Source organism: Cupriavidus oxalaticus (assembly GCF_016894385.1).
In the GTDB taxonomy this organism is placed as follows: Bacteria; Pseudomonadota; Gammaproteobacteria; order Burkholderiales; family Burkholderiaceae; genus Cupriavidus; species Cupriavidus oxalaticus.
This window is the reverse complement of sequence record NZ_CP069811.1, coordinates 786509-898813: the sequence shown is the minus strand read 5'-3', so window position 1 is coordinate 898813 and position 112305 is coordinate 786509. Positions and strand designations below refer to the sequence as shown.

General features: G+C 67.6%; 105 protein-coding genes and 3 pseudogenes (2 of these 108 only partly in view). 46 read left to right on the top strand and 62 right to left on the bottom strand.

Annotated features, from left to right (window positions below):
- The 4 genes from sorA to JTE92_RS03995 all read left to right on the top strand — a co-directional run.
- On the top strand, positions 1-808 hold the 3' portion of the coding sequence (sorA, locus tag JTE92_RS04010; RefSeq protein ID WP_063240746.1) for a SorA family sulfite dehydrogenase catalytic subunit. The gene continues 455 nt to the left of window position 1, outside the view; 808 of the gene's 1263 nt are visible here — the last part of the coding sequence; its start codon lies beyond the left edge, outside the window; its stop codon occupies positions 806-808.
- Between the two features lie 10 nt (positions 809-818).
- Positions 819-1463 carry a c-type cytochrome gene (locus JTE92_RS04005; protein WP_063240745.1) on the top strand — a complete coding sequence of 215 codons (645 nt, stop codon included), beginning with the start codon at positions 819-821 and terminating at the stop codon, positions 1461-1463.
- Positions 1464-1553: 90 nt separating this feature from the next.
- On the top strand, positions 1554-1952 hold the full coding sequence (locus JTE92_RS04000) for an ArsR/SmtB family transcription factor (protein ID WP_063240744.1): 399 nt from the start codon (positions 1554-1556) through the stop codon (positions 1950-1952).
- A complete protein-coding gene (locus JTE92_RS03995) occupies positions 1912-2412 on the top strand; it encodes an SRPBCC family protein (protein ID WP_063240743.1) in 501 nt (166 codons plus the stop codon). The genes JTE92_RS04000 and JTE92_RS03995 overlap by 41 nt, the downstream gene beginning before the upstream one ends.
- 29 nt (positions 2413-2441) lie before the next feature.
- Here JTE92_RS03995 and JTE92_RS03990 read toward each other — a convergent pair whose 3' ends face one another.
- A complete protein-coding gene (locus JTE92_RS03990; protein WP_063240742.1) occupies positions 2442-3278 on the bottom strand; it encodes a universal stress protein in 837 nt (278 codons plus the stop codon).
- 233 nt (positions 3279-3511) lie between these two features.
- Here JTE92_RS03990 and JTE92_RS03985 point away from each other — a divergent pair, with 233 nt between their 5' ends.
- Both JTE92_RS03985 and JTE92_RS03980 read left to right on the top strand, forming a co-directional pair.
- Positions 3512-3910, top strand: coding sequence for a hypothetical protein (locus JTE92_RS03985; protein WP_063240741.1), 399 nt, complete (start codon positions 3512-3514; stop codon positions 3908-3910).
- A gap of 71 nt (positions 3911-3981) precedes the next feature.
- Positions 3982-4206 carry a DUF3820 family protein gene (locus JTE92_RS03980; protein WP_063240740.1) on the top strand — a complete coding sequence of 75 codons (225 nt, stop codon included), beginning with the start codon at positions 3982-3984 and terminating at the stop codon, positions 4204-4206.
- Between the two features lie 11 nt (positions 4207-4217).
- Here JTE92_RS03980 and ggt read toward each other — a convergent pair whose 3' ends face one another.
- The 7 genes from ggt to JTE92_RS03945 form a co-directional block, all read right to left on the bottom strand.
- Positions 4218-5936: a gamma-glutamyltransferase gene (gene ggt, locus JTE92_RS03975; protein WP_063240836.1), complete on the bottom strand. Its 1719-nt coding sequence runs from the start codon at positions 5934-5936 to the stop codon at positions 4218-4220.
- A gap of 77 nt (positions 5937-6013) precedes the next feature.
- Complete coding sequence (locus JTE92_RS03970) at positions 6014-6550, bottom strand: DUF1097 domain-containing protein (RefSeq protein WP_063240835.1); 537 nt, start codon at positions 6548-6550, stop codon at positions 6014-6016.
- 26 nt (positions 6551-6576) lie between these two features.
- On the bottom strand, positions 6577-7845 hold the full coding sequence (locus JTE92_RS03965; protein ID WP_084254748.1) for an amidohydrolase family protein: 1269 nt from the start codon (positions 7843-7845) through the stop codon (positions 6577-6579).
- 135 nt (positions 7846-7980) lie between these two features.
- Positions 7981-8649 (bottom strand): response regulator, encoded by a 669-nt coding sequence (locus tag JTE92_RS03960; protein WP_063240739.1) that lies wholly within the window; start codon positions 8647-8649, stop codon positions 7981-7983.
- On the bottom strand, positions 8646-9734 hold the full coding sequence (locus JTE92_RS03955; RefSeq protein WP_063240738.1) for a PAS domain-containing sensor histidine kinase: 1089 nt from the start codon (positions 9732-9734) through the stop codon (positions 8646-8648). The genes JTE92_RS03960 and JTE92_RS03955 overlap by 4 nt, the downstream gene beginning before the upstream one ends.
- Positions 9735-9956: 222 nt before the next feature.
- Positions 9957-11096 (bottom strand): acyl-CoA dehydrogenase family protein, encoded by a 1140-nt coding sequence (locus JTE92_RS03950; RefSeq protein WP_063240737.1) that lies wholly within the window; start codon positions 11094-11096, stop codon positions 9957-9959.
- A complete protein-coding gene (locus JTE92_RS03945) occupies positions 11089-12285 on the bottom strand; it encodes a CaiB/BaiF CoA transferase family protein (RefSeq protein ID WP_063240736.1) in 1197 nt (398 codons plus the stop codon). The genes JTE92_RS03950 and JTE92_RS03945 overlap by 8 nt, the downstream gene beginning before the upstream one ends.
- Before the next feature lie 94 nt (positions 12286-12379).
- Between JTE92_RS03945 and JTE92_RS03940 the strand changes: the two genes are divergently transcribed.
- The 4 genes from JTE92_RS03940 to JTE92_RS03925 all read left to right on the top strand — a co-directional run bounded on the left by JTE92_RS03940 (position 12380) and on the right by JTE92_RS03925 (position 15104).
- The gene (locus JTE92_RS03940; RefSeq protein WP_063240735.1) at positions 12380-13363 is read left to right on the top strand and encodes a LysR substrate-binding domain-containing protein; all 984 of its coding nucleotides are present in this window, start codon (positions 12380-12382) and stop codon (positions 13361-13363) included.
- Positions 13364-13514: 151 nt separating this feature from the next.
- On the top strand, positions 13515-14318 hold the full coding sequence (locus JTE92_RS03935; protein ID WP_063240734.1) for a BPL-N domain-containing protein: 804 nt from the start codon (positions 13515-13517) through the stop codon (positions 14316-14318).
- A 124-nt stretch (positions 14319-14442) separates the two neighbouring features.
- A complete protein-coding gene (locus JTE92_RS03930) occupies positions 14443-14688 on the top strand; it encodes a FitA-like ribbon-helix-helix domain-containing protein (protein ID WP_084254747.1) in 246 nt (81 codons plus the stop codon).
- A complete protein-coding gene (locus JTE92_RS03925) occupies positions 14685-15104 on the top strand; it encodes a type II toxin-antitoxin system VapC family toxin (protein WP_063240733.1) in 420 nt (139 codons plus the stop codon). The genes JTE92_RS03930 and JTE92_RS03925 overlap by 4 nt, the downstream gene beginning before the upstream one ends.
- A 10-nt stretch (positions 15105-15114) precedes the next feature.
- Here JTE92_RS03925 and JTE92_RS03920 read toward each other — a convergent pair whose 3' ends face one another.
- From JTE92_RS03920 to JTE92_RS03900, 5 genes are all read right to left on the bottom strand, one after another.
- Entirely contained in the window at positions 15115-16182 is a 1068-nt protein-coding gene (locus JTE92_RS03920) for a DUF2955 domain-containing protein (protein WP_063240732.1), read from the bottom strand.
- A complete protein-coding gene (locus JTE92_RS03915) occupies positions 16172-17341 on the bottom strand; it encodes an HlyD family secretion protein (RefSeq protein ID WP_063240731.1) in 1170 nt (389 codons plus the stop codon). The genes JTE92_RS03920 and JTE92_RS03915 overlap by 11 nt, the downstream gene beginning before the upstream one ends.
- Positions 17338-18912 carry an efflux transporter outer membrane subunit gene (locus JTE92_RS03910; RefSeq protein WP_063240730.1) on the bottom strand — a complete coding sequence of 525 codons (1575 nt, stop codon included), beginning with the start codon at positions 18910-18912 and terminating at the stop codon, positions 17338-17340. Before JTE92_RS03910 ends, JTE92_RS03915 begins: the two co-directional genes overlap by 4 nt.
- A 30-nt stretch (positions 18913-18942) precedes the next feature.
- The gene (locus tag JTE92_RS03905; RefSeq protein ID WP_063240729.1) at positions 18943-20070 is read right to left on the bottom strand and encodes an AI-2E family transporter; all 1128 of its coding nucleotides are present in this window, start codon (positions 20068-20070) and stop codon (positions 18943-18945) included.
- A 158-nt stretch (positions 20071-20228) separates the two neighbouring features.
- A complete protein-coding gene (locus tag JTE92_RS03900; protein ID WP_063240728.1) occupies positions 20229-20669 on the bottom strand; it encodes a ferritin-like domain-containing protein in 441 nt (146 codons plus the stop codon).
- Between the two features lie 201 nt (positions 20670-20870).
- On the opposite strand from JTE92_RS03900, the gene JTE92_RS03895 reads away from it, so the two are divergent.
- The 4 genes from JTE92_RS03895 (at position 20871) to JTE92_RS03880 (ending at position 24465) form a co-directional block, all read left to right on the top strand.
- Entirely contained in the window at positions 20871-21782 is a 912-nt protein-coding gene (locus JTE92_RS03895; RefSeq protein WP_232353465.1) for an adenylate/guanylate cyclase domain-containing protein, read from the top strand.
- 204 nt (positions 21783-21986) lie between these two features.
- Positions 21987-22442, top strand: coding sequence for an Ohr family peroxiredoxin (locus tag JTE92_RS03890; RefSeq protein WP_063240727.1), 456 nt, complete (start codon positions 21987-21989; stop codon positions 22440-22442).
- Between the two features lie 138 nt (positions 22443-22580).
- Positions 22581-23054, top strand: a complete 474-nt coding sequence (locus JTE92_RS03885; RefSeq protein WP_063240726.1) for a MarR family winged helix-turn-helix transcriptional regulator — start codon at positions 22581-22583, stop codon at positions 23052-23054.
- Between the two features lie 214 nt (positions 23055-23268).
- Positions 23269-24465, top strand: a complete 1197-nt coding sequence (locus JTE92_RS03880) for an MFS transporter (protein ID WP_063240725.1) — start codon at positions 23269-23271, stop codon at positions 24463-24465.
- Positions 24466-24487: 22 nt separating this feature from the next.
- Here JTE92_RS03880 and JTE92_RS03875 read toward each other — a convergent pair whose 3' ends face one another.
- The 4 genes from JTE92_RS03875 to JTE92_RS03860 all read right to left on the bottom strand — a co-directional run bounded on the left by JTE92_RS03875 (position 24488) and on the right by JTE92_RS03860 (position 30227).
- Entirely contained in the window at positions 24488-25525 is a 1038-nt protein-coding gene (locus tag JTE92_RS03875) for a transporter (protein ID WP_063240832.1), read from the bottom strand.
- Positions 25526-25620: 95 nt separating this feature from the next.
- Entirely contained in the window at positions 25621-26094 is a 474-nt protein-coding gene (locus tag JTE92_RS03870; RefSeq protein WP_084254746.1) for a DUF2501 domain-containing protein, read from the bottom strand.
- Positions 26095-26212: 118 nt separating this feature from the next.
- Positions 26213-26554, bottom strand: a complete 342-nt coding sequence (locus tag JTE92_RS03865; RefSeq protein ID WP_063240724.1) for a hypothetical protein — start codon at positions 26552-26554, stop codon at positions 26213-26215.
- A 97-nt stretch (positions 26555-26651) separates the two neighbouring features.
- The gene (locus tag JTE92_RS03860) at positions 26652-30227 is read right to left on the bottom strand and encodes an indolepyruvate ferredoxin oxidoreductase family protein (protein WP_063240723.1); all 3576 of its coding nucleotides are present in this window, start codon (positions 30225-30227) and stop codon (positions 26652-26654) included.
- Positions 30228-30341: 114 nt separating this feature from the next.
- Between JTE92_RS03860 and JTE92_RS03855 the strand changes: the two genes are divergently transcribed.
- Positions 30342-31277 (top strand): LysR family transcriptional regulator, encoded by a 936-nt coding sequence (locus JTE92_RS03855; RefSeq protein WP_063240722.1) that lies wholly within the window; start codon positions 30342-30344, stop codon positions 31275-31277.
- A gap of 60 nt (positions 31278-31337) precedes the next feature.
- On the opposite strand, the gene JTE92_RS03850 is transcribed toward JTE92_RS03855, so the two are convergent.
- The 5 genes from JTE92_RS03850 to JTE92_RS03830 form a co-directional block, all read right to left on the bottom strand.
- Positions 31338-31748, bottom strand: a complete 411-nt coding sequence (locus JTE92_RS03850; protein ID WP_063240721.1) for a cupin domain-containing protein — start codon at positions 31746-31748, stop codon at positions 31338-31340.
- 5 nt (positions 31749-31753) lie between these two features.
- The gene (locus JTE92_RS03845; protein ID WP_063240720.1) at positions 31754-32233 is read right to left on the bottom strand and encodes a carboxymuconolactone decarboxylase family protein; all 480 of its coding nucleotides are present in this window, start codon (positions 32231-32233) and stop codon (positions 31754-31756) included.
- A gap of 129 nt (positions 32234-32362) precedes the next feature.
- Complete coding sequence (gene wrbA, locus JTE92_RS03840) at positions 32363-32995, bottom strand: NAD(P)H:quinone oxidoreductase (protein ID WP_063240830.1); 633 nt, start codon at positions 32993-32995, stop codon at positions 32363-32365.
- Between the two features lie 32 nt (positions 32996-33027).
- Positions 33028-33978 (bottom strand): ring-cleaving dioxygenase, encoded by a 951-nt coding sequence (locus JTE92_RS03835; RefSeq protein ID WP_063240719.1) that lies wholly within the window; start codon positions 33976-33978, stop codon positions 33028-33030.
- 67 nt (positions 33979-34045) lie between these two features.
- The gene (locus JTE92_RS03830; protein ID WP_063240718.1) at positions 34046-34729 is read right to left on the bottom strand and encodes a nitroreductase; all 684 of its coding nucleotides are present in this window, start codon (positions 34727-34729) and stop codon (positions 34046-34048) included.
- Positions 34730-34923: 194 nt separating this feature from the next.
- Between JTE92_RS03830 and JTE92_RS03825 the strand changes: the two genes are divergently transcribed.
- From JTE92_RS03825 to JTE92_RS03800, 6 genes are all read left to right on the top strand, one after another.
- Complete coding sequence (locus JTE92_RS03825; RefSeq protein WP_063240717.1) at positions 34924-35835, top strand: LysR substrate-binding domain-containing protein; 912 nt, start codon at positions 34924-34926, stop codon at positions 35833-35835.
- A gap of 142 nt (positions 35836-35977) precedes the next feature.
- Complete coding sequence (locus JTE92_RS03820) at positions 35978-37096, top strand: iron-containing alcohol dehydrogenase (protein WP_063240716.1); 1119 nt, start codon at positions 35978-35980, stop codon at positions 37094-37096.
- Positions 37090-38517, top strand: a complete 1428-nt coding sequence (locus tag JTE92_RS03815) for an amidase (RefSeq protein ID WP_084254745.1) — start codon at positions 37090-37092, stop codon at positions 38515-38517. The genes JTE92_RS03820 and JTE92_RS03815 overlap by 7 nt, the downstream gene beginning before the upstream one ends.
- Positions 38514-39446, top strand: a complete 933-nt coding sequence (locus tag JTE92_RS03810; protein WP_063240715.1) for a tryptophan 2,3-dioxygenase — start codon at positions 38514-38516, stop codon at positions 39444-39446. The genes JTE92_RS03815 and JTE92_RS03810 overlap by 4 nt, the downstream gene beginning before the upstream one ends.
- Before the next feature lie 130 nt (positions 39447-39576).
- Positions 39577-40029 (top strand): cupin domain-containing protein, encoded by a 453-nt coding sequence (locus JTE92_RS03805; protein ID WP_063240714.1) that lies wholly within the window; start codon positions 39577-39579, stop codon positions 40027-40029.
- 644 nt (positions 40030-40673) lie between these two features.
- Positions 40674-41441 (top strand): MipA/OmpV family protein, encoded by a 768-nt coding sequence (locus JTE92_RS03800; protein ID WP_232353466.1) that lies wholly within the window; start codon positions 40674-40676, stop codon positions 41439-41441.
- Positions 41442-41487: 46 nt separating this feature from the next.
- Here JTE92_RS03800 and JTE92_RS03795 read toward each other — a convergent pair whose 3' ends face one another.
- The gene (locus JTE92_RS03795) at positions 41488-42789 is read right to left on the bottom strand and encodes a UDP-N-acetylglucosamine 1-carboxyvinyltransferase (RefSeq protein ID WP_063240712.1); all 1302 of its coding nucleotides are present in this window, start codon (positions 42787-42789) and stop codon (positions 41488-41490) included.
- Positions 42790-42996: 207 nt separating this feature from the next.
- The gene (locus JTE92_RS03790) at positions 42997-44061 is read right to left on the bottom strand and encodes a VWA domain-containing protein (protein ID WP_063240711.1); all 1065 of its coding nucleotides are present in this window, start codon (positions 44059-44061) and stop codon (positions 42997-42999) included.
- Between the two features lie 74 nt (positions 44062-44135).
- Between JTE92_RS03790 and JTE92_RS03785 the strand changes: the two genes are divergently transcribed.
- The 4 genes from JTE92_RS03785 to JTE92_RS03770 are packed head-to-tail and all read left to right on the top strand — an operon-like array spanning position 44136 to position 48154.
- Positions 44136-45059 (top strand): trypsin-like peptidase domain-containing protein, encoded by a 924-nt coding sequence (locus tag JTE92_RS03785; protein WP_063240710.1) that lies wholly within the window; start codon positions 44136-44138, stop codon positions 45057-45059.
- Between the two features lie 23 nt (positions 45060-45082).
- Positions 45083-46096 carry an AAA family ATPase gene (locus JTE92_RS03780; RefSeq protein WP_063240709.1) on the top strand — a complete coding sequence of 338 codons (1014 nt, stop codon included), beginning with the start codon at positions 45083-45085 and terminating at the stop codon, positions 46094-46096.
- Entirely contained in the window at positions 46074-47072 is a 999-nt protein-coding gene (locus tag JTE92_RS03775) for a DUF58 domain-containing protein (protein ID WP_063240708.1), read from the top strand. Before JTE92_RS03780 ends, JTE92_RS03775 begins: the two co-directional genes overlap by 23 nt.
- Positions 47069-48154, top strand: coding sequence for a VWA domain-containing protein (locus JTE92_RS03770; RefSeq protein WP_063240707.1), 1086 nt, complete (start codon positions 47069-47071; stop codon positions 48152-48154). Before JTE92_RS03775 ends, JTE92_RS03770 begins: the two co-directional genes overlap by 4 nt.
- Positions 48155-48187: 33 nt before the next feature.
- On the opposite strand, the gene JTE92_RS03765 is transcribed toward JTE92_RS03770, so the two are convergent.
- From JTE92_RS03765 to JTE92_RS03755, 3 genes are read right to left on the bottom strand one after another with little or no spacing between them, the layout of a single operon-like run.
- Positions 48188-49189: an NAD(P)H-dependent flavin oxidoreductase gene (locus tag JTE92_RS03765; protein ID WP_063240706.1), complete on the bottom strand. Its 1002-nt coding sequence runs from the start codon at positions 49187-49189 to the stop codon at positions 48188-48190.
- Positions 49190-49231: 42 nt separating this feature from the next.
- Positions 49232-50782, bottom strand: a complete 1551-nt coding sequence (locus JTE92_RS03760) for an AMP-binding protein (protein ID WP_063240705.1) — start codon at positions 50780-50782, stop codon at positions 49232-49234.
- A gap of 27 nt (positions 50783-50809) precedes the next feature.
- Positions 50810-51811, bottom strand: a complete 1002-nt coding sequence (locus JTE92_RS03755; protein WP_169834844.1) for a Bug family tripartite tricarboxylate transporter substrate binding protein — start codon at positions 51809-51811, stop codon at positions 50810-50812.
- Positions 51812-52002: 191 nt separating this feature from the next.
- On the opposite strand from JTE92_RS03755, the gene JTE92_RS03750 reads away from it, so the two are divergent.
- From JTE92_RS03750 to JTE92_RS03735, 4 genes are all read left to right on the top strand, one after another.
- Positions 52003-52650: a TetR/AcrR family transcriptional regulator gene (locus tag JTE92_RS03750; protein ID WP_063240703.1), complete on the top strand. Its 648-nt coding sequence runs from the start codon at positions 52003-52005 to the stop codon at positions 52648-52650.
- A gap of 324 nt (positions 52651-52974) precedes the next feature.
- On the top strand, positions 52975-54276 hold the full coding sequence (locus tag JTE92_RS03745; protein WP_063240702.1) for an MFS transporter: 1302 nt from the start codon (positions 52975-52977) through the stop codon (positions 54274-54276).
- A gap of 2 nt (positions 54277-54278) precedes the next feature.
- A complete protein-coding gene (locus JTE92_RS03740) occupies positions 54279-55511 on the top strand; it encodes a metal-dependent hydrolase family protein (protein ID WP_063240701.1) in 1233 nt (410 codons plus the stop codon).
- 57 nt (positions 55512-55568) lie between these two features.
- Positions 55569-56471: a LysR substrate-binding domain-containing protein gene (locus JTE92_RS03735; protein WP_063240828.1), complete on the top strand. Its 903-nt coding sequence runs from the start codon at positions 55569-55571 to the stop codon at positions 56469-56471.
- Here JTE92_RS03735 and JTE92_RS03730 read toward each other — a convergent pair.
- Both JTE92_RS03730 and JTE92_RS03725 read right to left on the bottom strand, forming a co-directional pair.
- Entirely contained in the window at positions 56468-57688 is a 1221-nt protein-coding gene (locus JTE92_RS03730) for a M20 aminoacylase family protein (RefSeq protein WP_063240827.1), read from the bottom strand. The genes JTE92_RS03735 and JTE92_RS03730 overlap by 4 nt on opposite strands.
- Positions 57689-57696: 8 nt before the next feature.
- On the bottom strand, positions 57697-58701 hold the full coding sequence (locus JTE92_RS03725) for a tripartite tricarboxylate transporter substrate binding protein (RefSeq protein ID WP_063240700.1): 1005 nt from the start codon (positions 58699-58701) through the stop codon (positions 57697-57699).
- Between the two features lie 129 nt (positions 58702-58830).
- Between JTE92_RS03725 and JTE92_RS03720 the strand changes: the two genes are divergently transcribed.
- Entirely contained in the window at positions 58831-59742 is a 912-nt protein-coding gene (locus tag JTE92_RS03720) for a LysR family transcriptional regulator (protein ID WP_063240699.1), read from the top strand.
- 62 nt (positions 59743-59804) lie between these two features.
- On the opposite strand, the gene JTE92_RS03715 is transcribed toward JTE92_RS03720, so the two are convergent.
- The 5 genes from JTE92_RS03715 to JTE92_RS03695 form a co-directional block, all read right to left on the bottom strand.
- On the bottom strand, positions 59805-60143 hold the full coding sequence (locus JTE92_RS03715; RefSeq protein ID WP_063240698.1) for a copper-binding protein: 339 nt from the start codon (positions 60141-60143) through the stop codon (positions 59805-59807).
- A complete protein-coding gene (locus JTE92_RS03710) occupies positions 60140-63310 on the bottom strand; it encodes an efflux RND transporter permease subunit (protein WP_063240697.1) in 3171 nt (1056 codons plus the stop codon). The genes JTE92_RS03715 and JTE92_RS03710 overlap by 4 nt, the downstream gene beginning before the upstream one ends.
- Positions 63307-64857 (bottom strand): efflux RND transporter periplasmic adaptor subunit, encoded by a 1551-nt coding sequence (locus JTE92_RS03705; protein WP_063240696.1) that lies wholly within the window; start codon positions 64855-64857, stop codon positions 63307-63309. Before JTE92_RS03705 ends, JTE92_RS03710 begins: the two co-directional genes overlap by 4 nt.
- Positions 64854-66155, bottom strand: a complete 1302-nt coding sequence (locus JTE92_RS03700; protein ID WP_063240695.1) for a TolC family protein — start codon at positions 66153-66155, stop codon at positions 64854-64856. The genes JTE92_RS03705 and JTE92_RS03700 overlap by 4 nt, the downstream gene beginning before the upstream one ends.
- A 69-nt stretch (positions 66156-66224) precedes the next feature.
- Positions 66225-66626, bottom strand: a complete 402-nt coding sequence (locus JTE92_RS03695; RefSeq protein WP_063240694.1) for a hypothetical protein — start codon at positions 66624-66626, stop codon at positions 66225-66227.
- Between the two features lie 333 nt (positions 66627-66959).
- Here JTE92_RS03695 and phaP point away from each other — a divergent pair, with 333 nt between their 5' ends.
- A complete protein-coding gene (phaP, locus tag JTE92_RS03690; RefSeq protein WP_063240693.1) occupies positions 66960-67355 on the top strand; it encodes a TIGR01841 family phasin in 396 nt (131 codons plus the stop codon).
- Between the two features lie 81 nt (positions 67356-67436).
- Positions 67437-68237, top strand: a complete 801-nt coding sequence (locus JTE92_RS03685; RefSeq protein WP_063240692.1) for a response regulator transcription factor — start codon at positions 67437-67439, stop codon at positions 68235-68237.
- A 122-nt stretch (positions 68238-68359) separates the two neighbouring features.
- Here JTE92_RS03685 and JTE92_RS03680 read toward each other — a convergent pair whose 3' ends face one another.
- Positions 68360-69472 carry an IS481 family transposase gene (locus JTE92_RS03680; RefSeq protein WP_116386808.1) on the bottom strand — a complete coding sequence of 371 codons (1113 nt, stop codon included), beginning with the start codon at positions 69470-69472 and terminating at the stop codon, positions 68360-68362.
- 178 nt (positions 69473-69650) lie between these two features.
- Positions 69651-70637: a Bug family tripartite tricarboxylate transporter substrate binding protein gene (locus JTE92_RS03675; RefSeq protein ID WP_063241995.1), complete on the bottom strand. Its 987-nt coding sequence runs from the start codon at positions 70635-70637 to the stop codon at positions 69651-69653.
- A gap of 92 nt (positions 70638-70729) precedes the next feature.
- Here JTE92_RS03675 and JTE92_RS03670 point away from each other — a divergent pair.
- A pseudogene (locus JTE92_RS03670) lies at positions 70730-71062 on the top strand (aconitase family protein); the annotation flags it as partial.
- Positions 71063-71077: 15 nt separating this feature from the next.
- Here JTE92_RS03670 and JTE92_RS03665 read toward each other — a convergent pair.
- The 3 genes from JTE92_RS03665 to JTE92_RS03655 all read right to left on the bottom strand — a co-directional run bounded on the left by JTE92_RS03665 (position 71078) and on the right by JTE92_RS03655 (position 73770).
- Positions 71078-71611, bottom strand: a complete 534-nt coding sequence (locus JTE92_RS03665; RefSeq protein ID WP_063241997.1) for a hypothetical protein — start codon at positions 71609-71611, stop codon at positions 71078-71080.
- A 28-nt stretch (positions 71612-71639) separates the two neighbouring features.
- Positions 71640-72461 carry a DUF2092 domain-containing protein gene (locus JTE92_RS03660; protein ID WP_063241998.1) on the bottom strand — a complete coding sequence of 274 codons (822 nt, stop codon included), beginning with the start codon at positions 72459-72461 and terminating at the stop codon, positions 71640-71642.
- Positions 72462-72831: 370 nt separating this feature from the next.
- Positions 72832-73770 carry a bestrophin-like domain gene (locus tag JTE92_RS03655; RefSeq protein ID WP_232353467.1) on the bottom strand — a complete coding sequence of 313 codons (939 nt, stop codon included), beginning with the start codon at positions 73768-73770 and terminating at the stop codon, positions 72832-72834.
- A gap of 168 nt (positions 73771-73938) precedes the next feature.
- Between JTE92_RS03655 and glnA the strand changes: the two genes are divergently transcribed.
- On the top strand, positions 73939-75414 hold the full coding sequence (gene glnA, locus JTE92_RS03650; protein ID WP_063242000.1) for a type I glutamate--ammonia ligase: 1476 nt from the start codon (positions 73939-73941) through the stop codon (positions 75412-75414).
- On the opposite strand, the pseudogene JTE92_RS03645 reads toward glnA, so the two are convergent.
- Together JTE92_RS03645 and JTE92_RS03640 are read right to left on the bottom strand one after the other, a co-directional pair.
- A pseudogene (locus tag JTE92_RS03645) lies at positions 75402-75533 on the bottom strand (DDE-type integrase/transposase/recombinase); the annotation flags it as partial. The gene glnA and the pseudogene JTE92_RS03645 sit on opposite strands and share 13 nt — an antisense overlap.
- A gap of 48 nt (positions 75534-75581) precedes the next feature.
- Positions 75582-75811, bottom strand: a pseudogene (locus JTE92_RS03640) (FAD-dependent monooxygenase); the annotation flags it as partial.
- Positions 75812-75882: 71 nt separating this feature from the next.
- On the opposite strand from JTE92_RS03640, the gene JTE92_RS03635 reads away from it, so the two are divergent.
- Entirely contained in the window at positions 75883-77058 is a 1176-nt protein-coding gene (locus JTE92_RS03635) for a GGDEF domain-containing protein (RefSeq protein WP_063242001.1), read from the top strand.
- On the opposite strand, the gene JTE92_RS30335 is transcribed toward JTE92_RS03635, so the two are convergent.
- The 6 genes from JTE92_RS30335 to JTE92_RS03610 all read right to left on the bottom strand — a co-directional run bounded on the left by JTE92_RS30335 (position 77029) and on the right by JTE92_RS03610 (position 83000).
- Positions 77029-77235, bottom strand: a complete 207-nt coding sequence (locus JTE92_RS30335; protein WP_063242002.1) for a hypothetical protein — start codon at positions 77233-77235, stop codon at positions 77029-77031. The two genes, JTE92_RS03635 and JTE92_RS30335, sit on opposite strands and share 30 nt — an antisense overlap.
- Positions 77232-77510, bottom strand: a complete 279-nt coding sequence (locus JTE92_RS30330) for a hypothetical protein (protein WP_063242003.1) — start codon at positions 77508-77510, stop codon at positions 77232-77234. Before JTE92_RS30330 ends, JTE92_RS30335 begins: the two co-directional genes overlap by 4 nt.
- A gap of 74 nt (positions 77511-77584) precedes the next feature.
- The gene (locus JTE92_RS03625) at positions 77585-78283 is read right to left on the bottom strand and encodes a potassium channel family protein (protein WP_174544900.1); all 699 of its coding nucleotides are present in this window, start codon (positions 78281-78283) and stop codon (positions 77585-77587) included.
- A complete protein-coding gene (locus JTE92_RS03620; RefSeq protein ID WP_063242031.1) occupies positions 78273-79601 on the bottom strand; it encodes a TrkH family potassium uptake protein in 1329 nt (442 codons plus the stop codon). Before JTE92_RS03620 ends, JTE92_RS03625 begins: the two co-directional genes overlap by 11 nt.
- 123 nt (positions 79602-79724) lie before the next feature.
- Positions 79725-81209, bottom strand: a complete 1485-nt coding sequence (locus JTE92_RS03615; protein ID WP_063242032.1) for an HDOD domain-containing protein — start codon at positions 81207-81209, stop codon at positions 79725-79727.
- Between the two features lie 9 nt (positions 81210-81218).
- Positions 81219-83000, bottom strand: coding sequence for a putative bifunctional diguanylate cyclase/phosphodiesterase (locus tag JTE92_RS03610; protein WP_063242005.1), 1782 nt, complete (start codon positions 82998-83000; stop codon positions 81219-81221).
- Positions 83001-83363: 363 nt separating this feature from the next.
- Here JTE92_RS03610 and JTE92_RS03605 point away from each other — a divergent pair, with 363 nt between their 5' ends.
- Positions 83364-84767, top strand: a complete 1404-nt coding sequence (locus tag JTE92_RS03605; RefSeq protein ID WP_063242006.1) for a hypothetical protein — start codon at positions 83364-83366, stop codon at positions 84765-84767.
- A 47-nt stretch (positions 84768-84814) separates the two neighbouring features.
- Here the strand turns inward: JTE92_RS03605 and JTE92_RS03600 are convergent, their stop codons facing one another.
- A complete protein-coding gene (locus JTE92_RS03600; protein ID WP_063242007.1) occupies positions 84815-87181 on the bottom strand; it encodes a DNA polymerase II in 2367 nt (788 codons plus the stop codon).
- A 184-nt stretch (positions 87182-87365) separates the two neighbouring features.
- Here JTE92_RS03600 and JTE92_RS03595 point away from each other — a divergent pair, with 184 nt between their 5' ends.
- The 6 genes from JTE92_RS03595 to JTE92_RS03570 all read left to right on the top strand — a co-directional run bounded on the left by JTE92_RS03595 (position 87366) and on the right by JTE92_RS03570 (position 94323).
- Positions 87366-88214 carry a MurR/RpiR family transcriptional regulator gene (locus tag JTE92_RS03595; protein ID WP_232353468.1) on the top strand — a complete coding sequence of 283 codons (849 nt, stop codon included), beginning with the start codon at positions 87366-87368 and terminating at the stop codon, positions 88212-88214.
- A 21-nt stretch (positions 88215-88235) separates the two neighbouring features.
- Positions 88236-89468, top strand: a complete 1233-nt coding sequence (locus JTE92_RS03590; protein ID WP_063242008.1) for a diaminopropionate ammonia-lyase — start codon at positions 88236-88238, stop codon at positions 89466-89468.
- A gap of 65 nt (positions 89469-89533) precedes the next feature.
- Entirely contained in the window at positions 89534-90712 is a 1179-nt protein-coding gene (locus JTE92_RS03585; RefSeq protein WP_371136908.1) for a M20 family metallo-hydrolase, read from the top strand.
- A 31-nt stretch (positions 90713-90743) separates the two neighbouring features.
- Positions 90744-91691 (top strand): N-carbamoyl-D-amino-acid hydrolase, encoded by a 948-nt coding sequence (locus tag JTE92_RS03580; RefSeq protein WP_063242010.1) that lies wholly within the window; start codon positions 90744-90746, stop codon positions 91689-91691.
- Between the two features lie 120 nt (positions 91692-91811).
- A complete protein-coding gene (locus tag JTE92_RS03575; protein WP_063242033.1) occupies positions 91812-93143 on the top strand; it encodes an MFS transporter in 1332 nt (443 codons plus the stop codon).
- Positions 93144-93162: 19 nt separating this feature from the next.
- Positions 93163-94323, top strand: coding sequence for a YgeY family selenium metabolism-linked hydrolase (locus JTE92_RS03570; protein WP_063242011.1), 1161 nt, complete (start codon positions 93163-93165; stop codon positions 94321-94323).
- A 27-nt stretch (positions 94324-94350) separates the two neighbouring features.
- Here JTE92_RS03570 and JTE92_RS03565 read toward each other — a convergent pair whose 3' ends face one another.
- From JTE92_RS03565 to JTE92_RS03545, 5 genes are all read right to left on the bottom strand, one after another.
- A complete protein-coding gene (locus tag JTE92_RS03565; protein ID WP_063242012.1) occupies positions 94351-95388 on the bottom strand; it encodes a hypothetical protein in 1038 nt (345 codons plus the stop codon).
- 57 nt (positions 95389-95445) lie between these two features.
- Positions 95446-96633, bottom strand: a complete 1188-nt coding sequence (locus JTE92_RS03560) for a monovalent cation:proton antiporter-2 (CPA2) family protein (RefSeq protein ID WP_063242013.1) — start codon at positions 96631-96633, stop codon at positions 95446-95448.
- A 193-nt stretch (positions 96634-96826) separates the two neighbouring features.
- Positions 96827-97216: a CoA-transferase gene (locus tag JTE92_RS03555; protein WP_275440060.1), complete on the bottom strand. Its 390-nt coding sequence runs from the start codon at positions 97214-97216 to the stop codon at positions 96827-96829.
- Complete coding sequence (locus JTE92_RS03550) at positions 97128-97754, bottom strand: 3-oxoacid CoA-transferase subunit A (protein WP_232353469.1); 627 nt, start codon at positions 97752-97754, stop codon at positions 97128-97130. Before JTE92_RS03550 ends, JTE92_RS03555 begins: the two co-directional genes overlap by 89 nt.
- 45 nt (positions 97755-97799) lie before the next feature.
- Positions 97800-98762 (bottom strand): Bug family tripartite tricarboxylate transporter substrate binding protein, encoded by a 963-nt coding sequence (locus JTE92_RS03545; protein ID WP_063242034.1) that lies wholly within the window; start codon positions 98760-98762, stop codon positions 97800-97802.
- 293 nt (positions 98763-99055) lie between these two features.
- Between JTE92_RS03545 and JTE92_RS03540 the strand changes: the two genes are divergently transcribed.
- From JTE92_RS03540 to JTE92_RS03530, 3 genes are all read left to right on the top strand, one after another.
- Entirely contained in the window at positions 99056-99640 is a 585-nt protein-coding gene (locus tag JTE92_RS03540; protein ID WP_063242014.1) for a TetR/AcrR family transcriptional regulator, read from the top strand.
- Between the two features lie 56 nt (positions 99641-99696).
- Positions 99697-99918 carry a DUF2798 domain-containing protein gene (locus tag JTE92_RS03535; RefSeq protein ID WP_063242015.1) on the top strand — a complete coding sequence of 74 codons (222 nt, stop codon included), beginning with the start codon at positions 99697-99699 and terminating at the stop codon, positions 99916-99918.
- A 139-nt stretch (positions 99919-100057) separates the two neighbouring features.
- Complete coding sequence (locus JTE92_RS03530; RefSeq protein ID WP_063242016.1) at positions 100058-100480, top strand: cupin domain-containing protein; 423 nt, start codon at positions 100058-100060, stop codon at positions 100478-100480.
- A gap of 58 nt (positions 100481-100538) precedes the next feature.
- On the opposite strand, the gene JTE92_RS03525 is transcribed toward JTE92_RS03530, so the two are convergent.
- The 6 genes from JTE92_RS03525 to cyoA form a co-directional block, all read right to left on the bottom strand.
- Positions 100539-101375 (bottom strand): universal stress protein, encoded by an 837-nt coding sequence (locus tag JTE92_RS03525; protein WP_063242017.1) that lies wholly within the window; start codon positions 101373-101375, stop codon positions 100539-100541.
- 79 nt (positions 101376-101454) lie between these two features.
- Positions 101455-104190: a cation-transporting P-type ATPase gene (locus JTE92_RS03520; protein WP_063242018.1), complete on the bottom strand. Its 2736-nt coding sequence runs from the start codon at positions 104188-104190 to the stop codon at positions 101455-101457.
- A gap of 448 nt (positions 104191-104638) precedes the next feature.
- Entirely contained in the window at positions 104639-105070 is a 432-nt protein-coding gene (gene cyoD / locus JTE92_RS03515) for a cytochrome o ubiquinol oxidase subunit IV (RefSeq protein WP_063242019.1), read from the bottom strand.
- Positions 105067-105723 (bottom strand): cytochrome o ubiquinol oxidase subunit III, encoded by a 657-nt coding sequence (gene cyoC, locus JTE92_RS03510; RefSeq protein WP_063242020.1) that lies wholly within the window; start codon positions 105721-105723, stop codon positions 105067-105069. Before cyoC ends, cyoD begins: the two co-directional genes overlap by 4 nt.
- Entirely contained in the window at positions 105716-107719 is a 2004-nt protein-coding gene (cyoB, locus tag JTE92_RS03505; RefSeq protein WP_063242021.1) for a cytochrome o ubiquinol oxidase subunit I, read from the bottom strand. Before cyoB ends, cyoC begins: the two co-directional genes overlap by 8 nt.
- A 90-nt stretch (positions 107720-107809) precedes the next feature.
- Positions 107810-108859 (bottom strand): ubiquinol oxidase subunit II, encoded by a 1050-nt coding sequence (gene cyoA, locus JTE92_RS03500; RefSeq protein WP_063242022.1) that lies wholly within the window; start codon positions 108857-108859, stop codon positions 107810-107812.
- Between the two features lie 144 nt (positions 108860-109003).
- Between cyoA and JTE92_RS03495 the strand changes: the two genes are divergently transcribed.
- Entirely contained in the window at positions 109004-110323 is a 1320-nt protein-coding gene (locus JTE92_RS03495) for an MFS transporter (RefSeq protein WP_063242023.1), read from the top strand.
- A 103-nt stretch (positions 110324-110426) separates the two neighbouring features.
- On the opposite strand, the gene JTE92_RS03490 is transcribed toward JTE92_RS03495, so the two are convergent.
- The 3 genes from JTE92_RS03490 to JTE92_RS03480 form a co-directional block, all read right to left on the bottom strand.
- Positions 110427-110756, bottom strand: coding sequence for a hypothetical protein (locus tag JTE92_RS03490; RefSeq protein ID WP_147318616.1), 330 nt, complete (start codon positions 110754-110756; stop codon positions 110427-110429).
- A gap of 13 nt (positions 110757-110769) precedes the next feature.
- On the bottom strand, positions 110770-111816 hold the full coding sequence (locus JTE92_RS03485; protein WP_063242035.1) for a GGDEF domain-containing protein: 1047 nt from the start codon (positions 111814-111816) through the stop codon (positions 110770-110772).
- A 220-nt stretch (positions 111817-112036) separates the two neighbouring features.
- On the bottom strand, positions 112037-112305 hold the 3' portion of the coding sequence (locus JTE92_RS03480) for a LysR family transcriptional regulator (protein ID WP_063242024.1). Its footprint extends 640 nt past the window's final position; only the last 269 of its 909 coding nucleotides appear in the window; its start codon lies off the right edge, out of view; the stop codon is at positions 112037-112039.

Sequence of the window (112305 nt, the reverse complement as noted above, 5' to 3'; positions counted from 1 at the left end):
CTTTGCCGAGCCGCGCGTGTTCGGCGCGCAGCTGGCCAACGGCGCGATGGGCAATGCGCGCTGGACCGGCGTGCCGCTGCGCAAGGTGCTGGAGCATGCGGGCATCAAGGCCGGCGCCAGGGTGGTGACCTTCAACGGCATGGATACGCCGGTGCTGCCGAGCACGCCGGATTTCCGCAAGTCGCTCGATATCGCGCACGCAATGAACGGCGAGCCGCTGCTGGCCTGGGGCATGAACGGTGAAGACCTGCCGCTGCTCAACGGCTATCCGCTCAAGCTGGTGGTGCCGGGGTATTTCGGCACCTACTGGATCAAGCACCTGTCCGAGATCGAAGTCCTTGACCACCCGTTCGAGGGCCATGACGCGTTCTTCATGACCAAGGGCTACCGCGTGCCGGACAACGATTGCCAGTGCGTGGCTCCCGGCACGCCGGCGGCCAGGACGCGGCCGATCTCCACGCTGGCCGTGCGCAGCTTCATCACCAGCGTCGAAAGCGGCGGCAGGCTGCCGGCCGGCCGCACCGTGGCGCTGAAGGGCATCGCCTTTGACGGCGGCTCCGGCATCCGCGCGGTCGAGGTTTCCGTCGATGGCGGACGGAACTGGCAGGCCGCAACGCTCGGCGAAGACCTGGGCCGCTTCTCGTTCCGTGCCTGGCGATTGCCGGTGAAGTTCGACCGCCAGGGCCCCGCGGTGCTGATGGTGCGCGCGACCAGCAACAAGGGCGAGACCCAGCCGGCCAAGGCCAGCTGGAATCCCGCCGGCTACCGCCGCAATGCCATCGAAGCCACGCCGGTCACCATCGCCTGAGGAACGCGCCATGAAAGCAACCATCGCCCCCGCGCTGCTGGCGCTCGCCTTGCTCGGTGCCGGCCATGCCGGCGCCGCGCCGCAGGACATCAGGCTGCCGGCGGAAAACGTCAAGCTCAAACCCGCCAAGCTGCCGGGCTACGGCATCGCCATGCAGAAATGCGCGATCTGCCATTCGGCCGACTACGTCTCCTACCAGCCGCCCGGCCTGAGCCTGGCGCAGTGGACGGCCGAGATGAGGAAGATGCAGCAGGCCTACGGCGCGCCGATCGACGATGGCGAGGTCGAGCAGCTCGGCGCCTACCTGGCCGTGGCCTATGGCTCGGCCAAAGCGAAGGATCCCGAGATCGTGGCAATCGCCCAGAAGGCCGGCAAGCCGGCCGCGCCCAGCCCCGCCACGACCAGCGTCGACGTGCAGGGACTGCTGGCAAAGAATGCCTGCCTGAGCTGCCACAGCGTCACGCAGAAGGTGGTCGGGCCGGCCTACCATGAGGTCGCCGTGCGCTACAAGAACGATGCGCAGGCCCAGGCGAAGCTCGAAACCAGCATCCGCGGCGGCAGCAGCGGCAAGTGGGGCGCGGTGCCGATGCCGCCGTTTGCCAGCCTGAAGCCGGAAGAAGTGCGCGCGTTGGCGGCATACGTGCGCCAACAATAACTTTTCACCCGGCAACCCGCGCCCCGGCTATCGCCGGGGCGTTTGCATTTTTTCCTTGCCAGACGCGACATCGCCCCTATAGTTAGCCACATGGCTAACCATTACGCCGCGCTTCCTGCCGTTCCCGAGCTGTCCGACGTCTTCTATGCGCTGGCCGATCCCACCCGGCGCGCCGTCGTCACCATGCTCGGACGCGGTCCGGAAACGGTCTCGGCCCTGGCAGCCCCGTTCGCGATGGCACTGCCCTCGTTCCTCAAGCACCTGCAGGTGCTGGAGCGCAGCGGCCTGATCCGCTCGCGCAAGACGGGGCGCGTGCGCACCTGCGAGCTGGTGCCGCAGCCGCTGTCCGAGGCGCAGCAATGGATCGCCGATCAACACGCGCTTTGGGAGGCCCGCACCGACCGCCTCGCCGCCTTTGTCGAAGCGCTTCACCAGGAGGAACTGTCTGATGCCGAACGGAAACAACGCAAGCCCCAACACAAGCCCTGACGCCACCCAGGACCTGGTCATCTCGCGCCTGCTCAAGGCCCCGCGCGCCAAGGTCTGGCGCGCGTGGAGCGACCCGGAGCTGCTCAGGCAATGGTGGTGCCCCAAGCCCTGGACCACCGAGGTGCGCGCCTTCGACATGCGCCCGGGCGGCGCCTTCCATACCTTCATGCAAGGCCCCGACGGCGGCACCAGCGACAATCCCGGCTGCTTCCTGGAAGTGGTGCCGATGGAGCGCATCGTCTCCACCTCGGCGCTGGTGGCGGGTTATCGCCCGGCCAAGCCGTGGCTGTCGATGACCGCGGTCATCACCATGGCAGACGAGGGCGACGGCACGCGCTACACCGCGCGCGTGATGCATCCGGACGAAGCCACGCGCAAGCAGCATGAAGAACTGGGCTTCCACGAGGGCTGGAATACCTGCATCACGCAACTCGAGGAATTTGCCGCGCAACTGAAGTAGCGCACGCCATTGCGCCCGGCGTGCGGTGTTCAGTGCGAGAACAAGACCGGCACCGTCATCGACTGCAGCAGCACGCGGGTCACGCCGCCAAGGACCAGTTCGCGCAGCCGGCCATGGCCGTAGGCGCCCATCACGATCAGGTCGGCGCCAAAGTCGGCGGCGCGCGACAGGATCAGCTCGCCGATGGTCAGGTCGGCGCCGCCGGGGCCGTGCTCGACCTCGACCGAGGCGCCCTGCCGCTCCAGCACCCGCACCGCGTGGCTGACCGGCGTGGCATCCGCGCGCAACTCCTTGGCGGCGGTATGGGCGCCGAGTATGCGGACTTGCGCGCCAGCCAGCAGCGGCAGCGCGTCGTGCAGGGCGCGCGCGGCCTCGCGGCTGCCATTCCAGGCCAGCAGCACGCGTGTGCCGATGGTGCTGAACTCGCCGGCGCACGGGACCACCAGCGCGGGCCGGCCGGATTCCAGCAGCAGCGCTTCCAGCAGTTGCCTGGCAACCGGGCCTTCGACGTTGTCGCCATCGTACTGGCCGGACACGATCAGCGCGGCCTCGCGCGCTTCGCGCAGCGCCAGCGAGACGGGGTCATGATCGACCGCACGCCACTCGGCCACGATCCCCAGTTCGCGGGTGGCGGCCTCGAAGGCGCAATGCATGTTTTCGCGCTGCAGCCGGCGGCGCTCCTGGTCTTCGGCCAGGCAGCGCTGGGCATTGTCCATGCGGTAGGACCAGCCGGGGTCGGGCACGCGCCCGGCCAGCAGGCCGATCAGCGGGCAACCGGCGGTGCTGGCGAGGCGGCCGGCAAGGTGCAGGCGGCGGGAGGACTGTGGATTGCCGTCCAGGTGAACCAGGATGCTGTCGTAGGCCATGATGCCCTCGCTTCGGTCTTGTTTGCAGTTTGCATCCAGTCTAGGCCGCAAGACCGACCGAGCCTTGACCCGGATCAAGGCGGCCGTGGCGCTGGCACCGCGCGCGCAAATAACCGGCTCATGCGCGCTTGGCAAGGCTGGTAAATCACCGTTGCAAAAACAAACAGAATGTCAGGCGTCTCGGCGCTAAAGTGGCCTTTCCCATGCCTGAAGGCTATTTTGGAGGTACACGCATGAAGCAACATCTGGCGAAATCCCTGTTGATGGCTGGCGCGATGGTCGCGTCCTACCCGCTGTTCGCACAGCAGGCCCAGCCCCTTCAACCGGCCCAGCCGATGCAAGCCACGCAACCGATGCAAGCCACCCAGCCGATGCCGGTCACCCCGTCCGCGCAGCCGATGCAAGCCATGCCGGGCGCCGCGCCGTCCGCCCAGGTCGCGCAGGCCCCGGGCGCAGCCAGCCCGTACGCCCCGGCAGGCCAGTCCGCACAGCCGGGCATGGCGCCCGCCCCGGTCGATCCGATGCAGGCGAGCGCGCCTGCCAGCGCCGTCGACCCCGCCAGCATGAGCCTGGCCCCGGATGCGCTCGGCACCCGCCTGGGCCAGCGCAGCGCGTTCCTCGACGGCGCCTGACGCCAGCCCCCCGCGCGTCAACGGCGGGCGCAAGCTGTGGTAGCGTAGCGCCCTGCCGATTTGACGCCACCATGACTCCGTTCGATTCCGATGCACTGAAGCGGCTCGTCAGCGTCACCATGCCCTATGGCAAGCACAAGGGCACGGTGATCGCCGACCTGCCGGGCAACTACCTGAACTGGTTCGCCCGCGAAGGCTTCCCGCCAGGGGAGATTGGCGGGCTGCTGGCGCTGATGCACGAGCTCGACCACAACGGGCTGTCGCACCTGCTCAAGCCGTTGCGCGGACGCGGCTAGCACCGCGCCGGCTACAGCCCCAGCGCGCGGCCGTCGCTGCGCGGATCGTGCGCGCCGGCAAGCTGCCCTTTCGGACCGATCCGGATCGCGCCCGGATGCCCGGCCAGCTGGCTCTGCGCCGGGATCGGGCTCAGCTGGTGGCCGCGCGCCGCCAGTTCACTGAACACCTGCCTGCCGGCGTCCTGCTCCAGCTTGAGGCTGTCGCGGCTGTCGGAGAAGGTCTTGCCCAGCAGGAAGCGCGGCCGCCCGAGCGCGGCCAGCGGATCCATGCCGTAGTCGATCATCCGCGTCAGCACCGCCGCCAGCGTCTGCGGCTGCCCGTCGGCGCCCTGCGTACCGTACAGCAGCCGCGGGCGGCCGTTCTTCAGGTAGATGCCCGGGTTCAGCGTATGGAAGGGCCGCTTGCCGCCCTGCAGCACGTTGGGGCTGGCGGGATCGAGGCTGAACGACGCGCCGCGGTTATGCCAGAGCACGCCCGTGTCGCCCACCACCACGCCGCTGCCCCAGTCGAAATACACCGTCTGCAGCATGCTGACGCAGCGGCCCTCGCGGTCGGCCGCGCCGATATACACCGTATCGCCGTGCTGGTAGACATGCGGCCACGGCATGGCACGGGCCATGCGGATGCGTTGTGCCTGCGCATCCAGATGCGGGCGCGACAGCAGCCGAGCCACCGGCACGTCGACAAAGTCGGGATCGGCAACGTAGCGATTGCGATCGAGGAACGCGAGCTTCACGGCTTCAACCAGCAGGTGGTAGTAATCGGCACTGCCCTCGGGCACGCCCGACAGGTCGAAGCGGTCGAGGATCCCCATGATCTCCAGCGTCGTCACGCCCTGCGTGGGCGGACGCAGGCCCAGCAGTTCGCCGCCACGGTAGGCCACGCGCAACGGCACTTCCTCGCGTGCCTGGCAGCGCGCCAGGTCGCTCGCGCGCAATGGCGAGCCGGCCTGCGCCAGCCCTGCCGCAAGCCGGCCGGCGAGGTCGCCCTCATAGAACTCCCGCCCGCCCTGCGTCGCCAGCCGGTCCAGCGTGCGCGCCAGCTGCGGCTGGCGGAACATTTCGCCCGGCTTCGGCATGCGCCCCTCGGGGGCAAACACGCGGCCGAAACCGCTCCATGCCGGCAGGTCCGCGGCGCGGAACTCCTGCCAGAAGCACTGCGATGGCGTGACCGGGAAGCCGTTGGCGGCGTACTCGGTGGCGCGCGCCAGCAGCGTCGACCAGGACTGGGTACCGCCCCACAGGCTCTTGCTGAAGGCAAAGGCGCGGTCCCAGATCGCGACCGTCGCGGCCGCGGTCAGCGCAGCGCCCGGCCCGCGCAGCGGGATGCTGCCGCTGTAGCCCGGCGCTTCGGCAGCGGCCTGCCCGATCCCGGAGAACGAGCGCACATTGCCGTCGCGGTCGCTGATCACCAGGAAGGCATCGCCGCCCAGCCCGGTGAAATGCGGGTAGGTCACGCTCAGCACCGCGCCGATCGCAATCGCGGCCTCGATCGCATTGCCGCCGGCCTTCAGCACTTCCAGCCCTGCCTGGCTGGCGAGCCCGTGCGGGCTGGTGACCATGCCCGCATCCGAATGCGCCAGGCCCGTTCGCGCGGCGGGCGCGGCATCCTGCGCTGCCTCTGCGCGAGCCGGCGCGAGGATCGTGCTGCCCGCCAGCGCGGCCGAACCGGCCAGGAAAGCCCTGCGCGAAGTGCCGCCGCAGGGATCGACTTCAATCGTATGTTCCATGCTCATTCCCCGGAAGCGGCTGCGCCGCGCTGTCGCCGCGCGCACAGCCGCGATGATGATGACGATGTGATGGCGGCTCAGGCTTCGCGCTTGTGCGCCTGCCATGACCGCTCGACCAGGCTTTCCGGCGCCGAGTAGCGCGCCTTGATCCAGGCATAGGCCGGTCCCATGGCATTCATGGCGACCACGGCGCCGAGCGCGGCGACGGGATCGCCCGGCGTGGGCCCGAAACCGCCGAACAGCGTGGCGAAGTACGAGGCAAAGCCGAAGAACATGCCGGGAATGAAGCGCAGCGTGTAGAAGACGCGCGCCAGGAACATCATGCCGGCGTTGAGCATGAACAGGATCACCATCTCCGCCGCGATCAGCGCCGGCCCCGAGAACTGCTCGGCGGCCTGCCGGAAGCACAGCACGATCACGAACGCGAACAGCGACCCCACCGGCAAGGTCGGCCAGATCTTCTTCAGGTTCTCCGGCGTGGGCCCGCCCATGGCAAAGGTCGCGGCCCAGCTGATAAAGATGGCCCACGGCGGCAGGTGCGAGGCATGCGCGGCAATGGGAACGGTGGTGATGGCCAGCAGCGAGGCCACGACTTCGGCGGGCAGCTTCTTCATGATGCTCTCCTTGAGGTTGGGGCGGTTCAGTGCGCGCAGCAACGGTGCCGGCGGATGTCGCAGCGGTGCTGCGTCACCACCGTGATCCGCCCGCGCTTGACCACCCACAGGCGCGGCGGAATGTCGATCAGCGCGTCCGCCACCTTGAACGTGTCGAGGATCACGATATCGGCCTGCCGGCCCACTTCCAGGCCATAGCTGTCGTGCAGCCCGATCGCACGCGCGGCGTTGTGCGTGCCCATGCCGAGCACCGCGAGCTGGTGCTCCGGCACGCCGAACTGGGCCACGTGCGCGAGCATGTTGCCGATCTGCAGCATGTCGGCCTTGCCGAACGGCGTGAAGGCATTGCGGATGTTGTTGGACGAATACGCCACGTTGACTCCGCCCTGATGCAGCGCCTTCACCGGCGTGAGCCCGCGGCGCTGGTTCTGCGCGTCCTTGCGCCCGCCCAGGTACAGGTCGGTCGCCGGCAGGGTGACGATGCTGATGCCGGCCTCGCGCAGTTGCGCCACCAGCGGCTCCAGCTGGGCCGTGTCGAGCGCGCCCAGGCTGGTCACATGGCCCAGCGAGACGCGGCCCTGGTAGCCGCATTCGATGGTCTTCCGGGCGATGTAGTCCACCGCGGCAAAGCGCTGGTCGGCGGTGTCGTCGGCAAAGTCGGCATGCATGTCGACCGGCGCGTCATAGCGCTGCGCCAGCTCGAACACCATGTCGATATGGCGCATGGTGTCGGCCCAGTTCAGCTCGTTGTACGGGCAGCCGCCGACCACGTCCGCACCCATGTCCATGGCCGCGATCATCAGCTCGCGCGTGCCCTGCGACTTCAGGATGCCCTCCTGCGGGAAGGCCACGATCTGCAGGTCGAGCAGGTCCTCGTACTCGGCCTTGAGTTCCAGCAGCGTCTCCACCCCGACCAGCCCCTGGATCAGGTCGACGTCGGGATGGGCGCGGATCGCGACGGTGCCATGCCGGACCGCCATGTCCAGCACCTGGCGCGAGCGGTCCAGCACGTCGTGCCGCTGCTGCTTGCTTTTCAGGATGCCGGTGACGCGGATGGCCTCGTCGAGCGTGCCCAGCCGGGCGGGCAGCCGGCGATGCAGCAGCGCCTTGTCCAGGTGCAGGTGCGGTTCCACCAGCCCCGGGATGGCGGCGCGGCCGCCGGCTTCGATCACTTCGTGCGCCGGCGCGTCGATGCCGGGTTCGATGGCGGCAATGCGCCCGTCGCGGATGGCGATATCGGTCAGGGGCGCGTCGTCGCGGACGCACGCATCCCGGATCAGCAGGTCCAGCTGCATGGCGTGTCTCCTCAGGTCTTGTCGTTCTGCCGGAGCCGCTGCCCCGTGACCTGAAGCGTAGGTGCCGGCGCGCGCCGGCTGCATCAGGATCGGCTGAATTCGACCTAAGGATCGGCCTAGCTGCGCCGCACCATGCTATGGGGTGTGGCTCGCCTCCCCGAGTTCTCCCGCTTCCGCCAGCAGCCCGTGCCGGATGGCGTAGTGCACCAGCCCCGCGGTCGAGGAGAGTTCCAGCTTGGCCAGGATGTTGGCCTTGTGGGTGCTGACCGTCTTGCCGCTGAGCGACAACGCCGATGCAATCTCATTGATGCCCTGCCCTTCGGCCAGCATCTGGAACACCTGCAGCTCGCGCGCGGTCAGCCGCGCATGCGGCAAGGCCGCCAGCGGCTGGCGCGCCTGCCCGATCAGCTTGTCGGCGATCGCGGCCGACACCGCGGTGCCGCCGCGCGCCACCTTCCGGATCGCGCCGATCAGCTGGTCCGATTCGACATTCTTGCTGAGATATCCGGCCGCGCCGGCGCGGATCGCCTGCACCGCGTACTGCGACTCGCGGTACATGCTCAGCACCAGCACGGGCAGCGCGGGATAGCTGGCCTGCAGTTGCTGGATCAGCACGATGCCGCTGCGGCCCGGCATCGACATGTCGAGCAGCAGCACGTCCGGCAGGCCGGCGCGCAGCAGCGCGAGCAGTTCATTGCCGTCGGCGGCCTCTGCCACCACCTGCATGTCCGGCACGGTGGACAGGATCTTCTTGAGCCCGTCGCGGATGATGGTGTGGTCGTCGGCCAGCAGGATGCGGATCATCTGGCATCTCCCCCCGCCATCCCGACAACATCGGCAACACCGGCAACACCGGCATCGCGCGGAATCAGCGCCTCGATCCGCGTGCCGTGGCCCTTGCCGCTGGACACCACCAGCTTGCCGCCCAGCATCAGCGCGCGCTCGCGCATGCCGAGCAAACCCAGGCTGCGCCGGCGCCCGGTCACGGAGGTATCGATGCCGCAGCCGTTATCAGCAACCACCAGCCGCACGATGCCGCCCGCCTCGCCCAGCTCGACGCGCACGCGACCGGCCTGGCCGTGGCGGCAGGCATTGGTCAGCGCTTCCTGGGCGATCCGGAAGACCGCGGTGCTGACTTCCGCACCGAGGTCCGCCACCGGCTGGAGCGCCTTTTCGCAGGCGATGCCGCTGCGCTCCGACAATGACTCGACCAGCCAGTCGATCGCCGAGGCCAGCCCCAGTTCGTCCAGAACGGGCGGGCGCAGGTCCGCGGCAATGCGCTGCACGGCTTCCACCGTCGAATCGGCGATCTCCTTGAGCATCTGCACGTGCTTGCGGTAAGCGTCGTCGGCAGCCGGGCCCTGCTGCGCCTCGATGTAACTGAGCCCCAGGCGCAGCGCCGTCAGCGACTGCCCCAGCTCATCGTGCAGCTCGCGCGAGATACGGGTGCGTTCCGCCTCGCGCACCGATTGCAGGTGCGCGGACAGCTCGCGCAGCTGCGCGCGCGAGGCCAGCAGTTCCTGCTCGGAGCGCTTGCGGTCGGTGATATCGCGCGAGATCCCCACCGTGCCGATGACCTCGCCGCCAGGGTTGTGGATCGGCATCTTGATGGTGTCGAACCAGCGCACGCTGCCGTCCTTGCCATGCCGGCTTTCTTCGTAGCGGCGGCGTACGCCGCTGTCGACCACCGCCTTGTCGGTATCGAGGTAGACCTGGCCCCATTCCGCCGACCAGACCTGGTCCGGCGTGCTGCCCACGATCTCGGCCTCGGTCCGTCCGCATGCGGCCATGAACGCGTCATTGACCAGCACGTAGCGCGAGCCGGCGTCCTTCAGCCAGGCCTGGTCCGGGATGTTGTTCAATATGGCGCGCTGCAGTTCGACATCCATGCCTCCCCCTTGCAGGGCCGCCCGCCGCCCTGCCGTTCCGGTCTTTCGGATTGATTCGGGGTGCGCATGCATTCATGCCGATTGCGCATAAGTTGCGCAATCGGCGCGCTGGCAAGCCCCGGCCCTCGCAGACTATAGCCAGCGGCGGGCGGCGGCGCCCTTGTCGTTTTCCTGAATGGGCGAGATCGCCGGATGCAGCCGGGGCGTCTTGCGGCGCACGCCCTATGCCAGCACAGCGCGCGCAATCACCGTGCGCTGGATCTCCGACGAACCTTCGTAGATGCGCAGGATGCGCGCATCGCGCACCAGCCGTTCCAGCGGCATCTCGCGTGTGAAGCCGTAGCCGCCGTGGATCTGCAAGGCGGTATCGGTGACGAACGCGACCGTCTCCGAGGCATAGAGCTTGGCCATCGACGCATGTTCGGTGAAAGGCTCGCCGTCGCGGCGCCGCACCGCGGCCTGCAGCGTCAGCAGCCAGGAGGCTTCCAGCCGCGTGCGCATGTCCGCGAACAGCCACTGCAGGCCCTGCTTGCGCGCCAGCGGCTCGCCGCCGACCTGGCGCTGCCTGGCCCAGTCGACCGCGCACGCCAGCGCCGCCTCGCTGATGCCGAGGCTGGTGGCGGCCACGTCGAGGCGGCTGTTGTCGAGCACCTTCATCGCGGTGCGGAAGCCGCTGCCTTCCGGTCCAAGCCGGTTGGCCGCGGGAACGAAGCAGTCCAGCGCGACCTCGTGCGCCGGCGCGCCGCGGATGCCCATCAGCTTCTCGGCGGGCGCGACGTCCACGCCGGCGCTGTGCCGATCCACCACGAAGGCGCTGATGCCGCGCGTGCCGGCCGCGGGATCGGTCTTGGCGTAGACGACGATAAAGTCGGCTGCATTGGCGTTGGAGATGAAATGCTTGACGCCGCGCAGGCGGTAGCCGTCGCCTTCCGGCGTCGCGCGCGTGGCCATGTCGGCGGGGTTGGAACCGGCGCGCGGCTCGGTCAGCGCGAACGCGCCCAGCTTGCGGCCGGCGGCGGCATCAGGCAGGTAGCGTTCGCGCAGGCTGTCGTCGCCACCGATCAGGATGGAGTCGGTGGCCAGGTAGTGCGCGCCGATCATCGACGAGGTCGAAGCGCAAGCCTTGGCGACTTCGGCCAGGGACAGGATCAGCGCGACCGGCGAGGTCCCGGCGCCGCCCCAGCGCTCCGGCAGGTTCATGCCCATCAGGCCAAGCTCGGCAAGCTGCGGCACGTAGCGCGTGGTGGAGGTTTCGGCGCGATCCACTTCGGCAGCGTGCGGGGCCAGTTCGCTCTGCGCGAAGCGGCCGATCGCGTCGGCGATCTCCAGGTCTTCCGCTTCGACGCCCATGCGCTTATGCATGTTGCTTCTCCTTATTGAAATTACTGAAATCGGGCGCGGCCAGGATGGCCCCGGTGTGCTGGCCCAGTGCCGGCGCGGGCGTCACGCGGTTGGTGCCGTACGCGGAGAACTTGACCGGCTGCGACGGCAGGCGCACGGTGCCGCCGTCCGTGTCGGGCACCTCGGTCAGCAGGCGGCGATGCGCCGCGTGCTCGCTTTCCAGCGCTTCCTTGACATTGCGGATCGGTGCGACCGGGATGCCGGCGGCGCCGAGCGCTGCGTTCACCTCCGCCACCGTGCGCGTGGCCGACCAGTTTTCCAGCATGGCGCGCAGGTCGGACTCGAAGCGGCAGCGCGTCTCGTCATCGGCAAAGCGCGGGTCGTGCGCCATCGCGGGCCGGCCGATGGCGTCGGCAAGCGCCTGGAACAGCTTGTTGTTCAGCACCGCGACCACGTAGAAGCCATCCGCGGCGCGGTAGGCGCCAAACGGCGCCGACGACGGGTGGCGGTTGCCCACGCGCCGCGGCGCCAGCCCGGTGGCCGCGTAGCGCGCGACCAGCGTGGCGCTGAGGCTGAGCGTGGCATCGAACATCGACACATCGACATGCGTGCCGCGCCCTGTCTTCTCGCGCGCCAGCAGCGCGGCCAGCACGCCCCACGAGGCGAACAGGCCGCTGACCGCATCGGACACGGCTTCGCCAAGCATGGTCGGCGCGCCGTCGGGCGCGCCGGTGGCGTCCATCAGCCCGCACATCGCCTGCAGGATGATGTCGTAGGCCGGGCGGTGCGATTCCGGGCCGGTCTGGCCGAAGCCCGACACGCTGGCATAGACCAGCGAGGGGTTCAGTTCGCGCAGCGCGGCGTAGCCGATGCCAAGCTTGTCGGCCACGCCGGGGCGGAAGTTTTCCACCACCACGTCGGCACCGCGGCACAGCGCGCGGGCGACAGCCAGGCCGTCCTCCGTCTTCAGGTCGATCACGATGCTCTGCTTGTTGCGGTTCATCGCGCAGAACAGGCCGCTCTTGCCGCCGGCGAAGGGACCCACCGCGCGATAGTCGTCGCCGCCGGGCGGCTCGACCTTGATCACCTCGGCGCCGAGGTCGCCGAGCAGCGCGGTGCAATAGGGGCCGGCCAGCACGCGCGAGAAATCGATCACGCGCAGGCCGGTCAGCGGCAGGTCGGGCAAATCGGGCAGGTTGGATTGCGTCATCAGTCTTGCTCCTCCAGGGCTTGTGGAGCGATTCTGCGCAGCGCAGGCTATCAAGTAAAATATTGATTTCGATTAGCACTTATAGGCTTTTTTAATGCCATCGCTGCCCCCCTCCTCGGGCTCCTCGGGCTCCTCGCGCGTCTCGCTGCGCCTGCTGCGCTACTTCGCCGCCACGGCGGAAACCGGCAGCACCACGGCTGCGGCACGGCTGCTGAACGTGTCGCAGCCTTCCATTTCGGTCGCCATCCGGGAGCTGGAAGCCTTGTTCGACGACGCCCTGTTCGCCCGCGACGCGGGCACGAAGCTGGCCCTGACCCGCTTCGGCGCGCGCAAGCTCGCGCAAGCGCGCCAGATCCTGGGCGCGGCGACGGCATTCGAGATTGACAAGCGTGGCGAAGGCGACGCCGGCGAGGTGCGCATCGGCGTATTCCGCACGCTGGCGCCGGCCTACCTGCCGGCGGTACTGCGCCTGGCGCGCGAGCGCTATCCCAGGCTGGCGGTGCGCTTTGTCGAAGGCGACCTGGCCCAGCTGGAAGACTGGCTGCACAGCGGCCAGATCGAACTGGCCCTGACCTACGACGTGGGGCTGCCTGCCGAGATCGGCCGCGAAGTACTGGCCGAACTGCGGCCCTACGGGCTGGTGCCGGCCGCATCGAAGCTGGCCCGCGGCAAGGCCGCGATCTCGCTGCAGGCGCTGGCGCGCGAGCCGCTGATCCTGATCGACCTGCCGCACAGCCGCGAATTCCTGATGGCGCCGTTCTGGCAATTCGGCCTGCAGCCGGAGGTGCGCTACCGCGCCACGTCGCTGGAGCTGGCGCGCAGCATGGTGGCGAACGGGCTGGGATGCGCGCTGCTGATCACGCAGGTGCCCGCCTCCGGCCAGTCGGCCAGCGTGGTGGAAAAGCCGATCCTGGAGGAAACCGTGCGCCAGCCGCTGGTGATCGCGCAGGCCGGCACCGGCCAGACGCGCGCGGCGGCGCTGCTGGCGGAATGCGTGCGCGAAGCCGTCAGTGAAACCATGGCGGCGCGGGCAATCCCCAGGAAAGCCGGTACTGCGCCAGCGCGCAAACTAAGGTAGAAAGCAAACCAAGGGCACTAATGCTGTTCAGTTAACCACAGTCGTTCCCGCGAAGGCGGGAATGACGGTAGGGCTTGATACCTTAACTGAACGGCATTAAACCAAGGGCACGCGTTGCCTGCGCCACCCCGAGCAAATCGCCACGACCAGCATGTCCAAACCCCAGATCCTGACGTATGTCGACGCCGGCGCCTCCGACTGGACCGCCTGCCTGATGCGCACCATCGGCCACCAGCTGCAGGCCGGCGCCTACGAAATCCGCGCGGTCATGGCCGACGATATCCGCCACGACCCCACGCTGTTCGACGACGCGGTGATGTTCGTGATGCCCGGCGGCGCCGACCTGCCCTACTGCGCGGCGCTCAACGGCGCACCCAACGCGCGCATCCGCAGCTTTGTCGAACGGGGCGGCGTCTACCTCGGCATCTGCGCCGGCGCCTACTACGCCTGCCGGGAACTTGCCTTTCACGCCGGCACTTCAGGGGCGATCTGCGGCAAGCGCGAGTTGCGCTTTGTCGATGCGGTGGCGGTCGGCTCGTTGCCGGACCTCACCGGCGGACGCCTGTACGACGGCACGCCGCGCACCGCCGCCGCCGTGGAGATCCGCACCACCGATCACCTGACGCCGACGCCGCTCTCGCTTTACACCCACTACCACGGCGGCTGCCTGTTCGATTTCGGGGGCGAGCCCGGCCCCGATACGCAGGTCCTGGCGGTCTACACGGGCATGGCCGGCACCCCGCCCGCGATCGTGGCCGCGCGCGTCGGCTATGGGCGCGCCATCCTGACGGGGGTCCACCTGGAGATTTCCGAGCGCGAGTGCAAGGACGCCCTGCGCGGCCACAGCGACATGGATGCCCATGTCCACGTGTGCCACCGGCTGGCCGAGACCGGCGCTACCCAGCTGGCAGTGTTCCGCCAGTTGCTCGCGCATGGCGGGCTGGCGCTGGGGTAAGACGCTCCAGCGGCCACCGTGCCGCGGTTTGCACCAGCGGTCTCTCGCACCTCGTTCAGTAAGAAGTGACTTAACAGCACGTCCGATCATGCTAGCATTGCTGTCAATGCAAGCAGGAGGGCTTATGGCAACACTGACCATCAGAAACCTCGATGACGAGTTGAAAGCGCGGTTGCGGATTGAAGCCGCGCAACACGGTCGCTCCATGGAAGAAGAGGTCCGCGAGATCTTGCGGCGCGCACTCAGCAAACGGGCAGGCGCTGGCGGCATGGGAAGCCGATTGCACCAACGCTTTGCAGTGCTGGCCGATCCTGGATTAGAACTGCCCTCCCGCACCGAGCGGCCGCGCTCCGCGGATTTGCCTGAATGATTGTCCTCGACACCAACGTCTTGTCGGAACTGATGCGGGTCCAGGCGGAGCCTGCCGTCATCGATTGGCTGGACCGGCAGGAAGAAGCATTGCTTGTCGTCACGGCCGTCACCGTTGCCGAGCTCTTGTATGGCATCGCGCGCTTGCCTGACGGGCGCCGCAAGACCGGGCTGCGGGATGCCGCACTGAAGATGCTCGACGAGGAGTTTGCCGAGCGGGTGCTTCCGTTCGACGAGAGCGCCGCCGTGCACTATGCCGCGCTAGTTTCCCAGTGGGAGCGCGATGGTCGCCCGATCAGCATGGCAGATGCGCAGATTGCTGCCATTTGCAGACATCACGGCGCCACGCTCGCCACGCGCAACGGAAAGGACTTCGAAGGGACCGGGATCGTTTTGGCCAACCCCTGGGTGGATTGATGTCAAGCGTCTAATGCGACGACTGTGGCTGCCTCCGGCGCACCGCACGCGGCTGGTCCAGCAGCTCGATCATCAGCCACGCGTACAGCGTGACGCCGATAAACAGCCCCATGCGCACGATAAAGGCGGTATAGACATCCTTGCCGGCCGCGCTGTCCTGCACCGACTGCCCCAGCAGGATGACCAGCGTCACCAGCGTATTGAGCCAGAAGCCGGGCGCCAGGCGCGTGGGGCTGAGCCCGTAGAGCTTGCGCGCCACCAGCAGCGCGAACAGCAGCATCCACAGGAAATACATCCACAGGTGCACGAACAGGCTGAGCGCGCCCCAGAACGCGATCGCCAGCAGGCCGCCGAGCAGGGTCGAGCCCAGCAGTTCGCGCCCGGCGTTGCGTGCGGAGGTGGTGCAACTTTGCCGGCCCAGGCTGACCGCCTTCATGATGATCGGCATGTAGACGGTGGGATCGGTCATCGTGAGCAGGAAGGCGGGCATCACCACCAGCGCCGCGCGCAGCGCCACCCAAGCCGCCCGGTCGTCCGGCAGCGCGCTGGCCGCCGGCGCCGGTGGCGTCCCCGCGGGCTCGGGAAAGAGCCAGTGCCCGAGCGCCAGCGCCAGCACCGCCAGCAGCAGCCCCTTGACCAGCGCAGCGATGACGGTGACGGCCAGCCCGAAATCAAAGGTGCCGGCCGACGAGATCATGGTCAGGCCGACCACCAGGAAGGTCGACACCAGGTTGTTGCCGCCGCGCAAGCCATAGCGGAAGGCCAGGAACAGGCACAGGCCGGTCAGCAGCACGCCGCTCGCCGGGTAGTGGCGCAGCAAGGGAATCAGCAGCAGGCCGCTGCCGGTGGTCAGCATCGTCACCAGCGCCAGGCCCACGCCGGCCTTGAAGGAAAGCGGACGATTCATGCTGGCCAGCAGGAATATGGCTAGCACGGGGGCGAGCATCGGAATCGGCAGGCCCAGCCCGAAGCTGGCCGCCAGGCACAACGCGGTGCCGCTGGCCAGGCGCAGCGCGCGCCGTGCGCGGGGCGAAGGTGGCGGCGGCGGCGGTGTCGGCGCGGGCCCGTCAGTAGACATACGACAGCCAGCTCATCAGGTACAGGAAGGCGCGGCCGAGCGGATTGAGCGGGTTGCCCTCCGTCGGGAACGCCATCACCTCGGCCTGCCCGCCCACGCGTACGCCGCGCAGCGACGTGAGCTGCCCTGGATCGATCTCCACCGTGACCGGGAAACGCTGGGCGGGGCGCAGCCAGTCGCGGCTGTTCTGCACCGTCGGCAGGCTGCCGGCCGGCGTGGGGGGGCCGCCGATGCTGACGCCGTAGCCGACGCTGCGCACGCGCCCGGTGAAAATCCGCCCCGGCAGCGAATCCAGCACGATCGCCACCGGCGTACCGGGCACCACGTGGCCAAGGTTGTTCTCGGTCATCTCCGCGTTGATCCACACGTCGTGGATGGTGATCAGCGTCATGACCGGATTGCCCGCGGCAGCAAACTGGCCGGTCTCGGTGCGCAGGTCGGTGACCAGCCCGGCCGAGCGCGCACGCACGCTGGTATTGGCCAGGTCCAGCTCGGCCTTTTCCAGCGCGGCCGCGGCGCTGCGCAGCTTGGCGTTGTCTTCGGCGCTGCCGCCCTCCTGCTCGCGCGCACGCTGGACCTCGGCGCGGGCTGCGGCAACCTGCGCGGTGGCCGCTTCCAGGCTGGCACGCGCGATCTCGAGCCGGCGCAGCGAGATGGTGCCCTGGTCCTCGCGGTACAGGCGCTCCAGGCGTTCGCTGTCCTGGCGCGCCTTGACCTCGTTGGCGCGCGCCGCGCGCAGCGCCGCCTGCGCCGATTCGATGCCGGCGGTGCTGGCGCCGATCTGCCGGCGCGTCGACTCCAGGTCGGCGCGCGCGCGGTCGGCGGCGATCCGGTAGTGCTGCGGGTCGACCTCGAACAGCACCGTGCCAGCCGCCACGTCCTGGTTGTTGCGCACATGGACACGGGTCACGCGCCCCGCCACCTCGGATGCCACCGGCACCACGAAGGCCTGCACGCGCGCCTGCTGGGTATAGGGCGTGAGCCGGTCGGCCAGCAGGTACCACACCAGGCTGACGGCGATCAGCACGAGGACCCAGCGGATGCCTTTCCTTGCCGGATCGGCGGCCGGCGCCGGCGCGGGTGGCGGCGCGGGTGGCGGCGCGGGTGGCGAGGGCACGGGCGGGGGCGGAACCGCTGCGGGCTGCGGCGTGTCGCTCATCGGTCCTCCACATTGGATACCTGCCGTGATGTCGCAGGAACGCCGGCGCCGGCAGGCACCGCCGGCCGCCCGGCTTGGTCGAACAGGTCGCCCCAGTTGGTGCGCTGCTGCATCTGCTGGCGCGTCGCCGGGTCCACCAGCGGCAGTTCGCTGTGCCAGCCGCCGCCCAGCGCTTTGTACAGCGCGATCAGGTTGCTCACGGCGCTGCTGCGGTTGAGCACGTAGGCATCCTGCTGGGCCGCCAGCGCGCGCTGCGCGTCCAGCACGCGCTGGAAGTCTGAATAGCCCTCGCGGTAGAGCGAGTTGGCCAGCGACAGCGAGCGGTTGGCGGCGACGGTGCCTTCGCGCAGGATCTGTTCGCGCTCCAGCGACTTGAGCAGGCCGCTGGCGGCATCGTCCGCTTCGCGCGCGGCCTGCCGCACCGCGTCCTGGTAGGCCACGATCAGCTGCTGCAAACGCGCATCCTGCACCCGCACGTTGTTGCGGATGCGGCCATAGTCGAATACGTTCCAGCGCAGGCTGGGCCCGCCGACCAGCGCCAGCGTGTTGGGCGTGCCGGCCAGCGTGGCGGCGGACCAGACGATGCTGCCCAGCAGCGACAGCGACGGGTAGAGATCGGCCTCGGCCACGCCGATCAGCGCCGACTGCGCCGCGATCTGCAGCTCGGCGGCGCGCACATCCGGACGGCGCAGCAGCAGGCTGGCCGGCACGTCCTGCACCACGGCGCGGTCGATCAGCGGAAGCGCCCCTTCCCGCTGCGCGAGGTCGGGCAGCTCCGGCAGCGCGCCGGGCGGATGGCCCGCCAGTACCGCCAGCGCATTGCGCGTGCGCAGGATCTGGCCCTCGAACTCGGGGATGCTGCTGAGCGTGCCCAGGTACTGCGTCTTGGCTTGCTGCAGGTCGAGCTCGTCGGTCTCGCCGCTGCGGAACAGGCGCTCGGTGATTTCATAGCTGCGCTGCTGCAGCCGGGCATTGTCGCGGGCGATGCGCAGCCGCGCCTCGGCGGTGCGCAGCGCGAAGTAGGTCTCGGCCATCTGGGCGCGCAGCAGCACCAGCACATCCTCGTGGTTGGCACGCGCGGCAAAATACGCGGCATCGGCCGATTCGATGGCGCGGCTGAAGCGCCCCCAGAAGTCCAGCTCCCAGCCGATGTCGAAACCCGCGCTGAACTGCCAGAAGCGGCTGTTCTGCGGATTGCGCCCGCCGGCCTGGCGGCTGGAGGTATAAAGCGCGTCGGTGCTCACCTGCTGCAGCTGCGGGTAGCGGCCGCTCTGGGCGATGCCGAGCTGCGCGCGCGCCTCCATCACGCGCAGGCCGGCGATGCGCAGGCCGGCATTGTTGGCATCGGCCTCGGCGATCAGTCGCTCCAGCGTGGGGTCGCCGAATACCTGCCACCACTGCCGCAGGTCGGGCGCCGGGCGCTGCTCGGTGGCGCGCTGCAGCGCCGGACTGTCCCAGGACGGCGTCCACGCCTCGCGCTGCGGCTGGAAATCCGGCCCCACCCGCGCGCACGCGCCCAGGCACAACGCGCCGGCCAGCAGCATTCCGTTCGGCCGGTTGCGGGCGCGCATCGGGCGGGCCGGCTCGCTCTGTTTCGCGCCCTATTCCGCGCTCTGCTCGATGGATTCGGGCACCGGCTGGGCAGGCTGCGGCTGCGCAGGCGGCTGGTCCTCGACCCACTGCCAGAACAGCCGGTAGGCCACGGCCAGCATCACGGGGCCGATAAACAGCCCGATGACGCCGCCTGTGACCATCCCGCCCAGCGCGCCGATCAGCACCACCGGCATCGGCACATCCACGCCACGGCCGAGCATCAGCGGCTTGAGCACGTTGTCGGCCAGTCCCGCGACAAAGGTGTAGACGGCAAATACCACGCTCGCCACGCTGGCACCCTCGGTGGCAAAGACAAAGATGATTATCGGGATGGTGATCAGCGTCGCCGGCAGCTGCATGATGCCGAGCAGCAGCACCGCCAGCGCCAGCAGGCCGGCGCCGGGAATGCCCTTGACCACGAAGGCGACGCCGATCAGCAGCATCTGGATGAAGGCGATCCCCACCACGCCCTGCGCCACCGCGCGGATGGTGGCGGTGCACAGCATGGCCAGCCGCGGGCCGCGTTCCGGCCCGAACACGCGCGAGGCGATCTGCCTGGCGCTGCGCGTCCCTTCCTCGCCGTAGGCCATGATGATGCCGGCGATGATCAGCGCGAACAGCAGGACCAGCAGGGCCACGCCGACGCCGGCCAGCTTGCCCAGCAGCGCCAGGCTGAAACCCTTGAGCTGCGGCATCAGCTTTTCCATCACCGCAGTCATGTCGGTGGCCGCCTGCAGCCAGAAATCGTAGAGTTGCTGCCCGACGAGCGGCCACGCGGCGACCGACTCCGCGGGCATCGGGATATGCACGCGGTCGTCCCTGACCATGGCGATGGCGTTCTCCACCGATCCGACCAGGGCCTCGCCCAGCAGGTAGGTCGGCACCAGGATGATGGCGAGGACCAGCACCACGATCAGCGTGGCGACGCGCCCGTCATGGCCACCCAGGCGCGCGCGCAGCCTGACCTGCAGCGGGTACATGGTGACCGCCAGGATCACCGCCCACAGCAGCAGGTCGACGAACGGATGGAAGATCTGGAAGCAGAAAATCGCCAGGACGGCGATCAGCCCGGCGCGGATCAGGACGTCAAGCAACCCGCGGGATAGCGCTTTCTCGGAAATGGGCGTGGGCAACATCGATCGTCTCCCTGCGGTGCAAGCCGCAAAGGTTCACATCGGTACGCCAGCCTTGCGCTCAGCGCCGGCCGCAATCCAGTCTAGGCGAGCCAGAGGGCTCGGGCAACCTTTCCGTCACCCGGGCCACATGCGCGCCCTCGGTACGGATTCGCCCCGACCTAAGTTTGTCCAGGCTTGCGCAGCATCTTCTCGACCTCGCCGGCATGCAGTTCCTCCAGCTGGATCGACTCGCGCGCATATTCTTCCAGCGCCACCGAGCGGCCCTCGACCAGGCCCAGCAGCTGGCGGTACAGGTCCAGCGCCTGCCGCTCGGTCGCCAGCGATTCGCGCAGGATGGTGCCGATGTCGGTGGTGTGGCTGTCCAGCAGCGCGGCGATGCCGAGCGAGGGATACGCGCCCAGGGTGGTGATCCACTCCCCGGCCTGCTGCGCATGCAGCAGCGATTCGTTGGCCTGCTCGCGCAGCCACGACACCACCGGGATGCGGCCGAAACCGAACACCAGGAAGGAATAGTGCGTATAGCGCACAACCCCGGCGAGTTCGGCTTCCAGTATCTGGTTCAGCACCCCGACGACCTTGTCTTTCTCGATTTCCGCCATGGCATCTTCCTCACGGTTGCAGGGACAAAAAAGAGGCTGATTCATTCTAGTCGGCGCCACGCCACACCTGAGGCTTCGCGCACCGCCGGCGAGCGCGTGCGGGGCAGCAATCCGGCAGTGGAATTCCTATCATGCAGACGTGGCGCGCCGCCTGAAGTAGCCCGGCGCGGCCCGCCCGGAAAACTGACAACATCGCCGGTGATGCAAAAGGATCCAGGTTCGCCAGCCGACCAATGCGACGGCGCCGTGATGTTCGCGGACATCTGCGACAGCACGCGGCTCTACGACAAGGCCGGCGACGCGGCAGCACTCGCCGCCATCCGCCAGTGCCTGGCGCTGATGAAGACGCGCGCCGCGCTGGCGCAGGGGCGCGTGGTCAAGACCATCGGCGACGAGATCATGGTGCTGTTCCCCGCTGCCGACCATGCGATGCAGGCCGCATTCGACATGCAGGAAGGCGTGGCGGGGCTGGCGCCGATCGCCGGCATTGCCCTGTCGATCCATATCGGCTTCCACCATGGCCCGATCCTGTCGGACGAAGGCGGCGACGTGTTCGGCGACACCGTCAACCTGGCCGCGCGGCTGGTCAAGCTGGCCTCGCGCGGGCAGATCATCACCAGCAAGCATGCTGTCGAGCAGCTGTCGGCACCGCTGCGGCAGATGACGCGCGCGCTGTATCCGATCCAGGTGCGCGGCAAGCACCAGCTGGTGGAGTTGTACGAGGGGATCTGGCAACAGAACACCGAGCTGACCCTGGTCGCCCCGATGGACGTCGCCGTGCGCCGCTCGCTGTTCCTGTCGCTGCGCTACCGCGACACCCTGTTCGAGATGGACGCCACCTCGGCGCCGCTGACCATCGGCCGCGACGGCACCATGAGCATCGTCATCCTGGACCGGCAGGTGTCGCGCTTCCAGGCCACCGTCGAGCCGCGCGGCGGCCGCTTCGTGCTGATCGACCGCAGCTCCAACGGCACCCACGTGCGCATCGACGGCGAAGACAGCCTGATGCTGCGCCGTGACGAGATCACGCTGCGGGGCCACGGCTGGATCACGTTCTCGCCGCCCGGCGACGCCGGCCAGGAAGCGATCGAGTTCTTTGTCGAGGAAGACTGAGGCGCGCCCCGCACAGCTGCACGGTGGCGTGGAAATTCTCCTTGACTTCAGTCGTTTCGTATCCCATCATGATTTCCATCGCATGCGATCTAATCTATTGCGACAGATCAGCGGAAGCGCTGCTTATTTTTTACCGATATATATCGTATGCGATTTAATCTAATGCGATATAAAACCGACACCCTGACCCAAAGGAACCCCACCATGAGCAAGATCGACAAAGTCCTGGCCACCGGCAAGACCTACACCACCCTCAGCGCCGCCGGCAACACGCCCCGCGGACATGACGGCACCGTCGACATGCGGCTGTCGTCGCCCGGCAGCGAAGCCAACCCCACGCACGTCTTCGACGGCAGCGATGCGCACCCCACCGCCGAGCGGCTGTTCGCGGCTGCGTGGTCGGCGTGCTACATCAGCGCGGTGGGCCTTGCGGCCAAGACGCACAAGCTGACGCTGCCATCCGGCCTTGCCGTCGAGATCGAGGTGGACCTGGGCCAGACCGGCCGCGAGTACCTGCTGCAGGCCCGCCTGAACGTGCGCATGCCCGGCGTGCCGCACGACGTGGCGACGGCGGTGGCGCATGCCGCCGATGAAATCTGCCCGTACTCCAAGGCCACGCGCGGCAACATCGACGTGGTGCTGAACGTCATCACCGGCTGACGCAGGCGCGCCGGCCCGGTCCGTGCCGACCACGGCGCGGACCGCGGGCCATGGGTCGCAAACGTTTATCGCACCACCGATGCAATCGCATACGACCTATAATTTCGCACATCGCCATCCAGACACGGGAGCCAGCCCATGAAAGCCACCGACAAGGCCGCCGACAAGGCCGCCGCCGCGGACCCCAAGCTGTCCGATTTCCTGTGCTTCGCCGTCTATTCCGCCAACCTGGCGTTCGGCAAGGCGTACAAGCCCATCCTCGAACAGCTGGGCCTGACCTACACGCAATACATCACCATCGTGGCGTTGTGGGAGGAGGACAACCAGACCGTGGGCAGCCTGGGCGAAAAGCTCTTCCTTGAATCGAACACGCTGACGCCGATCCTGAAGAAGCTGGAAGCCATGGGCTACGTCGAGCGGCAGCGCGATCCCGAGGACGAGCGCCAGGTGCGGGTCAGCCTGACCCGCAGCGGCCGGCGCCTGCGCGAAAAGCGCCTCGAAGGCAGCCTGGCCGATGCCACCGGCCTGGCGCCGGACGAGTTCGCCCGCCTGCAGAAAGCGGTCGCGACGTTGCGCAACAACCTGATCCGGTCGGTCAGGCCCGGCGGCTGAAGGCGCGCCGGCCACCGCCCTGCCATCCCTGCCCTATCCTTCCAGGGAAAAACACCGGGCAAGGTGGCCCGCATGCGCATGCGCTAATGCTGTTCAGTTAACCACCGTCGTTCCCGCGGAGGCGGGAACCCAGTGACTTCAAAAGACGCTGGATTCCCGCCTCCGCGGGAATGACAATAGTGCTCGATACCTTATCTGAACGGCATTAGCCCGCATGCGCGCATTGATCTTTTGCTCCGTGCAGTTCCTGCTGGCGGTCACGTGGACCCTCTACGTGGCGTTCCTGCCGCAGCTGGCCACGCAGGCAGGCATCCCCCGCGCGCAGGTGGCGTGGATCCTGGTGATGGACCAGGTGATTTTCGTCGCCATGGACCTGGCGCTGGGCATCGCCGCCGACCGTGTCGCCAACGGCATGCGCCGGCTCGGCGGCTGGATCCTGGCGCTGTCGGTCATTTCCGCGCTGGCGTTCGTGCTGCTGCCGTCGGCTTCCTCGCCGGTGCTGCTGCTTGCCCTCACCGCGTTATGGGCGGCCACCTCTTCGGCCTTGCGCGCGCCGCCCATGGTGATCATCGCGCGGCGGCTGCAGGGGTCGGCTTCGTCGTTCCTGGTATTGGCGTCGCTGCTCGGCATCGGCCTGGCCGGCGCGGTGGCCCCGGTGCTGACGGCGCGGCTGCGCGAGGCTTCGCCGCTGATCCCCTTTGCCGCGGCCAGCGCGGCACTGGTGCTGGCCGTGGTCGCGCTGCGCTGGGTGGAATTGCCGCCGGCACCACAGCGTGGCGGGACGGAGCCGGTTGCCGGCGCCGGCCCGCGCCGCCTGTGGCTGCTGTTCGTGGCGGTCTGGCTGCTCGCACTGGGCTTCCAGGTCCACACCGCGATCAATTCGGGACCGGCCTACCTGCGCTTCGTTGCCAGCACCGAGCTGGTGCGGGTGATGCCGGCGTTCTGGATCGGCTTCGCCCTGTGCGTGCTGCTGCCCGAGACGCCATGGCTGCGGCGCTTTCCCGCCTGCGTGCTGCTGCTCGCCGCGTCGGTGCTGGGCACACTGGCGTTGTCCGGCTTCACTGCGGCCGCCTCGCTGCAGGCGGTACTGGCCGCGCAATGCCTGGCCGGCGGCATGTGGGGCATCATGTTCGGCGCGGCGGCCAATGCCGCGCTCGATGCCGGGCACGTGGGCCGTGAAGGCAGGTGCACCGGGCTGGTGTTTGCCGTGCTTGCCATCGCCGCTTTCCTGCGCATTGCGATGGTAGCGTCCGGCGCCGCCAAGGGCGCGCTGCTGGCCGGCCTGATGCCGTGGGTGCCGGCGCTGGCGTGGAGCGCAGGGGCGCTGCTGCTGGCGCTCTTTGTCGCGGCAAACCTGGCCTATCTCGCCGCCAGCGCTCACACTTTGCGCCGGCAGGCACGCTCCGGGTAGCACGAGCAGCGGATCGCGCTTGCTACCCCGCCTGCTTGCGGAACGCCCAGCGCCCCGCCAGCACGGTGAAGCTGGCCACCAGCGCCACCAGTACCCAGAAACCGTGCGGGTGCCCGGCCAGCGGGATGCCGCCCACGTTCATGCCGAAGAAGCCGGCGACGATATTGATCGGCAGCGCCAGCACGGTCACCAGCGTCAGCGTGAACAGCGTGCGGTTGGTCTGCTCGTTGAGCTTGGCGGCGATCTCTTCCTGCAGCAGCTTGATGCGTTCGACCAGCGCGGCCAGGTCGTTGAGCACCAGCGAGAACTCTTCGGTCGATTCGCGCAGCTCCTGCAGGTCGGATTCCTGCAGCCACGCCGGCGGCCGGTTCAGCAGCCGGAACAGCGCCCCCGGCTCGGGCGCCAGCAGCCGTTGCAGCCGCACCAGCCCGCGCCGCATCGCGCCCAGGTCGGCCCGGTTGCCGTGCAGGCGCTGCGACAGCAACTGGTCCTCGATCTGGTCGACGGTCACGCCGGTCTCACGCACGATCTGCACCAGCACGTCGGCCTGGTCGCGCAGCAGGTGCACCATCAGGTCCAGCGGCGAGCGGAACGCCTCGTCGTGCCGCACCGCCTCGCGCAGCCGGTCCACCGAGCGCAGCGGCCGCGCCCGGGCCGTGACCAGCAGGCGGTGGTCGGCGTGGGCCCACATGGTCGAAATGTCCGTCGACGTGACGCCGAAGTTATAGATCACGTCGTTGACCACGGCCAGCAAGGCGGCGTCCTGCCGCTCGATCCGGGTCGAGCGCGAGCCCTGGCGCAGCGCTTCGAAGAACTCGTGCGGCAACCCCAGGTGCGCTTTCATCCAGCGTTCGCAGGCGCTGTGCGACAGGTTGAAATGCAGCCAGAGGAAGGGGCGGAAGGGTCGCTCATGCGCGGCCTCCGGCTGCGCCTGCTGCAGCCACGCCGCCGCGCCCCGCGAATCGATCTCGCGCACGGCCCCGCCGGGCGCGAACAGGAAACCGCTGACCAGGCCGACCGGGTCCGATCCATAGCCCGCCTCGACAATGCCCGCTTGCATGCCTGCTCCCTTCATATGGAATTTGCCTCGCGCGACGCTATCACGCCGCGATGACAGTGTCGGGAAACGAAGGTGCGGGCGCGTGGCGTGGCTGGTCAGAGCATGGACTTGCCCTGTGCCAGGATCTTGTCGCAGACCTGCCTGGTGACTTCAGCCTTCAGGCTGCTGCCGCTCAGGTCGAGCTTGTTGCCGCCGCTGGTGGACAGGATGCCACGCGAGCCATCGGTGTAGCCGCTGTCCTGGGTCCCGCCGGACACCGAGCCGAGCAGCTTGTCCTTCACCGCCGATGTGGCGGCATCGGCGTTCAGGTAGTTGTTCTTCATGCAGAACTCGATCACGCCGGCGGCGTTGCCGGCCGTGCCGGACGTAAGCGATGACGGCGACAGCCCCAGGCCGCTTAGCGCACCGGCAGCGCCCTGGGTAGAGCCGGTGCTGCCGCCGCCCAGGGGCGACGATTTCAGCATGTCGCCGAGCTGCGCATTGGCGATGCCGGACAGGACAAGCAGTGACGCGGGGACTGCAAGCCACGCGGTGCGGCGCACGGTGGCGGCAACGGAGAAGACGGCCATGGGAGGACTCCTTGAGCGGTCATGCCGTGGATGGCCGCACCACTATAGCGCGGGTGGTCCCGGGTCTGATCTGCACGTTTTTGATTTATGGCGCCGCGGTTTCCCGGCTTGCGCCGGGTCAGCGCTGGCCGGCGTCGAAGGCCTTCAGCCAGACATCATGGCCCGGCGGATACACCGCATCGAAATGCTCGCGCAGCGCGGCGATCTCCTGCACGATCGCGAACGAAAAGCCCTGACGGCCGCCGCGGTCGTCGAACTGCAGGCCGTTCAGGTAATCCCGGCACCCGACCGCATCGAACCACCTGGCGGCGATGGTGTTGACGATCCGCGGGAAGGCCCGCCCGAGCTCCACCGGACGGACGGCTTCAGGCAACTCGGCCATCCAGCGGATGGACTCGCGGCGCAGCGTCAGGTCGTCGTCGGTGGCGGTCTTGCGGTGGAAGGCTGGGTCTTGCGTCAAGGGAGTCTCCGGGTGCAGCCGGGAGGATAGCCGATTGTGGCCGGACCATGCCAGGTCCGGCCAGCCGGGCTTCCCCGGGGTTGCACGCCCGCCAGGCTCAGGCCGCGGCTCGGCGTGCCGTCCCGCGATACTGCGCCAGCAGGGCTTCGCGGCGCTCGGCCGCAGCCTGCATGCCGGCTTCCTTGACATGGCCGTAGCCGCGGATGTCGTCGGGCAATGCGGCCAGCGCCAGCGCGGTGTCGAGCTTGTCGGCGCCCAGCGAGGCGGCGAACTCGTCGACCATGGCCAGGTAGTCGGCCACCAGCGCGCGCTCGGCGCGGCGCTCCGCGGTCTTGCCGAACACATCGAACGCGGTGCCGCGCAGGCCCTTCAGGCGGGCCAGCAGGCGGAAGGCTGTCAGGGTGCGCGGGCCGAAGCGGCGCTTCACCGGATGGCCCTTGCTGTCAGTCTTGCCCGCATTCCCCAGCGTGGGCGGGGCCAGCCAGAAATTGAGCTGGTAGTCGCGGCCGGGCTCGCCTTCGAACTGCGCGCGCAGCTTGTCGAGGAACGCCGGATCGGCGTACAGGCGCGCCACCTCGTACTCGTCCTTGTACGCCATCAGCTTGGCCAGGTTGCGCGCCACCGCTTCGGTCAGCGGCAGCTTGCGGTCGGCGCCCAGCTTCTGCTCGGCGGCGCGGATGCGCTCGACGGCTTCACGGTAGCGCTGCGCGTACGCGGCGTTCTGGTAGTCCGTCAGCATCGCCTCGCGCTTGCGGATCAGCGTGTCGAGCGTCTGCGGCAACGCCACCACGTGGGCCGTCTGCGCCGGCGCATCCGGCAGCAGCGCCTTGACCGCGGCCTCGCCGTGGTGCGCGAGATACCGGCCCCATTCGAACGCCTGCCGGTTCTTGTCGACCGACACGCCATTGAGCTCGATCGCGCGCAGCAGGCTGGCATGCTGCAGCGGGATCCAGCCCTTCTGCCAGGCAAAGCCGAGCAGCAGCGGGTTGGAGTAGATGGCATCCGCCAGCAGCGTGACGGCCCAGGCGCTGGCATCGATAAAGGCGCTGGCCTCGCCCACGCTGTTGCGCAGGTCCTGCTCGGCGCTGGCGCCGGGGAATCTCCACTTCGGGTTCTTGATGAACTCGGCGGTCGGGGTGTTGGCGCTGTTGACCACCGCAGCGGTCACGCCGTGCCGGGTCTTGGACAGCACCTCGGCCGAGGCCGAGACGATGGCGTCGCCGCCGATCACCAGCCGCGCGTCGCCGGTGGCGATACGCGTGGCATGCAGGTCGTGCGGCGCCGGGGCGATCTGCACGTGGCTGATCACCGCTCCGCCCTTCTGCGCCAGGCCCGCCATGTCGAGCACGGTGACGCCCTTGCGTTCCAGGTGCGCGGCCATGCCGAGCAGGCCGCCGATGGTCACCACGCCGGTGCCGCCCACGCCCGTCACCAGCACGCCGTACGGCCGTTCCAGTGCCGGCAGCGCAGGCATCGGCAGCGCCTCGAAATCGGCGCCGGCGCCCTTGCCGCCCGCCGCCGCCGGCTTGCGCACCTGCGCGCCCTCGGCGGTGACAAAGCTGGGGCAGAAGCCGTTGACGCAGGAGAAATCCTTGTTGCACGACGACTGGTTGATGCGGCGCTTGGTGCCCAGCTCGGTCTCCAGCGGTTCCACCGACAGGCAGTTGGACTTGGCCGAGCAGTCGCCGCAGCCTTCGCACACCGCGTCGTTGATAAAGGCGCGTTTGGCCGGATCGGGATACGTGCCGCGCTTGCGGCGGCGGCGCTTCTCGGTGGCGCAGGTCTGGTCGTAGATCAGGATGGTGACGCCCTCGGTGTCGCGCAGCTCCAGCTGCACGGCATCGAGCTGGTCGCGATGGAACACCGTCACGCCGGACGGCAGCATGCCGCCGTCGCCGTACTTCTGCGGCTCGTCGGTGACGACGACCAGCTTCTTCGCGCCCTCGGCCAGCACCTGGTGGGCGATCTGCGGCACCGTCAGCACGCCGTCGATGGGCTGGCCGCCGGTCATCGCCACCGCGTCGTTGAACAGGATCTTGTAGGTAATGTTGGCCTTGGCCGCGATCGAGGCGCGGATCGCCAGCAGCCCCGAGTGGAAGTACGTGCCGTCGCCCAGGTTGGCGAACACGTGCTTGTCGCCGGTGAAATGCATCTGGCCGGTCCACGCCACCCCTTCGCCGCCCATCTGGCTGAAGGTGTCGGTATTGCGGTCCATCCACAACGTCATGTAGTGGCAGCCGATGCCGGCCAGCGCGCGCGAGCCTTCCGGCACGCGCGTGGAGGTGTTGTGCGGGCAGCCCGAGCAGAACCAGGGCTTGCGCTCGGCCGAGATGCGCGGCTGCGCGGCCTCGCGCTCCTTGGCCTCGATCACGGCGACGCGCGCGGCGATGCGGGCGCGCACGGCTTCCGGCAGGTCGAAGCGCTCCAGCCGCCGGGCGATGGCCTTGGCGATCAGCGCCGGCGACAGCTCGTAGTGCGCCGGCAGCAGCCAGTTGCCGCGCGGCACCGACCATTCGCCGCCGTCGTTGCCGCGCTGGTCGAACTTGCCGAACACCTTGGGCCGCACGTCCTCGCGCCAGTTGTACAGCTCTTCCTTGAGCGCGTATTCCAGGATCTGGCGCTTCTCTTCCACCACCAGGATCTCTTCCAGGCCGGTGGCGAATTCACGCGCGCCATGCGCTTCAAGCGGCCACACGCAGCCCACCTTGTAGACGCGGATGCCGATGCGGGCGCAGGTCTCGTCGTCGAGGCCGAGGTCGGCCAGCGCCTGGCGCACGTCCAGGTAAGCCTTGCCGGCGGTCATGATGCCGAAGCGCGCGTTGGGCGAATCGAGCACCACGCGGTTCAGGCGGTTGGCGCGGACATAGGCCAGCGCCGCATACCACTTGTGGTCGAGCAGGCGCGCTTCCTGTTCCAGCGGGGTATCGGGCCAGCGGATATTGAGGCCGCCGGCCGGCATGGCAAAGTCTTGCGGCAGCACCACCTGCACGCGGTCGGGGTCGATCTCGACCGAGGCGGTCGACTCGACCACGTCGGTGACGCACTTCATCGACACCCACAGGCCGGAATAGCGGCTCATGGCCCAGCCGTGCAGGCCGTAGTCGAGATATTCCTGCACGTTGGCCGGATACAGCACCGGGATGCCGGCGGCCTGCAGCACGTGCTCGGACTGGTGCGCGACGGTGGAGGACTTGGCGGCATGGTCGTCGCCGGCCAGCAGCAGCACGCCGCCATGGCGCGACGAGCCGGCCGAATTGGCGTGCTTGAGCACGTCGATGGACCGGTCCACGCCCGGGCCCTTGCCATACCACATCGAGAACACGCCATCGCGCGAGGCGTTGGGGAACAGGTTGACCTGCTGCGACCCCCACACCGCGGTGGCGGCAAGGTCTTCGTTGACGCCGGGCTGGAACACAACGTCGTTGTCCGCCAGGTGTTTCTTGGCCTTCCACAGCGCCTGGTCGACGCCGCCCAGCGGCGAGCCGCGGTAGCCGGAGATAAAGCCGGCCGTGTTCAGGCCGGCGGCGCGGTCGCGCGCCTTCTGCAGCATCGGCAGCCGGACCAGCGCCTGGACGCCGCTCATGTAGACGCGGCCTTTGTCCAGGGTGTACTTGTCGTCCAGGCTGGCGCTGGCCAGGGTGTCGAGCAGGGTGTGGGGTAGCGGTGCGTTCACGATGTCTCCGTGCCTATTCTGGTGTCCGGAGCAGTGTAGGAAGGCCGCTGGTTATCGTAAAATCAAGAATTCCAACACCTGATATCTGCAAAACGGATACCCCCGGAGACATTCATGGCCAAGGCGCGCGAGAACTCGGAGAGACTTGCCAAGGAAATCACATTGCGGCAGTTCCGCTACTTTGTCGCGGCGGCGGAAACCGGGCAGTTCTCGATGGCGGCCACCGCCGAGCACGTGTCGCAGTCAGCGGTGACCAACGCCGTGCTGGCGCTCGAGCAGCGGCTGGCCGTGCGGCTGTTCGAGCGGCGCCCGCACGGCGTGACGCTGACGGCGGAAGGCCACCTGTTCTACCAGCATGCGCGCCAGATCCTCGATTCGGTCGAGGATGCGCTGCGCGAGCCACGCTTCCAGGTGCACGGCCTGCAAGGCAGCGTGCGCCTGGCCGCCTCCTATACCGTGCTCGGCTACTTCCTGCCGGGCCTGCTGGCGCGCTTCCGCACCAACTACCCGGATATCGAGCTGGACCTGCTCGACATGGACCGCCCGGACATCGAGCGCGCCGTGCTGGCGGGCGAGATCGAACTGGGCATCGCGCTGCTGTCCAACCTGGAGCGGCCCCAGCGCTTCAAGCGCCACACGCTGATGCGCTCGCGCCGCCAGCTGTGGACCTCGGCCAGCCATCCGCTGCTGGAGGTCGAGCGGCCGTCGCTGCGCGACATCGCGGCCTACCCGTACATCCTGATCACGGTCGACGAGGCCGAGGAATCGACCATGCGCTACTGGCGCAGCCTGCGGCTCGCGCCCAATATCGCCTTCCGCACCGGGTCGATGGAGGCACTGCGCGGGCTGGTCGCGCACGGCTTCGGCGTCACCGTGCTGTCCGACATGGTGTACCGTCCGTGGTCGCTGGAAGGCAAGCAGATCGAAGCCCGGCCCATCGCCAACGCGGTGCCGGACATGGAGGTCGGGATGCTGTGGCAGCCGGGGCGCAAGCTGGGCAAGCCGGCCGATGCGCTGCGGGAGTTCCTGATCCACGCGTGCGGCAGCTGATGCCATCGCGCGCTGCACGAAGGGGCTTCATAGCCCCCTCGTACTCTCGGCATAGACGCCCTACTTCACCGGCGTCAGGATCGGCGCCCCCTTGTTCTTCAGCAGCATCACCAGGAACTTCGCCGGCTGGGTGTTGCTGGCGTTGCGTCCCACCGAGTGGATATCGTCAGGGCCTTCGTGCCAGGTCTGGCCGGGGGTCAGCGTGACTTCCTTGCCGCCCCTGACGCCCATCACGATGGTCCCTTCCAGCACATAGATGAATCCATGCGCATCGTGGCGATGTATCGGATCGGCACCGCCGGGCGGATATTCCACCATGATGATCTGCACCTCCTTGCCCGGGTATTGCGGCAAGGGCTCCGTCGTCAGCAGCGTGACCTTGGCTTCCGGGGGTGCCGCCACCGCCGGCTGCAGGGCCAGCAGTCCGCTGAGCACCAGCGCGGCGATGCCGTATTGTCTGGCGCGTTTCATGATGGCTATTCCAGGTTGGCCTTGTCGAGGCCGTAGGCTTTGTCGGATGATCCCGGCACGGTACGGAAGGCCACGTTCACGCGGTTCCAGCCGTTGATGGACATGACCAGGAAGGTCAGGTCGGACAGTTCCTTCTCGGAAAGGTGTGCGCGCACGCGCTCATAGATGTCGTCGGGCACCCCGTGCGGCGGCAGGTTGGTCAGCACCTCGGTCCATGCCAGCGCTGCGCGTTCGCGCGGCTGGAACAGCGTCGATTCGCGCCAGATCGCGACATGGTGCAGGCGCAGCTCGCGCTCGCCGTGAATGCGGGCCTGCTTGATGTGCATGTCGAGGCAGAAGCCGCAGCCGTTGAGCTGCGAGGCACGGATCTCGACCAGGTCGCGGATCGACGCCTCGATCGCGCTGTTGTCGAGCAGCGTGCTGAATTCCAGGTACTTCTTGAACAGCTCGGGGGATTGCTTGATGTAGTTGATGCGTTGCGTCATGGTATCTCCTGCTGGATTGAGATTGAAGTTGCGGTGCCCCGGGGTGGCACCGTTCGCGGCGCGGCGCCGCCTGCAACAAAGCGTAGTGGGCCGGCGGCGCCGGCGCCAGTTCATGCCACTGGGACCGACTCAGGCCGGCACCGCGGCCGCCTCGCGCTCGGCATGGAGCGCGCGTGCGACACTGGTCACCCTGCGGCCCTGGAAGCGGGCGACCGCCAGGTGATCGTCATCCGGCAGGTCGGCGTCGCGGTTCGACACGTGGGTCGCACCGTAGGGCGTGCCGGCCTTGAACATCACCGCATCGGCATAGCCAAGCGGCACGATGATCAGCCCCAGGTGCGCCATCGGCGTGTAGATCGACAGCAGCGTCGATTCGTTGCCGCCATGTTTCGAAGAGGCCGAGCCGAACACGGAGCCGACCTTGCCGTTCAGCTTGCCCTGGAACCACAGGCCGCCGAGGCCATCGATATAGGCCTTCAGCTCGGTGGCGATCGAGCCGAAGCGCGTCGGCGTGCCGAACACGATGGCATCGGCCCATTCGGCGTCCGCGGGCGTCGGCGCTTCGTAGCGCGCATTCATCGCGGCGGCGTTCTCGAGCCAGCCCGGCGCCTGGCGCATGACTTCCGGGCCGACGACTTCACGGGCGCGGCGCAGCCGCACTTCGGCGCCAAGCTCCATGGCGCCCTCGGCGACGGCCCTGGCCAGCAGCTCCGTGTTGCGGTTGCGGGAATAAAAGGCGATCAGGACCTTAGGTTTGGACATCGTCATTCTGGGTTGGTGGAAGTAAAAGGGCGTCAGACGGCGATCGGCTCGAGCCGGCCGAGCAGTTCGTCCTTGCGCTCGCGCAGCCAGGGCGGCAGCTGGAACTCCTCGCCGAAGTGACCGGGCTCCTCGTCGATCGCGAAGCCGATGTCGGTCGTCGCCGCTTCGAAGATCACGCCGCCGGGCATCTTGAAATACATGGAGCGGAAGTAGTTGCGGTTGACCGACTCGGAGATGTCGATATAGCCCATGGCCATGAAGCGGTCCTTCAGCACCATCTGCTGCGCCACGCTGTCGACGGCAAACGCGACATGGTGGATCGTGCCCTCGCCATAGATGGACGATCCCTGCAGGCGCTCGGGCTCATGCAGGAACTCCACCACCATGCCCGGGCCGCCGGTGTGGGTCTCGAAGCGATGGTAGGGGCCGGACGTGCCGACATGGCGGAATTCCAGCGCCTCGGTCATGAACAGGATCGATTCCGCCACTTCGCGCAGCGACAGCGTGATGCTGTGCACGCCGCGGATGGCCACGTCGGCCGGAATTCCGGCGGATGTGCATGGCGGGCGCGCGTCGTGATCGGTTTCCACCAGGTCGAACTCGATGCCGCAGGGGTGACAGAAGCGCTGGCGGCGTTCGCCGAAGCGTTCAGTCATGTCCGGTTCGTAAGCCACGCTCCTGGCCGCGAAGCGTTCGCGCCAGAACTCCAGCGCGCCGCGCGGCACGGAGTAGTTGATCACGCGCACCTGGCCCGAGCCGGGGCGTGCCTTGACGCCCTTCTGCCGGAACGGGAACGACGTCACCAGCGTGCCGGGGTCTCCGCCGGCGTTGCCGTAGTAGAGGTGGTAGATCGGGTCCTCGCCGTCAAGCAGCACGGTTTTCTTGACGAGGCTCTGCCCCAGCAGGCTGACGTAGAAATCCACGTCTTCCTGCGCGCCGCTGACCCCCGCGGTCAGGTGATGAAATCCTTTGATCATCGACATCTGTCTCTCCCACTTGAAGTTGAACCATGCGAATAGCAATGCGGCACGGTACCGCTGCCGGCGGCACTCATGCGCCGACGACCGAAACGAACTCTTCCAGCTCCAGCTTGCGCAGCTGCATCCGGTTCTCCGGCAGGCTGTCGTCGGCATAGCCGAGCGACATGCCCGCCACCACCAGCTCGCTGTCCGGAATGGCAAGGTGTTCGCGCAGCACCGCGTACTGCAGCGACCAGATCTGCTGCGGGCACGTGTCCAGCCCCCGGGCGCGGGCGGCCAGCATGATGTTCTGCAGGAAGCAGCCGTAGCAGATGAAACTGGCGCGCTCGAGGCGTCGGTCCATGGTAAAGATCAGGCCGACCGGCGCATCGAAGAAGCGGAACTGGCGCTCGACGTCGCGCCGGCGCCCGGCCTTGTCGTTGCGCGGCACGCCCTGCGCATCGCCGAGCTGGCCGCGGAACGTGTCGAAGCGCGCCGAATAGGGTTCGTGCAGCGGCTTGGGGAAGAACGGGTATTCCGGCTCCAGGTTCCCGGGGTCGGCCCGGTACGCATCCACCGCGGCGTCGACGAGCCGCTCGCGCGCGTCGCCGACGACGATGTGGCAGCGCCACGGCTGCGTATTGCTGGAACTCGGCGCGTAGCGCGCCACGGAAAGGATCTCGCGCACGGTATCGAGCGGCACCGCGCGGTCGAGAAAGCCGCGCTTGGTCTGGCGCCCGCGGATCAGCGCATCGACTACACCTGCAACATCCATGTTCGTGTCTCCTCGTATCGTGGAACGCAGCTTAGTTGCTCCCACCCGGTTGAGCAGGCCCCCGCGCTTGTACGCAATGTCCAAGGCCGCCGAACGATCGCGCCACGGCGGCACCCAGTGGCGCCGCACCATGGCAAAGCGCGAACCCAGGCAGTACCATGCGAGCGAACGCAGACACCCTCCCAGCCAAGCCGATGCTCGACCTGAAAGATGTCTATTACTTCGTGCACGTGGTCGATCGCGGCGGCTTCACGGCCGCCGGCGACAGCCTGCGGCTGCCCAAGTCGACGCTGAGTCACAGGGTCAAGGAGCTGGAGGCATCGCTCGGCGTGAGGCTGATCAATCGCACTTCGCGCCAGTTCGGCGTGACCGACGTGGGCGCCGAGTTCTACCAGTACGCGGTCTCCCTGCTGCAGAGCGCCGAGGTCGCCGAGCAGGCGATGCGCCAGCGCATGGCGGAGCCGAGCGGGATCATCCGCGTCACGGTCGCGGTGGAGGTCGCGCAGTTCGCGCTGCGCAATATCCTGCCGGCGTTCCTGGGCAGGCATCCCAAGGTCGGTTTCGTGGAAGTCGCCACCGACCGGCTCGTCGACATCGTCGGCGAAGGCTTCGACCTTGCGATTCGCGGGCATACCGGCCCGCTGCAGGATTCCAACCTGGTGCAGCGGCCGCTGGCGCGGGCGCCCTGGTGCCTGTTCGCGGGCGCGGGCTACCTGGAACGGATGCCGCCGCTGGAGCAGCCCGAGCAGCTGGCATCGCACACGATCATCTCGATGGTGCGCAAGGGGCCGCTGCAGTGGCAGCTGCAAGGCCCCGGCGACCGCGTCGTCACGCTGCCGGTCGAGCCGCGCTTCCAGAGCAACAGCATGATGTCGCTGAAGGAAGCGGCCTGCGCCAATATCGGCGTGGCGGCATTGCCCGGCTATATCTGCCGGGAGGAATTGCAGGCCGGCGTGCTGCGGCAGGTGCTGCCGGGCTGGATCGCCGCGGACGCGCGCATCTCGGCGCTGATTCCGTACCGGACCGGGCTGCTGCCGGCGGTGCGGTCGCTGGTCGATTTCCTGGCTGCGGAGTTTCCGCGGATCACGGCGTTCGATCCTTCCTGAGCGGGGCGTTTCGACGGCCATCTCCGGCGTTCGGGATTCCCGGACGCTGCGTTCGCCCGCGGCCGGCTTTCAACCCCGGGCCGTTCCACTATCGTTTCCATCCAGAGACCAGCCGCTCGCGCTGTCATCCTGGAGGAGACTGATGAACCAGTTGAACTGCCTGCCACAAGACGCGGTCTTGTGGGGCCACGACATCCTGCCGGCGGCCGCCGCATCGCTCGGCAAGCACGCCATCCGGCGCCCGCTGACCTTTACCGTCGAGCCCTTGCTCGGCTTCCACGCGCAGCACCTGCAGCCGCATGTGCAGGGCGCCGCCGGCATCTTCACCGACCTGCCGCCGCATGCGCCGGATACCGGCGTGCGCCGCGCGCTGGACGCCTGTGTCCGGGCCGGAGCGGATTCGATCATCGCGCTGGGCGGCGGCTCGGTCCTCGACGCGGCCAAGGCGGTTTCGCACCTGCACCACCGGCAGACCGGGCGCTACCTGCCCATCGCGGCGTTTCCGACGACGTTGTCGGGGTCCGAGTTCTCGCACTATTTCGGCGTGACCGAGACCTCGGGGCCCAAGCCGTTCAAGCGCAGCCACGCCGTGCGCGAAACGGTGCCGAAGGTGGTGGCCCTCGACCCGCTGCTGCTGCGCCATACCCCGCGCGAACTGCTGCTGTCCTCGGCCATCAAGGGCATCGACCATGCCGTGGAAGGGATGCGGCGGATCGATGCCGACCATCCGCACGCGATGCTGGCGGCCGCCGGCGTGGCGCGGTTCTTTTCGGTGCTGGAGAAGTGGCCGGGCCAGCTCGATACCGCGCAGGCGCTCGCCACGGGACGCATCACGGCCGACGACCTGCTGCAACTGCAGCTTGCTGCGTGGCAGAGCTATTTCTTCCCCGCATCGGTGGTCTATGGCCTCAGCCACCGCATCGGGCATATCCTCGGCGGCACCTTCGGGCTGCCGCACAGTGTGACCTCGTGCATCACCCTGGCACCGGTGCTGCGCGCCTGCGGCGCGCGCTATGGCGACAAGCTGCGGATCTTCTGCGCCGGCCGCGCAGGCCACGACGCTGCGGCAATGCTGGCCGACAGGATCGCGCGGTCAGTCACGCAACTGGGCCTGCCTGACCGGTTGCGCACGCTCGGCTTCGACCGCGCGCAACTGGCGCAAGTCGCCGCCCTGCTGCGGCAGCACTACCCCGATGAGGTTGGCGACCTCGGCGACGGCCATGACGCCGCGCTCGATGCCTTGCTGGAGAGCCTGTGGTGAAGACACCGGAACATCGCACCACGCTCGCCCGCGGTCCGGGCTTGCGCGACACGCTGGCGGCGCTCCGCCAGGGCGGCACGACGGCCCATGCGGAGATCAAGCAAGCCCTGGTTCGCGCCGAAGCGTGCAAGAGCGGCTTCCATGCCTTTTCGGTCATCGACTGGGAGCGCGCGCTCAAGGCCGCGGCCGACAGCGACCGCCGCTACGCGGCAGGCCAGCCACGGCCGCTGGAAGGACTGCCCATTGCGGTCAAGGACCTGATCGACACCCGCGGCATCGAGACCCGCTACGGCTCCGCGGCATACCTGGGCCACGTGCCCGCCGCCGATGCCGAGGTCGTGCAGACCCTCGTGGAACGCGGCGCGATCGTGGTCGGCAAGACCACCACGCATGAGTTCGCGTGGGGCGTCACCACGTCGAGCGCAGCCTTCGGCGACACCATGAACCCGCTGGACACACACAGGATCCCGGGCGGCTCCAGCGGCGGTACCGCCGCGGCAATCGCCGGCGGCGCGGTGGCGGCCGGGCTTGGCACCGATACCGGCGGCTCGGTCAGGATTCCGGCTGCGCTCTGCGGCGTGGCGGGTTTCAAGCCGACGCTGGGTGCGCTGCCGACGCGCGGGATCTTCCCGCTGGCGCCCACGCTGGACCATCCGGGCATCCTGGGCCGGGGCGTGGACGACATCATCGTGCTGGCGGAGGCCTTCGGCATCGCCATCCCCGACAGCGATGCGTGGCTGTCGGCACGGCTCGGCGTCCTGGCGGGCATTGCGCCGGTGCCGCCCGAGGCGGCGGTCGCGGCCGCGTTCGACGACGCCATCGCCCGGCTCGGCAACGTGCTCACCTGCGAGGCGCTGCACGCCGACGACCTGTTCGACGGCGCCTGCGAAGCCTTCGCCGGCATCGTACTGGCCGAAGCCGCCATGGAGCACTTCCGCAGGAACGACGCGGCGCGCATTGCCGCGTGCTACAGCGCGGAAACGCAGGGCCGCCTGGCCCTGGCCGGCGACCTGGTGATGCGCGACTATGCCAAGGCCCAGCAAATCCGCCACCGGCTGGTCCGCGCGCTGCGGGCGTTGCTGTCGACCGTGGATTACCTGGTCTTGCCGACCTGCCCATGCCTGGCACCGCCGCACGGCACCGACTCGATCGCGATCGGTCGCTGGTCCGGCACGGTGCGCCAGGCCCTGATGGGCTATACGGCCCCTTTCAACCTTGCCGGCTTTCCCGCCATCTCCATCCCGCTGCCCGCCCGCGACGGCGCGCTGCCCGCCGCCATGCAGGTCGTCGCCCGCCCCGGCGACGACGGCGCCCTGCTGAAGATTGCACTGGAAATCGAACGCCTGTTGCAGACCTCATCCAGCCCGGACCACCCGAACCTTGCCGGAAGCGCATTGCCATCCCGGAGGAGCACGACATGAATCCCACACCAGCCGCCGCACTTGCCACATCCGCCACATCCGCCACATCCGCCACATCCGCCACATCCGCCACATCCGACCATGGCGCAGCCGGACACACCCCCTACAGCGCCTGGCTGCAGACCGACGCACTGCACAGCCTGCAACGCCCCGTCAGCGACCATCCCGGCGAATACGGCTTCATCATTGCCGCGCAGGTCTCGGAGCTGTACTGGATGCTGATCATCCGCGATCTCCAGGCGGCACAGGGCCACCTGCGCGCCGCAGACCTCGGCGCGGCGCTGGGCGCGCTGCAGCGCGCGATCGCCCACCACGTGCCGCTCAACGCCACCTGGCGATCCATCGCGTGGATGACGCCAAACGACCTGCTGGCGATCCTGTCGCGTGTCGGCGAGGCGCACGGCAAGGACACCGCGCTGCAGGGCTGGACCTACCGGCACATGGTCTACCTGCTCGGCATCAAGCAGCGCGAGCACCTGCAGCACTTTGTCCCGCAACCCGGACGCTGGGCCATGCTGAACGACGCGCTGTCCGCGCCAAGCCTTTATGACGACGTACTGGCCTACCTGTCGCGGGCGGGCCTGGCCATCCCCGGCGCGCTGCTGGACCGGGACCTGGCCGAGCCCTATGTGCCGCACCGGCAGGTCGAGCAAGCCTGGCGCGACATCTACGCCAATCCCGGGGGCAACGCCGGGCTGGTGCGGCTTGGCGAAACGCTGGCCGACCTGGCGGAAGCGTTCACGGACTGGAAGTACCGCCACCTGATGGCCACCCGCCGCACTTTCGGCACGCGGCCGGCCTACTTCGGCACGGAGGGCATCGCGTGGCTGAAGCCGACACTGGACGAGCTGCCGTTCCCGGAACTGTGGTCGGCCCGCAGCGTGATCGGCGAGCCGCCGCCGGGCTGCCCGCACCACGCGCGCGGCTGAGCCATGCGCGCGCGATTCCAGGCTAGGACAGCCCGGCGCCCGCGCCTAGAATAGGCGTGACACCACGGCGCCCGGCACGGGCACCGGTGCCACTCCCGGATCCAGGTCCCGACAGACGGAGGCGCGCATCATGAAGCCAGAACCCTTTGTGGTAACGCCGGACAAGTATGCGCGCGCACTCAACGTGGTCGGAGAGAAGATCACGGTACTCGCCTCCAACACTGCCACACAGGGTTACGAGGTGTTCCTGCAGCAGGGCGACGAAGGCACCGGCCCGCCGCCGCATTGCCACGACTGGGACGAATCGTTCTTCGTGACGCGAGGAACGATCGAGATCGGCTATGGCGGGCAGGCGCTCCAGGCGGCCGCCGGCACCTTTGTCCACGTGCCGGCGGGCACGGTACATTACTTCCGTTTCGGTGCCGGGGGCGGAGAAATGATTTCGGTCACCAGCCACAACGGCAACGCGTCGCGCCTGTTCACGCAGCTGGACGAGGAAATCCCGCCCGGCCCGCCGGACTTCGACAAACTGCTGGCCGTGGCGCAGGCGTGCGGCGTCACCGTGCCGCCCCCGGAGCGCTGAGGCCGCTGACCCTGCCGCGGCGTTGCAACGGCCTCGACCAGGCGCGATCGTGCCATCATCGCCGCAGGCATATGGTTCTGCGCACACCTTAGTTCCCCCGCCGCCGTGGCCCGGCTATGGTGGAAGCGTTCCCCCACGCATGCCGGTCGCCGGGGGCCGCAAGGAGGGTTATGGACCTGCTCGACTGGATCACCGCCGTGGCAACCGTGGTTCTGGTGTATGCCGCGTTGCGTCATCCGCTTTATCCGCCCGGCTGGGACCGGCGGGACGACGACCGCTCGTGACGCGCCCGTTGCGCGGCGGGCTGCGCTGGCGTCAGTCTCCATGTCGCCTGCAGCGCGGCCGCCGCGTGTCAGTGGTACGGCTCTTGCGGCGGGCCTCGTAACATCGGCCCGCCCAGGAGAATCGCCGTGCGCACACCCGCCAGTATTGCCAGACACCCGATTCATCCGATGCTGGTCGCCCTCCCCATCGGCCTGTGGATCCTGTCCTTTGAGAAGCAGCGGCGCTGCACGGCAGGCATGTAAATCTTGCACGGCGTGCAATCTTCCCGGCACAGCATGCGGCGGCGCAGGGGTTGCGGCGCGCTGGCGCTTGTCGCCGCGGCATTCGGCACGACCTGCGCGGCACAGGACCTCGATGAGGTGGAACGTCCGCTATGGGAAGCCGGCCTTGGCCTCGGCGGCATCACCCTGCCGCACTACCGCGGCTCGGACCAACGCGCCAGCCTGCTGTTGCCTGTGCCCTATGTCATCTACCGCGGGGAGCACCTGCGCGCCGACCGCAGTGGCGTGCGCGGCAAGCTGTTCGACAGCGACCGCCTCGAACTCAATGTCAGCCTGGGGCTTTCGCTGCCGGTGAAAAGCGGCGACGACGATGCGCGCCGCGGCATGCCCGACCTGAAGACCGCCGTGGAAATCGGCCCGTCGCTGAACCTGACGCTATGGCATTCCGACTCGGACCGCACCCGCCTCGACCTGCGGCTGCCGGTGCGGCTGGCGCTGACGGTGGAATCGCCGCCCCGCGCGATTGGCTGGATCTTCTCGCCAAACCTGCATCTCGACATCGCCAGCGTGGGCGGCCTCGCGGGCTGGAACCTGGGCCTCACGGGCGGGCCGCTGTTCGCCACGGCACGCTACAACCAGTACTTCTACGCCGTCGAGGCGCAGTTCGCGACCGCTGCGCGCCCGGCCTACGCCGCCCATGGCGGCTACGCCGGCAGCATGGCGATGGCAACGCTGTCGCGCCGCTTCCGCCATGTCTGGGTGGGTGCCTTCGTGCGCTACGACCGGTTGAACGGCGCCACCTTCGAGGACAGCCCGCTGGTCCGGCGCAAGAACGCGCTCGCGGCCGGCGTGGCGCTGGCCTGGATCTTCGGCGAATCGGCAACGCGGGTTCCCAGCCGGGAATAGCGCAACCGGGAATAGCGCAGCCGGGAACAGCGCGTGCGCGGCAGGCTCATTCCTCGCTGGTCCACTCCACATGGACGCCGAGGCTGCGCAGGTTCTCGACAAAGCGCGGATGCGCGCGCCGGATCGGCGTGGCGTTGCGGATTTCCGAGCGCCCTTCGATGCTTGCCGCAACCATGAACAGCGCGATCGCGACACGGATGATGTACGGGCTTTCCACCACCGCCGGCGTCAGCGGATTGCCGCCGAAGGTGATCAGCCGGTGCGGGTCGGACTGGAACACATGCGCGCCGAACTTCGACAGCTCGCCGGTCCAGCCCAGCGCGCCGTCGTAGATCTTGTTCCAGAACATGGCATTGCCCTGGGCGCGCACGCCCAGCGCGATAAAGATCGGCAGCAGGTCGACCGGGAAGTATGGCCACGGCGCGGCCTCGACCTTGGTCAGCACATTGCTGGTGAAAGGCGTCTGCACCTTCAGCGGCCCCTGCAGCAGCGCGCGCGACCAGCCGTCCTGGTGCACCACCTGCACGCCGAACTTGGCAAAGGTGCGGTCGATCAGCGGGAAATTGCCCGGCGTGCTGTTGCGCACCGCCACGTCGCCGCCGGTGATCGCGCCCAGCGCGAGGAAAGTGGTGATCTCGTGGAAATCTTCCTCGAAGGTGAACTCGCCCCCGCGCAGCCGGGCGCCGCCGCGCACGGTCAGCCGCGAGGTGCCGATGCCGTCGATGTCGGCGCCCATCATCTGCATGAAGCGGCAGAACTCCTGCACATGCGGCTCGGACGCGGCGTTGGTCAGCGTCGATTCGCCTTCGGCGGCCGCCGCGCACAGCACGAAGTTTTCAGTGGTGGTCACCGAGGCATAGTCGAGCCAGTGGTGCGTAGGCTGCAGCGGGCCGCCGCTGCGCACCAGCAGCGAGCCGCTGGCGCGCTCCACCTCGCCGCCGAACGAGCGGAAGATGTCGACGTGCGGGTCGATCTCGCGCACGCCCAGCGTGCAGCCCTTGACGTTGTCTTCCAGCCGCGCCACGCCGAAGCGGGCCAGCAGCGGCGGCACCAGCATGATCGACGAGCGCATTTCTTCCGGCAGCCGGTGCGAGGTGGCGTCGAAAGCGGTGTCGCGGTGGTGCAGGTCGAGCGTGCCGGTGGCTTCATCGAGACGGACATCGCTGCCCAGCATGCGGAAAATATCGAGGATCTTGCGGACATCGGTGATGTCCGGCACGCCGTGCAGGCGCAGCGGCTGGTCAGTCAGCAGCGTGGCGCAAAGCACGGGCAGCACTGCATTCTTGTTGGCCGAGGGAATGATGCGGCCGCGCAGGGGCGTGCCACCGTGGACGATGAGATTGGACATGGGCGAAGCGGGTCGGGTGGCGGATCGTGTGGCGGGTCAGGTGACGGAACAGGCAGGTCCGGTAAAACAAGCGTCCGGCATTGTACTGTCCCTGCCCGCCGCGCCGGCTCGCGTGGAGAAACGCCGCTGATCCCGCAGGCCATGAAGTGACCGGTACGACCGCCGCAGCGGGATGCAACGTGACGCAGCCTGCGCTTGCAACGCCGGTCAGCGCCGGAACCACAGTAACGACAGCCCGGATGCCAGCACCAGCACCACTACCGCTGCCGCCGACAACAGCGCACTGACCTCGGTCTCGCGGCGCTCCAGCGCGAACCGGGCGCTGAGCTGGCGATAGATCCTGGTCAGGTCGGCGGCCGATCCCGCCTGGAAGTACTCGCCGCCGGTCAGCGTCGCCACCGCGCGCAGGGCCGGTTCGTCGAGCTGCATGAAGTACGCCAGGCTCGACTCCGGCACGCCGCCGCCCTGGGGCGAGCCGAAGCCCACGGTATAGACGCGCACGCCGCGCTCGGCCGCCATGCGGGCGGCGTCGATCGGGTCCGGGCCGGTGGTGCGGCGGCCGTCGCTGAGCAGGATCACGGCGCCGTGCCGGTATGCGCCCGGCTGCATCGGCTGGCGCTCCTGCTCGCGCTTGCGCGCTGCCTCCGCGGCGGCGGCCTCGTCGAGCGACGGCGCGCGCCCGCCGAACAGGGTCGTGCTGTCGCTGAAGAGAATCGCCTCCAGGTCGATGCCATCGTCGGGGAACAGTACCGCCAGCGCCTGGATCAGCCCGCTGCCGGTGGCGGTACCGCGCTGCAGCTGGACGCGATCCACCGCGTCGAGCATGTCCTGGCGATTGCTGGTCGGCGGCAGCACCACGGTCGCGGTGGCGGCAAAGGATACGATGCCGAGCCGCACGCTGGCCGGAAGTCCCACGATCAGGTCACGCGCGGCCTGCTGCGCGGCGGCGAAGCGCGTGGGCGGCACATCGCTCGCCTCCATGCTGCGCGAGGTGTCCATGGCCAGCACCAGCGTGATCGTGTCGGACGGCAGGGTGACGGTTGCGGTAGGCCGCGCGCACGCCAGCAGCGCCGCGCCCAGCGCGATCAGGAACAGCAATGGCGGGATGTGGCGCCGCAGGCGTTGGCGCCGGCCCAGCGCGGCGCGGGGCAGCGCAAGGCTGGCGTACAGCAGGGCGGATTTCTTGCGCCGCGCGAGCAGGTACAGGTAGGCAGCTGCCAGCACCGGGAGCGCGAGCAGCAACCAGAGCATCTGCGGCCAGAGAAACTGCATGCCCTGCTCCTTGGCGCGTGGTTAAGAGGATGGTACTGTATTTTTTAAGGCGGGACGGGACCTCGGGGGCTGCGATGAAACGGGTGACGATCTACGGGCTGGTCTCGGCGGCGGTCGTCGTGGTCATCGCAGTGGGCGCGGCCATCGCCTGGCGGTCGCAGCCGCCAACCCGCGTGCTCAAGCAGGCAGACATCGACGCGGCGGTGCTGCACACGCTGCAGACCAAGAGCCTGCCATCGCGCACTGCCAGGGCGGCCGAGGCGGTACGCGAATCGGTGGTCGAGGTCCGCAGCTATACGGCGGCGGAGAAGCCCGTGGAAGCCGCCTCCGCGCCGAAGGCCAGGCGTGATCCCCCTGCCACACGCCGCAAATCGTCGCCAGCCTCCCAGCCCGCGCCACAGGACGAGCTCGGCAAGCGCGAACCGCCCGACGGCAAGGATCCGGCCGGCGGCAAGCGCGAAGCGCGCCACATCGGCTCGGGCGTGGTCGTGACCGAAAGCGGCATGGTGCTGACCAGCTATCACGTCGTCGCCGATGCCAAGCGGCTGGAGGTCAGGTTCCACGACGGTCACATGGCCGAAGCCACCGTGGTGCAGGCCATCCCCGAAAAAGACCTCGCCGTGCTGCGGCCCAGATCCATTCCCGACGACCTGCCGGCAGCGACACTCGGCTCCAGCCGTGAACTGGCGCCCGGCAGCGAAGTCGTGGCGGTCGGCTTCCCGTTCGGCATCGGCCCGTCGGTGTCGGCCGGCGTGGTCTCGGGGCTCGACCGCCATTTCATCTCGCCGGATAGCAAGCAGAGCCTGGACAAGCTTATCCAGTTCGACGCCGCCGCCAACCCGGGCAATTCGGGCGGGCCGCTGGTGAACATGGACGGCGAAGTGGTCGGCATCGTCACCGCCATCCTCAACCCTAACCAGAGCGGCACGTTCCTCGGTATCGGCTTTGCCGTCACCATCGAGAACGCCGGCGCTGCCATCGGATCTTCTCCTTTCTGAAACTTCCTGAAACGTGGGGGCCTATGAACGACCAAGCCAGGGACGCTGCGGACAGCGCAGACTTGATGGAACGCCTGCTGTACGAGGTGAAACGCGTGGTCGTGGGCCAGGACCACTTTCTCGAACGGGTGCTGGTGGCGATGCTCGCGGGCGGACACCTGCTGGTCGAAGGGGTGCCGGGGCTGGCCAAGACGCTGACGGTCAACACGCTGGCGCGGACCATGAGCGGCACGTTCAAGCGCATCCAGTTCACGCCCGACCTGCTGCCCGCCGACCTGATCGGCACGCGCATGTATAACCAGGGCACCGGCGAGTTCTCCACCGTGCGCGGACCGGTGTTCGCCCACCTGCTGCTGGCCGACGAGATCAACCGCGCGCCGGCCAAGGTGCAGAGCGCGCTGCTCGAAGTCATGCAGGAGAAGCAGGTCACCATCGCCGGCGAGACCCACCGCGTGCCCTCGCCCTTCCTGGTCATGGCCACGCAGAACCCGATCGAGACCGAAGGCACCTACCCGCTGCCCGAGGCGCAGGTCGACCGCTTCATGATGAAGGTGCTGGTGGGCTACCCGAGCGAGGAAGAAGAGGTCGTGATCGTCAACCGCGTCACCGGCCCGCGCATCAACGTGGGCGCGGTGGCCACGCCGGAGCACCTGGCCGCGCTGCAGGAGGCGTGCCGCAAGGTCTATGTCGATCCCGCGCTGATCCAGTACGCGGTGCGCGTGGTCGCGGCCACGCGCAAGCCCGGCAACTATGGCGTCGAAGACATGGACCGCTACATTGCCTTCGGCGCCAGCCCGCGCGCCACCATCGGCCTGATCGAAGGCGCGCGCGCGCTGGCCTTCCTGCGCGGCCGGCACTATGCGCTGCCGGAAGACGTGGCGGACCTCGTGCCTGACGTCTTGCGCCACCGCCTGGCGCTGTCCTACGAGGCCATGTCCGACGGCGTCACCGCAGACCAGCTGATCGGCCGCATCCTGCACGCACAGCCGGTCCCCGAGCGGCCGCTGGAATCCCATGTTCGGGCGACTGAGCGCTAGGCGACGCCGGCAGGCGGAGGCTGCGCCGCCGGTCCCCGCAGCCGCCAGCGCCGCGGTGGCCGCGGTCGGATCGAAGCAGACCGAGGCGCTGCTGCGCCGGCTCGAATGGACCGTAGCGCGCCGCCTCGACGGGCTGCTGCAGGGCGACTACCGCACGCTGTTCCGCGGCTTCGGGCTGGACCTGGCCGACCTGCGCGAATACCGCCCCGGCGACGACGTGCGCCATATCGACTGGAACGTGACCGCGCGGCTGCAGACCCCGCACGTGCGCGAGTTCCAGGAAGACCGCGACGTCTCCGCGTGGTTCGTGCTGGACCTGAGCGGATCGGTCGAGTTCGGCTCCGGCGCGGTGCGCAAGCGCGACCTGCTCACCGACTTCACCGCCGTGATCGCGCTGCTGCTGACACGCTACGGCAACCGCGTCGGCGCGGTGCTCTATGGCGGCGCCACCGACAACGCTGCGACCGTGATCCCGGCGCGTTCGGGCCGGCGCCAGCTGCTGCACGTGCTCGACCGCATGCATGCCACGCCGGCGGCCTGCCCGGGCGATACCCGCCTGCGCGACCTGCTGGAGCAGGCACGCGCGGTTGCCAGGCGGCGCTCGGTGGTGTTCGTCGTGTCCGATTTCATCAGCGCAACGGGCTGGCAGGCATCGCTCGGCATGCTGGCACGGCGCCATGAAGTGGTCGCGGTGCGGCTGGTCGACCCGCTCGAGCTGGCCCTGCCCGACCTGGGCCTGGTGGTGCTGCAGGACGCCGAGACCGCCGAGCAGATCTTCGTCGACACGCATGACCCGACCTTCCGCAAGCGCTTCGCCGCCGCGGCCGAGGCGCGCGAGGCCGAGCTGCACCAGGCCTTCGCGCGCGCCGGCGTGCAGTGCCTGACGCTGTCGACCTACGCCCGGCTGGACCTGGCGCTGCTGAATTTCACGCGCCAGCGGCGCCACCGGCAAGGAACCGCCAGGGGGGGCGCATGACCGATGCGATCAGCCGCTTGCCCGTCTTCAGCTTCCTGTGGCCGAGCATGCTGTGGGGGCTGGCGACCGTGCTGGTGCTGGCGGGCGGCTACCTGTGGCTGGACGCGCGCCGCCGGAGCGCGACCGTGCAATACCCTGCGCTGAAGTCTGTCGGCGCGCCCGTCCGTGGCGGCGCCGGCTGGCGCCGCCATGTGGCACCGGCACTGACGCTGCTGGCGCTGACCGCGCTGATCGTCGCCATCGCCCGGCCCCAGGCCCTGCTGACCCTGCCCTCGCGCATCAAGACCGTGATCCTGGTCATCGACCTGTCCGGCAGCATGCGCGCGCAGGACATCAAGCCCAGCCGCATCCGCGCCGCGCAGCAGGCCGCCAGGGTCTTGCTCGAAGACCAGCCCGCCAGCGTCAGCGTCGGCGTGGTGGCGATGGCGGGCACCGCGGCCTTGGCGCAAGCCCCCAGCCGCAGCAAGGACGACGTGGCTGCCGCCATCGCGCGCCTGAAGCCGCAAGGCGGCACGGCGCTGGGCAATGGCGTGCTGATCGCGCTGACCGCGCTGCTGCCGGAGGCCACCAACGAAGCGGAACGCCTGATGAACGACGACATGCCGCAGTCGCGGAAGCCACCGGCCTCGGGCAGCACCTCCTCGTCCTCCAGCGACAGCGACACGGATGCCGTCACGCCCGGCTCGTACAGCGCGGGCGCGATCGTCCTGTTCTCCGACGGCGAGAGCAACGCCGGCCCGGGCGCGCTGCAGGCCGCGCAGCTTGCCGCCACCTACGGCGTGCGCATCTATACCGTGGGCGTCGGCACGCCTGAGGGCGTGGTGCTGTCGGTCGACGGCATGTCGTCCCGCGTCCGGCTGGACGAGAAAGTGCTGAAGCAGGTGGCGGACGCAACCGGCGCCGAGTACTTCCGGCTGGAGGATACGGCCCAGCTGAAGAAGGTGTACAGCGCGCTCAACGCGAAGCTGGCCTCCGACAAGCGCGACCAGGTGGAGGTCACCGCGTTCTTCGCCGCGCTGGGCGCGCTGCTGGCGGCGATGGGGGGGCTGCTGTCGCTGTGGTGGTTTGGTCGGGTGATGTAGTGCGGCGGCTTGGGCGGGGCGCTGCCTCGGGCGTCAGATGCAAGCGTCCGGCGCCAGCGCCCGGCATGCCGCCGCGCGCGCCGCGTCGAATTCCCGCCGCGTGCGCGCCACCAGTTCTGCCACCGTCTCCACCTGCGCGACACCGGACACCGAGTGCCCCGCGCTCCAGATATCGCGCCAGCGTCTGATGCCGGCCGAGCCCTGGCTGCCATAGAGCGCATCGGCGCGCTCCTGCGTCATGTCGGTGGGCAGGTTGGCCGGGTCGAGGCCGCTGGCGACGATCGACGGACGCAGCGTGTTGGTTTCCAGCCCGGTGAAGGCGCGCGACAGCATCACGTCGTCCAGCTCGCTGCTGACCAGCATGTCCTTGTACCCGTCGACGGCCATGCTTTCGAGCGTGGCGATGAAGCGCGTTCCCATGTAGGCAAGGTCGCAGCCCAGTACCTGTGCCGACAGCAAACCCACGGCGTCGGAGATGCCGCCCGCCAGCACCACGGGCCCGTCGAAGAAGCTCCGCACCGCGCGCACGAAGGCAAAGCCATTGGCCCACCCGGTCTGCCCGCCCGCGCCGGCGGTCAGCAGGATCAGGCCGTCGGCGCCGGCCGCCACCGCCTTGCGCGCATGCCGCACCGAGGCCACGTCGGCCAGCACCAGGCAGCCGATCTCGTGCAGCGGACCGACCACGGCATCGGGCGCGCCCACGCTGGTGATGACCATCTCGACCCGGTGGCGCAGCAGGCAGTCCAGCTCCTGCTGCAAGGCCTCGCGGCGCATGATCAGGTTGGGGCAGACCGGCGCGTCGTCGGGCGTGAGTTCCGCGCCGAAGCGCGTCATCCATGCGTCGAGTTCTTCGGTCGAGCGGCAGTTCGCCGTGGGAAACGAGCCGATCACGCCGGCACGGCACGCGGCCAGCACGAGCTCCGGTCCCGAGACGCGGAACATCGGCGCGGCGATCAGCGGCAGCGAAAGGCGGCGGGTGATCGATTGCGGCAGGCGCTGGCCGCAGGCAGCGGCGTTCACAAGGATAGCGTTCATATCGAGGCAGGCAGCGATGCAGGCAGGTAAGCGTTTGCGGGATCAGGCAACGTTGCGGCCCTGGCCGCTCCAGTGGCGCGCGCGCAGCGCCTTCTTGTCGAGCTTGCCCAGCGCCGTCAGCGGCAGGGCCGTGACGATCTCGACGCGCTTGGGCGTATTGACGCTGCCCTTGAGCGCCTTGACGTGCCGGATCAGCTCGTCCGCCGTCGCCGACCTGCCGGCGCGCAGCACCACGTAGGCGGTCACGGCCTCGCCCCATTTGGCATCCGGCACGCCGATCACCGCGCCCATGCTGACCGCGGGGTGCGTGGCCAGCGCATCCTCCACCTCGCGCGGATAGACGTTGAAGCCGCCGCTGACGATCATGTCCTTCTTGCGGTCGACGATGTAAAGCCGCCCGCATTCATCGGCCACGGCAACGTCCCCGGTATGGAGCCAGCCGCCGGCAAAGGCCTGCTCCGTCAGTTCCGGCTGGCGCCAGTAGCCGCTCATCGCGGCGGGGCTGCGCACGCAGATCTCGCCATGCCGGCCCGCTGCCACCTCGCGGTCGTCGTCGTCGAGCAGGCGCACCTCGCAGCCGGCCAGCGGAAAGCCGCAGGCATCCATCAGCGCCGGCTGCGCCAGGTCGTGGTCTGCCTTGCGCAGCGCGGTCATCGGCGAGCATTCGGACTGGCCATAGAGCTGGCAGAACACCGGGCCGACGCGCTCGATGCCTTCGATCAGGCGCTGGCGCGAGATGGGCGCGCCGGCGTACAGCAGCGTGTCGAGCGAAGACAGGTCGCAGGCATCGAAGCGCGGATGGTCGAGCAGCCCATAGACCATGGTCGGCACCATCATGGTCGCATTGATGCGCTCGCGCGCAATGGTGGCGGCCATCTCGTCCGGGTCGAAGCGCGCCATCAGGTAGACCGTGCCGCCGCGCAGCAGCGTCGGCACGACATTGGTGCCGGTGACGTGGGTGATCGGCGCCACCGCCAGGAAGCGCGGCGCCAGCGGCATGTCGAAATGGGCCAGCATCTGCAGCGCGACATGGCCGTTGGCGCCGCCCGATTTCATCACGCCCTTGGGCCGGCCGGTAGTGCCGCCGGTATAGGACAGCGTGGCCATGGCGCTGGCCGACGATTGGTCGACCGGCGCGGGCTCGCCGGCCGCCTCCGCCAGCGCCGCCAGGTCGATGCCAGCATCCGCGCTGCCCAGGGTCAGGATGCGGCTGCCCGGCAGGCGCGCGGCGATCTCGCCGGCGCGGTGGCCGTAACCGGCGGCATCGACGATGATTGCCGCGACGTCGGCATCCTCGATCTGGAAGCAATGCGCGTCGAGCGAGCCCATCGGGTGCAGCCAGCTGGCGGCGGCGCCCAGGCCCTGCACCGCCACGCCGGCGCACCAGCTGTCGGCACGGTTGGCGCTGAGCAGGGCCACGCGCGCGCCGGCGCCGATGCCATGCCGCGCCAGCACGGCCTGGTAGCGGCCGATCAGGCTGGTGGCCTGCCGGTAAGTCAGCCGGCCGCCGGCCCACTGGAACGCGATGCGTTCGGGATAGCGGCGCAGTGCCGCCAGTGCGAGCGTGAAGAACGAAGGCGAAGCGTGGATCATCGTCGGGGTCCTGGATCGGTCGGCGCCTCAGTCGGCACGGATGGCGGCGTTGGTAATGACGGTCCGCCACTTCTCCTCGTCGCGGCGCAGCTTGGCGGTGAATTCCTCGGGGCTGTTGCCGACCACCGTCACGCCCAGCTCCTCCATGCGCCGGGACACCCCGGGGTCGCGCAACGACTTGCCCACAGCCGCCGACAGCTTCTGCACGATGGCGGGATCGGTCTTGCCTGGCGCGAGGATGCCGAACCAGCCTTCCAGGTCGAGCCCGCCGATGCCGAGTTCGCCGAAGGTCGGCGTGGACTTGAAATACGGCGACCGTTCGCTGCTGGTGATCGCCAGCATCTTCATGCGCTCGTTGCCGGCATTGGCTCGCGCGCTGGCGAGATCGAGGAACGCCACCGGGATATGGCCCGCCTGCAGGTCCGACAGCAACGGCGCGCCGCCGCGGTACGGCACGTGGACCATGCTGATGCCGGCGCTCTGCTTGAACAGCTCGCCGAGGATATGCGACGAGGTGCCGTTGCCGTACGAGCCATAGCTGTACTGGCCCGGGCGCTGCTTCGCCGTGGCGATGAAGTCCTTGACGCTGCCGGTCTGCGCCGATGTGGCGCCGATCAGCACGAAGCTGGAGCGCGCCACTTCCGCGACCGGCGCGAGGTCGGCAAAGACATCGTATGGCGGCTTTGTCTTCTGCACCGACGACTGGATCAGCGCAGTCCAGGTGAACAGGATGGTGTAGCCGTCCGGCTGGGCGCGCGCCACCGCTGTGGTGCCGATCACGCTGCTGGCGCCAGGCTTGTTCTCCACCACCACGGGCTGCCCCAGCGTCTTGCCGAGCTTGTCGGCGACCAGCCGCGCCAGGATGTCGGCGCCGGCCCCGGCGGTGGACGGCACCACCATGTGGATCGGCTTCTTCGGGTAGTCGCCCGCCTCGGCCGGGCTGGCCAGCGCCGGGGTTGCGAGCCACCCCAGCGCGCATGCCGTCATCGCCACGGCACCGGCCTTCCTGCTTGGAACGCTTACGGTCACAGCTGTCTCCTCCTGGTGTTCTTGTCGTGACGGGCCGGTCTGTCCATGGGTCGGGCATGCCCGCCAGAGAAGCATATAACTTACTTATTGATAAGCAAGTAAGTGAAATCCCGAGGCGCCACGCGGGGTTATGCCAGCATCACTGCGTTACCATCGGGCGTGTGCACGGCAGATTCCCACGGAGAACACAGATGACGACCGAAGTCGGGGCCGCGCCGGCCCCCGCCCGGCGCCGCACGCAGAAGGAGCGGCGCGACGAGGCCGCGCGCCGGATCATGGACAGCGCCATGGCGCTGGTGTGCGAGAAAGGCATCGCCGGCCTGACCCTGGGCGAGGTGGGCGAACGCGCCGGCTACAGCCGCGGCCTCGCCGCGCACCACTACGGCCACAAGGAAAAATTACTGGTGGCGCTGGTCGAGCAGATCGGCAAGGATGTGCGCGACGTGCGCCAGCAGGTGGCCAACTGGGCCCCGGGGCTGGAAAGCGTGCTGGGGATCGTCGGCTTCTACGTTGGCCGGCACCCATCGCTCGACACCACGCTGCGCGCGCTGCACGTGCTGCTGTCGGAAAGCGTGGTCACCCGCGGCGCGGTGGCGGACGCGCTGGACCGGCTCAACCGCGAGTCGGTCGCTATCCTGGAAGGGCATATCCGGCGCGGCATCGAAGCGGGCAATATCCGCGCCGATGTCGACCCGGTGGCCGAATCGGTGGCCATCATCGGCGCCATGCGCGGGGTGTCGGCGCAGTACCTGTTCGGCATGAGCGATGCCAGTGCAAGAGCGGTGCGCAATGCGCTGGTGGAGACGCTGCGGCGCGGGTTGCGGCGCGAGCCGGGCTGACCGCCGGCGCCCCGGGGCCGAGGCATGCGCGGCCCGCATGCCCTGCGCGGGCATCAGTGCAAACCCTGATATCCGCTGTTCTGCCCTTGCCGGCGGCGTGGCACAAGGCTTTCCGCCCCGCTGCCCGCCAGCCTCGCCCCGGCGCGGCTTTGCTGTGAGGCCCCGCCCGCTTCGCCCGCCCTGCCATGCGCTACGCGCATGCCTCCATGCGCAGATATCGTTTTTTTCATCATCGGGCCGACACCTATCATCGGCTTGCCTACCGATGCGCCCCAGCATCCCCGTAGCCCCTAGCCCCCGATCTGTCGCCTGGAGTGGAGTGACATGCAAGCCAACCCAACCCTTGACCGCGTGAGCGCGCCCATCGGCGCCAGCCAGCGGCGCCGCGCCATCGTTGCCACCGTGATCGGCAACGGTCTCGAGTGGTTCGATTTCACCGTCTACAGCTTCTTTGCGGTCATCATCGCCCGGCTGTTCTTTCCCACCGGCGACGAACTGTCGTCGCTGCTGCTGGCCGTCGCCACCTTCGGCGTCGGCTTCTTCATGCGGCCGGTGGGCGGCATCATCATCGGCATCTATGCCGACCGCGTCGGCCGCAAGGCGGCGCTGTCGCTGACCATCCTGCTGATGGCGGTGGGCACCACGCTGATCGGCATCGCGCCGACCTACGATCAGGTGGGCCTGTTCGCGCCAATGCTGATCGTGCTCGCGCGCCTGCTGCAGGGCTTCTCCGCCGGCGGAGAAATGGGCGGCGCCACCGCCTTCCTGACCGAGTACGCGCCCGAGCGCGAGCGTGCCTACTACTCCAGCTGGATCCAGGCCAGCATCGGCGTGGCCGTGCTGCTGGGCGCGGCGGTCGGCACCTTCGTCACCTCGTCGCTGCCGCCCGAGGCGCTGAACAGCTGGGGCTGGCGCCTGCCCTTCCTGATCGGCATGCTGATCGGCCCGGTGGGCTACTACATCCGCCATCATCTCGATGAGACGCCCACGTTCCAGCAGACCAAGGACAAGACCGATTCGCCGCTGAAGGAAGTGCTGCGCGACTACCCGCGCCAGACCGCCGCCAGCTTCTCGATGGTGATCCTGTGGACGGTGTGCACCTACGTGCTGCTGTTCTACATGCCGACCTACGCCGTCAAGGTGCTGAAGGTGCCGCAGTCGTCGGGCTTCGTGGCCGGCATGGTCGGCGGCATGGCGATCCTGGTGTTCGCGCCGCTGGTGGGCCGCCTGGCCGACCGCTTCGGCCGCCGCATCCTGCTGTCGGGCTCGGCAGCGCTGATCTTCGTGCTGGCCTGGCCGATGTACGTGTTCATCAACCAGGTGCCCGGCCTGTTCTCGCTGCTGGTGTTCCAGCTGGTCTTCGGCGTGCTGATCGCCGGCTACACCGGCCCGATCCTGGCGGCCTTCTCCGAACTGTTCCCGGCCAAGGTGCTGTCGACCGGCCTGTCGGTCGCCTACAACCTGGCGGTTACCATCTTCGGCGGCTTCGCCTCCTTCATCATCACTTGGCTGATCGCCACCACCGGCAGCACCATGGCGCCCGCGTTCTACGTGATGATCGCCGCCGCCATCAGCTTCGCCGGCACGCTGCTGGTGCGCGAGCCGGCCTACCTCCGCAAGGCATGACCATGAACCAGATCCTGTTGAAGGGCGGCAACGTCCTGGACCCCGCCCGCGGCACCGCGCTGCCGCGCGCCGACGTGCTGATCGAAGGCGAGCGCATCGTCGAAGTCTCCGCGCAAGGCATCCTGGCGCCGCATGCGCGGCAGATCGATGTCGCCGGCAAGACCGTGATGCCCGGCCTGATCGACTGCCACGTGCACGTGCTGGCGTCGCTGGCCAACCTGGGCCTGAACGCGGTGCAGCCCAACGTGCTGGTGGCCTTCCGTGCCATGCCGATCATGAAGTCGATGCTGGAGCGCGGCTTCACGACCGTGCGCGACGCCGGCGGCGCCGACTGGGGCCTGTCGCAGGCGGTCGCCACCGGGCTGATCCCCGGGCCGCGCATCTTCCCGTCCGGCAAGGCGTTGTCGCAGACCGGCGGGCATGGCGATTTCCGCCCGCGCGCCGACGTGCTCGAGCCCTGCTCGTGCGCCTTCCGCGCCGGCGCCATCGCGCGCGTTGCCGACGGCGTCGACGCGGTGCGCCTGGCAGTGCGCGAAGAGATCCAGAAGGGCGCCACGCAGATCAAGATCATGGCGTCGGGCGGCGTGGCTTCGCCGACCGACCCGATTGGCAACACTCAGTACAGCGAGGACGAGATCCGCGCGATCGTGGCCGAGGCCGAAGCCGCGCAGACCTACGTGATGGCGCACGCCTACACCGGCCGCGCGATCACGCGGGCGATCCGCTGCGGCGTGCGCACCATCGAGCATGGCAACCTGGTCGATGCCGCGGCGGCGCGCGTGATGCGCGAGCACGGCGCCTTCGTGGTGCCGACGCTGGTTACCTACGACGCGCTGGCGCGCGACGGCGCACGCCTGGGCCTGCCGCCGGAATCGGTCGCCAAGATCGAGACCGTGCGCGAGGCCGGCCGCAACTCGCTGGCGATCTACGCCGAGGCCGGCGTGCCGATGGCCTTCGGCTCCGACCTGCTCGGCGAGATGCACCACTACCAGTCCGACGAATTCCGCATCCGCGCGGAGCTGCTCGGCGCGCTGGAAACTATCCGCTCGGCGACCTCCATCGCCGCCGCGGTGCTGCAGCGCGAGGATGAGCTGGGCACGGTCAAGGCCGGCGCGCTGGCCGACCTGCTGGTGGTCGACGGCGACCCGCTGCAGGACATCGGCCTGCTGTGCGGCCAGGGCGAGCATATCTCGCTGGTCATGCAGGCCGGGCGCATCCACGCGCGGCAGGGGTGAGCCTTCCGGCTTTCCCTTAAGATGGGCGGCTGGTTCCCCGACGTCCGGCCGCCCCCCATGCGCATCTCCCCGCTTCCTCCCCTTCCCTGCCTGGTCGCCTTCGAGGCGGCCATGCGGCACGGCAACTTCACCCGCGCGGCGGCGGAACTGCACCTGACCCAGAGCGCGATCAGCCGGCAGGTGGCGCAGCTGGAACGCTTCCTCGGCAAGAAACTGTTCGAGCGCGGGCCGCGCGCGCTGAGCCTGACCGTCAGCGGCCAGCAATACGCCGAGCAGATCCAGCGCCTGCTGGTCGACTGCGCCGAAGCGACTGAACGCGTGATGCGGCGCAAGGGCAGCACCGAGCTGACGGTGGCGGCGTCGTCGGGCGTGTCCACGCTGTGGGTCGCGCCGCGGCTGGCGCAGTTCCGCGCCGAGCATCCCGACGTGCAGGTGCGGCTGTTCGTCAGCGACGGGCTCGCGTCGCTGGTCGATACCAGCTTCGATGTCGCGCTGTACTACCTGCGCGAAGGCCCGCCGCAAGGGCTGGCCGCGCAGCGCCTCTACGACGAGGAAGTGATACCGGTGTGCGCGCCCGGCTACCTGCGCGGCCGGCGGCTGTCCGTCGCCGACCTGCCGGGCGAGACGCTGCTGGTGCTGGAAGACGCGCAGCGCCAGTGGATGTCGTGGCCGGCGTGGCTGGCGCAGAACGGGCTGGGCAAGGCACGCGTGCAGAACACGGTGGTGTCGAACGCCTACCCCATACTGGTCCAGCTCGCGATCGAAGGCCACGGCATCGTGCTGGGCTGGCGCCACATGATCGACGGCTGCCTGAAGGACGGAAGGCTGGTACGCGCCTGCGAGGCCAGCGCCACGCTCGGTGGCGGCTATTACGCGCTGTGGCATCGGGACCGGGTGGAGACGTCGGTAGCGCGCACCTTCCGGCAATGGCTGGTGCAGCAGAGCGGCAGGCCGGCCTAGGCAGGTGTCCGGGCGGCCGCGTTCGTCACATGCACCGGCCACGGCTGGTCCACCAGGAAGCGCTCGCATAGCAGCGCCCAGTACGCCGCGCCCACCGGGATATTGCCGTCGTTGAAGTCGTAGCCGGGGTTGTGCACCATGCAGCCGCCCTCGGCCCCTTCGCCGTTGCCGATCCACAGGTAGCAGCCGGGCACCGCGTCCAGCATGAAGGCGAAGTCCTCGCTCGCCGCGATCGGCGGCGCCTGGCAGTCGACGTGGCCGGGCCCCAGCAGCTCCAGCGCAACCTGGCCGGCAAGCGCCGTTTCCGCCGGCGTATTCACCAGCACCGGGTAGCCGCGCTCGTAGTCGATCCGCGCCGTCACGCCATAGCTTTGCGCCTGCGCGGCGACCAGTGCGCGGATGCGCTGCTCGAGCTGGTCGCGCACGCCGCGGTCCAGCGCGCGCACGCTCAGCCGCAGCACGGCCTGCGCGGGAATGATGTTGGAGACGGTGCCCGCCTGGAACGCGCCCACGGTGACCACCGCGGTTTGCAGCGGATCGACATTGCGCGCCACGATGGACTGCAGCGCCATCACGATCGACGCGCCCGCTACGACCGGGTCGGCCGCGTTGTGCGGGAACGCCGCATGGCCGCCGATGCCGGCCAGCGTGATGGTCACGTTGTCGGCCGAAGCCTGCGCCGCGCCCTGGCGCAGCAGCAACCGGCCGGGCGCCGTGCCGGGGACGTTGTGCATGGCGAAGATGGCGTCGCACGGGTACTTGTCGAACAAGCCCGCTTCCATCATCCGCTTAGCACCGCCCAGGCCCTCCTCCGCCGGCTGGAAGATCAGGTTCAGCGTGCCGCTGAAACGGGCGTGCCGCGCCAGATGCCTGGCGGCGCAAAGCAGCATGGCGGTATGCCCGTCGTGTCCGCAGGCGTGCATCACGCCGGGATGGCAGCTGGCATAGGGCAGCCCGGTGGCCTCCGCCATCGGCAGCGCGTCCATGTCGGCGCGGATGCCGAGACGGCGGCCGCCGCTGCCGCGCCGCAGCCGGCCAACGACGCCGGTGGTGCCGAGGCCGCGTTCCACCTCGTAGCCCCATTCGGCGAGCAGGCTGGCCACGATGTCGCTGGTGCGGTGTTCCTCGAAGCCGAGTTCCGGATGGCGATGGATATCGCGGCGGATGGCAACGAAGGCTTCCGCACTGTCTTGCAGCGTTTCCAGTAGGGGATGCATGGCGTCCTTCATTGCGGCTGCAGGCCGATGGCACGGGCGATGCCGCGGTACTGGTCGATGCTCTGCTGGTACGCCTTCTGGCTTTCCGCCAGCGATGCCGGACGGGACGCGGGCAGGTTCGCGGCATCCAGGCTGGCACGCACCGCCGGCTCGGCCAGCGTCTGCGCCAGCGCCTTGTGCAGCGCCTGCACGACCGGCTCGGCGGTGTCCTTCTTCACGAAGACGCCGGCCCAGGTCGAGTAGTTGAACCCGCGCAGCGCCTTGCTCTCATTGACGCTCGGCACGGACCTGACCGCGTCGAGCCGCGTCGGCGACAGCACCGCCAGCATCCTGACCTGGCCGGTGCGCATGCGCTCGATGTCGGGCTTGCCGAACGGCGAGACAAAGATATCGACGATGCCGCCCACCAGGTCCTGGATCACGGGCGCGCCGCCCTTGTAAGGCACGTGCGTCATCGGCGCGCCGATGGTCTGCGACAGGTGCGCCCCCAGCAGGTGGTAGAGCGAGCCGACGCCGACGCTGGCATACGTCAGCGGCTTGCCCGCCCGGGCCGCCTGCGCGGCATGGGCCGCGAGTTCATCGACATCCTTCACCGGCAGGTCCTTGCGCACCAGGATGGCCAGGTCGACCGCGCCGACCATGTGGACCAGCCGGAAGTCCTCGCTCTTGTACCTGATCGCCGCGTTCGCCAGCGGCGCCGTGATCAGCTCGCCGGGACCGGCCTGGAGCAGCAGGTGCCCGTCGGCCGGTGCATGCAGGACCTTCTGCGCGGCGATCGCGCCGCCGGCCCCGCCCAGGTTTTCGACGATGACCGGCTGGCCGAACAGCCGGCCCATCGGCGCATTGAGGTTGCGGGCGACCACGTCCGACAGCCCGCCCGCGGGGAACGGCACCAGCAGCGTGACGGGCCGGTCGGGATAGGCGTAGGCCGGCGCCAGGCCCGCGCACAGCAGGCCGGCCAGCGCCCCGCGCAGCAGCCGGCGGGCAATGTTCTGGAATCGGATTCGGGTCATGGCAGTCTCCTCGGCGGCTTGCGTCGTTTGTGTGTGTGTTGTGCGACGGATCGTATCGGCCGGCCTGCTATGTGTCCAATGCATTACTCGTCTAAAATTTATTCACAAAACTCATTCACAAGGCAATCGATGCACCTCAAACACCTGCGGCACCTCCTCATGGTCGCGGACGTGGAATCGTTCAGCCGCGCCGCGCAACGGCTGCACCTGACCCAGTCGGCGCTGAGCCGCAGCATCCAGGCGCTGGAGGACGAGCTTGGCGGCAAGCTCATCGATCGCCATGGCCGGCGCAATGTGCTGACCCCGCTGGGCGAACTGATCGCCGGGCGGGCCCGGCGCATGCTGTTCGAGGAAGCCGAACTGCACCGCAGCGTCGAACTGTTCCACCGCCATCACCTCGGCGCCATCCGCGTCGGGCTGGGCGCTGGCCCCGGTGCGGTGCTGATGACGCCGTTCCTGCGCCACATGGCCATGCACCACCCCGGCATCCAGGTGGCGGTGTCGCTCGGCACTTCCGACGCGCTGCTGATCCAGCTGCGCCAGCGCACGCTGGACGCGGTCATCGTGGAGGTCACCAGCGTGGCGCCCGCCACCGACCTGCGCCACGAATTGCTGGCGCAGCTGCAGGGCCGCTTCATCTGCCGCGCGGGCCATCCGCTGCTGCTGCAGGCCGCCGCCGGCGAGGCCGTGACCTTCGACGATGTCATGCGCTATCCGCTGGCATCGGCACCGCTGAGCCCGGAAGTCGCGCGCGGGCTGGTCAAGCGCTTCGGCCCGCGCGCCGATCCCGAGCATTGCCTGGGCCTGCGCTGCGAGAACGTGCGCAGCCTGGTGGAGGCCGTGCTGGTTTCGGACGCGATCCTGTTCACCATCGTCGCGGCGGTACGGACGGAAATCGCCGAGGGAACGCTGTGCGAGCTGGCGACCACGCCGGCGGTCGACGACGGCCCGCGGTACGCGTTCTTCACGCTGGCGGGCCGCACCGAGGCGCCGAGCATGGCGCTGTTCCGGCGGTTCGTGGACGAGCACCTGCACGACTGACACCGGCACGCCGGTGCGTTACCGCTGAGGCCCGCGCCGGGCTCCTGCGTACGGCGCCGCACTTACTTGCGCTGCATTTCCACGACGGTCGGCTTGCCATTGACGTTGTCGAACGTGACCGACACCGACTCGCCTTCCTTGAAATGCTTCAACGAGGCGGGATCCTGGACCGGGAACGCCATGGTCATGGCGGACATGCCGAGGTTCTCGATCGGGTCATGCCTGAGGGTGACTTTGCCGGCCTTCATGTCGATCTTCCTGATTTCGGCCGCAACGGGGCGGGGAGCCTGCTTCAATCCGGCCGACGGCTTCATGTCCATGCCGTCCATCGATCCCGCAGCGAATGCCGCCGGAGGGCCAGCGAGGGCCAGCACGATTGCGAGAGTCTTGACGTGTTTCACTCTGATTTCTCCTGAAGCGAGGGTTGAGCGGAAAGTGGGGTGGATCTTGTCTTGCGCCTGCGCATCAGCAGGTACACCGCCGGCACGACAAACAGGGACAGCAACGGCGCAGTCACCATGCCGCCGACCATCGGGGCGGCAATGCGCTGCATGACTTCCGAGCCCGTGCCATGCGACCACATGATGGGAATCAGGCCGGCGAGAATCACCGCGACCGTCATGGCTTTGGGGCGCACGCGCAGTACCGCGCCTTCCTGGATGGCATCCATCAGGGCGGCCGAGCCGGTCTCGCCACGGTCCTCGCGTGCGCTCCAGGCCTGCTTCAGGTAGAGCAGCATGATCACGCCAAACTCCGCCGCAACCCCGGCCAGCGCAATGAAGCCGACGACGCCGGCCACCGACAGGTTGTAGCCCAGCAGGTAGAGCAGCCAGAACCCGCCGATCAGCGCCAGCGGCAGCGTGCCCATGATCAGCAGCGCTTCGTCGAGACGGCCGAACACCAGGTAAAGCAGCACGAAGATGATCAGCAGCGTGAACGGCACCACCACCTTCAGCTTCGCCGTCGCCCGCTCCAGGTACTCGAACTGCCCCGACCAGCTGAGCGAGTAGCCCGCCGGCATCGGCACCGCCTTTGCCACGGCGGCCTGCATGTCCCGGACGGCCGAGCGCAGGTCGCGCCCGCGGATATCCACGTACACCCAGCCGGACAGGCGGGCGTTTTCGCTGCGCAGCATCGGCGGCCCCTGCACCACCTGGATGCGCGCAACGTCGGCCAGGACGATCTGCTGGCCGCTGTCGGTGACGATGGGGAGGTTGCGCAGCTGCTCGACCGATTCGCGGTAGTCGCGCGGATAACGCACGTTGATGGGAAAACGCGCCAGCCCGTCGACGACTTCCCCCACGTTGTCGCCGCCGATCGCCGACGACACGATGCGCTGGACATCCTCGATGTTCAGGCCATACCGGCCGGCCGCCATGCGGTCGATGTCGACATCGATATAGCGCCCGCCGGTCAGCCGTTCGGCCAGCGCCGAGGTGACGCCAGGCACCGTCCTGACGGCGTCTTCGATGCGCATGGCAAGGCGGTCGATTTCCTGCAGGTCGGCGCCGGCCACCTTGATGCCCACGGGGCTCTTGATGCCGGTGGCGAGCATGTCGATGCGGTTGCGGATCGGCGGCACCCAGATATTGGACAGGCCGGGCACCTTCACCACGCGGTCGAGCTCCTCCACCAGCTTGTCGGCCGTCATGCCGGCACGCCACTGGTCACGCGGCTTGAACTGGATGGTGGTCTCGAACATCTCGATCGGCGCCGGATCGGTCGCGGTATCGGCGCGGCCCGCCTTGCCGAACACGGTGGCCACCTCCGGCACGGTCTTGATCATGCGGTCGGTCTGCTGCAGCAGCTGCGCTGCCTTGCCGACGGACAGCCCCGGCAGTGCCGACGGCATGTACAGCAGGTCGCCCTCATCGAGCGGCGGCATGAATTCGCCGCCGATTCGCATGATCGGCCACGCGGTCGCAAGCAACAGCAGCGCGGCGATCGCCACGGTGGCCCGCGGGTAGGCAAGCACCCTGGCCAGCACCGGCCGGTAGGCGCGGATCAGCCATCGGCTGAGCGGATTCGACTGCTCGGCAGGGATCCTGCCGCGGATCATGTAGCCCATCAGGACCGGCACCAGGGTCACGGACAGGCCCGCCGCCGCGGCCATGGAATAGGTCTTGGTGTAGGCCAGCGGCGAGAACAGCCTGCCCTCCTGCGCCTCCAGCGTGAACACCGGGATGAACGACAGCGTGATGATCAGCAGCGACAGGAACAGCGCGGGCCCGACCTCGGCTGCCGCCGCACCGATCACGCCCCAGCGCTCGTGCGCGCCCAGCTCATGGCCGGGATGGTCCGCATGCCAGTGCTCCAGGTGCTTGTGCGCGTTCTCGATCATGACAACCGCGGCATCGACCATGGCGCCGATGGCGATCGCGATGCCGCCCAGCGACATGATGTCGGCATTGACACCCTGGTAGCGCATGACCAGGAACGCGGCCAGCACACCCAGCGGCAATGAGACGATGGCCACCAGCGCGGAGCGCAGATGGAACAGGAAGACCAGGCACACCAGGGCGACGACGATAAACTCTTCGGCCAGCTTGTGCGTCAGGTTTTCCACCGCCCGGTTGATCAGCGCGGAGCGGTCGTAGGTGGTCACGATCTGCACGCCGGCCGGCAAGCTCTGCTGCAACGTGGCGAGCCTGGCCTTGACCGCCTCGATGGTTTCCAGCGCGTTCTTGCCCGAGCGCATCACGATGACGCCGCCGGCGACCTCGCCCTGGCCGTCGAGTTCGGCAATGCCGCGCCGCATCTCGGGACCGAGCTGGATCACGGCGACATCGCCGAGCCGCACCGGGATGCCGGCCTCGCTGGTCACCAGCGGGATCTGCCGGAAATCGTCGAGTGTCTTCAGGTATCCGCTGGCGCGGACCATGTACTCCGCTTCCCCCAGTTCCAGCACCGAGCCGCCGGTTTCCTGGTTGGCCCCCCTGAGCGCCGCCAGCACCCTGGCCTGCGACAGGTTGTAGGCACGCAGCCGATCCGGCATCAGCACGACCTGGTACTGCCTGACCATGCCGCCCAGCGAGGCGACCTCGGCGACGTTGGGCAGCGACTTCAGCTCGAAGCGCAGGAACCAGTCCTGCAGCGCGCGCAACTGGCTCAGGTCATGCTGCCCGGTCTTGTCCACCAGCGCGTACTCGTAGATCCAGCCGACGCCGGTGGCGTCCGGCCCCAGTGCCGGCCTGGCGGCGGCGGGCAGGCGGGACTGCACCTGGTTCAGGTATTCCAGCACCCGCGACCGTGCCCAATAGAGATCGGTGCCATCCTCGAACAGCACGTAGACAAAGGAGTCGCCAAAGAACGAATAGCCACGCACGGTTTTGGCGCCCGGCACCGACAGCATGGTGGTGGTCAGCGGATAGGTGACCTGGTTCTCCACAATCTGCGGCGCCTGGCCGGGAAACGGCGTGCGGATGATCACCTGCACATCGGACAGGTCCGGCAACGCATCGAGCGGCATGCTGCGCGCCGCCCACAGTCCCCATGCGGTCACCATGACCGTGACCAGCAGCACCAGGAAGCGGTTGCGGATGGACGCGAGAATCAGCCGGGCGATCATGGCTTGGCCTCCGGGGTGGTGCCCGCCGGCTCGACCGATGACAGGATCGCCATGCCGTCCTTGTCCAGGTGGAAGCGGAACCGGATGCGGTCACCGGGCTTGAGCCCCTTCGGCAGGCCGGCAGGCGGCGCCGCGAAATCCATGGTCATCGCGCCCCACTGCAACGAGGGGATGGGGCCGTGCGAGATCGTCAGGCTCCCGGTGTCGTTGACTGACTCGATCCGGCCGAGCCCCTCGTGCCCGGGCGTGGCTGCCGCCGGCGCGGAAGCCGCCGGGGAGGCACCCATGCGCTCTGCGGTGCCGCGCAGGCTGGCCTCCGAATCGATCAGGAATTGTCCGGAGGTGACCACCTTCTGGCCCGCCTGCAGCCCCTCCAGCACCTCGACCATGCCCGCGGCCTCGCGTCCGGTCTTGATCTCGGTTGCCACAAAGCCTGCCGTGCCGGCATCCACCATGACGGTGCTGCGCCGGCCGGTGCGGATGACGGATTCCAGCGGAATCATCAGCACCTCTTCCTGCCCGCCGCTGTCGACGCTGTCGAAACGGGCTGTCACGAACATGCCCGGCAACAGCCGCCTGCCCTGGTTGGGCAGGACAATGCGCACCTTGATGGTACGCGTGGCCGGATTGACGTCCGGCAGGACGGTATCGATCGTTCCGGCCAGCGGCTCGGTTGCGCCGGTGGGCAATACCCTGACCGCCTGGCCGGGAGCAATGGCGCGGGCCTGGCCCTCCGGGACCTCGGCAATCACCCAGATCCGGCTCAGGTCGGCCAGGCGGAACAGTGTCGTGCCTGGGGAGACCGTCATGCCCTCGCGGACCGCAACCTCGGTCACGACGCCGTCGACCGGACTCACGATGCCGGCATGAAGCTGCAGCTTGCCGGACGACTCGACTGCGCGCACCTGGCCTGGCGTCATGCCTGCCTGCAGCATGCGGGCCCTGGCCGCAGCGCGCAGGTCAACCCCGCCATCGGCGGCCACGCGGGACACGGCGAGGTATTCCTCCTGCGCGGCGATCCAGTCGGGCGAATACACCGTTACAAGGACTTGCCCGCGCCGCACCGGGTCGAGGGTTGCATTGACCGCGACATGCTGGACGAAACCGCTGGTTCGTGCCTGGATCACCTGGACACTGCGCTCGTCGATGGCGACATTGCCTGGCGCCTCGAGCACGGCGCTGATCCGGCCGGTCATGACCTCGGCCGTGCGGATGCCGAGGTTCTGCGCGACACGGCTGTCGACCGTGACCCCGCCGCCTCCGCCTTCCCCGTCGGCATAGACCGGCACGAGCGGCATATCCATGAAGGGAGACTTGCCCGGCCTGTCGAAGCGCTGGCCGGGCACCATCGGATCATGCCAGTACAGGATCCTCCTGCCGGTCTTCGGGTCGATGTCGCCAGCCTTGAGCACGGACCCGGCGCCCGATGCCCCCGACTGGGCAAGTTGTGTCCCGCGCGTGACGCCAAGATGATAGGCGCCATAGATGGCGGCGCCGGCGACAACGACGGCTGCGGCTGCGGCCGCGGCAATGACTGCTTTCTTCATTTGAGATCCTTGATGGCCGGCCCGGTCTGCGCGGTCGGCAGAGGGATCAGGAAGGTCAGGTCGGCCCAGAGCCTGGCCGTCCTGGCCTCCAGTGCCAGCCGTTCCGCCGCCATGTCGATGGCGCGATGGCTGGCCTCGGCAACAGCGGGCAGCGCCCCGGTATTGGCCCGGTAGGCCGTGAGCGCGGCATCCGCTTGCGCGCGGGCGAGCGGCAAGGTCTTCTCGTCGTAGCGCTTGAGCCGCTCCAGGTTGCGCCGCAGTTCGGCGAGCCTGGCGCCCACCATGGCCTGTGTGTTGCGGCGGACGATTTCGAACCTGGCGCGCGCCTCGTTGGCCTGTGCGAGCCTGGCTGCGACATCGCGGTCCTGGCGATTGCCGCGGTCCCAGGGCACCGGGAAGCTGACATTGAGCGATCCCATGTTGGAGTAAGCCGGGCCGCGCTGGCTGTACATCAGCTCGACCGTCACATCCGGTTTGCGGGCTTCCGTCGCCACCTGGATCTCCGACTCCGCCAGGGCCACTTCGCGCTGCGCCGCCGTCACCTCAGGCACCGTGTCGAACTCGCCTTGCAACAGGTGCTGAATGCCTTGCGGCACGTCAAGCGGCGGGCGCTCCGACAACGGACGCCTGGCCGCGGGCCCGACCCAGCGCTCGAGATTGAGCATGGCCGTGGCAACAGCGGCACGGCTTTCGTCCTGGCGGTCGTGCAGCTTCTCGATTTCCAGCTCCATCGCCAGGACATCCGCACGCGAGCCGCGCCCGCTGCGATAGGCGGCCGTCGCCGCCTGGAGCGCCAGATCCAGCGGGTGGACGTGATGGCCGAGGAGGACGGCGGCCTGCTCGGCGTACCACAGATCAAGCCAGGCACCGGCCGCGTTGCGTTGCACGCCGGCCAGTCCGACAGCCCGTTTCGCCTCGGCGGCAGTCGCCTCGGCCGCGGAACGTGCCGCCCTTGCGCGGCGCTTGTCCGCGCGCGTGAATTCCTGCATCACGCTGACCGATCGCATGGTCATGAAGTCCCGGGTCAGCGAGAACTGGTCCGGCCCGTTCAGGGGGACGTTGTTCAGCCCGAGCTTGAGCACCGGGTCCGGCAACTGGCCGGCGGCGACCGCCATTTGCACGGCCGACTCGACGGCGCCGGGAGATGATTCGGCATTTCCCGCGTGGGCGGTCGCGAGCGCGACGGTCTCCTCGAGGGAAAGAGTTGGGGCGGCTTGCGCAGCCGCGGCGTGCAACCACGCCGGGCCCAGCGCAGGCGCGCACAGCAGCGCCAGTGTCAGGCGACGAAGAGAAAGCATATAGCCTCCGTGAGCGACGACAGCTGCCCGGTCTGGCGGGACAGCACTGTATGGACGTCGATCCGGAGGCTACGTCTGGAAACTGCAGTGAAGGATGTTCAGGGCCGGCGGGCCGCGGGCTTCCACTTCCGCGCGCAGCGCGACGCGGACATCGGCAAGGACCACGCGCGTGGGCTCCACGATGCTCCTCAGCACCGGCAGGAATGCCGGCAGCTGCGCAGAGGCGTGGTCCACGCTCTTGGAATCGGCCTGGCAGTGCGCCTGGCATAGTCCGCTCTGGTCAATGCCCTGGTAGTCGCTGCCAGGCGCCATGTCCGCGCACGATTCGGTCATTGCCGCCGCGGTGCCGCTGCCTTCCAGCTGGTAGCGGGTGCCGGTACAGGCGTATGCGACCGCTGCCAGCTGAACTGTCAGGAATACAACAAGCAGGAGGCCGGCGAAGACGGGATGCCGGCGGACAGCGTGGCGCAAGAGTGAGGTGTGGGTGGCGTACGCGGTGGCGTATGTGACGAAGGATAGTGCGTTTTCCGGTGATGGACGTGACCTTGGACAATTGCAGGGCACGCCAACGAGAATGCACCAACAAAACGAAAACGAACGCACAAAACCGTGCAAAAACGCTGAAACCATCGGGGAATCCCCCTAGGGCTCCCGACCACATTGTTTAGAGTGCTTACTCTAGAATTGGTCGCGCATGATGCAACGCAGCACGTCGGGTGCCTCCTTCGACACACACCGGTCGTGCGTTCACCAGCAAACCTGCCGTCGGGCAACCATGCCCAGCGGATCCTAGGAAACCACTGCATGCCCGTTTTCGCGCCCGATCAGTTCGCTGTCACCCACGGCAGCGGCTTCGCCGACTGCTTCGCCTACTCCAGCATCCTGTTTGCCGGCTTCCAGCGGATCGCCGAGCTGAACCTGCAGACCGCGCAGGCCGCCTTCGAGGAAAGCCAGCAACGCATGCAGGCGCTGCTGGCCAGCAGGGACCTGCGCCAGGTCCTCGACATGCAGAACGGCCTGACGCCCCTTGCCGCCGACAAGGCCTGTGCCTACACGCGGCAGGTATGCGAAATCGCTTCCGAAACGCAGGCCGAACTTGCCCAGCTGACGCAGGAACGCTTCCAGCAAGCGATCGAACTTGCGCAATCCAGGCTGAGCCACGCCACCGCGTCGGCAGTCGCAACGCGAGTCGCCGCATAAACCACGGCCGCCGGACGCGCCGCATGCCGCTTCCTGCCGCGGCGCGCGGTGCCGCGTCCGCGCGCAAGAGAGAAGTGTGCAATGAAGGTGCTGTTGATTGAATCCCACCCCTTGCTGCGGGTGGCGTTGCGCAGGACGCTGGAACACGTCGGGGCCGTCGGCGAGGTCGTCACCGTCGACCCGGCGGAACTCGCGGGGCACCGTGCTGCCGGCGAAGCCGTCGCCCTGGTCGTGCTCGGCCTGCCGGACGATGCGGAGGCGGCATGGCTGCTGCTATGCCAGGTCGGCAGGACCTGGCCCGCGGCGCGGATACTGGTACTGTGCGACATCGCGCCCCGGAACTGGGTCGATGACAAGGTCGCGGCGGGCGTCGTGGGTTGCCTGCCTAAATCGGTGCGGCCCGATGTGCTGGAAGCAGCGATACAGCTGGTCGCCAGCGGCTACCAGGTCAGCCTGGGTCCGTTCGGCCGGCGGCCGGGCATTGCACCGGCATCGCCCGATGGCACGCGCAAAGGCAGTGCCGCCGCGAAGGCGGATACCGTGGCCGGCTCCCGTTCGCCCGGCGAGGCCCACATGCTCGGCCTCACGCCGCGCCAGTATGAAATCCTGGTACTGCTCGCACGCGGTTATCCGGCCAAGACCATCAGCCGGCAGCTGAACGTTTCAGTGGCGACGGTCAAGTGCCATTGCAGCGCCCTGTACAAGGCGCTCGGCGTACGCAGCAAGGGCGAAGCGGTCCACGTGGCGCTGCAACGTGGTGCCCGTCTGGGACAGGCAATGGGGCCCGGCCCGGGCCAACCGAAACCGAAGGACGTGGCAGGCCCACCGCAGCCGGTGCCACATGTTGCTGTCGTGGATCCCGAGGATTGCGCCGCGCTGTAGGCAACGGAAAAGAAAAGCTGCGTTTATTTCCCGCCTGTTGTCTCCCCTCTCCCATTTATTGTATAGACCGGGGACATGGGTAACACATGTGCCGGGACATGGGTAACAGTGCAGTCATCAGTTTAGTCGGCCTGCTGTAGGTCTATTGTGGCCACCTTTTGATGGCAGAAGTAGACGTCAAAGGTGCCGTCCAGATCCACGCGAGGGCGCAACGCTACGGGCGTTCCGATCAAGGCTCGTCCGACCCGGAACGTCTTTCCTCGGAAGCAGATGCGCCCACCGTCGCCTACCTTTCGCACGATGTCATCGCTGCCGTACTCGATGGGCGGGAGTTCGTGCGGCATCGCCCGTGGACTAGGCGCATAGCGGCTTGCGGGTGTCTCCATATCCAGCGCGTGGTGTGGGCGCTTGAAGTTGTACACGTGGCGCCAATGGCTGAAGTGATGCTGCGCATCATCCAGATCCCGGAAGCGCTGGTTGGCCAGCAGCTCTGCCTGCATGGTTCGATGGAAGCGCTCGTCCTTACCGTTGGTCTGAGGATGGCGAGGTCGGCTATGACTGAGCCGCACGCCCAGGCGAATCAGCCAAGCGCCCAACGTGGTAAGTGCCCGGGGCACCGGAGAACCCCAAGGTGGGCCATTGTCTGCATTGATCCGCTCGGGCAGCCCGTAGCGCGCGAACGCGTTCTCTAACGCTTCCTGTACGGATTCAAACTGTTCGTTGCCCAAGGCCCTGAGCAGCACATTGAAGCGGGAGTGATCGTCCAAGACTGTGAGCGGATGGCACCGCTGCGTGTCGGTGGCGAAGTGGCCTTTAAAGTCAATTTGCCATAGTGCATTGGGCCGGTCGTGCTCGAAGCGCTGCCATGCTGTAGCGGCCGCACTGGCGGCCGGATCGATCAAGCCATGGCGGCGCAGCACCCAATTGACTGTGCTGGGAGCGATTTGGACGCAGTGGTCACGTTCCAGCACGCGTGCGATCTTGCGGGCGCCCCAAGCCGAATGTTCGGCTCGTATCGCTAGCACGCTCTCTTCGACTGCCGCTGGAGTTCGGCCGGGAGAGCTATGTGGCCGCCGAGTTCGGTCGTCCAGATCTTCTCGGTTCAACCACTTGTAACCGGTCTTGCGACTGATGCAAAAGCGGCGGCAAAGCTCCGCAATATTGGCGTCCGCCTGGCGTGCCAGGCGGACGAACTCTTCTCTTTGCTGCTTCACGGTGATTTGGCTCCACGGCAACGTTGTCCTCCCGCTGACTAAGCGGGAAAAGTGTTACCCATGTCCTGGCACACCTGTTACCTTTGTCCCCGGTCCATACAATTTATGGGAGAGGGGAGACAACATTCGCGGATCCAAGTGTTGTCAGCAACCACAGGCCCGCCGCAAGCGGCGGCCCCCCGGTGCCAGGTACGTTGCCTTAGTTCAGCGTCGCCCCCGCCTGCCTGACGATCGTTGCATGCTTGTCCAGCTCGCTGCGGAAGAACGGCACGGCCGCGTCGGCACCCGTGGCCGCCACAACCACGCCCTGCGCCGCCAGGTGCTCCTGCACCTCGCGCTCCTGCAGCGTGGCCTGGATCCTGGACTGCAGCGCCGATACGCTGGCCGTCGGCATGCCCGCCGGACCGACGATCGCCAGCCAGGCATCGAAGCTGTAGCGCGGCAGGCCCGACTCCGCCAGCGTCGGCACATCCGGCAGCGCCGGCACGCGCTGCGCGGTCGACACCGCGATGGCCTTCAGCTTGCCGGCCTTGAGCAGCGGCAGCACCGCCTGCACCGTCAAAAAGCCGACCTGCACCTGGCCGCCGATCAGGTCCGTGGTGTAGTTGCCGGCGCCCTTGTAGGGCACATGCCGGATATCGACCTTCGCTTCGCTGGCGAACAGCTGGCCAGCCAGATGCAGCACCGTGCCGTTGCCCGACGAACCACAGTTGAGTTCGCCCGGCTTTGCCTTGAGCAGCGCCACCAGTTCGCGGGTGGTTTGCGCGTTGACCGAAGGATTGACGACCAGCACCAGCGGCAGCGTGCCGATCACCGTGATCGGCGTGATGTCCCTGAGCGAGTCATAGGGCAGGTTCTTGTAGATAAACGGGTTGATCACGTGGTTCGACGAGATCAGGCCCAGCGTCGCCCCGTCTTTCGGCGCCCTGACGATCTGCTGCGTGCCCGGCACGCCGCCGGCACCGGCGATATTCTCGACCACCACCGACTGGCCCAGGTGCTTGCCCAGCGGCTGGCTCAGCGCACGCGCCACGGCGTCTGCCTGCGAGCCCGGCTGGGTCGGCACGATCAGCCTGAGCGGCCTGGTGTCCTGCGGTTTGACCGCGCCGGGCAGGCCCCCCAGCACGGCCAGTGTGGTGATACCCGCAAGCGCATGGCACGCCCGCCGAAACAGCGTTGTCCGCATTCCTTGTCTCCGTCTATTGAAATCGCACCGTGGGCGGTAATACCGTTCCCGGCATAGCCTCCGCGGTACGTGGCTGGAGCGCGCGGATCATGGCGCAGCGCGGCCTGCGGCTGCCGTCGCACGTCACGCTCTACCTGCAGTTCGGCACCACCGACGTCCGGGACTACTGCATCCGCCAGGGCTACATGGAAACGTTCCACGCGGCTGGCGCGCGTATCCTGCAACCATCGTGCGGGGCGTGCGCCAACTGCGGCCCGGGCTCGTCGGAACGGGCCGGGCAGGTGACGGTCAGCTCGATCAACCGGAATTTCCCCGGACGCTCGGGGCCCGGGCAGGTGTGGCTGGCCAGCCCGCCTACCGTGGCCGCCAGTGCGATGGCGGGCGAACTGCTGTCATTCCATGACCTGCAGCGGCGCCATGGGTAAGCCCGCCATCAGCCATCAGTACGGCGGATTGACCACGACGTACTGCGCGCCCTGCGGCATGTACCAGGTACTGCCGCACTGCTGGTAGACCATGCCGCCGTAGTTGACCGGCACGCAGCTCGGCGGGACCGAGCGCACCATGGACCCCACCACCGCCGACGTCACGGCAACGGTGGCGGTCACCGCCGCGGCCGTCGCCACCGGGTGGTAATCGTTGTCCCACCCGCAGCAGCCGCCGTGACTGTCGACGTTCACGTTGACGTTACGGCTCGTATTGACGTTGACGTTGCGGTTGGCGTTGACGTTGTTGACGCTGGTGTTGCGGACATTGTTGGTGCGCGCGTCGGCACGCTGGTTGTTCACCTGTCGCGCTTCTCGGTTGGCGCCGCCGGCAGCGGCGCGCTGCCCGCCTGCGGCATGTCCCCCGGCAGCGGCATGCCCGCCCCCCCTGTCGCCGCGGGCGGCCTCGGCCACCGGAGTCCAGCCGGACGCCACCAGCACGAGCGCGGCCGTGCACACCGCGAGCGGCTTTGCGAATGTGTAGGTCATGGCAATGCTCCTTGTGTCCATGGCCCCGTTACCGGGTGGCCTTCAGGGGAACGAACTCCGCCTTCCTGGCGTCCTTGGGCGGCGCGAAGGCGAACGCTGAATTGCCGAACCTCGGATTCAGGTTCCACCTGTATTGCGTGACCGATTGCGGCCTGGCCTCGTCGGACCGGTTGGTGATGACGAGCTTGCGCGGCAGCGGACGGTTGCCGGTGGCGATCCAGATCTGCCAGTCGAGCTGCCCCTGGCGGAACGCATAGTGGTCGCACAGCTCGCCGCCAACGATGTCCTGCCCGGCGTTCATCGCCGATTCGATGTTGTCCACCGGCGCCTCGGGCGTGCCCCACAGGAACAGGTCGGCCGACGGGATCTCGACCCCGAAGCGCTCGCGCAGCCGCTGCGCCAGCACGCCCAGGTTGTCGCTGAAATCGGCCTGCGAGTACGATTTCTGCGCAGGCGAGTACAGCGTGACTTTCTTGCCGTCATAGATCAGGTCGCGCTGCGAGCGCGCGCTGCGCATCAGCGCGCGCAGCCGGTCCGGCCGCTGCACATCCAGGTCCGCCGTGGCGGTGTGCTGCAGCTTCTGGCCGTCCTGCAGCACCCGTTCGCCCGACAGGTCGATAAACACCTCGAACTGGCGCAGCGACTGCAGGTACTTGCCCATGTCGTTGAGCGCCTGGATCACCGCGGGGTCGACTGCGTTCGGCTGCGGCTGAGGTTGCGCCTGTGCCTGTGCCGGCGCCGCCGCGGATGCGGCCGAGGTTGCAGACGTAGCGGCTGGCGGCGCGGGCGGCGTGCTGCTGCAGGCCGCCAGCGCGATGACGAGCAGGGACAGGGCCGGTATGCGTGCCATGGTGAACTCCCGGTTGACTGGACAATCGCCCGGCCGCGTGCGGCTTCAGGCCAGCGATGGAGATGCTGGGGAATCTTCTATGACGGGAGGGGGGAAGTGAAGTGAATCTTTTTGTGAGTGCGGTAAGCCGTGTTGCAGGAAGGACGTGGTCGCCCCCCGGTATTCGGGCACTGCGCGAACCTGGCGCGGATGGCGAGTGACCCAAGCGCTTCGCACCGGGCAAAAACACGGGCCGAGCCTCTTACCAGGGCCGGGCTCGATAGTGATTGGGACCAAACAGGAACTGGTATGAAGGCAACAGCACGAAGACAGGATGGGCGGAGGACCGCCACCTGTTTCGTGGCACTGGCGCGCTGCGGCGCCGCTCAGTTCATTTCTGCATTCCAGTGCGGACCTCCTGCAACACCTCGTCGAAAGCGTCAACGCGAATCAGGCCTAAACGAGGAAACTCCAGGTCGACGATGACATAGAGCGTCATCGTCAACGAGGCCACGAAGAAAAGCGCATGCAACCAGTTTCGAGGACCGCGGCCGGCCATGCCATAGCCCGCGAACAAAGCCCCAATCCAGCAAAGCGCGAAAAGCATGCCGAAGATGACGCTCGGCGGATGTTCCTTCGTTGAGGCGAGCCGGGTCGATGCCGTATCGAACGCTGCATTGAGCGCTGGCAGCAGAAGCATGGTTGCCGCCGTACTGGAGGTTCGCTGAGACGCCATGACGGAATCCGTCCAGAGGCGTTCACGCAGCACGTCCGAACGTGCCAGGGCGGCATCGACGCGTTTGCGGTCAGGAACGGCTCGATAGGCATCAAGCCGGGCATCGAGATACTGCCTGAATATCTCCTGCAACTCGCCACGTGCCGGTTGTGGCAGCAGATCCAGGCGCATGTAAGCAGTGCCGATGTCGTTGGCTTCCTGGACAATCAGCGTACGCCGCATATCAAAGCGGCTTGCCGCCCCGGAAAAGGTGAAGGCAATCAATAGTCCAAGCAGCGCAAATATCGCGCTTGCGACCGCGCCGACGCCCGTAGTCTCCGGTTCGCGGCCGGACGCAACCTGCCATTGCCATACCAGCCGGCCGAGTTCCAGCGCGATCAGGATACTGGTGAACAATCCGATCACAAACACCAGTCCGCCGGCCCAACCGGCACCATAAAGTAGTGATGCCAAAATTGCCTCCGGTGCTTTGCCGCGCGATGCGCCTTTCCACCTCAAGGACGGTATAAAAAAGCTTCGCCACCGTATGTTCAATGCCGCACAGATGTTCGATCCAGACAATCGCCAGGCTCCCCTCAAAAGATCGCCGTACATCACTTGCCTCCAAGTATCTGCGTTGTGGCGAACTGCCTGATGAGAACGCGGCTTTCACACATAAAGCCCGTTTCGGGAAAACCGCACACGTTGGTGAGGCCCTTTGCAATCGGTATCTGACAGACTAATGTTGGACTATGCTCCGGGGGCCAGACGACGGAGGCAGTTATGAGCACGGTCTCAATCGAACCCGGCAGCTATCAGGTTGCACCGCCGCAAAACCCCGGTGAAGTCATCGCGCTGATCAGGAAGCACGCGATCCAGGTCGTTGACCTGAGGTTCACCGACTTGCCCGGCATGTGGCAGCACTTCTCGATCACGCTGCCGGAAGTCAACGACGATTTGTTCTCGGCCGGCATCGGGTTCGACGGGTCTTCCATTCGTGGTTTCCAGGAAATACACGAGTCCGACATGCTGGTCAGGCCTGACCCCGCCACAGCATTCGTCGATCCGTTTTGCACGGCACCCACGCTGGCGCTGATCTGCGACGTGCTGGACCCGGTCCTGCACCAGCCATATTCGCGCGATCCGCGCCACATCGCACGAAAGGCGGAGCTGTACCTCCAGCAAACCGGCCTGGCTACGGTTTGCTACATTGGCCCCGAACTGGAATTCTTCATTTTCGACTCCATTCGCTTCGGGCAGGACCAGCACTCCGGCTACTACTATGTCGAATCGGCCGAAGGCGAATGGGCCTCGGGTCGCGACGAAGGCGCCTATGGCGGAGGCAATCTTGGCTACAAGCAGAACTACAAGGGAGGATACTTTCCCGTGCCGCCAAGCGATACGCTGCAGGATATCCGCTCCGAAATCGTACTCGCGCTGATGCAGGCAGGCGTCCAGGTCGAGGTGCATCACCATGAGGTAGCCACGGCGGGCCAGAATGAAATCGACATGCGCTTTGCGCCACTGACCCGAATGGCAGACAACGTGATGATGTACAAGTACATCTGCAAGAATGTTGCACGCCGCCACGGCAAGGTCGCCACATTCATGCCCAAGCCCCTGTTTGCCGACAACGCGAGCGGCATGCATTGCCACCAGAGCCTCTGGCGCGGCGGCCAGAACCTCTTCTATGACGAGAACGGTTGGGCGCAGACGTCGCAGATGTGCCGTTGGTACATAGGCGGCTTGCTCAGGCACGCCCCCGCCCTGATGGCTTTCTGCGCGCCGAGCACAAACTCCTACAAGCGACTGGTGCCCGGATACGAGGCGCCTGTCAATCTGGCCATGTCGCAGCGCAACCGGTCTGCCGCAGCCAGGATTCCAATGGTTTCGGATTCCCCAAGCGCCAGACGCGTGGAATTTCGCTGTCCTGACCCGTCGGCCAATGCCTACCTCGCCTTCTCGGCAATGCTGCTCGCCGGCCTTGACGGCATTGAAAACCAGACGGACCCGGGCGACCCGCTCGACAAGAACATCTATGATTTGCCACCGGAGGAAGCGGCCAGTATCCGGCAGGTTCCAGGCTCGCTCGAAGAGTCGCTTTCTGCGTTGGAATCCGACTCAGCGTTCCTGCGAAAGGGAGATGTCTTCACTGAAGACCTGATCAGGACCTGGATTGACTACAAGCGCACACGCGAGATTGACACATTGAAGTTGCGGCCGCACCCGTGGGAATTCCACCTCTACTTCGACATCTGATCCAGAACGAAGTCCGTGGTCATCGACGAACTGACCCGCCAGCCGACGATGCGGCGCGCGAACACGTCGATCACGAATGCCACGTACAGCCAGCCCTGCCACGTCAAAACGTAGGTGAAGACCTTGCTAAAGATCGGTCCTTCCGCAGGTAGCCAGCCATCCCTGGTTTCCAGGCGTGCGCGGATGCCGTCGTGTCGGAAGCCTTCGCGCTTCAGGCGCCCCCAGCTCCGATGCGCTCCATCAGATCGACGGTTCCATGTTCGAGAATGCCAGCCCGAGTCGTGGCTTCAATTGCGTCCCGGCTTCTTGATTCAAGAACGACGGACTCAATACCTGCAAGATGCAAAAGCTGCGATAGCAGCAGGCCCGCAGGGCCCGCGCCAATGATGCCTGGCACGCGCTATCGTGTTTCCCACGTAGAATCCACGTGCTCCCGCCAGCTGCCGGCACCATGTCTTTACATTTGGGATGTACGTCGATCTCCTCACCCTTTATCTCCTAGCAATCGGAACCCTTCTCGCCAGTGCCGGGATGACGTACTGGGAGCATCGGTCCCATCCCACGCATGGCAAGGCATTGCGGACCCTGGCTGCAGGCTTCGCGACGCTCGCGATCGGGTGCACGGCCGTGCTGTTTCGTCGCAACCTGCCCAGTGCGATCGGCCCGGCCCTCTGCAATCTCGTCATTCTCAGCGGCTACCTGCTGGTCCTCTGCGCGGTCGCATCGTTGCGCGGGCGCCGGTATCGCGGCACATCGGCCGCCGTGCTGGCTGGCATGGCGCTGGCCTGGGCGGTGGCGGGCACGCGCTGGCCGGAGGCCATGTGGAACTACGTCAGCTCGTTCCCGATTGCGGTGGTCAGCGCGCTGACCGTACTCGAGATGCTGCGCTGCGAGCCGATGAAAGCGCTGCATGCACGCCGCGTCGTCGTGGCGGTGACAGGGATCCATGCTCTCTTCTACGCCGTCCGGGCCTGTGTCCTGCCATGGCTGGTGACGGCATACGGACCGTCGATCCAGTCGATGGCCAGCAAGATCACCGTCTACGAGGGCGTGCTGTACTCGGTCCTGTTGCCGATGGCCCTGCTCAAGCTCGTGCGCGAGGAGACCCACGGCCAGCTGTTGCGCGAATCCCAGACCGATTACCTGACCCGGCTCGGCAACCGCCGCTGGTTTTTTGAAGAAGGCGCACGTCTGCTCGGCCACGCAGGCTGCTCCCGTCCGGTTGCGTGGCTCGCGTTCGACCTCGACCAGTTCAAGGCGATCAACGACCGGTACGGGCACCAGGCGGGCGACAAGGTGCTGAAGTCCTTTGCGGAAACCGCCCGCGGCGTCCTTGGTCCCAACGTGCTGCTGGCGCGCATCGGCGGAGAAGAGTTCGCGGCGCTGCTATGCGGCGAAGACGCACGCCGCGCCCGCGCGCTGGGCGAGGCCATTGCCAGACGCTTCGCCGATGCCATCCCGGGCCGCATCGACAGCATCCGGGTTCCGGCAACGGTCAGCATTGGCCTGGCGCGGTTCGACAACGAAGTGCCGGCGTTGGCCGACGGGCTTGCCGCCGCGGACCGCGCGCTGTACCGCGCGAAATCGCGGGGGGGCAATCGGCTTGAACCGGCGCTATCTGTCGAAGAGCCGGCCGCGGCCTGACAGCTCCTGCATCACGCCGGCATGCCCGGCATCGAAGTGCCCGGTTTCCTCGGCGACGATCCACAGGGTTCCGAGCGGCTGCCCGTGCGCCATGTACAGCGGAACCAGCAGCACCTCGGGGCAGACCACGCCAGCCTCGGCGATCCAGGCATAGTAGCGTTCCGGATGCCGCGTCAAGATCGGTTCGAAGCGGTCCAGGCACACGCCGCAGGGGCTGTAGTCGTGCCGCGCTCGAGTTCGAATACGCTGATCCCGGCCGAGATCGCGCCGGTCAGCTGCATCGCGCGCTCGACCAGCCTTGGCAGCACCTGCTCGGGGTGGTCGAGCATCTGCGCCGCGATGTCCTTCAGCGCAAGCTTCTCGACCTGGTGGTCAATGCGCCTGGGCGGCCGGCGTTCCAGTTCGGCGGTGATGTAAAGGTCTGGGGGCGGGACGGTATCGGCAAGGGTCATGCCCTTCTCCTGGGCTCTCGCTGTGCTGCAATCAACGTGAAGCTTACACGGCAACTGCGGCCCTTGCCCCTGCCCTACCTCTTTTCCGAACTGCCGGCAAAGCGCTCGATCTTGCTGGTCAGGCCCGACACCACCAGCAGGTCGCCGGGCAGCACCATGGTGGCCGCCGTGGCGTGCTCGAACTCCGCGTTGCCGCGCTTGATGCCCACCACCGTCACGCCGAACTGCTCCCGGACATGGGACATCAGCAAGGTCTTGTTATGGGTGGACGCCGGCGCATGGATCCGCGCGATGGCAAAGCCGTCGTCGAACTCGATGAAATCGATCATCTTGCCGGTGATCAGGTGGGCCACCCGCGCGCCCATGTCCGCTTCCGGATAGACGACATGGTGCGCACCGATGCGCTCCGCGATCTGCCCGTGCTCGGGAGTAAACGCCTTGACCCAGATGTCCTTGATCTGCAGCTCGGTCAGCGCCATCAGCGTCATCAGGCTGGACGACATGTCGGTGCCGATGCCCACGATGGCGTGTGAAAAATCCGCTACCCCCAGCTGGCGCATGACATTGACGTCGGTCGAGTCGGCCTGGATCGCGCAGGTCAGCACATTGGACCAGCGCTGCACCAGGTCGGGATCCTTGTCGATGCCCATGACGTCATGGCCCAGCCGCATCAGCGACTGCGCCACGGAACCGCCGAAGCGCCCCAGCCCGATCACGGCCACGCTGTCGCCTGCCGAGAAGGCGAACTGTTCGGAAAACAATCTAGCCAACAATTGGATGCTCCTCGGGATAACGGTACGGCGTACGGCGCTCGCCCATGGCAAGGGATACCGCGAGCGTGATGGTGCCGACCCGGCCGGCATACATCAGCCCGGCCAGGATCAGCTGGCCGGAAGCCGGCAGGTCGGCGGTAATGCCGGTCGACAGGCCCGCGGAGCCAAAGGCCGCGATGACCTCGAAAATCACCTGGTCGGTCGGGAATTCCGTGACAAACAGGATGGCCAGCGTCCCGATCGTCGTCAGCGCGCTGCCCAGCACCAGCACCGTGATCGCCTGCCGCTGCGCCGAACTGCTGACGCGGCGCCCGAAGGCTTCGCTGTCGGCGCGCCCGCGGATCTCGGCAATCACCAGCAGCGCCAGGATCGCGATGGTGCCGACCTTGACGCCGCCCGCGGTGCTGGCGCTGCCGCCGCCGACGAACATCAGGAAATAATGCAGCGCAATGCTTTCGCGGGTCAGGCCGCCGATGTCGATGGTGTTGAAGCCGACGGTGCGCGCGGCGACCGAGGCGAAGGCCGCCGACAACAGCTTCTGTCCCGCGGCCATCGGGCCGAGCGTGCGTGCGTTGGTCCACTCGAACATCAGCACGCCGCACAGGCCCACCAGGAACAGCACCCCGGTGGTGGCCAGCGTCAGCTTGCTGTGCAGCGACCAGCGGTGCGGGTGGAAGGTCTTGTTGCGCAGGTCGTGCAGTACCGGAAAGCCGATGCCGCCGACCAGCGCCGCCATCATCACCGGCAGCAGCACCCACTGGTCGGCCGCATAGCGGACCAGGCTGTCGGCATGTGTCGAGAAGCCGGCATTGTTGTAGGCGGAGATGGCATGGAACAGCCCGTTCCAGGCGGCGTCGCCCCACGGCGCGCCGTAGGCGAAATGCAGCCGCCACGACAGCCAGGCAGCCAGCAACAGTTCCATCCCGATGGTTACCACCAGCACCAGCCTGGCCACGCTGACGACATCGCCCAGCCCGATCGCGTGGGTCTCGACCTGGGTCAGCAGCTTGGTGCGCAATCTCAGCGAGCGGTTGACCATCAGCCCCAGCAGCGTCGACGCCGTCATCATGCCGAATCCGCCAAGCTGGAACAGCACCATGATGACCACCTGGCCAAATCCGGACCAGTACGTGCCGGTATCGACCACGATCAGCCCGGCCACGCACACCGCGGACACCGCCGTGAAGAACGCGGTCAGCCATGGTGCGCTGCCGCCGCCGTCGCGCGACCAGGGCAGCATCAGCAGCACGCTGCCCACCACGATGGCCAGCAGGAACACCATGACGACGGCGCGGGCGGGATGCAGGGAAGCTCTCATGCAGGCATTGTGTGCCTTGGCGCGGCACAAATCCATGTGTGCAGCGCAGCACCGCAGCACCCGTTTTCCGGCCCGGAGATTTCCTGATGGCTGCCTGCGCGCGACGGCGCCAGCGCCGCCGGCCTAGCGCGCCGGTGCCGATCGCAGGAAGCCGGCCGAAATCTCCGCGGCCAGCTGGACGATCGCGTCGGCCTCCTCCGCGCTCAGCGACCCGGTGAAGCGCGCCTCTCCCCAGTCGCCGCAAATCAGGGCCACGCAGCGGTTGCGCACCCGCACCGGGATCAGCAGCAGCGCGCGGGCATCGGGCAGGGCCTCGCGATACCAGCGCGGCACGCGGTGCGCGGCCTCCTTGTCAAAGCTGTCCTCGATCAGCAAGGGCCGGTCCGCCAGCGTGGCGAAGTGGAACACGTCCGGAACGAAGCCTTCTTCGAAGGACAGCTGGTCGAGCTTGTCGCGCGTGCCCTCGCCAAAGCCGAGCCGCGCACCGAAGCGCCGGGCCGACGGATTCAGCAGCATCAGGAAGCAGCGCGAGAAATTCAGCGCGCGCATCGCTGACTCCAGCGCAAAGGGCGCCAGTTCGGCAATGGACATGGCACGGCCCTCCTGCCGGACTTCGGCGACGGCCCGTTGCAGCCTGGCCAGCGCGTCGGCGGGCTTGCCGCCCTGCTCGCCGGCGTCGTCCCCGGCCTGGCTGGCGGCGTCCGTGGCCGCCATCGAGGTGGTGAGCACCCTGGCCTGTTCCAGCGCCCGCCCGAGGTGCCCCGGCTCCAGGCCCAGCCGTTGCGCCTCGGCCAGCAACGGACTGTCGGCCGATGGGTCGTCCTGGCCTGCGAGGATCGATGCGGCGGCCTGCGACGACAATCGGGCGACGGCGCCCAGCCAGTCGGCATGCGCCTCCGGCATGGCGCCTTCCGGCAACGGGGGTGCGCTCATGGCGCCGGCGATCAGCGGGGGCAAGCGCCATTTGACGGCAGCCGCCCGGGCGATTTCGCCGAGCGACACGCCCAGGACTTCGCGGCAGGCCTCATCCTCGCTGATCTGCCCGCCGGCCTGCGCACCGGTTTGCGCACCGGTTTGCGCGCCGGTTTGCGCACCGGCCTCGCACATTGCGGTAATGCGGTCCCACGCCTCCGGCACATACAGGATCAGCAGCAGCCGGCTCACATGGTGCATCAGCGTGCAGACCACGGCCTCCTCCCCCTCAGCGATGCCGCGCGCATCGGCCAGGCTCCGGGTGAATTCGGCCGCGACCATGGCCTGCTTGAGCGCTTGCGCCGCCCGTGGCCGGTTTTCCGGCATGGTCTGGAAGAAGTCGAGCACGCGCACGCCCAGCGTCAGATGGATGATCGTATCCACCCCCAGCACCATGATCGCGCGCGAAACGGTGGTGACTTCGCCGCCGAACGACCGGTACATGGCGGAGTTGGACAGCCGGATGATCTTCTGCGACAGGCTGAAGTCCGACAAGATGCTGCTGGCCATTTCGCCGACGTTCCGCTCCGCATCGAGCGAACTGAAGACATGATCGATGCAATACTGCAGCGTCGGAAAATCTCCCTGCTCGGCGAGCCGGGCCCAGAGCTGGTCGAGGAATGCCTGTTTATCCATGGCCATGCCTCATTGCGGCAACAGGGTCGGGGCGTCCAGGCGCCACCTGCCCGCGGCGAAAGCCGCCTCGAGGTCGGCGGGACTCATGGCGTGCCCATAGTGCCAGCCCTGTGCCATCTCGCAGCGCTGCGCGGCCAGCAGCTCGCGCTGGCATGCCGTCTCGACGCCTTCGGCGATCGCCGCCAGCCCAAGCTCGCGCGCCAGCGAGAGCACCGCATAGACAATGGTCTGCGCGTGCGGCGAATCGACCATGTCGGCGACAAAGCTGCGGTCGATCTTCAGTGCCGACAGCGGAAACCGGCGCAGGTATGAAAGGCTGGAGTAGCCGGTGCCAAAATCGTCCACCGCAAAGCGGATGCCCAGCGCCCGCAACTCGGTCAGGACGTGGCCCGCCGCTTCGGGATCGATCATCAGCGCCCCCTCGGTGATTTCCAGCACCAGCCGGCCGGCGCAGACACCGGTATCGCGGATCGCGCTACGCACCTGGTCGGCAAAGCCCGGATGGCTGAACTGCACCGGCGACACATTGACCGACACGTAGCCGACGTGCGCACCCCTGGCATCCCACATGGCAAGCTGGGCGCAGGCGCAGCGCAGCACCCAGGCGCCGAGATGATGGATCAGGCCGTTGTTTTCCGCGACCGGCACGAAGATCTCGGGAGACACGGCGCGGCCGGCCCGATCCCAGCGCATCAGCGCCTCGACCGCGCACAGGTTGCTGCCATCGAGGCTGACGATGGGCTGGTACTGCAGCGACAGTTCGCCGTTGTGCACGGCCTCGAACAGGTCTTGCTCGATGCGGAACTGCTCGTTGAGCCTCTCGTCGAACTCCGGCGAATAGCGGAAACACCGGTTGCCGCCGAGCGTCTTCGCCTCGTACATGGCCCGGTCGGCGCGCCGCAGCAGCTCGGCATCGGAATCCTGGGCGCCGGTGGCGAAGGCCAGTCCGATGCTGGTGGTGACACGGATCTGGCGTGCGGACAGCTGGAATGGCTGTCGGCATATCCGCATGACCTGTTCAACGATGTCGGCGGCTGCCTCGTCGGCAGCGATGTTCTCGAGCAGCAATACGAATTCATCGCCGCCCAGCCGCGCCACGGTGTCCGTCCCGCGCAGCACGCCGCGCAAACGGGCCGCCATTTCCTTCAGCAAGGCATCGCCGGCGCCATGCCCGAGGGAATCGTTGATCTTCTTGAATCCGTCCAGGTCCATCAGCGCGACCGCCAGCCGGCGTCCCGCCGGATGCTCCCCGGCCAGGTACTGTTCAATCCGGCGGCGAATGAGGTTGCGGTTGCCGATCCCGGTCAACGGATCGATCAGCGACTGTTCCGTCAGCTGCTGCAGCTTCTGCATCCACGCCGTGACATCGGTCCCGAACAGCAGCAGCGAGGCCTGTCCGGATTCGTCGGTGTCGCGGCGGATCTGCAGATCGACATAGCGGCTGCCGGCCGAGGCATCGGTGAACCGGACGGTGGTCCGCCGGGCCTGGCCATCCAGCAGGCAGGCCTGCCACAGCGCAGCGGTGCGTTCGTATTCGCCGATGGGAAGAATGTCGCGCATGGCCGCGCGGCTCAGGTACGCGTACGGCAGGCCCAGCAGCGCGCCCGATGCACGGGTGGCGTGCAGGATCTGGCCGGTCAGGCCGACATGCAGGGCCAGCCCTTCCGACGCTTCCAGCAAGGCCCAGCCGTGCCGCCCGGCCGGAGATGGCGGCGCGCGATCCGCCTCGTCGTCGCGGGCCCATTCCGCTTCGTCGTTCGCCAGGACGGCGTCATACGTGAATGCGTGCATACGGTGTGAATCGACCCGCCCTGCCCGGCCACGCTGTCGCCGGGGATTGTTGTCATGCCGGGACCTTGACGACAGGACGCGTCAAGCCTGTCGGTACCCCGCACGGTATTTGCAAAGCCCCGATTCTATTACGGCGCAAGGCGAATGAGGAAGCACACGGACGGCGCTGTGGAAACGCCGCGACGCCCATGCGGCCAGCAGCGCCCGCCTGCGGATTTCCGGCCATGCGCCGCATGTCGGAAATCCGTCATTAACGTACAGCGAGCCGTGTCCGCGATGGACAAACCCTTGCGGATTGCCGAGACTTGACCAGGTCCGCGTGCGCCGGCCGTGTGCGGCCCCTGCGCCCCCTCTTCCTTTGCCATGCCACCGTTGTCCGCGCCTGCTCTACTCGATGCAACGCTTCGCGCCGTCGCGCGCCGCTATCGCCTGCCGGCAAGTGCCGCCGCAGTTTCCGATCCGCAGTCACACAGCCCGGCCACGACGCTCGCGCTCGCGATCGAACAGGCTCGCGCAGCCGTGGCACGCGGGGACACGCCAACCGCGGCCCTGAAAGACCGCTTCGTCGACGCGCTCGCGCACCTGATCCGCGAAGCGCTGCGCGCGGATGCGGGCGACCCGGTGTTCCAGGCCATGGTCATGCGGCACCGGGCGGCGCACGTGCGCGAGTACGCCTCGCTGTCCGCGGGCGCCGGCCAGGACCGCCGCGAAGTCCAGGCCGCCGTCAATGCCATCGCCCATCCGGGCCGGCAGCAACGCCTCGTGCCAGGTCCGTGGCGCGAAGCATTGGCCCGGCTCCACGCCTGCGCCGCCGCCTCATCCTGGTCCGCGCTGCACGAAGCCGTGCGCAGCCTGCCCGATATGCCGGAGATCGCGAACGGTGCCCAGGGCCTGGCCAGGCTGCTCGACAGTCCCGCGCTGAAGCGCCTGCAGCGTCTTGAAGCGCTGGCGTCCGATGACCTGGTCCGCCAGTACCAGCTGCTGTGGGAGCGGCATGGCCCCCGCTCCGGAAGCGCCGGCGCCAGTGCGCAAGGCGTCGCCGCCCGGCAGCGTGGCGCTGCCGTCGAGGCACAGGCCGCACAGGCACTGGAGGCGCTGGCGCAGCGACTCAACGCGTCCGGGCGAGCGCCGGCGTCATACCGTGTCGTGACCTCGATGCGCGTGCCGGCTTCGATCCCCGCCACGCATGAACGTGCCAAGACCGAATGGGATGCGGTGCTGCTCAGGCAGGTGCTGCCGGTTGAGGAACCACCGGCGTGGGAGATCTGCCTGCTCGCAGAGGCCAAGGCCTCCGTCGATGCCGCCACCACCGACCTGCCCAAGCTGCTGCGCGGCCTGCGCTTGCTGGCGCATGCCGACAGGGACACGGTCTATGCGTTCGATACGCAGCAAGGCGTGGTACGCCTGCATGGTGCCTCGCTCGGCGCGCTGCGCGCCGACGCGGCCGGCCTTGCCGGCACGGTGCTGTATTGCTGCGATGCGCCTGCCGAAGCCGGTCCGCGCCTGCTCGGCGCCGCCAGCCGGATGCAGCTGCTGTCGGCGCAGGCCAGCCTCGACTTCGCTGGCGCGCTGGCGCACGCACAAGCCGCGAATTCAGCCGCGCTTGCGCCGGTCTGGCACCAGCTACTGGAATCGCCCCGCTGGCACAGCGTGCTCAACCAATATCCGACGCTGTGGCAAGTGCGCGAATTGATGGTCCATCCTGACGACCTGATGGCTGCGATAAATGAGACCGGCAACGAAACCGACAGCGGGACCGGCGCCTGACATGCCAGGGTGCCAGGGTGCGGGTGCCAGGGTGCTGTAACGCTGCCCTACTGCGCAAACAGCGTCATCTGCCCCGACAACAGTCGTTCGAAATCATCGTCCAGGAAAGGCAGGATCGCATCGGCAACCGGCTGCAGCTGCTTGCCGACGTAGTGGCCATAGTCGATCGGCGCGGATCGGCATTCGAGCGGCTCCGGCCCCGCGATGGTCACGACATAGCTGATCCAGCCGCCGCGCTGGTACTGGCGCGGGCGCCCGTGGCGCTCGTTATAGTCATCGGCGATGCGGGCTGCCCGCACGTGTGGCGGCACGTTGCGCTGGTACTCCTCCAGCCTGCGCCGCAGCCGCTTGCGATAGACCAGCTGCTCGTCGAGTTCTCCCGCCAGCGTGCGGCGCACGATGTCGCGCACATAGTCCTGGTACGGCTCGCGGTTGAAGACCTTCTCGTACAGCGTCTGCTGGAACTGCTGCGCGAGCGGCGACCAGTCCGTGCGCACCGTCTCCAGCCCCTTGAACACCATCTCGACCGTGCCGTCCGGCCGCTCCACCTGGCCGGCGTAGCGCTTCTTGCTGCCAAGGTCGGTGCCGCGGATGGTCGGCATCAGGAAGCGGCGGAAGTGCGTCTCGAACTGCAGTTCAAGCGCGCTTTCCAGGCCATAGGTCTGCCACAGGTGGTCGCGCCACCAGTCGTTGACATAGGCCACCAGGCTGCGGCCGATCTGCTGCGCATCGGCCTGCGTGCGCGCGCGGCGCAGCCAGACAAAGGTGGAATCGGTGTCGCCATAGATCACCTCGTAGCCGCGCGCCTCGACCAGCGCGCGCGTCTGCCGCATGATCTCGTGCCCGCGCATGGTGATCGACGAGGCCAGCCGGGGATCGAAGAACCGGCACCCGCTGGAGCCCAGCACGCCATAGAACGCATTCATGATGATCTTCAGCGCCTGCGCGAGCGGCTTGTTGCGGTCGCGCTTGGCGGCCTCGCGGCCCTGCCAGACCCGGGCGACGATCGCCGGCAGGCAGTGCCTGGTGCGCGAGAAGCGCGCGCCGCGGAAGCCGGGAACCGAGTCGGCATCGTCGGGGTGCGCCAGTCCCTCGACCAGGCCGATCGGATCGATCAGGAAGGTGCGGATGATCGACGGATAGAGACTCTTGTAGTCCAGCACCAGCACCGATTCATAGAGTCCCGGCCGCGAATCCATGACAAAGCCGCCGGGGCTGGCTTGCGGCGCCAGCTCGCCGAGGTTGGGCGCGACATAGCCCTGGCGGTGCATCAGCGGCATGTAGAGATGCGTGAAGGCCGCGACCGAACCGCCGCTGCGGTCGGCCGGCAGGCCCGTGACCGTGGCGCGCTCCAGCAGGAACGACAGCAGCTCGGTTTTGCCGAAGATCCGCGTCACCAGCTCGCAATCGCGCAGGTTGTAGCGCGCAAGCGCCGGCTTGTCCTGCTCGAACATGCGGTCGATGGCATCCATGCGGTCGTACGGGTTGTCGATCGCCTTGCCTTCGCCGAGCAGCGCCTGGGCCACCGATTCGAGGCTGAACGACGGGAAGCTCCACGTGGCGGAACGCAGGGCCTCGATGCCATCGATGATCAGCCGGCCCGGCGCGCTGGCGAAATAGTGCTGCTGCGCGTTGTGCTCGCGCCATTCGATTTCCGCACCGGCCCGGCCGAGGCGCAGCGGCACCTGCAGCCGGCGCGCATGCTCGACCAGCACGCGCAGGTCGAACTGGACCAGGTTCCAGCCGATGATCGCGTCGGGGTCGTGTTCAGCCAGCCACTGGTTCAGCTTCTCCAGCAGCTCTGGCCGTGTCGTGCAGTATTCCAGCACGAAGTCGACATCGGCCGGCTCCTGCGGCACAGCGCCCAGCATATAGACCTGGCGCTGGCCGCAGCCTTCGAGTGCAATCGAATACAGCTCGCCGAATGCATTGGTTTCGATATCGAGCGACACCAGCCGCAGCGTGGGCCGGTAGTCCGCCGCGGGTTTCAGCTGGGCGTTGCACAGCACGCCGTCGCCGTCCGGTTCGCCATCGAACCAGACCGGGGCCGTGATGAAGCGCTCCATCAGGTAGCGCTCTGGCGGGCGGATATCGGCTTCATAGACATCCACGCCGGCATCGCGCAGCGATCGGCCTAGCTGGATCAGTTGCCGATGCTGCTGGCAATACAGGCCCATGACCGGCCTGCCCTTGAAGTCCTGCAGCTTGAGCGGACGCAACTCCGCCTCGCGCTCGCGGCGCAGCAGCGCCTCGGCACGCTCGCGTTGTGCCTCGGGAATGAATGCAATCGACGGCTGATACGGCAGGCGCAGCCGGCGCGGCCCGTCGTCGGTGGCCAGCCAGACTTCGACCTCGGTGCCGGCGGGGGTATCGCGCCAATGTCGGGTCAGGATGAAACCCTGCTGGTGTGCCACGCTTAAACCTTTGGGTGAAACCGCTATTGACGTGATTCTAGCGAAGCAAGCGCCGCCCTCGACCGGCGGCATATATGTGCGCGACAATCCCCTCATGAAACCAAAGTTTCACGAAGAATTCTATTTGACACCAAAGTTTCATTAACCTATATTTCTGAAACCGAAGTTTCATTCGGACCCGATCATGACCTCATCGTTGCAAGACAAGATTCTCGCGCTGAACGACCAGCTCACCGAAAGCGAGCGCCGCCTGGCTGCCGTAACCCTGGAGTGCATCGGCAATCTCGCCGCCTACTCGGCCACCGAGCTGGCGCAGAAGGCCGGCGTTTCCAAGGCGACCGCGGGCCGGTTCTTCCGCCGCCTCGGCTACGAGAACTTCAACGAGGTCCGCGCCCTGCTGCGCGACGAGGCCGACCGCGGCTCGCCGCTATACGAGTTGGCCGGCGTGCAGGCACCTGTCGACGACCAGGCGCCACTGGCCCGCCATCTCGCCAATGACTTGCAGAACCTGGCTCAAACCTTCGATCGCCTGAACCCGGCCGATGTCGAGCGCGCCGTCGCGCTGTTCGCCGGTGCCGGGCGCGTCTTCATCGCCGGCTTCCGCAACGGCCGCGTGCTGGCGCAATACGCGTGGGCGCTGCTGACCCAGTTGCGGCCGGGCGTGACGCTGGCGCCGGGCGCCGGCCTGAATCTTGCCGAAGACCTGGCCGACCTCGGCGCCGACGACGTGCTGCTGGTCATGGACTTCCGCCGGCGCGTGACGCTGCTGTGGCCGATGGTGGCGCACGCCAACCGCGTCGGCGCCAAGGTCGTGATCCTGACCGATCCCAGCGCAACGGACCTGCCAGCGCGCTCCGACGTGGTGCTCCGCTGCGTCAACCACGGCGCTGCGGTGTTCGACTCCTATGTCGCGGCCGTCAGCCTGATCAACCACCTTTGCACAAGCATCGCGCTGATCCTCGGCGACGCGGCACGCGAGCGGCTCGAGGAAATCGAGTCGCTCCATGACCACTACGGCGACCTGCATCGCTAGACCCCAACCCAGGAGACTGTCTTGAACCACCCGCTCCCCAACCTGAAGCTGCAGTGCGCGCTGAACCCGGCGGCCACGCCCGGCGCCCCCTATGGCGTGCGCCAGCAGGCCGTGCTCGGCGGCGAAGCCTTTGTCCGCGCCGCCGCGCAGATCCGCCGCTGGCCGGGCTATGCACCGACGCCGCTGGTAGCCCTCGACGGCCTTGCGCGCGCCGCCGGCGTCGCACAGATCCTCTACAAGGATGAAGGCGACCGCTTCGGGCTGGGCAGCTTCAAGGCACTGGGCGGCGCCTATGCGGTCAGCCGCCTGCTGGTGCGCGAGATCGGCAGCCGGCTGGGCGTGGGCGACGTGCCGGTCGACGACCTGCTGTCGGGCCGCTATGCCGACGTGGTGCGGGACATCACCGTCACCTGCGCCACCGACGGCAACCACGGCCGCTCCGTAGCCTGGGGCGCGCAGCGCTTCGGCTGCCAGTGCGTGATCTATATCCACGCCACCGTCAGCGAAGGCCGCAAGGCCGCCATCGAGCAATACGGCGCGCAGGTGGTCCGCACCGCCGGCAATTACGACGACTCGGTGCGCCAGGCGGCCGACGACGCCGCGCGGCTGGGGCGCTTCGTGGTCTCCGACACCTCCTACGAAGGCTATATGGAGGTGCCCAAGGACGTGATGCAGGGCTACGCGGTAATGGCCGACGAGGCGCTGCGCCAGTTGCCGGACGGCCAGCTTCCGACCCACGTCTTCCTGCAGGGCGGCGTGGGCGGGCTGGCCGCCGCCGTGTGCGCGCACTTCTGGGAAGTGCTCGGCGACAAGCGCCCCCGCTTTATCGTGGTCGAGCCGGACAAGGCCGCCTGCCTCTATGAAAGCGCGCGCGCCGGCAAGCCCGTCGCGGTCCACGGCGACCTCGACACGGTGATGGCCGGGCTCGCCTGCGGCGAAGTCTCGCTGCTGGCGTGGGAAGTGCTGCATCCCGGCGCGCATGCGTTCCTGACCATCGACGATGCCTCCGCGCTGGAAAGCGTGCGCCTGCTGGCGGATGGCCGGTATGGCGATGCACCCATCGTTGCGGGCGAATCGGCGGTCGCGGGGCTGGCCGGCTGCCTCGGGGCCATGGCCGATCCCGCCACGCGCGAGCAGCTTGGCCTGACCGCCGACAGCCGGGTGCTGGTGTTCGGCAGCGAAGGCGCGACCGACGTGGCGCTGTATCAGCGTATCGTCGGCCGCCTGCCGGAAGACGTGAGGAAGGCAGCGTGAGCGCGGCACTCGACCTCGAACGGACCACGCGGATCGACCTGCCTCGGCTGCTGCGCCGGATCGCCATGCTCGGCGATGTCGGCGCCATCGAAGGCGGCGGTGTCTGCCGGCTCGCGCTGACCGACGAAGACCGCGCCGGGCGCGACCTCGTGGTGTCGTGGATGCGCGAGCTGGGGCTGGCGGTCAGCGTCGACGGCATCGGCAACGTGGTCGGCGTGCGTGCCGGTCGCGAAGACCTGCCGCCGGTGATGACGGGCTCGCACATCGACACCGTGCGCACCGGCGGGCGCTATGACGGCAACCTCGGCGTGCTCGCGGGCCTGGAAGTCATCGCCGCGCTCGACGATGCCGGTATCGTCACCCGCCGTCCGCTGGCGGTCGCCTTCTTCACCAACGAGGAAGGCGCGCGCTTCGCCCCCGACATGATGGGCAGCCTCGTCTTCCAGGGCGACCTGCCGTTGCAGCAAGCGCTGGATACGCGCGGCATCGACGGCACCACGGTGGGCGAGAACCTCGCGCGGATCGGCTATGCCGGCCCCGCACCGGTGGGCCGCCACCGCGTGCATGCCTTCGTCGAACTGCATGTCGAGCAGGGCCCGGTGCTCGAGCACGAGGACATCGCCATCGGCGCGGTCACCGGCGTGCAGGGCATCCACTGGTCCGAATTCACCGTGGAGGGCACTTCCAACCATGCCGGCACGACGCCGATGCGGCTGCGCCACGACGCGGGCCTCGTCGCCGCGCGCGTCGCCTGCTTCGTGCGCGACCTGTCGCGCGAGCTGGGCGGCGCGCAGCTTGCGACCGTTGGGCAGGTGCAGTGCTTCCCGAACCTCGTCAACGTGATCCCGAGCCGCGCGGTGTTCACGGTCGACCTGCGCAATACCGACGGCACCGCGCTGGCGGAGGCCGTGCAGCGCACGCTGGCCTATGCGCAGGACGTTGCGAAGACCGAGGGCGTACGCCTCAGCCGCCGCACGCTGGCCGACTTCGCGCCGGTGGCGTTCGACGCCGGCATGGTCGACCGCGTCGAGGCCATCGCGCGCCGGCACGGACATAGCGTGCGGCGCATGCCGAGCGGCGCGGGGCACGACGCCCAGATACTCGCCCGCATGTGCCCGGCCGGCATGATCTTCGTGCCGAGCGTGGCCGGCCTTTCGCACAACGTCGCCGAACTGACCCACGACCGCGACATCCAGGCCGGCGCCGACGTGCTGCTCGACCTGATGCTCGAACTTGCCGCCTGACATTCCCCGCATAACAGGAGACTTCCCGATCATGTCCCGCTTCGTCCACGTCGCCGCAGCCCAGCTCGGCCCGATCCAGCGCAGCGACTCGCGCCGCGACGTTGTCGCCCGCCTGCTGGCCCACCTGCACCATGCTCACGAAATGGGCTGCCACCTCGTGGTGTTCCCCGAACTGGCGCTGACCACTTTCTTCCCCCGCTGGTACATGGAAGACCCCGAGGAACTCAACGCCTTCTACGAGCGCGAGATGCCCGGACCCGAGACGCGTGTCCTCTTCGAGACCGCCGCGCGGCTCGGCATCGGCTTCTACCTCGGCTATGCGGAACTGGCGCTGGAGGGTGGCGTGGAACAGCGCTACAACACCGCCATCCTCGTCGGCCGCGACGGCAGGATCATCGGCAAATACCGCAAGGTGCACCTGCCCGGCCACGACCAGCATGAGCCATGGCGCGCCTTCCAGCACCTGGAAAAGCGCTACTTCGAGCCTGGCGACGACTTCGGCGTCTGGCAAGGGTTCGGCGGCGTCATGGGCATGGCGCTGTGCAACGACCGCCGCTGGCCGGAGACCTATCGCGTGATGGGCCTGCAAGGCGCCGAGATGATCCTGCTGGGCTACAACACGCCCGTGCACAACCCGCCCGCGCCGGAGCACGACGACCTGTCGATGTTCCACAACCACCTGGTGATGCAGGCCGGCGCCTACCAGAACGGCACCTGGGTGGTCGGCGTGGCCAAGGCCGGCAAGGAAGAGGGCTGCGAGATGATCGGCGGCACTTGCATCATCGCGCCGTCCGGCGAGATCGTCGCGGCCTGCTCGACCAAGGGCGACGAACTGGCCATCGCGCGCTGCGACCTCGACCTGTGCCAGTCGTACAAGACCACGACCTTCAACTTCGAGCGGCACCGCCGCCCCGAGGCCTACGGCCGCATCACCAGCCAGCGCGGGGCCACACCGCCGCAAGCCCTGGCCGCTGCGTAGCGGCGCACTTTTCCGCCCCCTTCCCAAATCGAGATAAAAGAACATGCAGGCGCCTGCGGGCGCCCGCAGGGGGCGTTGTTGTCTCACCAAATCCAAAGGAGGAACAAAGTGAGCGATTCCCTGCATTCCGCGCCGGCGCTTCACGCCCCGGCCGCGGTCCCGAACACATCCGGCACGATGGCAGCGCACGACAACGCGCTCTACCGCAAGGTGGCCTGGCGGCTGCTGCCCTTCCTGATGGCCTGCTACGTCGCGGCCTTCCTGGACCGCGTCAACGTCGGCTTTGCCAAGCTGCAGATGCTGGACCAGCTGAAGTTCAGCGACACGGTGTACGGCCTCGGCGCCGGCATTTTCTTCATCGGCTACTTCCTGTTCGAAGTGCCGAGCAACGTGCTGATGCACCGCATCGGCGCCAAGAAGACGCTGGCACGCATCATGATCCTGTGGGCCTGCATCTCGGCCTGCATGGCGCTGACCAAGACGCCGACGCAGTTCTACATCCTGCGTTTCCTGCTCGGCGCCGCCGAGGCAGGCTTCTATCCCGGCATCATCCTGTACCTCACCTACTGGTTCCCGTCGCACCGCCGCGGCCAGGTGATCGCGGTCTTCATGACCGCGGTGCCGTTGGCCGGCATCCTTGGCGGGCCGCTGTCGGGCTGGATCATGGAGAGCATGCACAACTACTACGGCTTTGCCGGCTGGCAATGGATGTTCCTGCTCGAGGCGCTTCCGTCGGTCGTGCTGGGTCTTGCGGTGATCTGGTACCTGGACGACAGCATCGCCGATGCACGCTGGCTGAGCGCGGCCGAGAAGCACCGTCTCGCCCACAACATCGCGGCGGAGAAGGCAAGCAAGACCGAGCACGTATCGCTGCTGAAGCTGTTCCGCGACCGCCGCGTGATCCATATGGCGCTGATCTGCTATTGCACGGTATCCAGCCTGTCGGGCCTGGCGTTCTGGATTCCGTCGGTGATCCGCTCGACGGGCGTGGTCTCGCTGCTCGACGTCGGCCTGCTGACGGCGATCCCGAATGCATTCGCGGTGGTGTCGATGATCCTGGTGTGCCGGCATTCGGACAAGACACGCGAGCGGCGCTGGCACATGGTCATCCCGTTCCTGGTCGGCGGCACCGGCCTGGCACTCAGCACGATGTTCAGCCATAACCCGGCGTTCGCGGTGGCGATGCTGTCGGTGGCCGCAGCCGGGTGCATGGTCTGCTCGCCGCTGTTCTGGAGCCTGCCGACTGCCTTCCTCGACGGGCGCAGCGCGGCGGCCGGTATCGCCGCGATCAATTCCTTCGCCGGCCTCGCTGCCTTCGCCAGTCCCTATGCGATTGGCTGGATCAAGGACCTGACCGGCTCCACCGACTGGGGCATGTACTTCCTCGCCTCCTTCACCGTGATCGGCGCGCTGCTGGTGCTGCGCGTGCCGGCTGCGCTGGTCAACCGGTGACAACAGGAGAAATACCAAGATGATCGATCAAGCAAGTAATCTCAGTGATGTCGTCGCGCTGGCGCGCGAGATGGTGCGCATTCCCAGCCTGTCCGGCCAGGAGGGCGACCTGGCCGCGCTGCTGTCGCACCGCATGGCCGAAGCCGGCTTCACGTCGGTGACGACGGACCGCAACGGCAGCGTGCTCGGGCTGATTGGTCCCGAGGATGCCGACGTGGCGCTGCTGTTCGACGGCCATATGGATGTGGTGCCGGTCACCGGCACGTGGCGCTTCGAGCCGTTCGGCGGCACCATCCACGACGGCCGGCTGTACGGACGCGGCAGTACCGACATGAAGGGCGGCATCGCCGCTGCCATCTGCGGCGTTGCCGCGGCGGCGCGGGAGCGGCCGCTGCGCAAGCGCATCGCGGTTTCCGCCAGCGTGCTCGAGGAAGTCATCGAAGGGCATGCGCTGGCGTCGGTTCTCGGCAGGTGCGGGCCCGCGGCAGTGGTCATCTGCGAGCCGTCGAAACTGCAGGTCAAGACGGGACAGAAGGGCCGGCTGGAAATCCAGCTCACCTTCCACGGCAAACCCGCGCATGCGGCGACGCCGCACCTCGGCGTCAATCCGCTACTCGCCGCCGCGCGTGCGCTGACGGCGCTGGAAGGCCTGAAACTGCCGGTCGACCCCATCCTTGGCGCGGCGCTGCTGGTGCCGACGGACATCATCTCGTCGCCCTATCCGTCGATCTCCATGATTCCGGCGTCCGCCACCATCCGCTTCGATCGCCGCACCCTCGACGGCGAGACGCGCGAGGACGTCCTCGGTCAGATCGACGCTTGCCTGCGCGCTGCCGGCCTTCAAGATTTCGCACTGGCGGTGTCCGACGATGAGGTGCGGACCTTCACCGGCGAATCGGCTCGGCCAGTCCGCTGGCTGCCGGCATGGCGGCAGCCGGAAAGCGCCCCGCTCGTGCAAGCCGCGGTGCGCGCCATTGCGCAAGCCGGCCGATCGCCGCAGGTCGGAAGCTGGGCGTTCTGCACCAACGGCTCCGAATCCGCCGGCCGCCGTCGCATCCCGACCATCGGGCTGGGGCCGGGGTGCGAGGAGGACGCGCATATCATTGATGAATCGATCGCGCTGGAACAGCTGGAGGGTGCGCGCGAGATCTATCGCAACCTGGTGCTGGACATGGCCTGACTCCGGCACTCACCACGCCACGGTGGCTCACAGCATGCGCGCCGCCTCATCGAGCAACTGCATCGGCGACAGCATCCCGGCGCGGGCCACGCACACCAGCGAAAAAGTGCGTGCCAGCGGCGGATCGCCAGGAACCCGCGCGGTCATCAGCTGGAGGTCAGCGCCGGGCCCGGCGCTGCCGGGCGGCAGCACGATGTTCATGGGGCTCAGCCGCACCGCTTCCCGCTCCACGGAAAAGCTGGCTGCGGCATGCGTCAGCACGTCGACCAGCGCGTGCAGCTGGCGCTCCGGCATGCCGGCCCGGCCGCCCTGCCCGCCGGCTGCGCTAAGGGCGGCGAGCGCGGCCTCGTTCTGCGCCACTTGCTCGCGCAGGCGCGCGGACTCGCCGGCTTGTGCGCCGTCACCTTCACCAAGCACGCCGCGCATGCCGACGCCCTGCTTTTCCAGCAGGTGGAGCCGTGTGGTCAGCAGCGCCTGCTCGCGCTCGATGCGGTCGCGGCGGGACGTGCCGCCGGCCACCTCGGCCAGCGCCTGCAGCGCGAACTGGTCCAGCATGCGGCCGGCGATTTCGTCGCGCAGCGCGGCTTCGGTCGCCGCGCAGATGCTGACGCGGTGATCGGTGAAGCTGACCGTGGTCTGGGGCACCTCCGTGCGCATCACGTCGCCTTCCAGCGCCACGCCCAGCGTGCGGCGTTCCAGCTTCTCCATCCCCAGCACGCAATAAGCCTCCGCGGGAGACGCTGCATTGCTGAAATAGTCGCGCAGGTCCGGCGACCGGCTGAACACCGGCATGACGTCCTGCGCCGTGCCAAAGAAGGCATGGATATACGGATCGCTGTTCCAGGTGGCTTCGCTCGCCACCGACGCCGGCGGCAAGCCCGCCACGACATCGCGCACGTACCGGTCCGCGATAGCCAGCGCCGGGGCAAGCCGCTTGCGATAGCCGCCTACCAGCCGCACGTACGGACAGAGCCGGGTCACGCGCTCCGCCAGCGCGGCGCGCTCCGCGTCGCGCGCCCCGTCAGGATGCTTGCCGCGACGGCGCAGCCAGTTGAGGACAGTCATCGCTCGGCACCTCCCTCGCGCGATCGGTTTGCTTGCGGCGCTGGCGAACCCAGGCCGCTACTGGCCATCCGCCTCGACCTCGCGCGGTGCCGCGCGGGTGCGCGGCAGCTTGCGGTGGGCGAGCAGCAGCAGCGGTGTCGTCGCCATCGACAGCGCAACGACGACAGTGACGACGGAGAGTTGCTCGGCATCGATCAGGTTCGCCGCCTGCGCAGCGCCCATCACGACAAAGGCGAACTCACCGCCCTGCGACAGCAGGATGGCAAAGTAGAGGCGATGCTGGCGCGGCAGTTCAATCCGGTTCGCCAGGTACATCAGTGCCAGGAACTTGCCCACGACCAGGGCAATCACCAGCACCGCCACCAGCAGCGGCTTGTTGGCCAGCACCGAGAAATCGATCGACATGCCGACCGCGATAAAGAACAGGCCGAGCAGGATGCCCTTGAAGGGCGCCATGTCCGATTCGATCTCGTGGCGGCATTCGGAGCCGGCCAGCAGCAGCCCGGCCACGAACGCGCCGAGCGACATCGACAGGTGGACCACGTGCATCAGCAGCGCGATGCCGATGACCCAGAGCAGCGCGAAGATGGTAAAGATCTCGCGCGTGCCACTGCGCTGGATCATGCGCAGCACGTACTTCAGCACGAAGCGCCCGACGACGACGACCGCTGCGAGCATGGCCAGCGCCTTCGCCGCGGAAACCCAGCCGCTCGACATGCCGGCGTCCGCCGCAACCGGCGCAAGCAACGGCAACAGCGCGATCATCGGGATCGCGGCAATGTCCTGGAACAGCAGGATGCCGAAGCTTGACTGCCCGACGGGTGCGTCCATCAGCCGGTTCTGTTCCAGGATCGCGAGCACCATCGCCGTGGACGACAGCGACAGCGCAAAGCCGGCCGCCACGCCCACGCGCCACTGCACGCCAAAGGCAATGAAGATCGCCGCCAGCAGCGCCGCGCACAGCGCCACCTGGAGCCCGCCGTAGCCGAAGATGGAGCGGCGCATCGCCCACAGCTTCTCGAAGTCCATTTCAATGCCGATGATGAACATCATCAGCACGATGCCCAGCTCGGACACGTCCAGGATCGAGTTGACGTCCGTGACCAGCCTCAGCCCCCACGGGCCGATCACTGCGCCGGCAACCAGGTAGCCCAGCACGGAGCCAAAGCCGAAGCGCACCGACAGCGGCACGGCGATCAGCGCCGCGGCGAGGAAGATCACCGCGTCAACCAGCAGTTGTTCCATCATTCCCCTCCCGAGGAGATGACGGGGCGATAGCCCGGGTCGTTTGGCGGTCCCTCGCTGCAGGCGAACTAAGGCCGACTTTTGCGCGAGGTCACGGCTTGGATACGTATTACATCATCCACGCCGAAGCGCAAGGCGAACGCCGCTCGCCGGCCCGCGCTGCGCTATGTGCCCAGGTGGACACGAGGCCGAACTAACGCAACACCCGGCACTGCCCCTTCAACATGAGCGGCGCCGCGCTCAGTGCCGCCACCGCGTCGAAGGACACGCCTTCGGCCAGGCCGGTGACCAGCAGTCCGCCGCCGGGCTGCACGTCGATCACGGCCAGGTCAGTGTAGATGCGGTCCACCACGCCGAGGCCGGTAAGGGGATAGCTGCAGCGCTCCACGATCTTGGGCAGGCCGTCGCGGGTGACATGCTCCATCATCACGAAGAGATTGGCCGCTCCTGCCACCAGGTCCATGGCACCGCCCACGGCGGGTACCGCGTCGGGCTCACCGGTCGACCAGTTGGCCAGGTCGCCCCTGGCGGAGACCTGGAAGCCGCCCAGCACGGTGATGTCGAGATGTCCGCCGCGCATCATGGCGAAGGATGTCGCATGGTCGGAGATGGAAGCGCCCGCCAGCAACCCGATCGGCGCGATGCGCCTTGACCAGCGCGAAATCGCCGCGCAAGGGTTGCTCCAGCACATAACCTGTGCCATCGATCTCGCGCGTTTCCTTGCCCTCTGCCAGGGCCGTGCCATACGCGGTCGGCGTAAAGAACGGCCCCAGCCCGGCGCCGGCGGCGCGCATGCGCTCCACCAGGGTGCCCTGCGGCACGCATTCCAGCTCGACCTTGCCGGCGCGGTAGGCTTCGATAAAGGCTTCCGCATTGCTGGAGCGCGGATGGGAGCAGATCACCTTGCGCACAGCCCCGGCGCGTATCAGCGCCGCAATGCCCGTGTCGCCGTTGCCGGCGTTGTTGTTGACGATGGTGAGATCGCGCGCACCGCAGGCGAGCAGCGCGTCAAGCAGCGCACCGGGAATGCCAGAGCCGCCGAAGCCGCTCACCAGCACGGTGGCGCCATCCGTGATGCCGGCCACCGCTTGTTCCAGTGATGCCACAGTCTTGTCGATCATGTTGATGGTCTCGTGGCGGCCAACATAGCCGGTCGGCCTGTTGGCTTATTGCTGCGGAACGCCGGTGTCCTTGACCACGCGTGCCCAGCGCTCGCGCTCGCTCTTGATGAAGTTGCCGAAGTGGGCCGGCGTATCGCCGCCGGGGATACCGCCCAACTCCACCAGCCTTGCCTTGACCTGGCGCTCGTCCAGAATGCCGGCCACGGTCTTCTGCAACCGATCGATCACCTCCTGCGGCGTGCCGGCGGGCGCGACCAGGCCGAACCATGCCGTCACCTGGAAGTCGTCCACCCCGGCTTCCTTCATGGTGGGCACGTCAGGCAGCTCGGGCACGCGGCTGGCGCTGGTCACAGCCAGCGCGCGCAGCTTGCCCGACTGGATATGCGGCAGCGAGCTGGGCAGATTGTCCACCATCATGGTGACCTGCCCGGCCACGAGGTCGGCCACGGCCGGTGCTGCGCCCTTGTAAGGCACATGGATGAGGTCAGTGCCGGTGCGCTTGCGGAACAGCTCGCCGGAAAGGTGGACCGACTGGCCGGTACCCGAGGAGGCAAAGGAATACTTGCCGGGCTGCGCCTTGGCCAGCGCGACCAGTTCCGCCACGGTGCGAGCCGGCACGTTCGCATTGACCACCAGTACATTGGGCACCGACACCACCATGGTGATCGGTGCAAAGTCCTCCGCCCGGTAGGGCAGTTGCCGGTACAGGCTGTAGTTGATGGCATTGGGCCCGATATTGCCCATCATCAGGGTGTAACCATCGGCGGCAGACTGCCTGAGCGCCTGCGCGCCGATGATGCCGCCGCCGCCGGCGCGGTTTTCCACCACCACCGGCTGGCCAAGCAACTCGCCCATGCGCTTGCCGACCAGGCGCGACGCGATATCCGTTGTACCCCCCGCGGCCGCCGGCACGATCAGCCGGATCGGCTTGTCGGGATATGCCGCCAATGCTGCGCCCGGGGTCACCGCAACGACCACACCAACGACCACACCAACCGCGCCTGCCATCCCGGTCGCCACTAATGCCAGCCTGGCGCCTGCCAGACGCAGCCCGTCCACAACCTGCTTCATTGTCGTCTCCTTTATCGGTCACGCCGTGTTTTTGTGATGTGGAGCTATCGCTACAACAGTGACGATAAATTGACCGTCGAGGCAAAGTGAATTCACGATTCGCAAAAGAAGCCTTCGGTCTGACGAAACCCGAGCGTACGCTGTGGCGCGCTATCGGTAACTTATCGTCGTACTTTTCGTGAAAAGTCCGGGCCCTTGACAAAAATACCGATTGGTATATTCTGGACTGCATGACCAAAGCCGAACGCACCCGCCAGCTGATCGTCGAGAAGACGGCTCCCATTTTCAACACCAAGGGCTATGCCGGAACATCGCTCGCTGACATGACCGAGGCCACCGGCCTGACCAAGGGCAGTGTCTATGGCAACTTTGCCAACAAGGAAGAGGTGGCGCTCGCTGCATTCGACTACAACTGGAAGCAGGCGCAATCCGCGGTCCGGGACCAGATGGCCGCCAGGAGCACCAGCAAGGAGAAGCTGCTTGCCCTGACCGGCGTGTTCGAGAACCTTCCCGCGTGTTTCCCGAAGGGAGGGTGCCCGCTGCTCAACACGGCCATTGAAGCCGACGATACCCACCCTGCCTTGCGGGACAAAGCCATGGAGGCGTTCCGCGGCTGGAAGGCTAACCTCGTCTCGGTCATCAAGGCGGGCATTGCTTCCGGTGAGTTCCGCAAGGACGTGGGACCTGAAGAGACTGCCATCACGCTGATCGCATTGATCGAAGGCGCGATCATGATCTCCCGGCTCACCGACAACGCGGCCTACAACCAGGCCGTCATGTCGGCGGTGAAGAAAACCATCATCGATCTCGCTTGATTTTTTTGACCTGAAATATACCAATCGGTATTTTTTTAACGTAAAGGGAAGCAGTCATGAATGTGCAACTGAAACGGAAAATCGCCTTCGCGCTGTCGATGGGCGTCGTGACCACGGGGATCATCTCGTTCGCCCTGCTCGCTCTCAATATGGGATTCTCGGAGGGCTTTGCGCTGACCTGGCTGCGCTCCTGGGGCCTCGGCTACGTGATCGTGATCCCCGCCATCTTGCTGGTCGGGCCGCGCCTGCAAGCGCAGGTCGAGCGCTGGGTCCATTGATGGGACATGCCGTTTCCAGGAACAACTACCACATCGTCTGAGGACGCCCGGATCTCACCCACCTCATAAGAGACGCACTCCCGCCGCAGCGTCCTGCACACCCCATCCGCCCCTGAACGGCGACAAGGAAACCTGCCTCATGAACATGCCCAGACTCATCGCCTCCGCCCTGGTTATTGCCGGCAGCAGCCTGCCTCTGCTGAACGCCCAGGCGCAAACCGACATCCAGCGCACAGACCTGGTCCACCACGCGCTCAGCATTCCCGGTCGCGACGCCATCCAGGTCCGCGTCGACTTCGACCCCGGCGCGTTCGCGCCAAAGCATTCGCACCCTGGCGAAGAAATCGCCTATGTGCTGCAAGGCACACTGGAATACCAGCTCGACGACAAGCCGCCCGTCACGTTGAAGGCCGGGGAGGCGCTGTTCATTCCGGCCGGAAGCGTGCACTCCGCACGCAATGTCGGTAACGGCAAGGCGTCGGAACTGGCGACCTACATCGTCAGGAAAGACGTGCCGCTGCTGGTACCGGCCAAGCCGTCGGGCTCGGCGAACATGCGATGACGGCGCATCGCATGAAGGCCACACTCGCCGTCCACGATTACCCTTCGCCTGGCCTGAGTCACGGATGCGGCACCAGCAGGGTGTCGCATGGCAGCCAGTCCAGCAGCCGGGCCGCGGTGCTGCCCAGCAGGAGACTATTGATGCCGCTGCTGCTGCGGCTGCCGACCACGACGAGTTCGACATCGTGCCGGCGCACATACCGGGCCAGCTCGGCTTCAACGGCCCCCCGCTCGATCTTTTGCCGCACGCTCGTGCCTTGCGGCAGCGCAGTGGCTGCCAGGAAGGCGTCACACTCCGCCCTCTGCACCGCGAACAAATCCTCGGAAGGCGGCAGATCGTCGACCAGGCCTGCCATCGGCGAAGCGTGCGCGTGGTACAGGACCAGTTCCCGCCCCGGGAAACGCTCAGCGGTGACCCTCAGCGCGTGACGCGAAAGCTCGGAGAAATCGCTCGCCACCACGATTCGGCGGTACGGCCCGCGAGGTCGGTTGCGCACGACCAGCAGAGGCAGGGGCAGCGAGCGCGCCAGCGCTTCGACCGTGGAGCCGAGCAGGAAACGCCCCAGCGTCTCGTTGGCCGACACGGCGGTGATCACCAGTTCGGCCTGCATCGTGGCCGCCATGTCGCGAATCGCGGCCGGAGTATCGGTGCCGCGGATCACGCGCGGGGTGGTCTGGATGCCGGCGATAGCCAGGTCGCGGGCAAGTTCCTCGCGTGCGACCTGCAGCAACTGCGCGTCGCTGGCTCCGCCGAGCCAGGCCAGGGACTGGTCCGGCAGCGACGACAGATCGAACACATTGAGCGCGATCAGCTCGGATTGCCATTCTTGCGCCAGCTGGGCGGCGCGATCCAGCGCCCGGTCGCAGCGCGCGCTCAGATCGGTGGCCAGTAACATCCGACGGGGGAGTTGCAATGGTCTCGGCGGTCTTGGCGGTTTCGTTCATGGCGATTTCCTGCATCGTTGGCGGGCCGGATCAGGCGATGCCCAGGCGCTGGGCCAGGCGGGTGCGCCGAATGATGGCCTTTTCCATCTCGGCCACACAGAACACCAGCAGGCCTGCGGCCAGCACCCTGCCCCACTCGTCCGGCGACAGGTCGGTGGAGCCGAAGATCCGCTGCATCGCCGGGGCGTGCGTATAGGCGATCTGCAGCAGGATACAGGCGGCAATAGCCAGCAGGACGTAGCGGTTGCCGGTCAGGCCCTTGGGGCTGAGCACGGACGCGAGCAGGAAGCGGCTGTTGAGCAGGTAGAACATCTCCGCCGCCACCACGGCGTTTACGGCAATCGTGCGCGCGGTCTCCAGGCTGGTGCCGTGGTCCAGTTCCCACAGGAACAGGCCGAGCGCGCCGGCCATCATCAGGATCGAGACCATCAGCACGCGCCAGACAAAAAAGCCGGACAGCAGCGGCACGCCCGGCGGCCGCGGCCGCCGGCGCATGATTCCGGGCTCCGCGGGCTCGAAGGCCAGCGCCAGCCCGAGCGTACTCGATGTGACCATGTTTATCCACAGCACCTGCGCCGGCGCCAGCGGCAGGGCCAGCTCGAACAGGATCGCGGCGATCACCACCATGGCCTCGCCGCCGTTGGTGGGCAGCATGAACAGGATGAATTTCTTGAGGTTGTCGTAGACGGCGCGGCCTTCGCGCACGGCAGCGGTGATGGTGGCGAAATTGTCGTCGGCCAGCACCATGTCGGCGGCCTCCTTGGCAGCCTCGGTTCCCTTCATGCCCATGGCTACGCCGACATCGGCGCTCTTCAGGGCAGGCGCATCGTTCACGCCGTCGCCGGTCATTGCCACGACCTGGCTGTTGGCCTGCAGCGCTTGCACCAGCCTCAGCTTGTGCTCGGGACTGGCGCGCGCGAACACGTCGACCTCCAGGGCCACGCGGCGCAGGGCCGCGTCGTCCATCATGGCCATCTCGGCGCCGGTGATGGCCGGCTTGCCCACGCCTATGTCGAGCCGCGCACCGATGGTGCGCGCGGTCTCGGCATGGTCGCCGGTGATCATCTTGACGCGGACGCCGGCGCGGTGGCACTCCGCCACGGCCCGCACCGCCTCGTCACGCGGCGGGTCGATGATGCCGACCAGCGCCAGCAGCACGTAGCCCGCCTCCATGTCGGCAAAACACAGGCTGCCATCGCGCGGCGCGGCCCGCTTGCAGGCGAGCGCCAGCAGCCGCAGTCCCTGTGCGGCGGTATCTGTGGCCATGCGCCGCCAGTAGTCCACATCCAGCGGCTGCTCGCCGGCATGGCCCAGTTCCGCCGTGCACATGTCGAGGATCCGTTCCGGGGCCCCCTTGGCGAAGATCCACGCCTCGTCGTCGGCGTCGCGGTGGTAGGTAGCCATGAAGCGGTGCTGGGACTCGAACGGAATGACGCCGAGCCGCGGCCAGGACGCGTCGCCCAATACCTGCGTGAAGCCGGTCTTGCCGCCCAGCACCAGCAGGGCGCCTTCAGTTGGGTCGCCCTCTACGCACCACAGGCCATCCTTCTCGCGCAGGTGGGCATCGTTGCACAGCACGCCGGCACGGATCGCCAGTGCCAGTGCGGGGTAGTGCCCCGCATCGATGATGTGATCGTTGAAACGCAGGTCTCCCACCGGCGCATAGCCGGTGCCGTCGACCTCGAAGACATGATCGGCGCAGACCACGCGCTGCACGGTCATCTCGTTGCGCGTCAGCGTGCCGGTCTTGTCCGAGCAGATCACCGTCACCGACCCCAGCGCCTCGACCGCCGGCAGGCGCCGGACAATGGCATTGCGTCGCGCCATGCGTTGCACGCCCAGCGCGAGCGTGACCGTCATGATCGCTGGCAGTCCTTCGGGAATCGCTGAGGCCGCCAGCGCCACCACCATCATGAACATGTCCGCGGGGCTGTGGCCGCGCCACAGGGTGCCGAACAGGAAAGTGACCGCTGCCAGGCCGAGGATCGCCAAAGCCAGCAGGCGGCCGAAGCGGTCCACCTGGCGCAGCAGCGGCGTGGCCTGGCCCTGGATGCTGGACAGCATCCGGTTGATCTTGCCCAGTTCGGTGTCAGAGGCGGTGGCAACAACGATTCCGCTGGCCTGGCCGTAGACGACCAGCGTCCCAGCATAAGCCATGCCGTAGCGGTCGCCCAGCGGGGCATCCGGCTCGGACTCGTGGGCGGTCTTTTCCACGGGCAGCGACTCGCCGGTCAGGGCCGCTTCGTCCACACGAAGCTCGTTGACGGCCGCCAGGCGCATATCGGCGGGCACAAGATCGCCCGAGGCGAGCAGCACCCGGTCGCCGGGCACCAGATCGGCCGCGTCGATTTCGTGGCGAGTGCCGTCCCGGATCACTGTGGCATGGGGGGAAAGCATGGCACGGATGGCATCGAGCGCGGCTTCGGCCTTGCCTTCCTGGATGAAGCCGATGACGGCATTGACGACCACGGCCATCAGCAGCACGGCGGTGTCGATCCAGTGGCCAAGCACGGCCGTCACAACCGCCGCCGCCATCATCACATACAGCAGGATGTTGTGGAACTGCATCAGCAGGCGCCGCAGCGGGCCACGCCGCGGCGGCGGGGCCAGGCGATTCGGGCCGTATCGGGCCAGGCGCCGGCTGGCTTCCGCCTCGGCCAGGCCGGCCGAGCCGGTTTGCAGCATCTGCTCGATCTCTACCCAGGACAGGGTATGCCAGGCCGCGGGCGGGGCGTTGGGGTCGTCAGTGGCGGCGCGGTCTGCCATGGAGCCGGCCTGCTCAGAGGCCCGCTCCGGGAGGGAGCTCAGGTATGCCATATTGGATTACGCAAGACATTTCCAGCACGCGGGGAACCGGCAAGCAAGGCGAGCGGGGGTGGGGGTATGGCATCAGGGTATGTGGCGCGGGGCATGGGGGGGCGTGGACCGCCTGCTCCTGAGAGGCGAGGATCGATAGCAATTTAGCTGCAGCAGGATCTGGGTTCTTGTCCCAGATCAATCTGACAGATATCTATGATCCCTTCGATACCTGTCTTGCCGCGAAATGGGCCAGGGGCATTTCGCCCTGGCATTTGAGCTCGCCCATCTGCCGGCGACGCCGGATGGCCGCGTGCCTGGCACCGATGGCCAGTTGCATGTCCCGGCGATCTGAGGGCAGGCGCAACCAGAAGGCGGGCGAAACCAGCGGCGCGGCAGCGCTTGGAGGGATGCCGGGCTACGGCGCCCTGGGCGGCGAGATTGTCGTGCCGGGGTCAACGGTGCGCTCGTGATGCATCTTCGGCATCATGTTGCTGTTCAGGTGGAACATCACCCACAGCGATCCGGTCAGCGTGATCACCACCAGCACCAGCGTGAACATCAGCGACAGCATGTTCCACCCGCCCTCCGATTTGGCGTTCATATGCAGGAAGTAGATCATGTGGACCACGATCTGCACCGCACCGATCAGCAGGATGACGATGGCGGTGGTGGAAGACTTCTCGAACACCCCGCCCATCACCAGCCAGAACGGGATCGCGGTCAGGAACACCGACAGCATGAAGCCGGTCAGGTAGCCGCCCAGCGTGGCGTGCGGCCCCACATCTTCTTCGTGCTCATGCTCGTGGCCATGCCCGTGGCCGTCCAGCGTCTGGTCATGCGCGCTCATGGCAGCGACCCCATCAGGTAGACGAAGGTAAAGACGCCGATCCAGACGACGTCCAGGAAGTGCCAGAACATCGACAGGCACATCAGCCTGCGCTTGTTGGCGGTGATCAATCCGTGCCGCGCCACCTGCGTCATCAGCACGACCAGCCAGATGATGCCGAAGGTCACGTGCAGCCCGTGCGTGCCAACCAGTGCGAAGAACGAGGTCAGGAACGCGCTGCGCTGCGGCCCGGCACCCTGGTGGATCAGGTGCGCGAACTCATACAGTTCGACCGCCAGGAAGGCCGCGCCGAAGACGCCGGTGATTGCCAGCCAGATCTGCGTGCCGGCGATGCGGTTCTGCTGCATCTGCAGCATGGCGAACCCATAGGTGATCGAGGACAGCAGCAGGAAGGTGGTGTTCAGTGCCACCAGCGGCAGCTCGAACAGCTCCGCACCGCTCGGCCCGCCTGCGTATTCGCGGCCCAGCACGCCATACGCGGCGAACAGGCACGCAAAGATCAGGCAGTCGCTCATCAGGTAGAGCCAGAACCCGAGCAGCGTGCCGTTCTGCGGGTGGTGCTCTTCGGTCAGGTAGAAGGTGAAGCTTCCCGGCGGCACTGTAGCCGCCGCGGAGGTCTCGCTCACGTACTGGGGATAGGTCGTCTCAACCATGGCCGGCCATCAGTTGTGTGCGCGCCGATTCGGTCCGGACCACTTGGTCGGCCGGAATGTAATAGTCGCGCTTGTAGTTGAAGGTATGGATGATCGCGCCAACGATGGTCGCCGCGAACGACGCCACCACCAGCCACCAGATGTGCCAGATCAGTGCGAAGCCGCACAGCGTGGACAGCCCCGCCAGCACGATGCCGGCCGCGGTGTTCTTCGGCATGTGGATGGGATTGAAGCCCTGCAGCGGACGCGCGTAGCCGTTCTGCTTCATGTGCCACCAGGCGTCGGTGTCGTGCACGACCGGCGTGAAGGCGAAGTTGTATTGCGGCGGCGGCGACGAAGTGGACCACTCCAGCGTGCGGCCGTTCCACGGGTCGCCGGTCAGGTCGCGCAGCTCCTCGCGGCGCAGGAAGCTGACCACCAGCTGGATGATGAAGCAGGCGATGCCGATGGCGACCAGCGCGGCGCCGAAGGCGGCGATCTGGAACCAGATCTGCAGCGACGGATCGTCGAAACGGTTCATCCGGCGCGTCACGCCATGCAGCCCCAGCCAGTACAGCGGCATGAACGCAAAGTAGAAGCCGGTCAGCCAGAACCAGAACGAGGCCTTGCCCCACGACGAGACCAGGCGATAGCCGAACGCCTTGGGGAACCAGTAGTGGATGCCGGCCATCAGCCCGAACACCACGCCGCCGATGATCACGTTGTGGAAGTGAGCGATCAGGAACAGGCTGTTGTGCAGCGAGAAGTCCGCCGGCGGCACCGCCAGCAGCACCCCGGTCATGCCGCCGATGACGAAGGTAACCATGAAGCCGATGGTCCACAGCATCGGCGCCTCGAAGCGGATCTTGCCGTGGTACATCGTGAACAGCCAGTTGAAGATCTTGGCGCCGGTCGGGATCGAGATGATCATCGTCGTGATCCCGAAGAAGGAGTTGACGCTGGCGCCCGAGCCCATGGTGAAGAAGTGGTGCAGCCATACCAGGTAGGACAGCACCGTGATCACCACCGTGGCGTAGACCATCGACGCATAGCCGAACAGGCGCTTGCGGCAGAAGGTGGCGACCACTTCAGAGAAGATGCCGAACACCGGCAGCACCAGGATGTAGACCTCGGGGTGGCCCCAGATCCAGATCAGGTTGACGTACAGCATCGCACTGCCGCCCTGGTCGGCGGTGAAGAAATTGGTGCCCACGTAGCGGTCGAGCGACAGCAGCGCCAGCGCGGCGGTCAGCACCGGGAAGGCGGCGATGATCAGCACGTTGGTGCACAGCGCGGTCCAGGTGAAGATCGGCATGCGCATCAGCGTCATGCCCGGCGCGCGCATCTTGACGATGGTCACCAGCAGGTTGATGCCGGATAGCAATGTCCCGACCCCGGCCACCTGCAACGACCATATGTAGTAGTCGACGCCGACATCCGGACTGTGGATGATCCCGGACAGCGGCGGATACGCCAGCCAGCCGGTGCGTGCGAACTCGCCGACGAACAGCGACATCATCACCAGGATGGCGCCGCCCGTGGTCATCCAGAAGCTGAAGTTGTTGAGGAACGGAAAAGCCACGTCGCGCGCGCCGATCTGCAGCGGCATGACGAAGTTCATCAGCCCCGTGACCAGCGGCATGGCCACGAAGAAGATCATGATCACGCCGTGCGCGGTGAAGATCTGGTCGTAGTGGTGCGGCGGCAGGTAGCCCGCGTTGTCGCCGAAGGCAATGGCCTGCTGGATGCGCATCATGACCGCATCGGCAAACCCGCGCAGCAGCATGATGATGCCCAGGATCACGTACATGATCCCGATCTTCTTGTGGTCGATGCTGGTGAACCACTCGCGCCAGAGGTAGCCCCACAGGCCGTACTTGGTGACCGCACCGACCAGCACCAGCCCGCCCAGCACCACCACGGCGAAGGTGCCGATCAGGATGGGCTCATGCAGCGGGATGGCTTCCCACGTCAGCCGTCCGAAGATCAAATTGGCGAGTTCCGAGCGCTCGGGCATGTTTGTCACCTGGGGCCTGAAGTAACCAAACGTGGCCGATGGTAGCTGGCCAGTACCGCTGGAAAAATGAGAATCCGGGAGATCCGCGTCTTACTGCAGCAGCAGCCGGCCCTCGTTGCGTGCAACGTCGGCCGCGAACGCAGGCGCAACCGCCCGGGTGTTGCTCGCGGTGCAGATCTCGCGCGACGGGTCGAACTTGCCGCGGCTGCGGTCGAGTGCCATGGTGTCGGCCATGCACCGGCCGCCGCCCACGCAGCGGTTCAGGATCAGGTCATAGAGGCCGGGTGCCACGTTGGCGTAGCGCTGCACCGGCACGCGCTCGCTGGGCTGCGCGAGCTGCAGGTAAGCATCCGTCGACAAGCCCTGGCCCGAGGACTTGACCTGCTGGACCCAGCGGTCGAAGTCTTCGTTCGACAGCCCGTGGAACTTGAAGCGCATGTTGGTGAAACCCTCGCCGCTGTAGTTGGCCGACAAGCCCTCGTACTCGCCGGGCTTGTTGATCACCGCGTGCAGCTTGGTTTCCATGCCGGGCATGGCATAGACCATGCCGGCCAGCGACGGCACGAAGAACGCGTTCATCACCGAGGTGGCGGTGATGTGGAAGGCGATGGGCCGGTCCACCGGCGCTGCCACCTCGTTGACCGTGGCGATGCCCTGCTCCGGATACAGGAACAGCCACTTCCAGTCCATGGCCACCACCTGCACCGGCAGCGGTTTGACATCGGCGGGAACGGGCCGGTTGGCGTCGATGCGCGTGAGCGGGCGGTAGGGGTCGAGCTGGTGGGTGCTGACCCAGGTCACCGCGCCCAGCGCGATGATGATCAGCAGCGGCGCGGCCCAGATGGCGAGCTCCAGCACGGTGGAATGGTCCCAGTCGGGGTTGTAGGGCGCGTCGGCCGCGCTTTCGCGGTAGCGCCATGCGAACGCCAGCGTGAGGATGATCACCGGCACGATGATCAGCAGCATCAGGCAGGTGGCGATGATGATCAGGTCGCGCTGTCGCACGGCCATGTCGCCGGATGGCGAAAGCAGCACGGCGTGACAGCCGGACAGGCACGCCAGCGCGACTACCGCGCCACATCCTTGCAGTAGTCTTCTCGGCACACGGAAATGCGGGACTGCAGCGTCGAAGTGGCCCATAGTCACTAAAGTGGCGTCTGAGGAATGTCGGCAAGCACCGATGAATCCACCTTTCGATTTTCTAAGGCAGTTTAGGCGCTATTCTTGTGACTGTGCGAGATTAAAGTGCAGTATCGAAGCACTCCTGTCGAGAGGAGACTGACGATGGCCAGCCTGTCCCACCAGCATCGAGCGTCGCCGACTGCACCTCCGGCCCCCGGCCACCATGAGGTGGCCCCTGCCGAAATCGCCACGGGCGTGGTGATCGGGCGAGCGTCGGAGTACTTCGATTTCTTCGTGTACGGCATTGCTTCCGTGCTTGTCTTCCCAGCGGTCTACTTTCCGTTCGCGAGCGAGCTGGCCGGGCTGCTGTACAGCTTCACTATCTTTTCCTTCGCCTTCATCGGGCGGCCGTTCGGCACGGCGCTGTTCATGCGCATCCAGCGGCGCTGGGGCCGCGGCATCAAGCTGACGGCGTCGCTGTTCCTGCTTGGCACCGCCACGGTGGGGATTGCGTTCTTGCCGTCGTACGCGTCGATCGGGGCCGCGTCGATCTACCTGCTGGCACTGTTTCGCTTCCTGCAGGGCATTGCCTTCGGCGGCTCATGGGACGGCCTGCCTTCGCTGCTGGCGCTGAACGCGCCGGAAGACAAGCGTGGCTGGTATGCCATGGTGGGCCAGCTTGGCGCGCCCTCCGGCTTTATCATCGCCGGCGCGCTGTTCCTGTTCCTGCATACCAGCCTGACCCCGCAAGAGTTCATCGAATGGGGCTGGCGCTATCCGTTCTACGTGGCCTTTGCCATCAACGTGGTGGCGCTGTTCGCGCGGCTGCGGCTGGTGGTCACGCACGAATACACGCAACTGCTCGAAGAAGACGAACTGGAGCCGATCAGCACGCTGCAGATGGTCAATGCGCAGGGCTTCAACATCTTCCTGGGCGCGTTCGCGGCCCTGGCCAGCTATGCGTTGTTTCACCTGGTCACCGTGTTCCCGCTGTCGTGGGTGGTGCTGCACCAGGAGCAGAGCATTTCCGAGGTGCTGGCCGTGCAGATCGCGGGCGGCTTTATCGCGTTCATCGGCACGCTGATCTCGGGCTGGCTGGCGGACCGCATCGGCCGCCGCACCACGCTGGCGACGATGGCGGTGCTGATCGGTGTTTTCAGCCTGGTCACGCCGTGGCTGCTGGGTGGCGGCGCCACCGGCCAGAATATTTTCATCCTGGTCGGATTCGGCCTGCTGGGGCTGTCGTACGGACAGGCGGCGGGCGTGGTGACGTCCAACTTCGAACCCCGCTTCCGCTACACCGGAGCGGCGCTGACCACGGATTTCGGCTGGCTGTTTGGCGCCGCGTTCGCGCCACTGGTGGCGCTGGGGCTGTCGTCGCTGTTCGGGCTGGTGGCGGTCAGTCTCTACCTGCTGTCCGGGGTGATCAGCACGCTGGCGGCACTGCGCATCAGCCGGGCGCTGGGGACGCCGGATTTGTAAGGGCGCGCCCGGTACACGCCCCGTCATGACAAAGGAAGGAAAAATATCGGCGCTGCGGACGCGGTGACGAACCGCGTCAGCACCGGGCGCTTGCAGCGGTCGATCAGCCCAGGCCGAAGAAGCTGAGCACCGCGAGGATGATGACAACCGCGCCAACTAGCCAGACGATATTCATGGCGGCTCCTTGGTGATGTCCGTAGGGACGTGGACGAGGTGACGGGCCGGATGGCTCACCTGCCATTGTTCCAGCAACAAGCGTGCCGTAGATCCGTACGCACTTATCCACGGGGCGCGGGCAGCATGCTGCGCCGGTGTGGCGGCGCCGCCGCCGGCGCGCCATGGGCCAGTGCAATTGCGCCAGGTGGTTATTACAAAAAAATTCCCTGCGCGTAACGGCTGCCTGCAGGCTCATGCGCCACCAGGCCTGCGTCATCAGCGCTGCGTCTTCAGCGCGAATGCAGCCGGAACGCCTCGCCGCGCCGCCCTGCCCTGTCCACCGCCGCGATGCGGTTGCGCCCGTTGTCCTTGGCCTGGTACAGCTGCGCGTCGGTCAGGTTGATGAAGGCCGACGCTTCCTCGCGTTCGGACGGCACCATGGTGCCGATGCCGAAGCTCGCCGTCACGCACTGGCTGTAGGGAGAGCGCACGTGCGGGATAGCCTGGGCGGCGATCAGCGCGCGGCAACGTTCGGCAACGCGCATGGCGGCTTCGGCGTCGGTATCGGGCAGCACCATGACGAATTCCTCGCCACCGAAGCGCGCCAGGAATACGTCCGGCCCAGCCGCCTGCGCCAGCAGGCCGGCGACCTGCTTCAGGCAGGCATCGCCCTGCAGGTGGCCATAGTAGTCGTTGTAGGACTTGAAGAAGTCGATGTCGACCAGCACCAGCGACAGCGGCCTGCCCGATGCCTTGCCGGCTTCCCATTCGCGTTCCATCGCGCCGTCGAACAGCCGGCGGTTGCCCACGCCGGTCAGGCTGTCGCGGAACGACAGGTCCTCCAGTTCCTTTTGCAGCCGCGCCAGTTCTTCCTCGGTACGCTTGCGTTCGCTGATGTCGAACATGAAGCCGATCAGCGCATCGACCTCGCCCTGCTCGTTGCGCACCACGTGCACCACGTCGCGCAGCCAGACATAACCGCCGTCGCGGGTCAGTGCGCGGTAGTCGGCCTCATGGTCGGTGCCGGCCTGCGATTGCGCCACGCAGAACGCCACCACCGCGGCGCGGTCGTCCGCGTGCATGCGCTCGGCCCAGTCGTTGACGGTCTTCCAGCTCGACGGCTCCCAGCCCAGCAGCGCCTCGATCTGGGGGCCGATGTAGGTGAAGGCCATGGTGGCCCAGTCGATCCTCCAGGGAATGGCCTTGGTCGATTCCAGCAGGGTGCGGTAGACCGCGCTGTCGTCGTCGCCGAACACGCGGCTGGACGGGGCGAGCGTGGCTTCGTGGCGCAGGAATTCGGCCTGCAGCGGGCTGTGGGTGTGGGCTTGGCGGGTCATGTCGGCAGGGTTCAGGGCGTACTGGTTGGCGTTGCCGGTACAACGGCAGCGGCGCGCAATCCTGAAGGGGTGAATCGAGTGCGGGCGCATTGTTGCCCGCGATCCACTGCCAGGACTGCAGCAGCTGCGCGAGGCCGCGGCGGCGCCTTCCCCGCTTCCAGGCATGACAAGAGAGCAGGCTATCCGTTGCATCCGATGCAACGATGCCCGCCGCGCCCCGTCAGATCTGGGGGAACGCCTTCATCACGTGCCGCAGCATGCTGCTGGCCACCGGCGACAGGTGCCTGCCCGCCCGCGTGATGATATGGATGCGGCTGTTGTTCAGGATCGGGTTGGCCAGCGGCAGCGACACCAGTTGCCGGAACTGCGCGCCCTTCAGCGGCACCGAGCGCGGCGTCAGGATATAGCCCAGGCCCATCGCGGCAAACTCCCACAGCACCTTGAACGAGTTGGTCACCAGCATCGGCTTCAGCGTGATGTGCTCATCCA

What these genes read in the sequence shown, in the direction of transcription:
- JTE92_RS04005 (WP_063240745.1), top strand. Translation starts at nt 819, where the DNA reads ATGAAAGCAACCATCGCCCCCGCGCTGCTGGCGCTCGCCTTGCTCGGT.
- JTE92_RS04000 (WP_063240744.1), top strand. Translation starts at nt 1,554, where the DNA reads ATGGCTAACCATTACGCCGCGCTTCCTGCCGTTCCCGAGCTGTCCGAC.
- JTE92_RS03995 (WP_063240743.1), top strand. Translation starts at nt 1,912, where the DNA reads ATGCCGAACGGAAACAACGCAAGCCCCAACACAAGCCCTGACGCCACC.
- JTE92_RS03990 (WP_063240742.1), bottom strand. Translation starts at nt 3,278, where the DNA reads ATGGCCTACGACAGCATCCTGGTTCACCTGGACGGCAATCCACAGTCC.
- JTE92_RS03985 (WP_063240741.1), top strand. Translation starts at nt 3,512, where the DNA reads ATGAAGCAACATCTGGCGAAATCCCTGTTGATGGCTGGCGCGATGGTC.
- JTE92_RS03980 (WP_063240740.1), top strand. Translation starts at nt 3,982, where the DNA reads ATGACTCCGTTCGATTCCGATGCACTGAAGCGGCTCGTCAGCGTCACC.
- ggt (WP_063240836.1), bottom strand. Translation starts at nt 5,936, where the DNA reads ATGGAACATACGATTGAAGTCGATCCCTGCGGCGGCACTTCGCGCAGG.
- JTE92_RS03970 (WP_063240835.1), bottom strand. Translation starts at nt 6,550, where the DNA reads ATGAAGAAGCTGCCCGCCGAAGTCGTGGCCTCGCTGCTGGCCATCACC.
- JTE92_RS03965 (WP_084254748.1), bottom strand. Translation starts at nt 7,845, where the DNA reads ATGCAGCTGGACCTGCTGATCCGGGATGCGTGCGTCCGCGACGACGCG.
- JTE92_RS03960 (WP_063240739.1), bottom strand. Translation starts at nt 8,649, where the DNA reads ATGATCCGCATCCTGCTGGCCGACGACCACACCATCATCCGCGACGGG.
- JTE92_RS03955 (WP_063240738.1), bottom strand. Translation starts at nt 9,734, where the DNA reads ATGGATGTCGAACTGCAGCGCGCCATATTGAACAACATCCCGGACCAG.
- JTE92_RS03950 (WP_063240737.1), bottom strand. Translation starts at nt 11,096, where the DNA reads ATGCATAAGCGCATGGGCGTCGAAGCGGAAGACCTGGAGATCGCCGAC.
- JTE92_RS03945 (WP_063240736.1), bottom strand. Translation starts at nt 12,285, where the DNA reads ATGACGCAATCCAACCTGCCCGATTTGCCCGACCTGCCGCTGACCGGC.
- JTE92_RS03940 (WP_063240735.1), top strand. Translation starts at nt 12,380, where the DNA reads ATGCCATCGCTGCCCCCCTCCTCGGGCTCCTCGGGCTCCTCGCGCGTC.
- JTE92_RS03935 (WP_063240734.1), top strand. Translation starts at nt 13,515, where the DNA reads ATGTCCAAACCCCAGATCCTGACGTATGTCGACGCCGGCGCCTCCGAC.
- JTE92_RS03930 (WP_084254747.1), top strand. Translation starts at nt 14,443, where the DNA reads ATGGCAACACTGACCATCAGAAACCTCGATGACGAGTTGAAAGCGCGG.
- JTE92_RS03925 (WP_063240733.1), top strand. Translation starts at nt 14,685, where the DNA reads ATGATTGTCCTCGACACCAACGTCTTGTCGGAACTGATGCGGGTCCAG.
- JTE92_RS03920 (WP_063240732.1), bottom strand. Translation starts at nt 16,182, where the DNA reads ATGTCTACTGACGGGCCCGCGCCGACACCGCCGCCGCCGCCACCTTCG.
- JTE92_RS03915 (WP_063240731.1), bottom strand. Translation starts at nt 17,341, where the DNA reads ATGAGCGACACGCCGCAGCCCGCAGCGGTTCCGCCCCCGCCCGTGCCC.
- JTE92_RS03910 (WP_063240730.1), bottom strand. Translation starts at nt 18,912, where the DNA reads ATGCGCGCCCGCAACCGGCCGAACGGAATGCTGCTGGCCGGCGCGTTG.
- JTE92_RS03905 (WP_063240729.1), bottom strand. Translation starts at nt 20,070, where the DNA reads ATGTTGCCCACGCCCATTTCCGAGAAAGCGCTATCCCGCGGGTTGCTT.
- JTE92_RS03900 (WP_063240728.1), bottom strand. Translation starts at nt 20,669, where the DNA reads ATGGCGGAAATCGAGAAAGACAAGGTCGTCGGGGTGCTGAACCAGATA.
- JTE92_RS03895 (WP_232353465.1), top strand. Translation starts at nt 20,871, where the DNA reads ATGCAAAAGGATCCAGGTTCGCCAGCCGACCAATGCGACGGCGCCGTG.
- JTE92_RS03890 (WP_063240727.1), top strand. Translation starts at nt 21,987, where the DNA reads ATGAGCAAGATCGACAAAGTCCTGGCCACCGGCAAGACCTACACCACC.
- JTE92_RS03885 (WP_063240726.1), top strand. Translation starts at nt 22,581, where the DNA reads ATGAAAGCCACCGACAAGGCCGCCGACAAGGCCGCCGCCGCGGACCCC.
- JTE92_RS03880 (WP_063240725.1), top strand. Translation starts at nt 23,269, where the DNA reads ATGCGCGCATTGATCTTTTGCTCCGTGCAGTTCCTGCTGGCGGTCACG.
- JTE92_RS03875 (WP_063240832.1), bottom strand. Translation starts at nt 25,525, where the DNA reads ATGCAAGCGGGCATTGTCGAGGCGGGCTATGGATCGGACCCGGTCGGC.
- JTE92_RS03870 (WP_084254746.1), bottom strand. Translation starts at nt 26,094, where the DNA reads ATGGCCGTCTTCTCCGTTGCCGCCACCGTGCGCCGCACCGCGTGGCTT.
- JTE92_RS03855 (WP_063240722.1), top strand. Translation starts at nt 30,342, where the DNA reads ATGGCCAAGGCGCGCGAGAACTCGGAGAGACTTGCCAAGGAAATCACA.
- JTE92_RS03850 (WP_063240721.1), bottom strand. Translation starts at nt 31,748, where the DNA reads ATGAAACGCGCCAGACAATACGGCATCGCCGCGCTGGTGCTCAGCGGA.
- JTE92_RS03845 (WP_063240720.1), bottom strand. Translation starts at nt 32,233, where the DNA reads ATGACGCAACGCATCAACTACATCAAGCAATCCCCCGAGCTGTTCAAG.
- wrbA (WP_063240830.1), bottom strand. Translation starts at nt 32,995, where the DNA reads ATGTCCAAACCTAAGGTCCTGATCGCCTTTTATTCCCGCAACCGCAAC.
- JTE92_RS03835 (WP_063240719.1), bottom strand. Translation starts at nt 33,978, where the DNA reads ATGTCGATGATCAAAGGATTTCATCACCTGACCGCGGGGGTCAGCGGC.
- JTE92_RS03830 (WP_063240718.1), bottom strand. Translation starts at nt 34,729, where the DNA reads ATGGATGTTGCAGGTGTAGTCGATGCGCTGATCCGCGGGCGCCAGACC.
- JTE92_RS03825 (WP_063240717.1), top strand. Translation starts at nt 34,924, where the DNA reads ATGCTCGACCTGAAAGATGTCTATTACTTCGTGCACGTGGTCGATCGC.
- JTE92_RS03820 (WP_063240716.1), top strand. Translation starts at nt 35,978, where the DNA reads ATGAACCAGTTGAACTGCCTGCCACAAGACGCGGTCTTGTGGGGCCAC.
- JTE92_RS03810 (WP_063240715.1), top strand. Translation starts at nt 38,514, where the DNA reads ATGAATCCCACACCAGCCGCCGCACTTGCCACATCCGCCACATCCGCC.
- JTE92_RS03805 (WP_063240714.1), top strand. Translation starts at nt 39,577, where the DNA reads ATGAAGCCAGAACCCTTTGTGGTAACGCCGGACAAGTATGCGCGCGCA.
- JTE92_RS03795 (WP_063240712.1), bottom strand. Translation starts at nt 42,789, where the DNA reads ATGTCCAATCTCATCGTCCACGGTGGCACGCCCCTGCGCGGCCGCATC.
- JTE92_RS03790 (WP_063240711.1), bottom strand. Translation starts at nt 44,061, where the DNA reads ATGCAGTTTCTCTGGCCGCAGATGCTCTGGTTGCTGCTCGCGCTCCCG.
- JTE92_RS03785 (WP_063240710.1), top strand. Translation starts at nt 44,136, where the DNA reads ATGAAACGGGTGACGATCTACGGGCTGGTCTCGGCGGCGGTCGTCGTG.
- JTE92_RS03780 (WP_063240709.1), top strand. Translation starts at nt 45,083, where the DNA reads ATGAACGACCAAGCCAGGGACGCTGCGGACAGCGCAGACTTGATGGAA.
- JTE92_RS03775 (WP_063240708.1), top strand. Translation starts at nt 46,074, where the DNA reads ATGTTCGGGCGACTGAGCGCTAGGCGACGCCGGCAGGCGGAGGCTGCG.
- JTE92_RS03770 (WP_063240707.1), top strand. Translation starts at nt 47,069, where the DNA reads ATGACCGATGCGATCAGCCGCTTGCCCGTCTTCAGCTTCCTGTGGCCG.
- JTE92_RS03765 (WP_063240706.1), bottom strand. Translation starts at nt 49,189, where the DNA reads ATGAACGCTATCCTTGTGAACGCCGCTGCCTGCGGCCAGCGCCTGCCG.
- JTE92_RS03760 (WP_063240705.1), bottom strand. Translation starts at nt 50,782, where the DNA reads ATGATCCACGCTTCGCCTTCGTTCTTCACGCTCGCACTGGCGGCACTG.
- JTE92_RS03750 (WP_063240703.1), top strand. Translation starts at nt 52,003, where the DNA reads ATGACGACCGAAGTCGGGGCCGCGCCGGCCCCCGCCCGGCGCCGCACG.
- JTE92_RS03745 (WP_063240702.1), top strand. Translation starts at nt 52,975, where the DNA reads ATGCAAGCCAACCCAACCCTTGACCGCGTGAGCGCGCCCATCGGCGCC.
- JTE92_RS03740 (WP_063240701.1), top strand. Translation starts at nt 54,279, where the DNA reads ATGAACCAGATCCTGTTGAAGGGCGGCAACGTCCTGGACCCCGCCCGC.
- JTE92_RS03735 (WP_063240828.1), top strand. Translation starts at nt 55,569, where the DNA reads ATGCGCATCTCCCCGCTTCCTCCCCTTCCCTGCCTGGTCGCCTTCGAG.
- JTE92_RS03730 (WP_063240827.1), bottom strand. Translation starts at nt 57,688, where the DNA reads ATGCATCCCCTACTGGAAACGCTGCAAGACAGTGCGGAAGCCTTCGTT.
- JTE92_RS03725 (WP_063240700.1), bottom strand. Translation starts at nt 58,701, where the DNA reads ATGACCCGAATCCGATTCCAGAACATTGCCCGCCGGCTGCTGCGCGGG.
- JTE92_RS03720 (WP_063240699.1), top strand. Translation starts at nt 58,831, where the DNA reads ATGCACCTCAAACACCTGCGGCACCTCCTCATGGTCGCGGACGTGGAA.
- JTE92_RS03710 (WP_063240697.1), bottom strand. Translation starts at nt 63,310, where the DNA reads ATGATCGCCCGGCTGATTCTCGCGTCCATCCGCAACCGCTTCCTGGTG.
- JTE92_RS03705 (WP_063240696.1), bottom strand. Translation starts at nt 64,857, where the DNA reads ATGAAGAAAGCAGTCATTGCCGCGGCCGCAGCCGCAGCCGTCGTTGTC.
- JTE92_RS03700 (WP_063240695.1), bottom strand. Translation starts at nt 66,155, where the DNA reads ATGCTTTCTCTTCGTCGCCTGACACTGGCGCTGCTGTGCGCGCCTGCG.
- phaP (WP_063240693.1), top strand. Translation starts at nt 66,960, where the DNA reads ATGCCCGTTTTCGCGCCCGATCAGTTCGCTGTCACCCACGGCAGCGGC.
- JTE92_RS03685 (WP_063240692.1), top strand. Translation starts at nt 67,437, where the DNA reads ATGAAGGTGCTGTTGATTGAATCCCACCCCTTGCTGCGGGTGGCGTTG.
- JTE92_RS03675 (WP_063241995.1), bottom strand. Translation starts at nt 70,637, where the DNA reads ATGCGGACAACGCTGTTTCGGCGGGCGTGCCATGCGCTTGCGGGTATC.
- JTE92_RS03665 (WP_063241997.1), bottom strand. Translation starts at nt 71,611, where the DNA reads ATGACCTACACATTCGCAAAGCCGCTCGCGGTGTGCACGGCCGCGCTC.
- JTE92_RS03660 (WP_063241998.1), bottom strand. Translation starts at nt 72,461, where the DNA reads ATGGCACGCATACCGGCCCTGTCCCTGCTCGTCATCGCGCTGGCGGCC.
- JTE92_RS03655 (WP_232353467.1), bottom strand. Translation starts at nt 73,770, where the DNA reads ATGTACGGCGATCTTTTGAGGGGAGCCTGGCGATTGTCTGGATCGAAC.
- glnA (WP_063242000.1), top strand. Translation starts at nt 73,939, where the DNA reads ATGAGCACGGTCTCAATCGAACCCGGCAGCTATCAGGTTGCACCGCCG.
- JTE92_RS03635 (WP_063242001.1), top strand. Translation starts at nt 75,883, where the DNA reads ATGTACGTCGATCTCCTCACCCTTTATCTCCTAGCAATCGGAACCCTT.
- JTE92_RS30330 (WP_063242003.1), bottom strand. Translation starts at nt 77,510, where the DNA reads ATGACCCTTGCCGATACCGTCCCGCCCCCAGACCTTTACATCACCGCC.
- JTE92_RS03620 (WP_063242031.1), bottom strand. Translation starts at nt 79,601, where the DNA reads ATGAGAGCTTCCCTGCATCCCGCCCGCGCCGTCGTCATGGTGTTCCTG.
- JTE92_RS03615 (WP_063242032.1), bottom strand. Translation starts at nt 81,209, where the DNA reads ATGGATAAACAGGCATTCCTCGACCAGCTCTGGGCCCGGCTCGCCGAG.
- JTE92_RS03610 (WP_063242005.1), bottom strand. Translation starts at nt 83,000, where the DNA reads ATGCACGCATTCACGTATGACGCCGTCCTGGCGAACGACGAAGCGGAA.
- JTE92_RS03605 (WP_063242006.1), top strand. Translation starts at nt 83,364, where the DNA reads ATGCCACCGTTGTCCGCGCCTGCTCTACTCGATGCAACGCTTCGCGCC.
- JTE92_RS03595 (WP_232353468.1), top strand. Translation starts at nt 87,366, where the DNA reads ATGACCTCATCGTTGCAAGACAAGATTCTCGCGCTGAACGACCAGCTC.
- JTE92_RS03585 (WP_371136908.1), top strand. Translation starts at nt 89,534, where the DNA reads ATGCTCGGCGATGTCGGCGCCATCGAAGGCGGCGGTGTCTGCCGGCTC.
- JTE92_RS03580 (WP_063242010.1), top strand. Translation starts at nt 90,744, where the DNA reads ATGTCCCGCTTCGTCCACGTCGCCGCAGCCCAGCTCGGCCCGATCCAG.
- JTE92_RS03570 (WP_063242011.1), top strand. Translation starts at nt 93,163, where the DNA reads ATGATCGATCAAGCAAGTAATCTCAGTGATGTCGTCGCGCTGGCGCGC.
- JTE92_RS03565 (WP_063242012.1), bottom strand. Translation starts at nt 95,388, where the DNA reads ATGACTGTCCTCAACTGGCTGCGCCGTCGCGGCAAGCATCCTGACGGG.
- JTE92_RS03560 (WP_063242013.1), bottom strand. Translation starts at nt 96,633, where the DNA reads ATGGAACAACTGCTGGTTGACGCGGTGATCTTCCTCGCCGCGGCGCTG.
- JTE92_RS03555 (WP_275440060.1), bottom strand. Translation starts at nt 97,216, where the DNA reads ATGATGCGCGGCGGACATCTCGACATCACCGTGCTGGGCGGCTTCCAG.
- JTE92_RS03550 (WP_232353469.1), bottom strand. Translation starts at nt 97,754, where the DNA reads ATGATCGACAAGACTGTGGCATCACTGGAACAAGCGGTGGCCGGCATC.
- JTE92_RS03545 (WP_063242034.1), bottom strand. Translation starts at nt 98,762, where the DNA reads ATGGCAGGCGCGGTTGGTGTGGTCGTTGGTGTGGTCGTTGCGGTGACC.
- JTE92_RS03540 (WP_063242014.1), top strand. Translation starts at nt 99,056, where the DNA reads ATGACCAAAGCCGAACGCACCCGCCAGCTGATCGTCGAGAAGACGGCT.
- JTE92_RS03535 (WP_063242015.1), top strand. Translation starts at nt 99,697, where the DNA reads ATGAATGTGCAACTGAAACGGAAAATCGCCTTCGCGCTGTCGATGGGC.
- JTE92_RS03530 (WP_063242016.1), top strand. Translation starts at nt 100,058, where the DNA reads ATGAACATGCCCAGACTCATCGCCTCCGCCCTGGTTATTGCCGGCAGC.
- JTE92_RS03525 (WP_063242017.1), bottom strand. Translation starts at nt 101,375, where the DNA reads ATGTTACTGGCCACCGATCTGAGCGCGCGCTGCGACCGGGCGCTGGAT.
- JTE92_RS03520 (WP_063242018.1), bottom strand. Translation starts at nt 104,190, where the DNA reads ATGGCAGACCGCGCCGCCACTGACGACCCCAACGCCCCGCCCGCGGCC.
- cyoD (WP_063242019.1), bottom strand. Translation starts at nt 105,070, where the DNA reads ATGAGCGCGCATGACCAGACGCTGGACGGCCACGGGCATGGCCACGAG.
- cyoC (WP_063242020.1), bottom strand. Translation starts at nt 105,723, where the DNA reads ATGGTTGAGACGACCTATCCCCAGTACGTGAGCGAGACCTCCGCGGCG.
- cyoB (WP_063242021.1), bottom strand. Translation starts at nt 107,719, where the DNA reads ATGCCCGAGCGCTCGGAACTCGCCAATTTGATCTTCGGACGGCTGACG.
- cyoA (WP_063242022.1), bottom strand. Translation starts at nt 108,859, where the DNA reads ATGGGCCACTTCGACGCTGCAGTCCCGCATTTCCGTGTGCCGAGAAGA.
- JTE92_RS03495 (WP_063242023.1), top strand. Translation starts at nt 109,004, where the DNA reads ATGGCCAGCCTGTCCCACCAGCATCGAGCGTCGCCGACTGCACCTCCG.
- JTE92_RS03490 (WP_147318616.1), bottom strand. Translation starts at nt 110,756, where the DNA reads ATGACGCAGGCCTGGTGGCGCATGAGCCTGCAGGCAGCCGTTACGCGC.
- JTE92_RS03485 (WP_063242035.1), bottom strand. Translation starts at nt 111,816, where the DNA reads ATGACCCGCCAAGCCCACACCCACAGCCCGCTGCAGGCCGAATTCCTG.